Source organism: Psychrobacter sp. TB20-MNA-CIBAN-0197 (genome assembly GCF_040309765.1).
Classification (GTDB): Bacteria; Pseudomonadota; Gammaproteobacteria; order Pseudomonadales; family Moraxellaceae; genus Psychrobacter; species Psychrobacter submarinus.
This window is the reverse complement of the sequence record NZ_JBEOPC010000011.1, coordinates 1-86139: the sequence shown is the minus strand read 5'-3', so window position 1 is coordinate 86139 and position 86139 is coordinate 1. Positions and strand designations below refer to the sequence as shown.

Here is an 86139-nt window from a genome sequence, read left to right as displayed (position 1 = left end):
TGAAACATCGTTGCGCCAATGGTAGTGTGGCTCCGGCCATGTGAGAGTAGGTCATCGTCAGCTCTCTATTCCTAAAAGCCCCCAACATATAAGTGTTGGGGGCTTTTTTTATATCCTATCTGAGTTTCGCTTTATTATTTACCAATGTTAACTAAAAAAATATTAGATAATCGGGCATCGTTTACAATCTAATATCATATAGATATAATTATTTTTAGTTGTTAGCAGTTTTCATTGGTAGATATCTATTGCACATTACTGAAATATTATTAATTACAATATCAAGATTACCTCTATTACTACAGGAAATAATATAATGACAGAACAAGTAAGTTGTACTGAGTGCGATAAAGAATATGATGGTTTAGAGTTCTCTTCCTGTCCTGATTGCGCAGAAGAAGAAGTTATATTTTGTGATGAATGTGGGCATGAGATTTTCTCAGAAGAAGAAGATTGTTCGTATTGTGATGAATGGGTAGTTCCTGAGGGAACCGAATGCGAGTTTTGCGAAGCAATAGCTACACGTTATGTCCAAGATCATCCAGTATGTGACGAACACTATGATGATGCTTATCCTATCGATTAAGTGAAATTTATGTTAGTTATCACTATTTATAAAGAATAATAGCCTATCCTGAGGTATTGATTCATTACCTAATACTATATTAATTAATCAAACTGAAGTATGAAAATTAGACAAGTTATAAATAAATATTAAATAGAGCGTAATGAAGTTAGTAGATGAAATTATTGAAATATTAAGCTCTGATAATGGTATTTTAAGCAATGCTCTAATCAAAACTAAGGTTCTTCTTCATAAGATGGGACATAAAGAATTAGTTATGTGGGTGAATAAAGAATTGAATGGATACAGCCAAGATGATGAATTACCTGATTACCGCATTATTCCAGCCCAAGTCGTGTTTCTGCAACAAATGGAGCTTACACAGTAAATTCGCACCCAATTCCTATGAATCATCTAGATAGAGAGTTTAAACATTCGTTAGAGGAAGCTAAAATAGATTATTCACTAGCTACCATTGAGAGAATGGTGATTGATAGCGATGATGTCATGCTTCATAGGCCATTGCCAATGGAGCTTAATGGATTGCTTGGAGAAGGTTTGGTCAATTCATATATAGTTCAAAGAGCATGGTCTGAAATACCAATAGCTAGTGTTTCAAATATTTTAATGCAGGTAAGATCACGTCTGCTAGATTTTGTTCTTGAGTTAAATTCTGAGTTTTCTGATATAGAATCTGACAAGGAACTAAAGGAAGCAGTTGGGAAATTCGACGCTTCAAACCTTTTTAACAATGCTATATTTGGAGATAATGTAACAATATTATTAGGCTCAGAAAATACTCAAAAAGTAACGAACAGCATCATAAAAAATGATTTTGAGGCTTTGTCTAAAGTTTTACAGGAAAATGGAGTTGATAAAAGTGACGTCGACTTGCTTAAAGATGCTATTGATAGTGATCAAAGTTTTTCTGTAACTGAAAAAGATAAATTTGGTCCTTCAGTCAAATCTTGGATGGAGTCAATGTTATCTAAAGCAATTAATACAAGTTGGCAGATTGAGTTAGGCGTAGCTGGAAGTTTGCTTGCTACAGCTTTGAATAATTATTATGGTTTGATTACATAAAAAAAGCCCATATTAGCAAATAATACGGGCTTTCACATTTAATAGAGTAGTTAACAAACTAGCCTAACCACTAAGCCCCTTCACCAAACTTACCACTTTGGAAATCAGTGACCGCTTGCATGATTTCTTGCTGACTGTTCATGACAAAGGGGCCATATTGCACAATCGGCTCGCGTAGTGGGCGACCCGTGATTAAGATCACTTTGGTATCCTCACTACTATCAGCAGTAATGGTAACGCCATCGGCATCTTCGTCATTTTTTAAGATAGCCATGGTTTTATTCGGCACGGTTTCGCCTTCGATATCTACCGTACCACGATAGACAAAGGTAAACGCATTGTGATCGGCTGGAATGGCTTGGCTAAAGCTCGTTCCTGCTGGTAGATGAATATCTAAATACGTCGGCTCAGTAATGTCGCGGGTGACTGCACCTTCTACGCCATGCGATCTACCCGCGATTACCGTAACGTCTACGCCATCTTCAGTTGTGTATTTAGGCAAGTCCTCACTTTGGAAATCTTTATACCAAGGGTCATGCATTTTATCTTTGGCAGGTAGATTAAGCCACAGCTGAAAGCCTTCCATCGCGCCGTCTTCTTGTTCCGGTAGCTCTGAATGGATCACACCGCTCGCCGCTGTCATCCACTGCACGCCGCCGTTCTGTAATAGCCCTTCGTTACCCGCGCTATCACGATGACGCATACGGCCTGTAATCATATAAGTAATGGTTTCAAAGCCGCGATGCGGGTGATTGGGGAACCCTGCGACATAATCATCTGGATTGTCACTTTTGAAGTTATCTAGCATCAAGTACGGATCGAGGCGCTGTTGCAGCTGCTGCGTCAGTACGCGAGTTAATTTAACACCAGCGCCGTCTTGGGTATCGACTCCAGCAAAAAGCTGCTCGATTTGACGCGATTGGGTCACAATATCTTTTTTACTATTCGCTACAGTATTATTCATTATTCTTTCCTGATTTTTTAATATCTGTTGGTGAGCATTGATTTATTACTCTTAGCTATTTATTTGAGGCCAAGGGGATATATTTCAATATTATTATATAGTTTATTTTAATAAATAATAATGATAATTAAGTGTTATTTAATAAATTATCAGTACAAAAGGGATTACTATTAAAGAGTTGCCAATAATAAAAATCTTACTTACCTACTGAGGTTTAATTGCTAAACTGATGAGCATTAACCAATACCATGCTTAGAATAGAGAACGGATAATATGGCAGTCGATTTAACCAATACTTTAATAGTGGCTATATCAGCGACAGCATTGTTTGATTTAACGGAGTCTGAGAACCACCTTTTACAGCTACTACAGCAGCGCCCTGACGAGGCAGTAAAGGATTTTCGCGATTATATGGCGAAGCGTGAAGATCAGCCATTAGATAGTGGTGCAGGATATCCATTAATCAAAGCGCTGCTGAATCTAAATAATTACTGTAACGACTGTCTATCAGCGGATTTAACGACCGAGTCGCCACTTGTGGAAGTCGTCATCGTCTCAAAGAGCAGTCCTGATACTGGCATTCAAGTGCTCAATGCCATTCGTGACAACGGTTTGAATATTTCACGTTCCGCCTTTGTATCCGGAAGTCCTGTCGCTCCATATATCAAAGATTTTAATGTCGATCTGTTTTTGACGACCAACCGTGAGGACGCTCAGCAAGTCGCCGATGCCAACATTTGCGCTTGTGCGATATTGGATGCCACTCCAGTCAATACTTACGAGCTGGATACCGATCAGCTACGCATTGCCTTCGATGGTGATGCGGTCTTATTTGACGACTCAGGGGAGCTATTGTATAAACAACAAGGCCTACAAGCTTTTCATGATAGGGAAGCTGAGATGATCGACTTACCGATCGAAAAGGGCCCTTATGCCGAGCTATTAATTAAGCTATCAAAGCTGCAGCAGCGCCTACCTGCCAAAGTGCATCACTGTCCGATTAAGATTGCTTTAGTGACGGCCCGCAATGCTCCTGCAGACCTGCGAGCGATAAAAACCTTGCGAGCTTGGGGCGTAGATGTGGATATGGCGTTCTTTTTGGGAGGGCTTGAGAAAACATCGGTGCTCAAAACCTTTGCCCCGCATATCTTCTTTGACGACTCTATAAAGCACATAGATGCGGCGCGGCGCTTTATGCCGACCGCTTTAGTCCCTTATCGTTCTACCTCGCTACTGCATGATAATAGCTATTTAGACTCCAGTGAGGTGGCGTCGACTTTGACCTTCAAGCCAACTGTGCAACCACTTTTTGCACTTAAGGTATGAGTCATTTCAGCTGGATACAATATAAAGTATTCTCACTGATGCTAACACTGTTTTGAAGGGTTATCAGTTAATGTTAAGAGGCAATCGATGAATTGGCAAGCTATACTATCTTTGGTTATAACACGCCTAAAGCAGGTCATAGGGCTATACGCTTTTGTATTGGTACCGATGTGGGGCATGTTTTTTCTGAATGAAAGCGTGCTATTTGGCTTATGGAATATCTTCGGTATTGTGCCGCGCACCCTAGATTTGGGTAGTATGATAGGCGTGATAGCGTCATGGACGATGCACGGTAATTTTGCTCATTTGATGGGCAATACTTTTATATTATTGCAGATATTGTTTTTGTTTGGGCTGTTTGAAAACAATGCTTATCGTACAATATTGAAGCTTATTGTCGCCTCAGGAGTGGCCACTTGGGTGATAGCATCACCCTTGACCATTCATATTGGCGCGTCGGGGTTATGTTTTGCGATGCTTGGCTATATGATAGGCGGCGCTGTTTTTGCACGGCGTTGGGGCTATTTGCTTGCTTGTATTGTGATGGGAGCAGGGTATTGGCTGACCATTAAACAAGGTCTAATGCCGCAGCCAGGGGTGTCTTTTGCAGCGCATTTCGGTGGTCTGTGCGCCGGATTACTAATAGGGGCCAACTCAAAGCACGCTTATAAAACGACTAAGCCGCTCTAAGCCAATTGGCTTGCAACAGCACGTGCCGCCTTTGTTGATAAAGCTCTTACGTCTGATCTGTGCAGACATTGATATATAATGGATCTTCTGTGCTTAATGGACGCCAGGCAGTCGTCTGCTTGACATGCTCATCGAGAGTCAGCTCGCTTGTCTTGTCTTGAAACACATAATCTGCGCGTGCAGGGGCAGCGCAGTTAATCACTTGCGGTATCTGCTGCACACTTCGACGTCTCTCAAACAAATATAAATTTACCAAGCGCATATCTGGATTATCTACGTGCATCGTAGCATTGCCGCTATCCGCCGCGATAAAACGCAGTATCTGCGGTTTTATATAAGACCAAGGACGAAACCATTCTGAGCTCTCGGCAGTTTTTACTACGGTTACGCCCTCAGGTAGCTTAGCGACTTGCTGATGGTACCAGTTGTACTCTTGATGAATCTGAAAACCAAAAATACCAATAGCGGCAAATAAAGGCACCAGCCATTTCGGCGCGCGCTTGCCTGCTATTTTGGTGAGATGAGTTATAACAAGGGCCAAACCTGCCATGCCAAAAGCGGCGGCTATGGTAGCGATAAACTCAAAAAGCATAGAACTTTCCTTAATGCGATCAGCACTGAATATAACCAAAACAGCTTAGAGAAAGTCTGTTTGTGCCAGTGCTAGTATAGTGATAAGCGAATAAAAAATCACTCACAAGCAGTTGCTGCCTGTGAGTGATAGATAAATAACCGATAGATTTCACTGTTTATACAATAGCTTAGTGGTCGATTGCGCCGCCAGCTCCACGCGGAGAACGTACGCTCTCTACTAGCTCTTGAATGTGCAGTGGTGGTGCTTTGGTTGCGTAAGACACCGCGAAGGCTACGGCAAAGTTCAGTATCGCACCGATAGCACCAAAGGATAATGGTGAGATGCCAAACAACCAGTACTCTGCAGTATCAGGGAAGTTCGCCGTACCACTAATGAAGAACCAACCTTTGAAGACAAAGATGTAAACTAAGGTTGTGAGTAGACCGGTGAGCATCCCGCAGATAGCGCCTAAGTTATTAATACGCTTAGAGAAAATACCCATCATCAGTACTGGGAACAAGGATGCTCCAGCAATACCAAAGGCAAGAGCAACCACCTGTGCTGCAAACCCTGGCGGATTGAGTCCGAGCCAAGTTGCGACGACAATGGCAACTGCCATAGAGATACGAGCGACTTGCAACTCGCCTTTATCGGTGATGTTTGGATTAAGATTACGCTTAATTAAATCATGACTGATAGCGGATGAAATCGCAAGGAGTAGGCCGGCTGCTGTCGATAGTGCAGCGGCAAGGCCACCTGCAGCGATCAGACCGATAACCCAAGGTGGTAGCTGCGCAATCTCTGGGTTAGCGAGTACTAAGATGTCATTGTTCACATCCAGCTCGTTACCTGCCCAGCCAGCATCAGCAAAACGTCCATCAAGTGCAGTATCGTTGGCAACACGAGCCTCTTCGACGGCTGTAGTAGCCGCGCCAACATCACCACCTTCGGTTTCGGCATTGGTTAAAGCCAGCTCCGCTGCGCCAAGGCCACTATCGTTATACATCTGAATGCGGCCGTCATTGTTGAGATCGTTGTACTTAATCAGTCCCGTATCTTCCCATGTACGCATCCAATCTGGACGTTGGTCATACTCTAAAGGTGCTTCTGCAACCCCTTGTGGATAGACCGTATCAATGAGGTTTAGACGAGCCATCGCACCTACCGCTGGAGCGGTAAAGTACAATAGCGAGATGAATACTAGTGTCCAACCCGCTGTCCAACGTGCATCGGCCACTTTAGGAACGGTGAAAAAGCGAATGATAACGTGCGGTAGGCCAGCTGTACCAATCATCAATGATAAGGTAAACAGCACCATATTGAGCTTGTTCGGGACGTCAGCGGTATAAGCGGTAAAGCCTAAGTCAGTGACGACTTGATCAAGCTTAGTTAAGATAGGAATGCCTGACTCAACATGGTTTGAGAACAAGCCTAGACCTGGGATTGGGTTACCGGTTAATTCTAGCGAGATAAAGACTGCTGGAATGGTATAAGCAATCATTAGCACCACGTACTGTGCTACCTGCGTGTAAGTAATCCCTTTCATACCGCCTAATACGGCATAGAAGAAGACAACGACAGCGGCGATGATCAGTCCGGTATCGTTTTCAACTTCTAAGAAACGAGAGAAAGCAACACCAGCACCTGTCATCTGACCGATAACGTAAGTGGTGGAGGCGACAATCAAACAAACCACCGCAATCATAGCGGCGGTCTTAGAATAAAAGCGATCGGCAATGAAGTCTGGAACCGTAAACTTACCGAATTTACGTAAGTATGGGGCAAGCAACATAGCGAGTAGTACATAACCGCCTGTCCAGCCCATCAAATAAGTTGAAGCACCATAACCACCAGCAGCAATCAAACCTGCCATGGAGATAAAGGACGCCGCACTCATCCAGTCAGCAGCGGTAGCCATACCGTTTACAACTGGATGCACGCCGCCGCCTGCAACATAAAACTCACTGGTTGAACCAGCACGTGCCCAAATCGCGATACCGAAGTACAGCGCGAAAGACGCCCCTACAAAAATAATATTAATCAGATATTGGCTCATGCTCTACTCCTCGTCTACGCCGTATTGTTTATCCAACTTATTCATACGCCACGCGTAGAAGAAAATTAGAATGATAAATACGGCAATGGAACCTTGCTGAGCGAACCAAAAGCCTAAGTCAGTACCACCGATTCTGATACCTGCTAAGAGGGGACGCAATAAAATTGCGAATCCATAAGAACATAGTGCCCAAATGACTAGGCTACCTAAAATGAGACGGACATTGGCGCGCCAATAACCGGATGGATCGTTGTGGTTCTCCATAGGACAACTCCTTTTGCCTAACAATAAAACAAGATGGTCGAGCCGCTGCTAATGAGTCATATTGACTTAACGATTGAGAGTTAACACTCGCGGCTTAACGTCTATCGCATTCATAACTCAGTGCTATCTATATAAAGCTGAACCATTTTGGCTCTAAAGACTTATTCGACTCTCAATACTTATATAGAGGTTACAAGTATAGAGGGTACAAGCATAACGACTAACGGCTTACTTAACCAGTTTTATCAAACATTAATTGATATATGACAGTGTCATCACATATAAGCGTCGTCAAATCACAATAACATTTGCACATTTAAACATTCGTTATTGTCTTGCTTGCCGATGACTATACTGAACAGTCATAAACTTATTAGGAATATATACAAAAATGAGTCAATTAACAATACGTAATTTAAAATTACTTTGTGGTAACGGTATTCTTAAACTGTAAATAAAAATAAGTTATGAGATGAGTTAAAGGCGCAAAGACAGGTATACTGTACTCTTGACAAGATAGATTAAAGTGATAAAGCAAATAAGACAACGAAGTTTAGAATAAATAGTTGTCATTTATTTAGTAAATACTTATACAAATACTATCTTTTGATGTGATTAGGATAGCTCACTTTTATTTGCTAAGGTTGTTTTAGATATCTAGACAATAAATTATTTTTGTGATAGGGAAAATTGATACACAGTGGTTTTATGGATAAATACTGGTATCGATAATAAAGAGAATAGGTGACACCATGGGTGGAAGTATTGCGGAGTGGTTCAACAGTATAGTGAACTACGGTGTGAGTATTATTTGGGGTAATAATGATTGGTTGATCGCTAGCAATCCATGGTATGGCTTGTTGATGTTTGTACTGATTGGCGCGGGTCTGTACTTTACGGTAGTGACACGTTTTATGCAGTTTCGGCATTTTGGACATATGTGGAAGCTGTTATGGGTGTCTAATCAAGGACGCAAAGATGGCGGCATCAGCTCTTTTGAAGCCTTGATGACATCGCTAGCTGCGCGCGTCGGTACTGGTAACTTAGCTGGGGTGGCGATTGCTATCTATTTAGGCGGTCCGGGCGCTATCTTTTGGATGTGGATGACGGCAATAGTCGGTATGTCGACCAGCTTTATCGAATCGACTTTAGCGCAGGCTTACAAAGTACCCCATACGGATAATGTCTATCGCGGCGGTCCTGCGTATTATATCGAAAAAGGTCTAGGCAAGCGCTGGATGGCGGTATTTTTCTCCGTTTGTCTGCTAATTGCTTTTGGCTTAGCATTCAATGGCGTGCAGTCTAATACGATCGCGCAAGCGACGAATGAAGCTTTTGGTATTCCGACTTGGATGACCGGTTTGTTGTTAGTAGTGTTAGTGGCACCAGTAGTATTCGGTGGTCTACGCTCAGTGGCGCGTATTGCAGGTAAAATCGTTCCGATAATGGCGATTTTGTATATCTTATTAGCGCTGTTTATTATCATTACTAACTTTAGCCAGTTTCCTGCAGCGATTGCTTTAATAGTCAAATCCGCATTTGGTTTTGAGCAGGCCGCGGGCGGAGTGTTAGGTTATGGTATCGCTCAAGCTATCATTAATGGGATTAAGCGTGGTCTATTCTCTAACGAAGCGGGTATGGGTTCAGCGCCCAATGCGGCGGCTACTGCCCAAACCAATCCCAATCATCCAGCGGTGCAAGGCTTTATGCAGATGCTTGGGGTGTTTATGGATACGCTAGTTATCTGTACGGCCACCGCTTCGATTATCATATTGTCAGGCGTGGTGGACCCCAATGTCGAGCAAGAAGGTATTCAGCTCACGCAGTTGGCTCTATCTCAGTACGTCGGTGATTGGGGTGTTATCTTCGTGGCCATTGCGATTTTCTTCTTCTCGTTTACTTCCATCATTGCTAATTATAGCTATGGTGAGTCTAATCTTGAGTTCATCTCTGGTAGTAAAAATGCCAAGGTGATGATTATGATCTTCCGCTTTATGGTTTTAGCAATGGTATTTGTCGGCGCTATTGCCAGCTTGCCTGCCATATGGAACTTTGCTGATCTATCAATGGGACTTATGGCATTGACCAACTTAATCGCTATTATGTTGTTATCGCCAGTGGCACTTAGAATACTGCGTGATTATGAGAATCAGGTCAAAGCGGGCAAGACTGGCGATCAAATCAAATTTGATCCAGATGATTTTGTTAAATTAAAAGACGAGGCCAACCGTGATGCTTGGATTGACTAAGCGTTAACTGGGCGTTGCCGAGACGTTATCTTTACTTTGCATAAGCATAAAAAAACCGCTCTTAGATAAGAGCGGTTTTTTAGTGTTGTTTCCCTAAAAGCCAGTGCTTGCCTGTTTGGCTAGTTCTTACATGTTCGGATAGTGCTTACATGTTCGGATAGTTAGGACCACCGCCGCCTTCTGGGGTTACCCAAGTGATGTTCTGCGAGGGGTCTTTGATATCGCAAGTTTTACAATGCACACAGTTTTGCGCATTGATAACGAACTTAGCGCCTTCGGCATCTTTCACCACTTCATAAACTCCAGCTGGGCAGTATAAACGCGCAGGCTCAGCATATAAGGGTAAGTTAATAGCGATAGGTACCGTTGGATCTGTCAGCTTTAAGTGTACCGGCTGATCTTCTGCATGGTTGGTATTTGAGATAAATACGGAGGAAAGTTTATCAAAGATAAGCTTACCATCAGGCTTAGGATAAGTAGGCTGATATGCATGAGCTGCACGCTCTAAGTGATGATAGTCATGCGAGTTATCATGAATCGTCAAAGGCATCTTACCACCAAGCAGGTTTTGATCGATAAAGTTGAACGCGCCGCCCATCCATTGACCCATACGGTGCATAGCCGGCGAGAAGTTACGTGCCTCATAGTTATCTTGATACAACCAAGACTCTTTGTACATCGTACTATAAGCGACTACTTCATCATGCTGACGGCCGGCTTCTATCGCTTCGAAGATAGCTTCAGCAGCGAGCATACCCGACTTCATAGAAGTATGCGTACCTTTGATTTTGGCTGGGTTTAAGAAACCAGCGTCATCCCCTGCTAACACGCCACCTGGGAAGGTAAACTTGGGTAAAGAATTGAGGCCACCTTTGGTCAGCGCTCGTGCTCCATATGAGATACGCTCGCCGCCTTCTAAGATATTGCGAATAAGTGGATGCAGTTTTAGGCGCTGCATCTCATCGAACGGTGACATATACGGGTTAGAATAAGATAAGTCAATGACCATACCGAAGCTGACTTGATTGTTTTCGGCATGATAGAGCCACCAACCACCAGAAGATCCGGTATCACTCAACGGCCAACCAGAGCCATGCAGTACCACGCCTTCTTCATGCTTAGCAGGATCGATGTCCCAAAGCTCTTTTAGGCCAATACCATAATGCTGTGGGTCAGAGTCATTATCAAGTCCGAAACGGCTGATCAAACGTTTGCCTAGATGGCCGCGGCTACCTTCGCTGAAGATAGTGTATTTTGCTAGGAGCTCATAACCAGGCTCAAAGCTTGGCTTCTCTTCACCGTCAGCGGCAACACCCATATCGCCAGTCAAGATACCTTTGACCGAACCATCATCATTATAGAGAATATCAGCAGCAGGGAAGCCTGGGAACATCATCACTTCAAGCTCTTCAGCTTGCTCAGCGAGCCAACGTACGACATTACCTAGTGAGACGATGTAATTACCGTCATTATGCATGAGGGCTGGAACCACTGAATCCATAAGCTTTGTGGCTTTGGTCGCCGAACCAAGCATATAAACGCGATCTTCAATCGCAGGGACATTAAGCGGTGCGCCTTTCTCTTTCCAGTCCGGAATCAGCTCATCTAGGGCGCGCGGCTCGATAACCGCGCCTGATAAGATATGCGCGCCAAACTCAGAGCCTTTTTCGACCACGCAAACCATAAACTCATCGTTACCCGCTGCGATAGCCTGTTGACGCAGACGAATAGCAGCAGATAGGCCAGCGGGTCCGCCGCCGACAACGATAACATCAAACTCCATTGATTCGCGTTCAATCTCGGGTTCTGGCTCAGGCTCAGGTGCTTGTACAACTGCTTCTTCAGTAACGGGCTCTTCGACAACCGGTTCTTCTACAGCTGTTTCCTCGACAACTGGCTCTTCGGCAACTGGCTCTTCGGCAACTGGCTCTTCGGCAACTACGAGTTCCTCGACAACGGGCTCTTCGGCAACTACAGGTTCTTCGACAACCACTTCTTCGGCGACTGGCTCTGCCACTACTTCTGCTTTATCCACCGAATTCGCTTCTACTTCAGTAGCTTCTGTCGTTACCACCTCATTAGTGATATCAGATTCTGCATCTACAACTGGCACTTGCTTGTCTTGTTCTTGCATACCTACTCCTAAATTCTTAGTGGCTTATCTCAGAACATTATTCGCAATGTCATTGAATAAGACTTGCTCTATTTACTGTCTAAGATATTGGGCTACTCGATAAAGCTGTCTTTGTGATCGTAATTGAAGGGACGCTCACACAACTGGTTCAAAAAATCGTTACTCATTATAAAAGAAAAACACCACAAACACGATACGCATTTATGGACATCAATGCTAAGGTGAAGCGTAAACGCTATCATGAATATAAAGATATTGAGCCGTTTGACCTAAAACTAAAACGTATCACTCAATAATCTATAGCAAACTTTAATGAATAGTAAATCGCTAACAAGGAAACTGCCTTATGGATAAGAGTAATAAATCCGACAGAAAAAATACTGACGATACCGCCAAAGCCATGCAGGATATACCATCGGACCTAACTAACATGGAGGCGCTTAGCCACTATTTAAAGTCATCAGCAGGCTCTCGTCAAGGTCGTAGTATACCGCCGTTAGAAAAATGGCATCCTGAACAGGTTATGGATATGGACCTTGTGATAAAAGCCAATGGCGAATGGTGGCACGAAGGTACACATATGACGCGTGAGTCACTAGTCAGTCTATTTGCAACTATTTTATGGAAAGAAGATCAAGGCGGCAAAGCAGAGTATTTTCTGAAAACGCCAGTACAAAAACTGCGGATTAAAGTCGAAGACGCGCCGCTGCTCATCAATGATGTCGGTATCGTCAACGAAGAAGGCGTCAGCTGGCTTGAATTTACCACCTCAACCGGTGATGTCGTCCGCCTAGATCCCGAGCATCCTATAGAGCTACGGGCTTTTTATACTGATAGCAAAGACGATTCTCACACTCACAATGATGCTGATGAGCAAATTCGCCCTTATATGATGGTGCGTAATGGTCTAGAGGCGCTGATCGGTCGCAATGCTTTTTATCATTTAACAGATATCGGTACGCTGAGCGAGCAGGCAGGAACGACGATTTTGACCTTACAAAGTGGTGGTCAAGAGTATCAGCTCTCCATGCCTGAAGATGAGTAGCTAAATAGGTATCTTCTCTAAGCTCTTCTCTAAGTTAAGGATGCTAATTTTTGGCTTAGTCGTCGGCTTTTAAGGTTTTTTGGTAATATTTGCCAAACCCAAAACTCATTTCATCCTCTGTTAACTATGTTTTGTCGAGATTGATAATAAATCATCGTTATCTAGTATATACTCTTCATCTAATAAAAGTGCCAGTACGCTAGGATATGGATAACCGGCGATAGTTAAGCTATGAGGCGACTTGAGCATATCAAAGGCGAGTGGTAAATGACGACGCTATGGCTAACGGTTTAGAGCTCATTATTGATGACACTACTATTTATAAAAAATATGGCCAAAATGAATAACCAAGCAGCATCTAATGGCGAGCTAAGCAATGCTCGTACTATAAATAAGATAGATAATGCGCTAAACGCGGCCTCAACTTGCGTACCAGAGCACATGTCAAATCAAGCGCTTAATGAAGCACCAATAGGCGTCTTTGATTCAGGTATAGGCGGCTTGTCTGTGTATCTGCATTTGTCTCAACAGCTCCCTGCCGAGCGTTATTTGTATTATGCCGATACCAAGCACGTCCCGTATGGTAATCGCGACAGCCAAGATATCCAAGTATTGACGCTAACCGCAGTGCAGTGGTTATATGAGCAAGGTTGCAAGCTTATCGTCATCGCTTGCAATAGCGCGTCTGCGCATGCGCTGACGACAGCCCGCGAGCGCTACCCGCAGATACCTATTGTAGGGTTAGTGCCAGCGCTCAAGCCTGCGGTGTTAGGTAGCCTTAGCGGCCGTGTCGCTGTTATGGCAACCAAAGCGACTCTTGAGGGGACTTTACTCAATCAAGTCATCAAAGAGGTGGCTAAGCCAAACAACATAACAGTGAGCAAATACTTCGATCCAGAATTAGTGCCGTGGGTTGAGGCGGGGATGCCTATCATCTCGCCAACGGCTCTTCGCTTGCGGCAACAGCTACAGCAATTGGCCGATGACGGTATTGACTATTTAGTGCTAGGCTGTACGCACTATCCCTTTTTTAGGGAGTTTTTGTTGCAAGCGATAGCTGAGCAACAGCTGCCGATTACGGTAGTAGATTCAGGACAGGCAATCGCTGCTCGAGTGCGATCCTTGCTAATAGAAAAACAGCTGTTAGCGGCGTCAGATAACACTGAGATGAACAACGCATTAATGCTTTATGCCAGTAAGTATGATGAGACTTTGGGTCAAGTTATCAAGCGCCTGCTTGGTGAGCGCATCAATATTCAATACGTCGCCTAATAAGAAAAATATCTAAAAACTCGGTTGAGTATTGAAAAAACGCCTAACTGTATTGTGTTAGGATAAATATATAATAATAAAGCCGTGTTTAGACACTATGCAAGTAGCAAGTATGATTGCAAGCATAAGTGAGAGCATGAGCATCGCTAAATACTGTAGAGGTCACTTTGTCAAACCGTCGATATCACATTCATGTTATCTGCGTTGCCCACAGTCAGCCCCTGATTTTGGACAGTTTGGCAGTGTTTTTTCAGTCGCGGGCATTTCTGACGTATGATCTCTCAACGCATCTATCACAGTCAGCGTTATACGGTCGGCAATGCGTTGATGCTTGTGATTATGTACTGATGGTGATTGGCGATAGCTATGGCGCGGTACAAAATACCGGTTTTAGTCAAATGCATTTGAGTTACTTCAATGCCAAGGCTTGTATCAAGCCTATGATGACGCTCATAAAAAGACATTATGATCCGGACGTGGTCAGTGAGTCCCTCAAAGGTTTTATTCGTATGGTAGAGCAAAAAAACAATCAGGTGCACTATTATGACGACAATACAGACATTAAGCAGCTATTACATAATATACACGCTGATATGATAGAAAAGTCGAATTTAGCGCCAAAGTGGATAAAGGTTAGGGACCTTGACAGTAACACGGCGGCGAATACTCAAGGAAATTTAAACCCTCAAGCAAGTCATCTAGCACATGCTCGTCATCAGACTAATAGCCATCAGACTAATAATAGTTTTGAAGCTAGCGATAGAGTCACTACAACGATCGAGCTGAGCGCAGCTTTCGATATCGAATATAGTGCTCAAGCCTACGAGGATGGTAATTTAACTGACGTTATGATGACCATGTCGCTCACTTGGCAAGATGTTTTGCTAGCTTTAGGCGGCATGCCTGCTGTTTTTTCAAGTTATGGTCTGCAAAGTCAGTTCAACCGGTTAATTGCCGCTAAGGCTGAGCGTGATATCAAACGGCTGATGCCTAAAGTTCATGCTGTCGCTCGCTGTCAGATTATAAAGAGCGATTTAGATAAGCTGCAACGACTACTAGTAGCCGCCAACTGGATTCAGATAAAAAGCGCCGGCTCTGGGGTACGATCTACGAAGGAGCTTTGGAGTCTGACTTTTTATGCCAAAAAGTTATTAGCAGAAAATAAAGCCAGCGATAATGATAAATAACACTCCTCTACTCAAAATTAGCACGCGCCGCTTATCGGCATTCCGCACAAGATCCTATCGTCTATAACACCTTCTACCACCGAAAAATACCGCTAAGCATTTGTTAACATTGTAATAGAGTCGAGCAGAGCTACGTTTCGTAATACAAAGCATACGTGCCAACGCTTGTTAAACTTGACTATATTCATAATAATAGGAATGACTATCAGACGAAATAGCTGTTATTAAACAATCGTATTAAATGATCGTATGGAATGATTGTATTAAGTGGCTGTTATAAATATAAGAATAATAAAATAAGGTCTGATGACTATTTAGTATAAATAGACGCTAGTCTTATACGATATATTCTGTAAATTATTTACTTGATTTTTACTTGGTTAAGGAGAGCATAATGAGTAACTCAAAAAGTGATGAACTAAAGCATGAGATTGATGGGTTAGAAAAAGCCATGCATGATGCCGATCAGTTTCGCACGCTAGAAGAGCAAGTCGCTGATATGAAGCGCCGCGGTATCGACCCGAGTCAAGCCTATAAGGACTTGGATAGAAAGGAAGAAGATGAAGATTGGGGCGATGACACTTGGAAAGAAAACGGCAAGTGGGAGCCAAAAACACCTGCTGATCTCGATGACAAAGCTCGCGAAAACTGGGGTGGTGATAATGGCAAGCCTAATCCACCGCCTATTGTATAAACGACAATATCTAATAGCTAAAAAAACCACATCAACTTGATGTGGTTTTTTTATGTCAGTATAAAGTCTAATAGGGTTTAGTTAATACGCTCAAGACGTACGCTGCCATCACTATTAGTCACTCGGCGATAGCGGATATTACCATTGTTACTAGCAGGCTGTATCGTTCTTTGCACAGAAGGCTGCGGGGAGTAAACATTAGGCGTGGTCGTCTGCCGCTGAATCAGCTGACCCATACGATCGGCAGGTGCTGGATTTAGAGACTGACTATTGATAGACGGATTGCCGACTGGTTGGCTATATTGATTACCATACTGGCTTTGGCGAGGGGCGGCACTGCCAATGATGGTACGATAAAACTTCTGACCGGCGCGGCCATCAGCAGGGAAGATACCGCGGCTGGTTTGATATTGCTGAATCGCGGTGCGGGTATTATCCCCGATAATCCCATCAACGCCGCCAATATCATAACCTGCGTCTAGTAGCGCTTGCTGGATGTCTTTGGCTTGTTGACGGCTGATACCTGGATCGTCGGTCGGCCAAGCGGTGATAAAGTCAGTTTTGCTACTGTCCTCACGCGTGATCAAGTCAGATAAGTGGGCAATCGCTAAGGCATAGTTTTCTGAGGCGTTGTACGAATAAAAAGTATCAAAGTTTTTGCCGACTAAAAAAGCGGGACCATCGATACCGGCTGGCAAGAGTAATCCGGCGCTATTTAAATCGTAAGGCAGTGGACGACCATCAGCTAGGGTCAACCCTTGATTACGCCAATGGCTCATCGATTTTTTGTTCTTACGGTCTGATGCTGCCCAGTAACCATCAGGTAGCTTGACTTCATAACCCCAAGGCTCGCCTGTGCGATAGCCACGGTTATCCAAGAAGTTCGCTGTAGAAGCGAGTGCATCCGGCACGCTATTGACGAGGTCGCGGCGACCATCACCATCAAAATCGACTGCCAGCTCTAAAAAGGTACTCGGCATAAACTGCGTCTGCCCAAACGCGCCCGCCCAAGAACCGGTCATATCATTTGGCGCAATATCACCGCGCTGCACGATTTTGAGTGCATTGGCAAACTCACCTTGGAAGTAGCTTTGGCGACGATCAAAACAAGACAGCGTCGCGAGTGACTCGAACAAAGGCTTTTTGCCAAGCGTTTGACCAAAGTTGGACTCAACACCCCATACCCCTAATACGTGCTCAGGCTTGACACCATATCGCGACTCGATTTGGCGCAGCGTATCACGCCATTGGTGTTTGGCGCGGATACCGTCTTCAACGCGCTCTTTATCCACTAGCGCGGATAAATAGTCCCAAACGTCTTTTTGAAACTCAGGCTGATAGTTCAGCGATTGAATGACACTTGGATCAGGCTGGCTTGGGCGGTAGTTATTAAAGGTGAAGCTATCGACACTACGAAATTTACTAGAGTTTTTGAGTCCATCTAGGCACTGCTGAAATTCGCTATTAGACAAGTCAGGTGCAGGCGGACGAGCGGCCTGCGCGGTGCTAGCAAGACTGAGGCCAATAGCAGCGGTCAATAGAGAGAGGGTGGAGAGCTGATTCAAACGCATGGAAATATCCTGTAAAGGTAGAAAACAGAGCATAAAATCAAAGATTTAATTAGAGTAACCAATATCGATAATAAAGAAAAGTACTAGCATGGCTTGGTTACGATAAGCTGACGTAGGGGTGAGGTTATTACATGAGAACTGAGTTTTTTGTCACGTCATTTGCTGTCGTCTGAATAGCCGAAAAAGTCGCACTATCCATAGTGCTATTGTTATACTGTCCCGATGCTAACTTCTATACTTTAATCATCTTGTCCTTTCACGAACAGTGTAGCCGCAACTATGAGTAATCCGATACATCCTACCAGTCAAACTCCTCAAGATATAACTCTTGCACAGCTCAAGCAGATAATGCCAGAAGCATTTAGTGAAGGTCAGCTTGATATCCATAAACTCACCGCGCTGTTATCTGAGCAAGATATTGCACCCGCGCAAGAGGCGTATGGACTAAGCTGGGCGGGCAAGCATCAAGTCTATCGTGAGCTAAAAACTCCAACCAGTCAGACGCTAGTGCCAGAGCCTGATGAGTCAGTCGATTTTGATACCTCGCAAAATCTATTTATCGAAGGCGATAACCTGGCGGTGCTAAAGATACTACAAAAGAGCTATCACAGCCGTATCAAGATGATATATATCGACCCGCCATACAATACGGGTAATGACCGCTTTGTCTATGCCGATGATTTTAGCGAGAGCATTGCGGACTATAAGGCGCGAGCAGGGCAAACCGATGCGGACGGTAATCTGACCCATAGCGATGGCATGCGTGGCAACCGTAAAGAAAACGGTCAGTATCACAGCAATTGGCTAAATATGATGTATCCACGGCTGGCACTGGCAAAAAGCTTGCTGCGTGATGATGGGGTAATATTCGTTTCAATAGATGATAATGAAGTGGCAAACTTACGTTTGCTGATGGATGAGATATTTGGCGAGGAGAATTTTGTAGCTGAAATCGTTTGGCAAAAAAAGTATTCACCTCAAAATGATGCTACCTACTTTTCATTAAATCATGAACAAATACTCTGTTATGCCAGAAGTTTGAATAATTTTGAGAGAAATTTACTGCCTTTAAATGAGGAACAGATAAAAAGATATAAAAATCCAGATGACGATAAAAGAGGAGTCTGGAAAAGTTCTGACTTGTCTGTTGCTACCTACAATCAAGATTACGACTATGAGATAACAACACCATCAGGTCGTGTTGTCAGTCCGCCCCAAGGAAGATGTTGGAATACGAGTGAAGAAAACTTAGAAAAGTTGATTAAAGATAATAGAATTTGGTTTGGTAAAGATGGTAGTAATGTACCTTCTGTTAAGAAGTTTCTAACAGAAACAAACGACGGTGTTGTACCAATTTCTTTATGGGGTTATAAGGATGTCGGTCATACACAGTCAGCTACTCAAGAGTTAAGAAAACTAATGGGTGAGAAAATATTTGACCATCCTAAGCCAATACGATTAATACAAAGAGCAATGAAAATTTCATCTAGTTCTGATGATATCATCCTTGATTTCTTCGCAGGTTCTTCAACCACCGCTCATGCGGTTATGGCGTTAAATGCTGAAGATGCAGAAAATGGCAAAGCAGGTAAGCGCAAGTTTATTATGGTACAAATCCCCGAAGTCATTGATGCCAAAGATAATCAAAGCGCTTATGAATTTTGCATTAACAATAATATGCCGCCTAATATCGCCGAGATATCCAAAGAGCGCATTCGCCGTGCCGCTGCCCATATCACTTCCGAATTACCTGAAACCGTGGATAGCACGGCGCTTGATTTTGGTTTTAAGGCGTATAAACTCACCGACAGCAACTTCGTCCCGTGGCAGCAGCCCGCCAGTTATGACGCCGACAGCCTAATGGCGCAGCTTGAGAAACACCTTGACCCTATCGTTGACACTGCCACCACTGACGGTATCATCACCGAGCTGATGCTCAAAGAAGGCTATACCTTGACCGCAGATGTTATAGAGGTCGACGGCTATTATCTGGTCACTCAAAACGATGCGCTAATTGATAATTTTGATGCTGACAGCTCTGATAACGCGGGCACGTCGATGCGCCTAGCGATAGTCCTAGACGATATGACCACTAGCAAAGCCACACAAATCATTGCGCGCGCTCCCAATAAAACGTTGATTATGGATAGAGCCTTTAGCGATGACGCCAATAAGGCAAATATCGTGTTGCAGTTTGAGGATGCAGGGCTTGTGGTTGGGTGTGTTTAAAATTCAAAAAATTAAAATTTAATATATAGTTTTGAGGGGTCGGTTATTATGGATAGAGTATGTGTAGAGTTTTATGAGCTAAAAATTTCGACTATTCCTATAAGAAATAAAAATAATTTAGCGCCACCTTATGAGTATGCACCTATAAAGCCCGTATTTGAAAGTTTAGAAAGTAACCTGAACGAAGTATATAAGACTAATGAAGATGATGTAGAATTAAAAATTAGTGATAAATATTGGATAGGAAAAGGTAGGTATAGCACTAGCATACAGTTCTTAGAGATAAGTCAACACTATATAAAACTTGCGATTAGTTGTTTTGATAAAGAAGCCCCCGACCGTACACTTCATCATATAGAAAATGAGCAGGAGGAGGTGCAGACTAGAGGTGACTTGCAGGCTGAAAAGGTGATATGTCATTGCGTGATAAAATTTACTGATAATTCAAGAATAGCAACATTGGCAATTGAGCGTGTGAATAAATTTCCAGTCAGTATCATAGCTAAATATATAAATGCACTATTAATTAGACTTAAAGCATTTGATAGGAAAATTAATGATACGAATGGTGTGTTTTGCGCAGACAATGCGGATGGTTTTAGAGATAATGAAGGACAGCCACTAAAATTGTGGTTCAAGCTTAAACCAACGTTGGAACCTTTAATTGGTGATGAGCTTATAAATGCTGTTATAGATGGTAGATTAAGTGCCGTTAAGGTTTCAAGCTGGAGCAATAGTGGCTTTGATGACCCCAATAATGATTTTAGTAAAGAAAAAGAAGATTTAATTTTCAGTGTCCAAAGTGTACCAGACGGTAGTCAAGAAAATATCGTTAGAGGTTATTTAAGAAGAGTCATAGAAGTTGTCAAAGGGAACCGTAGAGTTGAATACAATTCTAAAACTTCTCTTATATTAGAACATGAACAAACAGGAAAACCTCAAGTTTGTCAAGTTGAAGAAAGTGCAGATGGAGGTATCACTAGTTTTAGTGAGAAATTTATTAGACGGAAGTACTTTGATCCTTCTAATAAAAGACAACGCGGGGTCGGCAACACTACTCATAATAATTTATTTTTTGAAACTATTAAAAATTTAATGGATGACTAAGCTTATGCTAAATTACGCATTTAAAGCTTTTGGGTTTCTTAAAGTCGAATATGATGGTAGGAGTTATAATAAATTTTTATATTGTATACCACTAGGTACTTCTATTCTTATAACGATATTATTTTATCTAATAAATATAAATGCAGAAGGTGTTATTAATATATTTCTAGAAGATGCCTTTAGTAGTCTAAGTACTTTTATACAGGTATTACCTGGATTTTATATTGGATCTTTAGCAGCAATAGCTTCTTATAGTTATGCTGGACTAGATAGTGAAATGAGTAGTCCTAAAGTAAAAATACAGGAAAGAACCACTAATGGAAGTAGACCGTCTCTTTTAACAAGAAGACGTTATCTCACTATTATGTTTGGCTACTTGGCTTCGATAAGTATGGTTTTGACTATAATGGTTTTTTTTACCACGTTACTATATTCAATAGGCGTGTTTCCTGTAGCACAGAGTATTTTCTTAACAATATATTATTTAGTTGTCCTAGTCTTTTTCTCCATATTTATACAAATGCTACTCATAACATTTTTTGGAATATATTATCTTTCAGACCGTATGCATAGATAAAGTATCGACAAATATTAAAAAAGAATTTATTAAACCATGATAACCCTCACCTTTGAGCCAAACCTTGAACACCAAAGCCATGCTATCAATGCCGTGGTTGATATCTTTCGTGGACAGCCGTCACAGCTGGATGCTAGCTCGTTTATTGAAAGTTTTGAATTAAAGCCACCTTTCAATGTCGTTAATAGTGCCTCAGTGATTAGCCAGCAAATCACCAGCCAAGCCATAGCCAATCAGCGCATTATCAGCGATGAGCAAGTGTTGGATAATATCCAAGCCGTGCAGCGTGAACATAATATCGAGCCGTCAACCACGCTCTATGACGATGACAAAAACCTTGCTCAATATGGACTTAACGCCTCGATCGAGATGGAGACCGGCACAGGCAAAACTTACGTCTATCTGCGTAGCATCTACGAGCTGTATCAGACTTATGGCATGCGTAAATTTGTGATTGTCGTACCGTCAGTGGCGATCCGGGAAGGCGTGATGAAGTCTATCGAGATGACCAAAGCGCATTTTGCCGCCTTGTATGACAATACTCGCGTGGATGCGCGTATATACGATAGCAAAAATCTAAATAAGCTACGCGATTTTGCCACCAGTCAAACCGTGCAAATCTTGGTCATGAACATTGACGCCTTTGCCAAAGACCAAAACATCATCAACCAAGTTCGTGAGCAAGGCATAGCCCCGATTGAATATATCCAAGCGACCCATCCTATCGTTATTGTCGATGAACCGCAAAATATGGAAACCGCTAAGCGCTTGGACGCTATTGCCAGTTTGCAGCCGCTGATTACCCTGCGTTATTCAGCGACGCACAAGTACAGCCGTCATCTGCTTTATAGCCTAAACCCAGTCAAAGCCTATGATGCAGGTTTGGTTAAGCAAATCGAAGTTGACTCCGTTATGAGCGATGACAGCTTTAATGAGGCCTATATTGAGCTGCTAGATATCACGCCCAAAAAGACCAAGATCACCGCCAAAGTAAGCGTCTATGCCAACGTCAAAGGCGTGGTCAAAAAGAAAACTATCAGCATCAGCGACAACGATGATCTCTACAAAAAGACCGAGCGTGAAATATACGCCAATGGCTATATCGTCAGCGGCATTAACGCTGTGGAGGGCTACATTGAGTTTGATAATGGCGTGGTGATTTATCAAGGTCAGCAAACCGGCGGTATGACCGATAGCGTCATGCGTTATCAAATTGAGCGTACTATTGAGGCGCATCTGGATAAGCAGCGCAAGCTATTGCCGCAAGGAATTAAAGTATTGTCCTTGCTGTTTATTGACCGCGTTGATAACTATCTAATTAATAATGAGGTGATCAACCAAACAGACGGCTATACGCGCTCAGGTAAATTTGCCCAGTGGTTTGAAGAGATATATCAGACGTTATTAGATAAGCCTAAATATCGTGATTTAAAACAACAATTAGCAATGCATTATCAGGCTGAGGTCAGCGAGATTCATAACGGCTATTTCTCTGTCGATAAAAAGGGACGCGCTAAAGACACCTCTGGCACCACCAAAGGCGACGATGATACTTATAGCTTGATTATGAAAGATAAAGAAAAGCTGCTGAATCTAAATAATCCGCTGCAGTTTATTTTTAGCCATTCAGCACTACGTGAAGGCTGGGACAATCCCAATGTGTTTCAGATATGCACCCTCAACGAGACCAAATCCACCCTAAAAAAACGTCAAGAAATTGGTCGTGGTCTGCGTCTATGTGTTGGTGCAGATGGTCACAGGATTTATGACAAGCAGATTAATATTCTCACCGTCATCGCCAATGAAAGCTATGATGACTTTGCTAAGAGTTTGCAAAATGAGATTGCGGATGATTGCGGTGTGAGCTTTGCAGGACGGGTAAAAAATCAAGCAGACAAGCAAGCGGTTAAGTATCGTAAAGGTTTTATGCTAGATGACAACTTCAAAGCCATTTGGGATAAAATTAAACAAAAGACTCAGTATCAAGTCTGCTTTGATACTGATGAATTAATAACTGCCGTTACCAGCCTAATAGCCGATATGGAAGAAATAATCGCGCCGCAAATTCAAGCGAACAAAGTACGCCTGACTGTGAGTGATGACGGCGTGGAGAGTCGCTTATTAGCCGTCAATAGCCAACGTCAGTATTATGCTAAGGATAATAGCTATGATGGTAGCGACACTGATGCAGACTCAAACGCGCCTCAACCCACGTGGCAATTGCCTGATATCTTGGCTTATCTGGCTCGCCATACCAAGCTGACCCGTTTGACTTTGATGGAGATATTGCGTCAAAGTGGACGTATTGATGAGATGCTTATTAATCCGCAAGTCTTTCTAGAGCGCTTAATTGCGATTATTAAGCAAGCGCAAACTGACCTCATGGTAAAAGGCATTGAGTACCAAAAAAACGGTCAAATATATGCCCAGCGATTATTAGAGAGCTTAGAGGCTCAGCCGGCGGATGTCTATGCCAGTGATGATCATTTCGAGGTTACCGATACCCATAAGACGATTTTTGACAACTTAATACCACTGGACTCCAATACTGAGCACCAGTTTGCACAAGATTGCGAGAGTATGGAAAGCGTACGCTTTTATTTTAAGCTGCCTAATTGGTTTAAGATTGATACGCCACTTGGCAGCTATAATCCGGATTGGGCAGTGATTAAAGAAGAAGATGAGGATGTAAGGCAGTTATACTTTGTCGCCGAAACTAAGAACACAGGCGGCAAAAGTGCAGCAGGTCATGCGGTAGATATCGCCAAGCTACCACTACCGCAACAACAAAAAATCCGCTGTGGTCGAGCGCATTTCAAAGCGCTAGACAATGAACTGAGCTTTAAAGTAGTAGAAACGGTGGCGCAGTTGTAATTTATAGTAAATAGAAGCCCTAAACGAGATTTGGGACTTCTATTTACACCTGTTGTAAAAAACTACTCTCCCAAAACCTTATCTAACTCCTCAATAAAACCACTAATGCGCTCGGCATTCTTACCTAAGTCGCTCTTACCAATACGCGACTTACTCCGTACATCGAGCAAGCGCTCATCGCCCTTATCGGTAATACGTATTACGATATCATCCTTAAACCCAAACCACATAGTGCTATCTGTCGCTTCAATGACACCTGCACGATAAGTAATATCAGCGCTGCAATACCAGTGATAACCGCATATTTGAAGCCCGCAAAAGCAGTTCCCAATTCCACTAAGCCAGATCTGTAAAGGGGACCGGGTAGCGTCACTAGCAAAAATGCCGCCAAACTCATTAGTAACACTAAGATTTTCATATTGCGCTTCTATCTCAAGGGTTATTATTATCAGCGTTAGGTGTCAATAACCAAACATGCTCAGTGACGCTTAGTGCCGCATTAGCGTTTAAGATTGAGGGGTTGTCCTCAAGCTCAGTGAGCTGATAAGTATCGCTATAGTACTGACGCACTTGCTCAGGGCTGACTGAGAATGGCGGGCCATCCTTTTGACTTTGATCATAATGGATAGTGACCAGAAGCTGCGGCGCGTTATCGCTTATATTAAGTATATGTTCGCAATACTTCGGGCGCGTATCTGGCGGTAAGGCTATCAGTGCTGCTCTATCATAAACGGCATCAATTTGACCGACGTCTTCGCTTGTCAGCGCAAAAATATCGGCGACCCACAGCTCAATAGTCTGCCCTGATAATTGTCCTTGATAGCGTTTAATATCCGCGTTATTGCTAGGCTGAGTCACTGTAGGAGTAATCCCTTGTTCAGCAAAAAACTCCTCTACCGCCGACTCGACCAGCTCGATACCAATCACCTCATAACCTTGCTGCGTCAGCCAAGCCATATCGAGGGATTTACCGCTTAACGGCACTAATATTCGGCCGCCTTTGGCTACATTTAAAGTAGAAAAATACGCCTTCAATAGCGGATTGACCTCCGACTTATGAAAGCCAATACGGCCTTCCTGCCAACGCGATTGCCAAAATTCTGGATTCATACGGTTTTCCTTAACGTAATTTATGGAGACATAACGATATCATACCGCTAATTGGCATAAAAAAAACCAAGTGTCTTTACACTTGGCTTTGCTTATAACGGTATCTATAACTAGGGCTTCAACAACGTTTAAGCGACCATGTACTCTTTGAACTCTTGACGTAATTTGGTGAGCTTTGGCGGAATGGCGAAGTTGCAATAAGCTTGATTCGGGTTGCGATTGAAGAAGTCTTGGTGCTCTTCTTCAGCATCATAAAATTCGATAGCAGGGTGCACTTCTGTGACGATATCGATACCCATATCGCGTAATTTATTGATAGTGCGATCGATGGTCGGCTTTTGCTGCTCTTCGTCAGTATAGAAGACGACACTGCGATACTGGCTGCCGACATCATTACCCTGACGGTCTTTGGTGGTGGGATCATGAGTGGCAAAGAAGATATCTAAAATCACTTCTAATGGCACGATAGCGTCATCGAACTCAACCTTGACCACTTCGATATGACCGCTATTACCGCCGCAGACCGCGCGATAATTGGCAGTGGTGGCTTCACCGCCCATATATCCTGATACCACGGACTGTACACCTTTGACAGATTGAAAAACGGATTCAGTACACCAAAAACAGCCGCCGCCTAATATAATCGTTTGCATAATATTTCCTATTATTAATCATTTAAACTAAGCCTACCTTGCGATTTTGACTGTACGCTTATAATGCTTAGTTTTACCTGTTTAGCATAACAAGCAGGCTTTGAGCTATGAGTAACAAACAGTAATGTTATAATGGGCTTTTGCTAAATGTTCTACCATAACACTATCTGTCAAACGAGCCGTTCCATGAGTCACTCTAATTCCTCTCCAGAAGCTGATATCGAGCCTAGCGTCAAACCCGATACGCTATTCGATAAACCCTTTACCACGCCGTTAGATAAAGTAGCGCGCTTCTCCTTTGATGAGCAAGTGGTTGCCTGCTTTCCCGATATGATTCGCCGTAGCGTGCCAGGCTACGGGCAAGTATTAGCGATGCTGCCCATTTTTGCGCGTCGTCATTGCAAGTATCGTCAGCAAAACAATAACGGTCAAAAGGTGAGCCGTATTTATGATTTAGGCTGCTCGCTTGGCGGCGCGACAATGGCTTTGGCAGGCGAGTTTGAGTCAACAGACTTACAGGTTAAGGCAATAGATATCTCGCCTGCGATGACCAGCGAAGCCGAAAAGTTATTAAGCGATAATTACCCTGAGCACGATATCGAAGTCATCACTGCTGATATTCGCGATATCGAGCTTGAGGCTTGCGATATGGTTATTCTCAATCTCACCTTACAGTTTTTGCCTGTCGCCGATAGAGTCGCAGTGCTAAAGAAGATATATAACGCGTTGGAGGAAGGCGGCATCTTGGTCTTGACGGAGAAAACGCACACACTCGATGAGCAATATGATGCTTGGCTCATTGAGCGTTATTATGACTTTAAACGCGCCAATGGCTATAGCGAGATGGAGATCAGTGGTAAGCGCAATGCACTAGAGAATGTATTAATTACCGATACTTTAGAGCAGCATCACGAGCGTCTACATTACGTTGGTTTTAAGCGACATTTAACCTGGTTTCAGTTTTTAAACTTTGTGTCGATTGTAGCGTTTAAATAGGGGTGGATTCAGCTTTTTTAGATATGCCGCTATTCTACGGCAAGCTTCATGTATAAGCGGTTTTTATCCAATCCTTAAAAATAAATAACCTATGCCCCGCAGATTTCACGACCATTAAAATGCGCTAAACTTGAGGCTCATCTTTTCCTCTTTGTTCTTCCTCTTATCTGGCCAACGATAACTAAGCGAAACTTGAAACTTTATGACCAACAACACCATTGCCAACGCTGAACGTGAGCTATATTTAACCTTATTAACCATCGCTGAGACGCATCCCAGTGCTTATGAGTGGCTGACGAAATTACCCGAATGGCTCACCGCTATCAAAGATAAGCGCAACTATGCGCATGCGCCCGCTTATCAGTCCTCGGTGGCGCGTTTGCCTGATTTAAACGTCGATAGTGTGAATTTAAATAGTTCGGCTATCACGGTAAATGCTGAGCTTAGCGACTCTGAGCGTAAGCAAGCTTTAGCGCTACTTAAGCAATTAATGCCGTGGCGAAAGGGACCATTTCAAATAGGTCATGAGAGTTCAGGCATTCAGATAGATACTGAGTGGCATAGCGACTGGAAGTGGGAGCGGGTAGCGCCGCATTTGAGTCCGCTAAAAGGTCGGCGGGTACTCGATGTCGGTGGCGGTTCAGGCTATCACGGTTGGCGCATGGCGGGGGCAGGTGCTCAGACGGTGATTATCGTTGATCCGTCCTGCCTGTTTTATCATCAGTTTATGGCGATTCGGCATTTTGTTGGTGCAGCGGATATGAATGATACAGGTAATTATCGCACGCACTATATTCCCGTACCCTTAGAGGCACTGCCGGAGCACAGTCAGCTGTTTGATACGGTGTTTAGTATGGGGGTGCTTTATCATCGCCAGTCGCCTTTTGAGCATCTACAGCAGCTGCGCGGTCAGCTGGTCAAAGGCGGTGAGCTAGTGCTTGAGACTTTAGTAATCGATGGTGATGCTAATACGGTACTAGTGCCACATGATCGTTACGCGCAGATGAATAATGTCTACTTTTTGCCATCGGTTGCGGCGCTAATCGGTTGGCTTGAAAAGGTAGGGTTTCGTGAGGTGCGCTGCGTCGATATCGATGTGACGACGATAGAGGAACAGCGCGCGACCGAATGGATGACCTATCAATCGCTGGCAGATTTTCTTGATTCCAATGATCAGAGTAAAACGATTGAGGGCTATCCTGCGCCGAAGCGCGCGACGCTTATCGCCAAGCGGTGAGGTTTTTAGAGCGTGTTTATTTGGCATAAGGAGTGTGACAGACGACAATCTTATCTTTTTTGAGGGTAGCGAGCGTTAGTGCCTTATTATCCGCAGCATCACTATCTGCTGCCGCATCAGACGCCTACGGGGATGCGTTCAAGGGCAGCGGCTTTGTGAGCGGTGATTGGCAACTGGTCTGTGATAATACTTTGACTTGCCGCGCAGCCGGTTATAGCGATGAAGTAGACGATTGGCGCGGTAGTGTTTTGATGACCGTAACGGCAGGTGAGAAAACACCACGTACGCAAGTTTTACTGAACTACTGGGAAGCATCAGACGAGATAATCGCGCAAATTAACGCGGCAAACGAGCCTGTTGAATTATGGCTAAATGATAAGCCTTATGGTGAGGTTAAAAACGGAGAGCTGACTAGCAAGCAAACGGCTCAACTTATCAAGCACGCTCGCCAAAATACTAAAATAGTGTTGGCAAGAGGTGATTACCACTGGCAAATATCTGACAAAGGTATGGCCGCTGTATTATTGAAATTAGACGACGTCCAAGGCCGAGTAGGCACATCGCTTGCACTAGTCAGTAAGAATAATCCCAATCGGCAAACTCCAAAAGCGGCTAATGCCAAACCTATCATCAAAAAAGCCTTTGTATATGCTGACCCAGACAAGCAGCCGCTTGCACCATCGACCTTGAGTTATTTTCAAGACAATATCGATACGTGGGTAGATATTGACTCTGAGGAGTTAATGGGTACAAAAGAGAGGATGGGAGAGTGTGAGCTGGTCAATCCAAAAACCAAAGCCTACCAAAGGATCCAAGAGTATAGCCCAAGTGAGCTTAACTGGACGTTTATACCCGTAGATAGTCAGTATACGTTAGCGGTTCATAGCTGTTGGACGGGCGCTTATAATTTTGGCAGCGGTTACTGGCTTATAGATAATACGCATCCCCAAAACCCGCAGCTGATTACTACATCAGGTAGTCGTTATGACAATGGCGAGATATTCGCAGCGCATAAAGGTCGCGGATTAGGCGACTGTTGGTCAATGACTCACTGGGTTTGGGATGGCAAAACCTTTGCAAAAGCACTTGAGCAGACCACAGGGTTATGTCGCCTGATAGAAGCAGGCGGCGCTTGGGGTATGCCCACTTATGTCAGTGAAGTGGTTGTCAGTGAAGGGCTATCCCCTTAAATCAACCACTTCTTAAAGGCTACTTCAAGTAATAGTTTGAGTAAAAAGCCCATAAACCCAGCGCCGAGTGCCAAAAATATCCAAAAGGTGCCCGCGCGGCCGGCATTGGATTTTTTAGAGATATCGAACATAATAAAGAATAAAAAAGCGATAAATATCGGTAGTAATATATACAGGCCCCAATTGGTGACTGTGTTAGCAGCAATGGCGAACATATCTACATCCTATGGTATAAGTTGGGTAGCATTATAACTTCTATTACTGTGATATGCGTGTATCAACTCTGTAGGACAACCGCTAGGCCCTGATTATTACGACTAAGTAGTCATCGAAGTAGCGTTAAGCCATTTATGTGCGTAAATCAGCACGCAGCGCTACTATTTTTGTCAATTGTGATGCAATAAACCCCAAAGATTGTTATATTTACGGGTTATCACTTTTTTGTCCTATTTATCTGAGTTCATACCCCTATGTCACAAGCCCAAATCGATACTTTAGCCGCCCTGTTTGATGATGCTGTCCAAACTCTAAAAGAAGGCGGCGTATTGCCTGCTGATTGGCAAAATAAGAGCCAAATTACTCGTACCAAGGATTTAAGTCACGGCGATTTTGCCAGTAACATCGCGATGACCGCTGCCAAAGCCGCCAAAACAAATCCGCGCACGCTAGCGGAGCAAATCGTAAACGCGCTTCCTGATAACCAAGATATCCGCCAAGTGGATATCGCCGGGCCTGGCTTTATTAACGTGTTTTTGCACAGTGATGCTAAGTTTGCCGTTTTAGAGGATATCTTCGCTCTACAAGACCGCTTTGGTCTTAGTGAGCAGTACGCAGGGCAAAAGGTGCAAGTCGAGTTTGTCTCCGCCAATCCGACCTCAAGCCTGCATGTCGGTCATGGGCGCGGCGCCGCCTTTGGTATGAGTGTGTCCAATTTGCTTGAAGCCGTCGGCTATGACGTTACCCGTGAATATTATGTCAATGACGCCGGCCGGCAGATGGATATCTTGGCGACCAGTACTTATTTGCGCTATCTAGAGGCGAACGGCGAGAGCGTCACTTTTCCTTCTAACGCTTATAAAGGCGACTATGTCCGCGATATCGCCGAGACGGTAAAGACGCAGCACGGCAACAGTTACGTGCATTGTTTTGAGCAAGTCGCCAAAGACGTTGCGGCAGATGCTCAGTACGATATCACCGCGAACGGTGACAAGGAGCTGATCTCAGGTGACAAAGAGGCGCATATCGATGGCTTAATTGCCAATAGTAAATCATTGTTAGGCGCGAACTATGAGTTGTTTCTTAATGCGGCGTTGACGGGTATTTTGGCTGACATTAAAGACGATTTGAACGATTTTGGCGTGCGTTATGAGCGCTGGTTTAGCGAAAGATCAATCACTGATGAGATTGAGCCGGCGCTACAAATATTAGAAGACAAAGGCCATCTATACGAGAAAGACGGTAATGTCTGGTTTAAGTCGACGGATTTTGGCGATGAAAAAGATCGGGTGGTGCGCCGCGCGAATGGTCAGACCACGTATTTTGCCTCCGATATCGCTTATCACAAAAACAAGTTTGACCGTGGTTTTGATAAAGTCATCGATGTCTTAGGCGCGGATCATCACGGTTATGTGCCGCGAGTCCGAGCAGCGCTATTGGCTCTTGGTATCGACGCCGAGCGTTTGGATGTGGTGTTAGTGCAGTTTGTTGCTTTATGGCGCGGCAGCGAAAAAGTACCCATGTCTTCGCGCTCTGGGGAGTTTGTGACACTGCGTGAGCTACGTGAAGAGGTCGGTAATGATGCTGCGCGTTTTTATTATGTGGCGCGTAAGCCTGAGGTGCATGTAGACTTTGACTTAGAGCTGGCCAAATCCCAGAGCAAAGACAATCAAGTGTACTACATTCAGTACGCGCACGCCCGCGTCTGCCGCGTATTAGAAAAACTAGAAACTAGCGGGCTGAGCGTTGATGACAGCGTAGGTGCAGCGCAGCAAAACTTGCTGAGCGCGCCAAGCGAAGAGGCGCTTATTAAGCTGCTAGCCGCTTATCCTGCGACTTTATTGCGCGCCGCAACAGGTTATGAGCCGCATATTTTGACCAACTACCTCAAAGAGTTAGCCGCGCTGTTCCACGGCTGGTATGACACCAACCGTATCTTGCCTATGAGCTTGACCTCAGGGGCGACACCGAGCGCTGAGGAGCTAGATATGATGCAGGCGCGCCTGCGTTTGTCAAAGGCGGTTCGGCAAGTACTAGCTAATGGCCTAAATCTATTAGGGCTGACTGCGCCTTCTAGCATGTAGGCGAATACGTTATACTGCTATCAGTGTGGTTTTAGATTAATATAGTCTTATATCAACATAGTCTTATATAAACTCAGTAGGGAGAAACCGATCCATGTTAGCCAAAAAACCTAGAGGCGCCACTGAAAAACGTAAGTCGAGTAGCGTATCAGGCTTATTGTGGATGTTCGTTGGTGCAATACTGACGCTAATGATAGGGGTGTTTATATACCTCTCGCCCTTGTTCAATTTCAGCCCCACAGGCAGTGAAACCGCAGCTGATACTGATCGGCAGATACAGCCGCGCGTGGAGACGGACACTGACAATGCCGATTATGAGTTTTATGATATCTTGCCTAACCAAGAGATGGCGACTATTCCTGATGAAGATATCGGCGGAGCTGAGAATGATCGCTTAGGGGCTACCGACGACTTTGAGGCTGATGTTGTCGTGACTCAGCCTGAGACTAACGCTGACAATAGTAATGATACCGGCAATTTTGGTATTTCTGAAACTACAACGATTGAACCGAGTAGCAATTCAGCAGCTAATAACAGCGGCGCTAATAGCAGTGCTAGTAATGAGATTACCATAGTAGAAGAAAATGCCACTTATGACGGCACTACGCCTGCATCTCCTAATAGTAATGCAAGCAATAACGCCAATACGGCTGCTAATAGCGGCGCAGCGACAGTACAAAGAGTGCAAGCACCAACTTATATCCTGCAAATCAATAGCTTCGGTGATGCTGATGAAGCGGATCGTCGCCGCGCGCAAGTGCTGATGGCAGGGGTCGATGCCAAAGTCGTCAAAAATACGACTGGTAATGGCTTGCCTATTTATCAAGTGATTTCGCGGTCGATGACTACTCGTCAAGAAGTCACTAGCGCTCAGCAGCGTCTACAAAACAACGGTATCGACTCTATTATCGTCGAGCAGCGCCGCTAGCGGCAAGAAGTTACTAACAAGAAAAGCGTCACATCGACGCTTTTTTTGTGCTATTTTTTTGCTGAGGGCACTGAGCAAGCGCTTGTTTTAACGATAAGATATTTTAATTATGGATTATCTGAGCCGATAGCCATCAGCAAGACTATCGCCCTTTATAAACGAACAGTGAGAGCCTACTCATGAACTCAGCTGAGACGACAACAGCATCAACTGGGATGATCAAATCATTCTTTCAAAAGTATTTTATCGATGCTTTTACAGGTATGGCCTTGGGGCTATTTGTCACTTTAATCGCTGGACTTATCATCTCGCAAATCGGTGGTTGGTTGCAGATCCCGGCGCTGATGGCTATCGGTAAACTTGCCTCTGTGCTAATGGGCGCAGGGATAGGCGTAGGTATCGCTTACTATCTCAAAGCGCCGACGCTTGTCATGCTTAGCTGCTTAGTCGCTGGTATGCTTGGCGCGCATACTGAAGCCTTTATGGCAGGGACATTGTTTACCGCGCAAGACGCTGGGCCGGCTACTTTTTTGGCGCTGCCTGGTAATCCTATTGGCGCTTATTTGGCTTCCGTGTTTGCCTATCGGGCGGGTACTTGGGTCTCAGGTAAGACTAAGCTCGATATCTTGCTGGTGCCTTTAGTAGTCTGTACGGTGGCTTGGGCGGTGTGTGCTTTTCTTAATCCACCGGTAGTCGTCGCAGTCAATGCAGTTGGTCAAGGCATTCAAGCAGCTACGGAATTACAGCCGCTACTCATGGGCATCGTCATCGCGGTCATCGTCGGTATCTTACTGACACTACCAACCTCTAGTGCGGCTATCTGTATCGCCATTGGCCTTGGCGGCCTCGCTGGCGGCGCGGCGGTGGTCGGCTGCGCCGCGCACATGATTGGCTTCGCGGTTGCTAGCTTTAAGGATAATGGCTTTAGTGGCGTCATCTCGCAGGGCCTCGGTACGAGCATGCTGCAAATTCCTAATGTCCTCAAAAAGCCGATTATCTTATTACCTGCTATCGTAGCGAGCGCCATCGTTGGACCTATCGCAACAGTAGTGTTTAAGCTGGCTTGTACTGCGACCGGCGCAGGTATGGGTACGGCTGGACTGGTAGGAGTATTCGGGGTGATTGAAGCCTCACAGGACCTGATGAGCACTACGCAGTTGTGGACGGCGATTATCTTACTGATGTTTGTACTACCGGCTATCATTGCAGGATCTGTGGCTTGGCTAATGCGAAAATCAGGCTGGCTAGTCGCGGGCGATATGAAATTACCCTAACGCGCATGCAATAAATAAACGCATATATACAAAACTCGCAACTATAAAAAACGCCTAAGCTTTAGAGCTTAGGCGTTTTTTATTGCCATCATAAATGAGGGATTAAACAAACAAGTGAACTAAGAACGACTGGTTTTTGCTGAGTTGCGTTTTTTCATCTTGCGAGATAGCTTATTAACGTCATTCAATATCTTGCTATAACGGTTTGGGAATACCCGCTGCACCGCATCTATCATCTTAGCATCATTACCAATCAAGCGCCGCGGCTGATTGGTAGCGGCGGCTTCTAGAATAATCCAAGCGGCCTCATTGGCATCAAATTTCAAAAACTTATTAAAGCTGCGAATGGCGCTCGGGCCTGAGCGCATGCCAAGCTCGCTGATGCTATCGTTACCGCGGGCGCTGTTGGCGATATTAGTACGGATACCGCCCGGATGAATACAAGTCGCTGAGACGCCGCTACGCTGAATATCGAGCTCTTGACGCAAGCTCTCAGTGAAGCCGCGTACCGCAAACTTACTGGCGTTATAAGCAGACTGAGACGGCTGAGCGGTGAGACCAAATAGGCTTGAGATATTAACGATGTGCCCATGCTCATAGAATTGACGTGATTTATTATCGGCTTTGGCTTTACTGGCATTAGTTTCACTAAGCTTGACGCTGTTTTTGATCAGTGGCAAAAAGGCCTTGGTGCCATATACCACGCCCCAGAAGTTGATATCCATCACCCATTCTAGCTCCTCTAAACTACTACCTTCGACCGTCGAGTAGAGCGCCACGCCGGCATTATTGAACACAAAGTTCACTTTGCCGTGGTCGGCGACTACGCTATCCGCCCAGTTATAAACGGCATCTTTGTCCGCAACATCAAGGACACTAATAGTGCTTTTAACATCATAACCTTCGAGCAGTTTTTGCGTTTCAGCGAGCGGCTCTGCACCGATATCTGAGAGCGCCACCTCACAGCCCATTTTGGCCAAATGGATAGCAAGCGCGCGGCCCATACCCGAGCCTGCACCAGTAATCGCGGCGACGTGACCTTTATAAAAGTCGCTGATATCTTCGCTTTGCGTGCTATTGGAGGCATGAGGTTGTAAGGAGGCAGGCAAATGCTGGCGTAGGGCCGCGGTCATAGAGTTCAACATGAGTAACAATCCTTTGTAATGATGAGAGTAATAATAAAAGTAATGAGGTATTAAGTACGAGCGTTAATAAGTACGAGCGTTAAATAGATAAAATAACACGTTAAATACAAACGAACATGATATGAGCTTATCACGACTTAGGCTTGCAATTGAAACCCATCAGTGTACGCAGCTGTCATCTTTTAGCATAAAAAAAGGTGTCTAGCATACATAATGCTAGACACCTTTGTATTATTTAATAAGCCTATAATTGCCAACAATAAAGAGCTAGGCAATTTTAGGGATTTTGCCTTCGTTGATGACGGTATCATCGACAGTGACTGACTTAGCATTTTCCATCGATGGTAGCTCATACATAGTTTCTAGCAAGGCGTTTTCGACGATAGAACGTAGACCACGCGCCCCTGTTTTGCGCTCCATGGCTTTTTTGGCGATGGCATCAAGCGCCTTTTCGGTAAAGGTAATCTTAGCGCCTTCCATATCGAAGAGATACTCGTATTGCTTCACCAAAGCGTTCTTAGGCTCGGTCAATATCTGGATGAGCGCATTTTCGTCGAGCTCTTCTAATGCGGCTAATACCGGCAAACGGCCAATCAGCTCTGGGATCAGGCCAAACTTAATCAAATCCTCTGGCTCGACAAGCTGTAGTAAGTCTGAGCTGCGGCGGCTATCGTCTTTTGAGCTGACATCAGCATTGAAACCGATACCGCCTTTTTCAGTGCGCTGCTGGATGACTTTATCGAGACCAGCAAAAGCACCACCTACGATAATCAGGATATTACTGGTATCGACTTGGATCAGCTCTTGCTGTGGATGCTTGCGACCACCATGCGGCGGAATAGCAGCAACTGTGCCTTCGATGAGTTTGAGCAGTGCTTGCTGAACGCCTTCGCCTGAGACATCACGAGTGATCGATAGGTTCTCACCTTTTTTACTGATTTTGTCGATCTCATCGATATAGATGATACCTTGCTCGGCTTTGCTGACATCATAATCAGAAGCTTGCAGTAGTTTTTGTACGATGTTTTCGACATCTTCACCGACATAACCCGCTTCGGTGAGCGTTGTTGCATCCGCCATAGCGAAAGGCACGTCAAGAAGGCGCGCTAACGTCTGCGCGAGTAAGGTTTTACCTGAGCCGGTCGGACCAATTAGCAAAATATTACTCTTGGCCAACTCAACCATCGCATCATCCGCGCCGATCTTAGCTTTTTTCTTATCACTGGCCAAAGTTTGGCTGACTTTCAGGCGCTTATAGTGGTTATAAACCGCAACGGCCAAGGCTTTTTTGGCCGCGTCCTGACCGATTACATAGTCATCAAGCTTGGCGCGCAGCTCCTTAGGAGTCGGTAGCTTTTTGTTGACCCATGAGGTATCAAGCTCGCCATCTGTTTCTTCCTCGTCAACGCTGTCTACGATGAGGTCAGTACAAAGCTCAACACATTCATTACAGATATTGGCATCATCAGCGGCAATTAACTGTTTTACTTCACTTTTGGCTTTACCGCAAAATGAGCACTGCGGGGTCTTATCTTTCGCCATATAGAGGCACTCCTAAAATCTTGCTTTTTAGTTTAAAACTTATCGATAACGGTGAGTCAGTCGTCTACTTAAACCCTAATACTCTAGGGCGTGTTGAACATTCACAAATGCGCACTGCTGATCGCTAAAATAGTTCTAGTCTAAGTGAAAATTGCAGGTAATGCTCATTGCATTGGCTAGATTTTCACAACGACTAGGGCGATTTTAGCATCAGCCCTCACGACAACAACAGGGACAGGACTATTTTTTGCCGCTTTATTGATAAAAATAGACGCTTAGAATGACTAAACTTACTATTTTTATCTGCAAATCGCCTAAAAAATAGTCTCTGTCAGTGCCATGGTCGAATGTTCAACACGCCCTAGTGACTTACTACTTAAATTATCAGCATTAGAGTATTCAGTATTCAATCATAACTATCAGAGATTACTTAAGGTCAGCAGGGCGACGCTCTAATACTTCATCGACTAAACCATACTCTTTGGCTTCCTTGGCATCTAACCAGTAGTCACGCTCAACGTCTTTTTCGATCTTCTCTACTGGCTGGCCGGTACGCTCAGCCAAAATCTCGTTGAGACGGGCACGAGTCTTGATGATTTCACGCGCGTTAATCTCGATATCAGTCGCCTGACCTTGCGCGCCGCCCGATGGCTGATGAATCATTACGCGCGAATTAGCTAGCGCATAGCGTTTACCGCGCTCGCCCGCTGCCAACAAGAACGAACCCATGCTATAAGCACCGCCCATACAGATGGTTGACACTTCAGGCTTGATAAAGTTCATCGTATCAAAAATAGCGAGACCGGCACTTACAGAACCACCTGGAGAGTTGATATATAAATGGATATCTTTGTCCGGGTTTTCCGCTTCTAAGAATAGCAACTGAGCGACGATAAGGTTGGCCATGTGATCTTCGACTTGACCGGTCAAAAATATCACCCGCTCACGTAATAGACGCGAGAAAATATCGAACGAACGCTCGCCGCGTGCGGACTGCTCAACCACCATAGGGACGAGAGCGCCTTGTGCCGCTTGGCCTGCACTTTGCACTTGATCGTGGGCGCTCATCAGCATATCGAAATGAGGATTGGCAGTGATGCGATCATAATCTGTCATAGGAATGTCCTAATATTTAAAGGTAAATAGAAAAGGGTAGTAATAAAATAACTGTTTTTATAAAAAGCGCTGTTTTTAGAATAGAGGGATTAGTCTGTGAACGGACTAAGCTATAAATTAAAAAGTCCAGCAATAGTAACTTTTTTAGGGCGTACTAGTAAATGCTTAGCGTCACAAATGATAAATTGTCCCCTATTAATAAGGCGTCAGTCATCAATTATCAAGGGCAGCGTAGCAAAGATAGTAAAAAACTCACTATTCGTCATAGCCAAAAGCAAATCGTACTGACAAAAATGCCCCAACAAAGGTGTTGAGGCAATTTATATATCTCGCTGCGCTCAATGCGGTAATGATCGCTCATTCATGCGCAAAGGCGGTAAGACTCACTGACTACATCGCTTGCTGCTGCTGTTGCTGAGCCGCGAGCAGGTCTTGATAGCTGACTTCTTTATCCGTGACTTTACCTTGCTCAATCAAATAGTCAACCACTTGGTCTTCTAACACGACTGATTCGATATTTGCGCGTTGCTGCTTGTCATTAGTGTAGTACTCGATGACCTCAGCTGGATCTTCGTAGTTTTCAGCAGCTTCTTTGATGAAAGTCTCGACGCGATCTTGATCGACTTCAATACCCTGAGTATCGATGAGGCGAGCGACGATGATACCTAGACGCGCGGCACGTAAGGCTTGCTCTTCGAACAGCTCATTAGGCAGCATATCTTTATCAAAGCTATCAGCGCTTGAGCCGAACTGCTGAGCGAAACGCTGCATCATCATGCTGCGCTGACGATCGATCTCTTGCTCTAGCATCGCGCTTGGCACATCAAATTCGTTTTTCTCTAGTAGCGCATCAAAAGTCGCTTGCTTCACTTGGCTACGCGCGGCGTTCTTGATTTCGCGTTCCATATTTTTGCGCACATCTTCTTTTAGTTTGTCTACGCCGCCTTCAGTCACGCCGAACAGCTCAAGGAACTCTTCATCGATCTCAGGTAACTTAGGTTTTTCGACCAATTTGACATTGATCTTGAACTGAGCTTCTTTACCTGCTAAGTTTTCGGCTTGATAATCTTCTGGGAAAGTCACATCGATGGTCTTTTCTTCGCCAGCTTTCATGCCTTTGATACCGTCTTCAAAGCCTGGAATCATCTGACCGCTACCGATGACTAGTTTGAAGTCTTCAGCGCTACCGCCTTCAAACTTTTCGCCGTCGATTGAACCTTCAAAGTCGAAAGTGACCTGAGTATCTTTGGTCGCTTTACCTTTTTTCTCAACGTACTCTTGACGCTGCTTTTGTAGGTTTTCGATCATAGTATCGACATCAGCATCATCCACAGTAGCAGTATGACGCTCTACTTCGATCTCATCGATACCTTGTACTTCCACTTCTGGGAAGATCTCAACAGTCGCTTGATACACTAAGAAGTCATCTTCAAGTTTAACGTCGTCGATATTTGGCATACCAACGGCGCGGATGTCCTCTTCTTTGATCGCTTCAAAGACCGTATCACGGATCACATCGTTGATCACTTCTTGCTGAATGCCCGCGCCATACTGTGAGCGGATGTGCGACATTGGCACTTTGCCTTTACGGAAACCGTCGATTTTGGCGGTTTTCGCCACTTGGCTGATGCGGCCTTCGACTTTACTTTGGATTTTTTCTACGGGGACTTTAACCGTCAGCTGAGTCTCTTTGTTAGACAGCTTGTTGGTTGTGACTTGTAAATCTGTAGCCATGTTAATTACACCTTAGATGATTAAAATAATAGCCAATCGCGCTTATATATGGATAAAGATAAACGAGTTATCGATTGCCGTTAGAATGAATAGGGTCTTGCAGATATCAGATTTAAACACTCAGGTTGAAATACTTAGCCTTAAATACTGAGCTTTGAACACTGAGCGCTGATAACCATTACCGCTGCCTGTAACCCTGATTACTGTTTTAGTCAGTCTTTTATCAAATAAAAGGGCCAAAGCCCAGCAGCAATAAAATTTAAAAGTAGAACAGTATAATCTATCTACTAATTAAAGTAAAAGCTATCTGTTTACCTAAGCGTATATTTGCTTTAAATTGCTTGCGAAAAGCGATAAATAGATGCCCAAAACCTCATAATTGCTGCAATAATTGCCTAATCGCTTGTCCGCGATGACTGATTTGGTTTTTATGAGCGCTATCCAAACTTGCCGCCGTTGCCTCTAATTGGGGTAACCAAAATAGTGGATCATAACCAAAACCACCATCGCCATGTGGCGCGTCTAATATCTCCCCTTGCCATAACCCTTGAGCGATAATCGGAAGCGGGTCATCAGCGTGAAGGACCAGCGCTAGCACACAGACGAACATACCCTTAATGGGTGCGTTTGGGTTTTGCTTACGAATAGGCTGCAAGTCAGAGATGAGCTTGGCGTTATTGTTAGCGTCATTGCCATGCTCGCCTGCATAGCGAGCAGAGTAGATGCCGGGCGCATTACCTAACACTGGCACACATAAGCCTGAATCATCGGCAATCGCCGGCAACCCGCTGCTACGGCTAGCATGACGCGCCTTGATAATGGCGTTCTCAACGAAGCTCAAACCGTCCTCGATCGCATCTGCTATATTGAGCTGACCTTGAGGTGTGATGGTAATGTCCAAGTTCGCTGCTGCAAATAATCGCTCAAACTCGGCAAGCTTGCCTTTATTATTGCTGGCTAGCACCCATTGACTTTGTGCCGAGAATTGCTTCTGTTCTGAAAATTCGCTGAACTCATCCTTTGACGGGCTCTGTGCAAGCGTTTGCGAAGTGGGAATATTCATAAAAACTATCCAAGATTTGAGAAGTTGTGCTGCGTTATCCGCTAGCCTATACTAGTTAGCGAATGCTCTATAACATTTAGTAACGGATATCACCCGCGACTATTGTTATACTAGCTCACAAGCTACAGTGAATTATAGCTTACAGCTTATGTCCTTTGAGTTTACTTCTTATTCATTAGAATCTATAACATTGATTTAAATCGATAAGTAGCCACTCGGAGTCATTAAGCTCGTTTTAGGGTTATAACTTTTTAGATTTCTGATAAAGGAATTTATAATAAGGTGCCTAAATACTTCAAGGTACTTCAAGCACCAGTGCATATTCACTAATAATAAACTCAGCCAACTTAGTCTTCTATTTAATAGCGAGCTCTATCATCAAAACGGTGTAGAGATTACGGCTATAAAGTGTTGGCTAAAACAGCAAGGATAAAATAACTATGTCAAATATCAAACTACCAGATCTACCTTATGCCAAAGACGCACTAGAGCCACATATCAGTGCTGAGACACTAGAGTATCATCATGACAAGCACCATGCAGCTTACGTAAATAAATTAAAAGATATGCTACCAGGTTCTGGTCTTGAAGATAAGACACTGCCTGAGATCATCGAAGCTACGGCAAAAGACGATAGCAAACAAACTATGTTTAACCAAGCAGCGCAAGTCTGGAACCACACGTTCTACTGGAACTGCATGACGCCTGACAATGGCGGCGGCGAGCCAACAGGTGATCTAAAAGGTAAAATCGAAGAAGATTTCGGTAGTTATGACAAATTCCGTGAAGAGTTCAAAAATGCAGCGACGTCACAGTTCGGTTCAGGTTGGGCATGGCTAGTTACTGATAAAGTTGGCGGCAAACTTTCTATCATGAAAACTAGCGATGCAGATAACCCACTTGCACACGATAAAATAGCCGTATTGACTTGTGATGTGTGGGAGCACGCTTACTACATCGATTATCGTAACCGTCGTCCTGACTATGTCGATACGTTCCTAGACAAGCTAGTGAACTGGGACTACGCAAATGCGAAATACAAAGGTCAAGATGCTGGTGTTGAAGGTAAATAAGCTACCTAGCTTTTGATTTGTAAATAAAAAGAGGACGCTGAGAGGCGTCCTTTTTTGGTTAATTTAATATGTTTCTGATTAGTTTTCTAATGCTTTTGTCCAGAAACCTCTCAAAGCTTTGATGTAACGTTGAATATCAGACTTGTTCAAAACAACACTTTCATTAACTATAAGGTTTGAAAAATATTGATTTAAATTACGTCCAGATTTTCCATCAAAGCCATGCTTTATCACATTAGCAACAGTCCTTAATTCTTTATTCAGTAGCTTCCAGTCAGAACAGGAATCAAGTTTATAGTTGTCTTTAGCTAATAGAGGTTTTAATATATCAGTATCGGCTGAACCAAATGCTCTTATCTTTTGTCGCTCAAAAAGATGAAATAACCAGACTGCTGTAGAATTCAAAAACTCTTGTTTTAACTCTTGTTCAATCAAAAAATAATTAACTTCCTCAAAATAAGCATCTTCTTCTATCATTCCTACATCATCTATGTCAGGATCAAAACTCTTTGATTTCTTTTCAAGAAATAGCTTTCTTTTTTCTATAGCTTCTAATTCAATACTTTCAAAACTACTTAATAGTCGAGTAAGAGTTGTTCGTTCGAATCCATCTATCTCTTGCTCGATATTTATTTTTATTATTTCGGGATCTATCATATTATATTCCTCCTGAGGAAACGTAAATTCAGGCTGTGGATAGCGTAGTAGACGTAGGCTGGATTAAAAACCCAGCCTACAAATATAGTTAAGATTATTATTTAAACTTAATCCTACAACACCTCGAACCCAAACCTACCCAACGCCTCACGCAGCATCGCAATATTATAAGAAGTATCTACACTGACTTTACTCTAAAACCCCAGCCCCTGTCATTACTAATGACCAACTTTAATCAACCATTATCCAGTCACTATCCCCTACTATCGACGCATCAAACACCCGTTTTAAGCCTTGCTGAATCAGCTCAAAACGTAACGGTATAGGCTCGTGGTCTACTGTGATGATAGGTGCATCTATCGGAGTGATGGCTTGCCACTGCGCATTGTCATTGGTTTTATTCGCCAATACAAAACTAAAGAACGCCGTGTCACCTGCCATCATACGCAAATCATCAACGACCAGCTGTTCGGCTGCATCGCCAGTGGTAGAAGTGGCGGGTAGCATTTGGACGCGATACCCTGTCCAATCACCAGAGAACCAGTCAAGACGCTGGGCATAGGGTCGGCTTTGCGTTGGCATATTTGCCCTTATCGTTTGCGCATTATCGTACTGTGTCAGATAGCGATATTCAGGCAAGCGGCTATCTAAGACACTGCCTCTGAGTTCAATCAGTCTATGCTCATTATTTTCGGCAACGGTACGCCACATAAGTATCGTCGGTAGGACGGGCATGGTTTTGATGCGCGTGGTATTGATATTAGCCACTGCCAAAGTTTGCTCCGCTTTGGATTGGGCGTGGTATTTTAATCCTAAGCCCAATAATAAATAACTGCTACTGAGCAGCAGCATCCAAACCGCAAGGCGCTGACAACTCATCAGCAGTCCTGTTTTAAATACCGCAAGTTTGCACCCTTTAATAAGTCCCACGATCACCGCTATCAGGAGCGGGAGGGTATAGAGTGGATCAATAATAAAGACGGAGGCAATACTGATTGGGGTCATCTGCAACGGGTCTTGCAGCGGCCAAAATAGCTGCGTGCCGTAGACCGTAAAGCTGTCCAAGATAGGATGGGTGGTCAACACCAACGTCATGGCAAGTGCTAAGCGCCGCGTTGAATAAGGCAACGGCATATTGCGCCAGTGATGATAGCGACTGATTAGCCAAGCGCCGACGATACCTACTGCGCTCAGGACAAATAATGAATGACTAAAGCTGCGATGGTAGGTCATGTCGCTGATGGGGTCGGGGTAGCTAATCAGTACATCCAAGTCAGGCAGCGTGCCCAGTATCGCCCCGTATAGGTAGGCTTTGCGACCCTGATATTTGCCAAGTGCTGCCCCTTGCACGCTCGCGCCCAAGACGATTTGACTGAGTGAATCCATAGCGCTCTTATTAAATTAGGGTTTAGGTTAACTACAGTACGTCAAAGTTATGCGCTATTATCGCCTCACGCAGCATCGCAATATTATAGTACGCGTGCGCTTTCACGGTATTTTGAAAAAAGATATATAGCACATCAAAATGCTGACGCTGATTGGCAATCGCTTGCGCCCAATTCTGCATCTCCGCCTCGCTATAGCGATAATCATGACGATCGGCGGCGCTCATCGCATCCCACCAGTTTAGGTTGTTGCCATGCATGCGCAGGTAGCCTGTGCGCTCGGTAAATATCAGCCGCGCAGGCGGTAGACCGCTGACTTTAGGATAGTCAACGCTGCACCAAATGAGACCTTGCTGTTTAAAGCTATCGACTACTTGCGGAGTGTGCCATGCGTTATGACGAAACTCGACTGCTAGCGGATAATCGCCAAACCAGCTGACCAGATTGGCTAGATATAGCCGATGCTCACGAGTACGATCAAAGCCATGGGGGAATTGCAATAGTAGAGGCGCGAGCGCATCGGCTTCGATGAGTGGGGATAGGGCGTTTAAAAATGCTTGTGCGTGCTCCGCTGTGCCCTTACGCGCATGGGTAAAGTCTTGGTGCAGCTTGACGGCGAATTTGAGCTCACTGTCCGCTTGCTCATAAGCTTTATTAATCATACCGGTAAAGGCTTTTTGGCCGATAGGCGCATAAAAGGTACTATTAATCTCGACCGCGCCATATTGCTTAGCGTACTCACGTAAGAAGTCAGTCTTTTTGGTGCCTTCAGGATACAGCGTACCCAGCAGGTCAGTATCGCTATAGCCGCCTGTGCCTAAATAGATGGTCGAAGTAGAATGATTATTCATATAGTCAGTTCAAAATAAAATTGTTATGAAATTATGAAATTAAGCGCGCTACGCCATTTTTATAGTGAATCGACTACAGTATCCTATTGCTAGCGGCCTTTATTACAGGTTCGACTTTACTTTTGTCGCTGCCACAGCCATTCGATAACCGCTAGTACGGCATTGTCGTCACCTAACTCACGAGTGATTGCACCGCGACCTTCTGCAAATAGCGACTGCGCGTAGTCTTTGGCTGCGTCCACGCCCATGAGCTTCACGTAAGTTGATTTATCAAGCTTCTCATCGCTTCCAGCCGGTTTACCCAGATCATCGGTATTTCCTGTCACATCCAAGATATCGTCTTGTACTTGAAAGGCCAGACCAATATGCTGGGCACAGTCCTGCAGTGCCATCCGCTGCGGCGCTGTAGCACCGGCGCATATTCCGCCCATCAGCAGCGCCGCTTCTATTAACGCGCCGGTCTTATCTCGGTGGATGGATTCCAAATCCGTTTGCGATATGTCTGTACTCGCCTCGGCATTGAGATCGAGCATTTGCCCTGCCACCATGCGCCGCGCTCGCGGTGCAAATACGGCCAAAAGCTTACTGGCTATCACCTCATTAAAAGGCGCAAAGGTGGGTATCTCGGCGCTGAATATTTCAAAGGCTAAAGTTTGTAGCACGTCCCCTGCTAGCAAAGCGGTCGCCTCATCAAAGACGATATGAGCGGTGGGCTGGCCACGGCGCAGCTCATCATCATCCATACACGGCAAATCATCGTGTACAAGAGAGTAAGTGTGCAACAGCTCCACCGCTAATGCCGCTCTTCGGCACATATCATAATGGGCTTCATGGCGCAAAAGAGTCGCCAAGCCAGCTGGTTTATCTGCTATGGCGCTTGTCGTTTCGGCTTGTCCAGTAACTGAGGTCACATCATCAGTACTCGCGATAATACTAGCAAAAGCACTGGCGACTAATAAAGGCCGCACCAGCTTGCCTTCGCCGGTCATCACATAGCGACAAGCATCACCGAGCGGACTTGGCAAATTGGCGTAAGTAAATAGCGCTTCAATATCTGCGGCTAATTGTGTGCGTAACGAGTAAGAGAGCTGCTCAAAGGAGTCAAAAGGAACGAATTGCGAAGTGGAGGGGAGAGACATAAAGCTACCAATGACTAAGTGAAAAGACAAAAGCGAAAATCGCCTTAGTTTAGCATGAGTTTAGCATGATAGTGACAGCGGCTTATATAGCGACTGCGCAAGTATAGTCGCTTAGCCCGTATTGCGCGCGAGTAAGATTGGCTAAGCTTTGGTTACGTATTGATGATTTCATTCAGAGTGCTAATATGTTTTTATAATATAAGCCTTAAAGGCTTAATAACGATGAGTTGTAGAGCCGGCTCTTCGAGGGTGCTGCTATACAAATAAAGCATCTTGCAGAGTAGGTAAATGTCTCTTAAAGACTTAAGAGTGACTTACGAGTCCGGCTTTAGCTTGTGACAGTCGCGGTTATAATCCCTAAACTGATTGTCGATACAGGCTAAAGGGCACTGATAGCAACATACATTGCAGTACGCTCTAACCGGTCAAATTAAATAGCTGGTCTTTCATCTTATTGATCTTTTATTAATTATTATTTTTTACTACCTATTAGTTCTTACTAATAGCTATCAACGATAACTTTAATTCAAAAATGTAATCATTCAAATAATGAACCTTTTAATAAGCTTTGATTGTATCAATCAGCTTGTATAGCCCTATAAATCTTATAACCCAGCAAGGAGTTTCAAATGGTATATCAAGGAAATCGCATTACCGTGAGCATGCTAGAGGATGGCATTGCTAATATGCATTTTAATGCTGAAGGTGAGAGCGTCAATAAATTTGACATGGAAACCAATAAACAGCTTGGCGAAGCGGTGAGCGCTTTAGAACAAGCCGACGATGTTAAAGGTCTTATCGTCACTTCAGGCAAAGGCGTGTTTATCGCGGGCGCCGACATTACAGAATTTGTCGCTTCATTCCAAAAACCAGAAGATGAAATCAAAGACTGGGGCGTCAAAGTCAATGGTACTTTCAATCGCTTTGAAGACTTACCATTTCCGAAAGTTGCGGCTATCAATGGCGCGGCACTTGGCGGCGGCTGTGAGATGACTCTAGTGTGTGAATACCGTGTGATGAGCGAAAAAGCCAGCATCGGTCTTCCAGAGACGCAGCTCGGTATTTTCCCAGGTTTCGGTGGTACGGTGCGTAGTACTCGCGTCATCGGTATTGATAACGCTTTAGAGCTTATCGCGACGGGTAAGCCAAAAAAACCACTTGAAGCGCTAAAGTTAGGCTTAGTGGACGCTACTGTTGCTGCTGATGACTTGCAAAACGCTGCTGTTGATTTAGTCAAAAAATGTATCTCAGGCGAGCTTGATTGGCAAGCCAAACGTGAAGAGAAGCTCAATCCTGTTAAATTAAACCAGCTTGAGCAGGCCATGGCGTTCAATAGCGCTAAAGGCATGATCTTCTCAAAAGCCAATCCTAAGCAGTATCCAGCCCCAGCGCTCGCTATCGAAGCGATCGAAAAGCACGTCAATTTGCCACGTGACAAAGCTATCGAAGTTGAGGCCACTTATTTTGCCAAAGCCGCTAAAACGCCACAAGCTGAGAGCTTAGTTGGTCTGTTCTTAAATGATCAGCTGGTTAAGAAGCTGGCTAAGAAACACAGCAAACAAGCGCATGAAATCAATGAAGCCGCGGTATTAGGTGCAGGCATCATGGGCGGTGGTATCGCGTATCAAGCCGCTAGTAAAGGCTTGCCGATCATCATGAAAGATATCAAATCTGAGCAGTTAGATTTGGGTATGGGTGAAGCGAGTAAACTACTTGGCAAAATGGTCGAACGCAAAAAGATGACCCCAGCGAAAATGGGCGAAACTCTAAGCCGTATCCGTCCTACCTTGAACTATGGCGACTTTAGCGAGACTGATATCGTTATCGAAGCCGTAGTAGAAAATCCAAAAGTGAAGCACGCGGTACTCAAAGAAGTCGAAGGCTTAGTCAAAGAAGACGCGATTTTGGCCTCGAATACTTCAACGATCTCTATTACGCATTTAGCAGAAGTGCTTGAGCGTCCAGAGAATTTCGTTGGTATGCATTTCTTTAACCCAGTACACCGTATGCCGCTAGTTGAAGTGATCCGCGGTGAGAAGTCCTCTGAAGAAGCGATTGCCACCACGGTTGCGCTCGCAACTAAAATGGGTAAAGTGCCCGTCGTCGTCAATGACTGCCCAGGCTTCTTAGTGAACCGTGTCCTATTCCCATACTTTGGTGCTTTTGACTTATTACTTAAGCAAGGCGCGGACTTTACTCATGTCGATAAAGTCATGGAAAAATTCGGTTGGCCTATGGGTCCGGCTTATCTCATCGACGTCGTCGGTTTGGATACGGGCGTACACGGTGCAGAAGTTATGGCACAAGGTTTCCCTGATCGCATGAACCCTGATTATAAAGGCGCTATCCAGCATTTATACGAAAATGAGCGTCTCGGTCAAAAGAACGGCGTAGGCTTCTATAAGTACGAAACTGATAAGCGCGGTAAGCCGAAAAAAGTCGCTGATGAAGCCACTTATAAGCTGTTAGAAGCGACCACCGACAGCGACAAACAAGAGTTTGATGATCAAACGATCATTGACCGTACTATGCTAGCTTTCTGTAATGAGACGGTACGCTGCTTAGAAGATAATATCGTCAGCACCCCTGCTGAGGCCGACATGGCTATGATTATGGGTGTTGGTTTCCCGCCATTCCGCGGTGGTCCGTGCCGTTACATTGATCAATTGGGTCTAGATAACTATTTAGCGCTGTGTGAAAAATATGCACACCTTGGCAAAGCTTATGAAGCGCCGCAAAAGATTCGCGATATGGCAGCGGCTGGTGAGAGATTCTACCCTGTTGCATAACTGAGTCTTAACAGCAGATAGACCACAGTGTATAGATAACCTATTAGGATAAGTGCCGTAAGCTTGCTAACTATTCGAGATTCATAATCTATAAGCTAAGCATGACGGCGCTGACAACAAATTGAAAAGGAATACAGTATGACAACTTTAAGTCCAACAGACGTAGTCATCGTCGACGGTGTGCGTTCAGCAATGGGAAGAACCAAAAACGGTATGTTCCGTCATGTGCGTGCCGATAGCCTATCAGCTGAGCTGGTGCGCGCTTTAGTTGAGCGTAACGACTTCGATACCAATGATGTCGAAGATATCATTTGGGGCTGTGTCAACCAAACCCTAGAGCAAGGTATGAACATCGGTCGCAATATCGGCCTGCTTGCTGATATCCCTAAGACTACCGGCGGCCAAACCGTCAACCGTCTATGCGGCTCATCGATGCAAGCTCTGCACACCGCAGCGGCGCAAATTATGACCGGCCAAGGTGATACCTTTATCATTGGCGGCGTTGAGCATATGGGTCACGTCGGTATGATGCACGGCATCGATATAAACCCTGCCGCCTCTAAGCATTATGCCAAAGCCTCTAACATGATGGGGCTGACCGCCGAGATGCTGGGCCGCATGAACAATGTGAGCCGCGAAGAGCAAGATGCATTCGGTCTAGAGTCGCATCGCCGCGCTTGGGCAGCGACTACTGAGGGTCGTTTCGATAATGAGATCATCGGTATCGAAGGCCATGATGCAGATGGCCGTCTGCAGTTATGCACCGTCGATGAAGTGATTCGTCCAGATGCGACGATGGAGCAAATGCAAAAGCTACGTCCTGCATTTGATCCAAAAGGTAGCGTAACAGCGGCCACTTCATCAGCGTTATCTGATGGTGCATCCGCTATGCTAGTGATGAGCGCGCAAAAAGCCAAAGACTTAGGTCTTAAGCCGCGTGCTCGTATTCGTAGCATGGGTATCGCTGGCTGTGACGCTGCTATCATGGGCTATGGTCCTGTACCAGCCTCACAAAAAGCACTAAAGCGCGCAGGCCTAAGCCTAGAAGACATACAAACTATCGAGCTGAACGAAGCTTTTGCTGCGCAAAGCTTGGCCGTTATTAAGTCTATGGGTCTAGAAGATAAGCAAGACATCATCAACATCAATGGTGGCGCGATCGCTTTAGGTCATCCACTTGGTTGCTCAGGCGCGCGTATCACCGTGACTTTGCTCAACGCTATGGAGCAGATGGATACTGAGATTGGCCTTGCGACCATGTGTATTGGTCTAGGTCAAGGTATCGCTACCGTTATTGAGCGCGTATAAGAGTACGAACTGACTTTTATTAAGCAATAATCTTAGTGATATAGCAAAGCCCTTAGCGAAATAGCTAAGGGCTTTTTTTATGGTTGACTCTTATCTTTCACAAGGAAGAGGGCATATTTGAGCTTATCTCATTGACGCCCTAGCTAAACTATGACTAAATAAGAGATAGTATAAATTAATATTATAGGATTCTGTAGTACACGACTACAGTCGTACAAGGAGTGTAATATGTCTACCATGATTACCGATCGCACTTATCGTATCGCCCGCGAAAATACCCAAGCGATGATTATCGATGTCCAAGAACGCCTGACCCCGCATATCTTAGATCACGATAAGATCACTAAAAAGATAGTGACTTTGATTAAAGGTCTCCAAGCGCTTGATATCCCTATCATGCTCAATGAGCAATATAAAAAAGGACTAGGCGAGACCTTGCCTGAAATCACTGAAGTGCTAGAAGGCAGTAATGCCAAAGGCTTTGAAAAGGTGACTTTTAGCGCTTGTGATACGGATGATTCTTGGCACCATTTGGCGCAGCAAAATCGCAGCATCGTTATCTTATGCGGAGTTGAGACCCATGTTTGCGTCCTACAAACCGCGCTTGATCTACTAGATAACGGTATGCAGCCGGTCATCATTGGCGATGCAGTAGGTTCGCGTTTTCCTTATGATAAAAAACAAGCCATTCGCCGTATCCGCCGCGCAGGGGGCGTGATTACTACGGTTGAGACGATTTTATTTGAGCTATGCCGCAGTAGTAAAGATCCTGCATTTAAGACCATTAGCAATTTGATTAAATAATAAGGTCAGGTGTGATGAGGCAGTCGGCTCTATAGTATATCTTTGAAGGATATTGATAAATGCGATGCTGCCGCGTAGCATACAGCAGCATCCCTAAACAGTATCGTGACTATTTCTCAAAACCAACGCTTCAAATCAACGAGTTTTTTATGTCTTTTCATCAATCCGCGACTGCCAGCCATCATAGCTCTATGCCTACTAACCAGATCTCTAATCCACAAAACAACCCTCAGTCCAATGACAGTTATCCTCCAAAAGATATGGAAGATATCACTCATTTCTTATTAGAGTTAGATGCACTAAAGCGCGTCAATCGCCGCAGTTATGTAACCAATACCGATCGCCGCGAGAATTCAGCCGAACATTCTTGGCATCTTGCCATGGCATGCTGGTCGATAGCGGAGCTGTTTGAGCTTGATGTCAATCATGAGCAGTTACTGAAGATGGCGCTCATTCATGATTTGGGCGAGATTGATGCAGGCGATACTTTTTTATATGCTGATACGCGTCAAGATGCACATATTGAAGAGCGCGATGGTATAGCCCGTCTACAAAGTGAGCGCGGCAATGCTATAGCAGATCTAAGCAAGATTTGGGAGGAGCAAGAAACTGGAAATAGCGCGGAGACTCAGCTGCTCAAAGTCGTCGATCGCTTATTGCCATTTTTGCTCAACTTAAATACTGAAGGCAAAACGTGGCGTGAGCTTGGAGTGACACGTAGCCAAGTCGCAGGTGCGCATGCGTTTATTCAAGACAGCTTTGCTCCTATTCATAAATGGCTATCACACAATATTGACTATGCGACCCAGCAAGGATGGCTGATTGATAAGTAAATTTACAAAAACGCTAGGCATAGAAAAGCCCAGTTGAGCATTGCGATCTATGCTTAACTGAGCTTTTATTTTTTATTATATTAGAGATAAATTACGGTTTCGTGACACCCAGTAATTGACCCATTTTTACAAAACTATTGGCTTTCATGGTCTCTTGCCAGTCGGCTTTTGCAGCCTTTGGTAGTACGACAATAGCGGTAGACCCTAAATAAAAACGTCCAAGCTCATCACCTGCCGCAAACTGCATATCATGGTCTGCCTCTTGTATGTCGTCAGTGCGAGTAATCTTACCTGTCGCGACGGTCTCGATACCCGCGACGATCATCGCGCCGACCAGTACTACTGCGGCCTTACCGTACTGAGTATCAAACATACAAACCAGACGCTCGTTGCGCGCAAACAAATCAGGAATATTGGCCGCTGTGACCGTGTTGACCGAAAACAGCGTACCTGGTACGTAGCGCGTAGCCGTTAAAGTACCCGAAAATGGCATATGTACGCGGTGATAGTTGCTGGGCGCAAGATAAACCGTTGCAAAGCTACCATCTGCAAAATAATCACCATCAGCGCTATTGGCCAGCAGTTGACCGATATCATAGTCACGACCTTTGGCTTGCAGGACTTTGTGATCTTTGATTTGCCCAAGCTGTGATATTATCCCATCAGCAGGACTAACGATACCACCTGCAGTACTATCGATAGCGCGTGCATCGTCTTTTAGCTCGCGGGTAAAAAAGTCATTAAAGCTCTCATAAGCGTTGAGACTATCACGCTCATACTCTTCTAATGTGATATTGTAAGCCTTGGCAAAGCTACGAATAAAGGCGCGTTTGACTAGCGGATGACGGCTAGCAGCCAAGCGTCCAGCAAGCTCACTTAATTGCTGCTGCGGCACAAACTGTTGCAGGGTGGTAAATAGAGTCATAAAAGCTACCTAACAATAAATTAAAAATAACGGCTAAAAATAATCATGATAATACCCTCATTTTATCATGATCCGCTTTTATCTGTGTGTGCATAAGTTATCTTTGCATAGTCAGCCTAACGTCTATTAATAGCTATAAAGGAGTGGTCAATGAAAGCGCTTATTCAGCGAGTAGGGCAGGCGAGTGTCGAGGTCGATGGTCAAAGCGTTGGCGCAATTGAGCATGGAGTATTGGCTTATATTGGTCTTGGTCCTGATGATGACTTACAGACTGCCAAGCGCATGATCGATAAAATACTGACCTATCGTATCTTTGAAAACGAAAATGATCCTAAAAAGGCGGACAAGCTTGATCTGAATGTCCAGCAAGTCGGCGGTGGGTTATTATTGGTGTCGCAGTTTACTTTGATGGCGAAAACTGACAAAGGTCGTCGTCCTGATTTTGGCGGCGCGATGAGTCCTGAGGCGGCAGAGTCCTTATTTGCAGAGCTGATCGCTTATGCCAAGACTCAATATCCCAAAGTGGCGACGGGACAGTTTGGCGCAAATATGCAAGTGATGAGTATCAATGACGGACCGCTGAATTTTATAGTAGAGGTGTCCTAATTTAACAGCGCCCTAATCTTTTACTAATAAGGGATAAGGATTGACCGCGCGACCTTGGATATAGATACCATAGTGTACGTGCGGCGGTGTGCCTTTAGCATTGCCGCTATCACCCACGTAGCCAATAATATCGCCGACTTCCACCCAGTCATTGACCGCAATGTCGCCGAACTCTTGCAAGTGAGCGTAATAATGTCCTGCGCCGCCTGGACCGACAATCACCACCACATTGCCGCCTAAGTTGTTTTCGCCTACTTTGCTGACGATACCATGGGTCGTGGCTTGCACAGGGGTGTGGCGCTCGGCGAAGATGTCGATGCCTTCGTGCGAGCGTCCAGCACTACGAGCAGCGCCCCAAGTATCAGTCAAGTGCTGGCCGGGTAGCGGGCTTGGTAGGCTGTTATCCGTAGGTAGCGGCTCTTGTAGCAAAGTCGCCTGCTGCCACTTGCTAACGACAAAGCTTTGCGTCTGTAGACGTAGTGTTGGTAGCACTTTATCTATGACAAACAGCAGCGCAAACCATAAAGCCGCTCTGAATAATATACCGACTACACGTCCGATAAATCCAGGCTTCGGCGCTTTTTTATTAGTAGAATTAGGGAGGGGTGGCGGTTTAGTCGATGGCATGACGCGCTCTTGTAATTTGGTTGATAGGTATAATATACCTTTATATCATATTGTTTTTTAAGAGTATGTTTACCTTAGGATTGTTTATCACCCTATTTTATCATCTTAATAGTGACTATATTTTCAGCTGCATTTACAGCGACTACGAACTGACTTAGCTTATGACTGACCCTATGGATGAATTAGCAACCGCCCTTATTATCGATACCGAAACCGATCAAGGCCGTGATCCGCGTCCTATTCAAGTGGCGACTATCAATGTCGCTACCGGTTTTGAGTGGATGAAGTACTTCAATAGCGGCCGCACGATATCGCCGGTAGTCATTAAGGTTCATGGCATTACCGACGCTGATGTCGCAGGGTGTGAGCGGTTTGAGTCTGATAAGTTTGAGCTACCAGAGTATCTGATAGGACATAACGTACGCTTTGATTGGCGCGTCATAGGTAGGCCCTCTGCCAAGCTTATTTGTACAGTCAGACTGGCGCGCGTCGCCTTTCCAGAATGGCGCTACTATGGTCAGTCAAAGTGTATCGAACAGCTACTAGGCAAAGCCGAGGCGAGCAAAATGACCATCAAAGCCCACGACGCTTTGGGCGATGCACGGATGTGTTATTTGCTTTATAAAGCCTGCTGCGCGCGCCTGGAGATTGAACCAACCGACTTTGCCGCCGCGCATAAGATATCTAATACCGCAAGCCGTGTAAGTAGGATGCCTTTTGGTAAGCACAAAGGTAAGCTGATTAAAGATGTGCCTATCCATTATATAAAATGGATGCTAGGGAACATCCACAATATGCAGCCGACGCTGTATTCGGCGCTAACAAAGCGGGTAGAGGCAGAAAAAGTAAAAGAATCACCAGACTGCTAAGTGCTCACTTTTACCTGCCATCGTTTTAATATGATCTCAGTCGTTTAACTATGAGTTTTTAACCAATCTACTGCCATCTGCCACAGCTGCGGCACTTTGCTATAAGTTTTACGACTAAAATAGCGCATGTGCCCGATGTGACTGACGCCCAAATCTTTAGGATTTAGATAGTGTTTTTCTACTGACATGTTAGGGAATACTCTAATCATATCGTCCATATTCTCGCTATTGGCAATGTCATCATCACTAAAGCCGAGCCATAATGAGGGCATAGTCAGCTCATCATAGTAGTGATTGTGAATGGTTTTACCTAGCGCGGTTTTGATATAGCCTGCGCCATTACACCACTCGCGCCACTGACGGGCGACTCCGCGTGGTAGTGGCTCGCCCATTCCGATTTTGTCAGCAGGCGTATAGCCTAAGACTAAATTAGTGAGTGGAATAAAGGCGTCCATAAAACCCATGGCTTTGAGCTTATAAGGCATCTCTAAGTTTTTGATACGTCCTGAGGAGCACGCGACATTAAAGATTGAGCTCAGAGCAGCATAGTTCGGCATCAGCCCAATAAGTTGACCACCAGCACTGTGGCCGATGAGATGGTAGCTGGCCTCAGGGAACTCGTACTGCAAAGCATCAAGCACCGCTGGCATATCATGGCGACCCCAGCTAATAAGAGAAGCATCAGACTTGGCTAGAGTCGTTGATAAAGACTGGCCGATACCTTCATTGTCATAGGTGATAACCCCAAAACCTTGCTCCGCCAAAAAAGTAGCAAAGATATGATAAAACTGACGTTTGATACCTGTCGCCGGCGCTATCATTACCGCTGTTTTTATCTTTGACGCTGTACTGGTTTGCGGATGGTAAACAGTCGCTGCTAACGGCTGGTTGCGCTCAGTCATAATAGTTAAGGGATAGCTATCGATAGCGCTATTGTCAGTATTCTTTTTATAATGACCGACAGTATCGGCAGCTAAAAGAGTGGTAGTAGGCGTTACAAGAGCATCGTTATCAAGCATAATTATATCCTAAAAGCTTAAAGTGTCGTTATTGGGTAGTCAGAAGTCGCGAATGTCATTAGATGATAAAGCTTATGATAAGATACATAGTAAACCAAGCGAATTAGACAGTAAAATATAATATAGCTGAAATAAAAGCAGCATGACCGATACGCCAGTAGTGCTCATGCAGTATGAATAAACATTAGCCTAAAATAACAGTTAAATAAATATAGGACATATTATGATGCAAATGAAGATCAACAATGAAAATTATGAAGTCATTACCAGCAATGATATCTCAAACATAGAGCAGGCCGTCGATAAATCTAGCTTAAGTATGCCTCTAGTGGCGGTCTACTGCGGTTCGCGCTCGGGTAATAGCGAGATATATGAGCAGGCGGCGCGTGAGCTTGGTCGCGCTTTAGCCCATAACGGCCTAGGTTTAGTCTATGGCGGCGCTAGCATCGGGCTAATGGGCGCAGTCGCGGATGAAGTTATCAAAGGCGACGCGCAAGCGGTTGGAGTGATTCCAACCTTTATGCTCAAGCACGAGATTGCTCATCAAGGTCTCACTCGCCTGCATCTGACCGATACTATGCACACGCGCAAGACGGTGATGGCCGAATATGCTGATGCCTTTATTACTTTGCCTGGCGGCCTTGGTACGCTTGAGGAGATTATGGAGATTGCCACATGGCGTCAGCTCTATCAGCACGAAAAACCAATGATTATTCTTAATATAAATGGTTTTTATGATCGTATGCTTGAGCATCTTAAGTTCACCACTGAGCAGGGCTTTATGAAGCAGCAAGATCTAGAGCGCTTAGTCGTCTGTAACACTATTGGGGAGGCAATTGAGCTGCTACAAACCATCGTCACTATCGACGATGAGGTCGATACCAAAAAGATGGTTGGCAATTAAACTGAGTGGCTACTCAGCTCTTAAATCCAGTTTTTAAATCTAACCCTTTAACCTAGTTATCTTAATAAAAAAGCGACCATTACAACGAGTAACGGTCGCTTTTTTATAGTCAGTCTTATCGATATGGTTATTAGATAAGAGTATGAAAACAATAAACCTAAACCTCAGCGGTCGTCAGACTATCTAAGGCCAACTCGCTAATTCCGTGGTTGACGCCTGCCATCGCTACAGGAAAACCGCGCTGTTGAGCGAGCTTTTGGGCCATTTCGTGGACATCTGCGCTATCGTTGCGCGCTAAATAAGCCCAGTCATGAGTATAGCGAGCAGTGTTAGCGGCTAAGTCTTTATCTAACACTCCGATCTCTAATAACTGAGCGACGATTTCGTCAGCGGCGAGTAAAGTCGAGGAGGCTTTGACATTTTCAGCGCGCGCATAGTGTAAGTGCTTATAGAGGCTGACATCCGCTACGCGCAAGGTATCATCTTTACCGGGTATTTGCTGTCCACCGTACAGAGCATTGCCTACCGTACGCGCACTATTAAAGGTCGGTACAAACTCAGCCACATACTCAATTGCTTGCTGACTACGAGCTTGCAGGGGCGCTTTGTCCCAGCCATCTTCGATATAATGCAGATATTGGGAAGGCAGTTTTGGCTGCGCGCTGTTTTCACTAGAAGCCACTAAGCCATCATCGAACAATGTAATCGCTTTACTCATACCATGAATCTGAAAATAGCCGCCGGGGTAAGGCGTCAGCTGTGCCATTCCTTCTGGCGTGCCGCGTGCACCATATACGATGATCTCAGGGATCTGTCCGCCCGCATCTTCCCAATGAGTAATATAAGAGGATTTGAACTCGACCATACGCTCCACATCTACCCCGACCATATCGTCGATAATACCGGTGCGAAAGCCGCAGGCATTGATTAGATAGTCGACTTCGATGGACTCAATAGCATTTGCATTCTTGCTATCTACTAAACTCATCTCAGACTTATCATCATTATCAAACGGTTTGGCGCGATGTTTTACGGGCTCATCATTGTGCTGATAGTCAATTCGCCATTTGCTGACATGATGATTGGCATTATTACAGTCACTGCATTCAACGGCGTGCACTTGTGCAACTTGGGTATTGGTAAAGACATGGGCATTGTCATAACCTTCGAGAGCCAGCTGCGCTGAAGCGGCAAGGCGAAAGATATTCCAGCCATATTCTTGTACGACAATAAGTGGGTATTTGACTTTATTGAGGTCTAAATGTTTAGCCACTGGAATGACCCATTCATCGAGAGTCTTCGGTACTGCGACTTGCTCACGTTCAGACAGCTCGATTAAGCGCTCATGGCTATAGAGCTGATAGTAATCTTCAGGCTCGCCAAGCACCTTATTGTTAGGGTCTTGAGCAATCAAGTCGCGATAAGCTTGGGTCAAAATATCAAGACGCGGCAATAAATCCTCAGGCAAACCCTCATCTCGTGTCGGTATCGCAAACACTGTAGGACGGACATCGATAGTGTAGGGATACAAGCGCAGGATATCGATACACTGCTTGAGTAGCGCCACGCAGTCCTCATCAGGAATCTCGCGGTATAAGTTGCCACCTGCATGTAGATGACACATAGGCGGACCATCGATTAAAGAGGTCTTTTTTTCAAACAAATAGGTCTCAAGACCTAAAGCGGCAAGGCGAATCGCAATAGTAGCGCCGGCCGTACCGCCGCCTAAGATACCAACGCGTTTAGATGCCGTTTTTTCACCCATCAGCGGCTGGCTCGCAAAAGGGCTAGTAAGGGGGTCAGGCGGTGTGCTTACTTTTTTGTCATGGGATTGAGTCATTATTCTGCTCTTATTATTTTAGCGTCGTCAACGGCTACGGAGTATTGATATTTGCTGACTAGAGTTGGAGAAATAACGGTAGCTCATTACTTGTGAGTACTCAGTGTTTTAAGCTCATAGACGCTATGGGTTTAAAGCTATGGGTTTAAAGCTATGGGTTTAAAGCTATGGGTTCAAAATAGTCATATATAAAAGATATGCGTGCGCAACAGGCTAAGTTCAATGGAAAACAACAACTCTATGCGTCATTAATTACTTAAAGGTAATAACAAAAATTATGAAGCTGCACTTATCATGTAGGATTATATTTTATAAAAAACTAAAGAAAGTATCAGAGTAAATACGTAAGTATATGCATTAGTTTTGTCAGTAAAAATAGAAGAAGCAGGAAGATAACAGTACTGAATATGAGGGTCATTATAATCCTCAAGCTTTTACTATGCCGCTAATATTTATGTCGCTTTTATTTATATCGCAAATACTTATACCTTTGATAATGAGCTGGCATGGACGTTAAGCACAGCTCACGAGACACCACTTGCATCAAAATCCAAAAACCGTTAAAATCGCGGTTCAATTTTCCCGCTGGGGAAAGGCTAAGAGAGCAAAAGTGTGGTGTTGGATGCTGGAATAAGCCAGTGATGCAATGGCTAGACTTACAGATGTGCTTAGTGCCTCAGTTACGTATGCTTAAAGCTTCAATAAGCAGGCATACATCGGACTTAAGAGAGTTTATTATGCGTAAAGATATTCACCCAAATTACCAAGAAGTTCTATTCCACGACACTAACGCTGACGTGTATTTTTTAACTCGTTCAACAGCAAAAACTAAAGCGACACGCGAGTATGAAGGCAAAGAGTATCCTTACTATCCGTTAGATATCTCAAGTGCCTCACATCCATTCTACACCGGCGAGCAGCGTAAGAGCTCTACCGAAGGCCGTGTGGCAAGCTTCAACAAACGCTTTGGCGCGTTTGGTGGTCGTAGCAAAAAAGCAAAAGCTGAATAATTGGCTTTTACTGAACGAAAAGCTAAAGCTTGAGTTCAAGCACCATTCAAAAAAACCGCTGAACAATCAGCGGTTTTTTTATGCAAAAATAGTTTTTTTATGCAAAAATAATAGTTTTTATCTGTTATGCGGTGCTAGAACGGGTAGCCGAGGGGTCAAACAGTTCCGCTATAAGCTCGGCTAACTGCTGCGCCCAATAGCCATACATCAGGCTGCTCGGATGAAAACCATCATCAGCAAACATGACTGAGATATCAATAGGCGCACCATTTGCATGCTCATCTATCATCCGCGCAAAATCAGTCGCCATGTACGTCACGCCATCGTGAGCATGACAGACTTGCTGCAATATGTCATCGAGCTTTGCTGCTTTACTCCCTACAAAATGACTCAAAGGCGCAGGCAATGCTGGCATTTTCTCCATTTGCGGCAATCTGGCAAAGATCAGCTGCCGCACGGCAAATTTACGCTGAGCAATAGCAATAATAGCTTCGAGCCGCTGCTGCCACTCAGCCGCTGCGACCTTGGATGTCGTATCATTAACCCCAACACTGATGACCATGACATCAAGTGGCAGACTGGGTTTAGGGATGACATATAAGCGGCGCAAAATATCAAAGCTCGTGTGTCCCGTTGTCGCCTGTACTGACCAACTCAGTGTAGCAAACTGCTGGCCAAAGCCTTGATTACCCAACGCTTGTTGCTGTAGAGCAGGTATCAGTTGACCTGCTAGCGCATCTTGTTGGGTTTGGCTGCCCACTCCAGCTGCCGCCGAATCACCGACCACCATAACGCTTAAGGTATGGTCATTGTCGTTTGTTATTTGCTGGACGGCGTCAGTAAGCTTAACTCGTCCATGACGCTCGCCCTCAGGCTCAGGCAAGCGCACCGTGTCGCGTTTGACCTTGTAGCCTTGATATAGATAGATTGGCGCTAGCAGCATCTCTTTTGCCGCGCCAGCTATTGTAGTCGTCGCTACCATCCTGTACGCTCCCGAATCGTAGTTAAAGTATCATCAATAAGTAGTTTGCCATCGACATAGACATCGCGTAGTAAGCTTTGAGCGGTGTTATCAAGGTTATCAAGCTCATCTACTGTAATGGTTTTTAGCTGACCGCTGCTATCTTTTATCAAGGCCAGTCGGCCTTTTTTTGAGCGCTTTGAGTGACTGGTGACAGGGTCTTTGTAGATATCTATCCATTTGCCATCGATACAGATAGCGCTGGCTTTCATCGCCCAGCTCATCGTGTCGCGGTTGACTTGTTGTAGCAGACCGCCACCCATACCAAAGGTAATATTCTCCGCGCTAAAACCGGCATCCATTACCGCATTGATGATTTTGCCTAAGCTTTGCGCATTGATACCATCGCCTTGAATAATGCGGACGTAATTTGGCAACACTTTATAGCCTTTGCTATTGATAGTGGTGCCAAATTTTACCGCTAAGCGCTCTAACGCTTCACGGACAACCTTAGTCGGCTCACCGCTATCAGGACGAATGACTAAAGTACCGCCCATGTTTTCAACCGCTTCTTTTAGCTCATCGCCCCAGATGTTGTCGATAGCGTTCCATAAGTCGTAACTGTCAGAGACCACCGAAAAAGCTTTGTCTGGACCGCCGAATTGTTCAATCATATTGGCAAAAGCAGCGGTCTCGCCATCGCGGCCCCAAGCAGTCATGGTACTGTGCTCAGCAGCAGGAATGGAGAAAGCGGCCATCTGTTTATCCATACCATACCAGCGACTAGCTGCGACCAAAGCGGTCATCGAGTCGGTACCTGAAAAGTTCACTAAGTTCGCCAAACTACCCAGCGCTACCGACTCAAAACTCGACGCCCCACGAGCGCCAAAATCATGTAAGCGAAAGGGTAGAGAGTCCGTAGTATCGGCAGATTTCTCAAGCGCCTTACGGATAATAGTCTTACAGTAGTAAGAAACGCTCGCCACCGTCGAGGGATACCAAATCGCGCGTAGCAGCGCAGTTTCGATATAGCTTGGCAGCCAATAAAACTCAGGATCGGTATTGACGATCTGACAGACGACATTAGAGACAGGGACGATACTGCCTTCAGGTACCGCTTCGATACGTAGTGGCAGATAGCCGCCGTGTTTTTCTAGCAAACGCTCCCAGCCTGTACGATTAAAGGTCAAGCCGTGCGCTGTTATCACCAGCTCAGCTTCATCGATATCTTGCTGAGTGATTGGGCGACTTAGATACTCCTTAATAAAGGCTTGTAGACCGAAAAAGACCACATCGTAGTCGCCTTTTCGTGCTTCGACATAGCTTGACATATACTCGCTTCCGGGCGGATATTGCACCCAGTGTGAGGTTTTGTAACTATCAGAATTTAAAATTAAATTGTTGAAATTACTCGTGTACATCACAGAACTCCTCTGCTTTTTGATGTCGCTGTTTGCTTTGTAAACAAGTTACGACGGAATAAGCCTTTGCCGTCTATCGGCTTAGGCATTGAAAATTTTTTATGGAGACGCCTCAATGATTCACTAAAGCCCGACCATCTTAGTAATAATCGCATAATGATCTTCAAACATCATTTTGGCATCAAGCTCAGCTAGTGGTAGCCAAAAAGCATGAGCCGCATCATCTCCGCCTTTCACTTTTGGCAGACCTTTGGCGTCGTTTTTTAATTGTAAATAAAAGGCTTGGGTCAAGGTACGACCACGGGCAGAGCGGTACGGATCATCGAAGGTATGCTGACTATGAAATGAGCCGCGCAGTACTGGCTCTGGGACTTTAAGGCGCGTCTCCTCGCGCAGCTCGCGAATACAAGCATCAAATAAGGTTTCTTTCGGATTGAGAAACCCGCCCGGCAGTGCCCAAAGTCCGCGCCCTGGCATACTACGGCGCTCAACGAGTAAGATATGCCCTGATTGCACCACCAGTGCATCAGCGGTCATAAAGGTCGGCGGGTAGGGGGCAGATTCCCATTGTTTTTTATATTTATCAATGAACCCAGCCTCTTCATGCAAGCGCTGATACTCAGCCGTTTTATTGAATTCTTTTAGCACATCACGTGTGGACTCAGGAGTACGCTCAGGAGTTGGCATCGCACCCATCAGATAGCTATCACGAATAGGCGTCGCTGATAGGTTTTGATAATTAGGCACTGAGACTGACGCCCAGTTAGGGAATAAGGATAAGTAATAAGAAGAGCTGTCTTTTGAGTGACCAATAAGGCCGATATCTGCTTGTAAGTCGCCCGTTACCGATTTGACGCTTGCCTGTACATATTTGAGCCAGCGCGTGTCATTGTAAAGCGCATCATCGAGCGCCACGCAGTGAATACGCGCCGCATCTTCATCGCTATACGCGCCCTTAATCATCGCGGTACGCTCATCTACCGAAAACGGATTACGTAGGCTGCGTGGCAAGTTAGCAGAACCTATTAGCATAATGACATTATCTGCCCGCTGTAGCGCTTCATCAATGACCGCTTTATGTCCGCAATGAAAAGGCTGGAAGCGTCCGATAAAAACTAGATATTTATAGTGCTTATTATGGTTAGTATTGGCTGCTGCGGATACGTTCATAAACCTTTTTCCCTACGACAAGCTTATTAGTTATTACTCAAAAAATGCTCAATGACGCTAATACTGACACAAGCGCTTAGCAGCTGACAAGTGTAAAGATGTTTTGTGCCACTGACCGTCATAAACAATGGAAATTAGTGGCTATATTTTTCGATCCAAGACGCTACTGTTGGCCAGATCTCCGCTGCAGCGTTACGGCTCATCAGTACCCGCGTATGATCGTAGTCCTCTAAATGCCCGCTGGATTTGGCGTACTCTATAAAGACATTATCAGTATTGGCAAATTTATCAAAAAACAGCTGACAGCCCTGAGTTGGGGAGATAAACCGATCGCCTTTACCGCTGATCGCATAGATAGGCGTCGTAATGTTTGCCATGCCTTGGCGATAATCAAAACGCTCATTTGCAGGCTTAAGCTGTTTATCGATGTCTTTATTTTTTATAAAGCTACTTTTAAAATTTTTTTGTAGGTTCCAGTCATACCACTGGGTCATCGTATAGTAGCTTTCGTTAAAAGGACCGAGACCGAGCTTTTTGGCAGGGATATAGCCAAGCACTTTAGTGAAGGCTTTTGCTGCAAGGATTTTGGTATAACTGATAGGGTTTAGGACAGCGCCAAAGGCTTGACAAGCAAAGGTGCTGATACTATTAATCCGTGTGATGTAGCTGGAATTTTGTACTAAAAACATGGCCAGTCCCACACCGCCGCCACTATGGGTGACACAGTGCAGGTTGGTGAGTTTGCGCTCATCGAATAAATAGCGAAAAGCCGCCTCATAATCATAAGTGGCTACAGTTTCGAAGTTAAATTTATCTTTGGGTTTGCTGCTATGACCATGACCGCGCCACTCCATAATGTAGCAAGTATGTCCAAGACCTGCGAGATAGCTTGCGATACCTAGACAGACTTTTTTGTCAGAGAAGGTGCCATGAGTCAAAAAAATATTTTGTCTCGTTATTGCTGCGCCTGCCTGTTTATGGGTAGTTTCATCAACAACCTCCCAAACGGCGATCTGTTCGCCATCTTTGCTGGTGACTAAGGTTAAGTCTTCATAGATCATAAATTACTGGCTTGTAAAGAGAGGGAGAAGGCATACACTCAGTGGTTATTAGCTTAATACAAATAATAAGCCGCTTAAATAACGAGTCATCATATCTTATAACGTTAGTCTCTTGATAATCCACATTAGCGCCTTAATATAGAGAAAGTAACGATGACGATCAAATCAAGTCCAAATCACAGTAGCAAGGTCGGAATTGACGTCTATTTAAGTTATAATAGCGTTTAAAGTCTTTATTCAGCAAAAAAATAGTTCGCAAAAATGCTACGGATTAAAATCATAATATACCCTGATATTTTTGCGATAAGTTAATTTTGACCCTAATCGTTTAATGTTTTTACAATTAAAACCGTTTTAATGATAAGTATGCAAACTGACGACATTAAGGTGCCCAATCAGGCATCGGTGTCTTAACGTACAGGAAATACTATGAGTAATCAAAACCCAACCGCAAGTGCCCCTACCAGTAATGAGGTAAACAGCAATGAAGCAGAGTTTGAGTCTGCACTTGATACCGAGCAAGCTGAAGCTAAAAGTAATATTACTATTACCGAGTCGGCGCAAGGGTATCTAGCTGAGTTATTATCTAAGCAAGATACCGACGGTATCGGTGTGCGTATCTTCGTGGAGCATCCAGGCACGCCGCGTGCTGAGTGCTGTATGGCTTACAACCAGCCCGGCGAAGAAGATAGCGCTGATCTAAAGCTCAGCTATGATAATTTTGCAGCCTTTATCGATGCCGCCTCAGTGCCTTACTTAGAAGATGCGGTGATTGACTACAATAAGGATCGCTTTGGTGGGCAGCTGACTTTCCGTGCGCCGAACTCGAAAGTGCCAAAAGTAGGCGCGGATGCTAGTATTGAAGAGCGTATCAACTATGTGCTGCAATCAGAGATTAACCCAAGTCTTGCCGCGCATGGTGGTATGGTTGATCTTATAGAGCTGATTGAGGAAGAGGGCGTTGGCTTGACTGCAGTACTCAAGTTTGGCGGTGGTTGTCAGGGCTGCTCAGCAGTCGATATGACGCTTCGTCAGGGCGTTGAAGTACAGCTCAAGCAGCAGATTCCAGAGCTGACACAGGTAGTGGATGAGACCGATCATACTCGTACCGAAAACGCATATTACAAATAAGGTCTTAGAAAGCATAAGATAAGATTAAATGATTACTTATGAAATATATTCATTAAGTAATAAAAAAATCGCTATTCTTTTCATAAGGAAGCTGGGTTATGATTAACTCAGCTTTTTTTATGCCTAACCTTTGGATATCACTAAATAGGCTCTTAATCCGGAGGTTTTTTAGAGGTTTTAACGAACGGACGAAGCACAATTAACTAACAGAGCACAATAAATAAGGAGCACGTTATGAGCGAGGAAAATGCAGAAAACGGTAGTCATAATCAGCGTCTAGAGACACTAGCGATTCATGCCGGCTACAGCGTTGAGCAGACCACTAAGGCAGTTGCCGTACCGATTTATCACACAAGCTCCTATGCTTTTGATGATACTCAGCACGGCGCTGATCTGTTTGATCTAAAAGTGGCGGGCAACATTTATACTCGTATCATGAACCCGACCAATGCGGTATTAGAGGAACGAGTTGCCGCGCTCGAGGGCGGTATCGGCGCTCTAGCAGTCGCCTCTGGGATGGCAGCGATTACTTATGCGGTGCAGACCATCTGTGAGATGGGCGACAATATCGTTGCGGTATCAACCTTGTATGGCGGTACTTATAACTTCTTTGCCCATACGCTGCCGCGTCAAGGCATCGAAGTACGCTTCTTTGATCATAAAAATCCTGAGGCCATTCGCGATCTGATCGATGACAAAACCAAGATGGTATTTGCTGAGAGTATCGGTAATCCACTGGGCAATATTATCGATATCCAAGCGGTAAGTGACATCGCACACGAATATGGCGTGCCAGTAGTCATTGACAACACAGTGGCTACCCCTGCTATTTGCCGTCCATTCGAATACGGCGCTGATATCGTCATTCATTCACTCACCAAATACATGAGCGGTACAGGCACCTCTATTGGTGGTGCTATTGTCGATAGTGGACAGTTTAACTGGGGCGATCATCCTAAGCGTTTTCCACTATTAAATGAGCCAGATGCCAGCTACCATGGCGTGAATTTTGTCAAAGACGTGGGCGCGGCGGCCTTTATTGCTCGCGCTCGGGTGGCACCGCTGCGTAATACCGGTGCCGCGCTTAGTCCGCTCAACGCCTTTGGAATCTTGCAAGGCATTGAGACTCTAAGCCTACGTATGGAGCGCCATGTCGAGAACGCGCAAGCGGTCGCTGAGTACCTAAAGGGTCATGACAAAGTCGCTTGGATTAAATATGCAGGCCTTGCCGATCATCCTGATCATAAGCTCGCGCAAAAATACATGAAAGGCACGCCGTCAGCTATTTTGACTTTTGGTGTAAAAGGTGGCCGTGAAGCTGGCGCGCGCTTTATCGATGCGCTGCAGCTGATTACGCGTTTGGTCAATATCGGCGATGCCAAGTCGCTGGCAAGCCATCCTGCGACGACCACGCATCGTCAGCTCAACGGTCAAGAGCTAGAGCAAGCGGGCGTCACTGAAGATATGGTGCGCTTGTCGATTGGTATTGAGCATATCGAAGATATCAAAGCGGATCTTGAGCAAGCTTTGGCTAAAGCTTAGCGCTTTATATAGCTCTCTTTATATCTTTGGTTAGATAAAATGATTCGCTAAAATAAAAATCCCATCTCGCAATAGAGATGGGATTTTTTTAATACTTAAGGTTAATAGCACTTAAAGCAAAAAGTAATCAAAGCTATTTAAGCAGTGAGCACCCGCCGCGCTATATCTTTATAGACTTGTGACTCTAGGCGGGGACCGAACTGCTGAATCACTTGCGCTGATACCTCACCGGCTAGACGCCCACACTCAGGCAAGGAGTAGTGCTGCGATAAGGCATACAAAAAAGTCCCTGAGTAATTGTCTCCGGCACCATTGGTGTCGATGACGTCGATAACCTTTGGCGTAGGGACTTTGTGAATATCGATACTATTCTGCTTATCAGATTTGTGCGCGATGATCGTATCATTAGCGCCATCAGTGACTACCGCAATTTGGCAGTAGCTCAGGAGTGCGCGAGCGGCGGCTTTGATCTGCTTTTTTTCAGTGAAGAGCTTGGCCTCTTCGCTATTACAAAATATCACCGCAACTTTATTACCCAGCATGTTGAGTAGGCCTTCTTTGGCAAACTTCACTACCGCAGGGTCAGCGAAACTGACGGCTATTTTAGCGTTATGAATACCGGCCTGTTGGCGCAGCTTAGTCATAGCCGGCTGAATACCTTCTGACATGGCAAGATAGCCTTCTAGATAGAGCCAATCCGCCTTGGTTAGTGCCTCAAAGTTGACGTTTTCCTCGCTGATATCAGCAGAGGTACCAAGATAAGTCTGCATGGTACGCTCGCCATCATCGGTCACCGCTACCACGCAGGAGCCGGTGACGCCGCCTTTATGTATCGAGCGCTCTGAGGTGGCAACGCCGGCGTTATGTAAGTCCTCTAAGTAGAATTGTCCGGCTTCATCATCGCCGACGCGGCAGGCATAAAAAGGCTTGCCGCCAAGGCTTGCAAAGGCATACATAGCATTAGCCGCTGAGCCGCCGCCCGCTTGTTTTGACGGTTCGATATCAGCCAACTGAAAGTAAGCCAGCAATTGCTGCTGCTCTTCAAACGCCGCGAGCGTCATGTTTCCTTTGGTTAATTCCGTCTCTTCTAAGGCGGCATCGCTCAACACATATTCGTGATCGACCAATGCATTGCCTATTGCTATCACATCGTACATGACTGACTTCTCCTAATTGAATGCTAGAGCGCTATTTTAAAACAAACGCATATAAATACAGACTGTTGTTATCGTAACGGATGCTAAGCTTGTAGCTCAAGTAAACGCTGATATAAGGCATTTTTTTTGACCCCAGTGATATCGGAGGCTAAGCTTGCCGCTTTTTTTACGGACAAGTCTTTGAGTAGGCGCACTAATAGCGCATCATGGATACTCATGTCGTCGCTATCTTGAGCGCTAGCCTCACCTGCGACAACGACGACTATTTCACCGCGCTGCTGATTGTCATCGGCTTTGACAAACTCAACCAAATCGCCAAGCGTCGTTTTATGCACTGTCTCAAAAGTTTTGGTCAGCTCACGGCAAAAAGTGACGGCGCGATCATGACCAAATACTGCGGCCATATCGCTCAAGCTTGCGACAATACGATGCGGCGCTTCATAAAATATTAAGGTTTCTGTCCGCGCTTTTAGTGCCTCTAACTGCTTTTGACGACCATGAGTTTTGGCATTTAAAAAGCCAATGAAGCTAAATCTATCGGAGGGCAGACCTGCGACCGAGAGCGCAGCGATAGCCGCAGAGGCGCCAACGATAGGGGAGACAGTAACATCAGCATCATGAGCGGCCTGTACCAATTGATAGCCGGGGTCACTGACCAAAGGCGTACCGGCATCGCTGATTAGCGCGACACTGTGACCTTGCTCGATCATCTCAATGATTTTGGGCGTTTGAATCGCGCTATTATGCTCGTGATAGGCCCAAAGTTTATTATGGCCTTTTTTATGTGTGTCGCTTTGTACGAGTGCTTCTGTCTTATCATTCTTACGATTATCATCACTCTCATTGGCCTTGTCAGCTTTAGTGTCGATACCGAAATGTGACAACAGCTTACCTGAGGTGCGAGTGTCTTCGCAGGCGATGATATCGACTTGTTTTAAGATATCAATGGCATGCGCAGTCATGTCAGCAAGATTGCCTATAGGGGTGGCAACGATGTACAAACACGCTGGCATCTTTGTAAGGGTGGACATGAAAACCTCAAATCGTTATAGATCATTAGAATAAAAAGTTAAACTTATGGGCAAGTAGTGCCGCTTAGCAAAAGTAAAAACGGTAAAACCTAGCTAGTTTAGCATGTTGTGCTATGATAATTCTGAAATGTTGCGCAGACTAATCAAGGCTATGAGCGATAAAAAGCCCAATAAAAAACCAGAACATAAACCGCTACTATTGACCTCGCCCAAGCAGCGCCAAGGCAGTCATTATGAGCGGCAAGCGTGTGAGTTTCTGCAAGCAAAAGGGCTTATCTTGATTGCTCAAAACTGGCAACAGCCCAAAGTAGGTGAGCTTGATTTAGTGATGCTAGAGACGGGTAAAGCTTGGTCGACTTTAGTATTTATCGAAGTGCGTCAGCGCCGAGTATCTGACTTTGGCGATGCCGCGCTTAGCATAACAGCGGCTAAGCGTAATAGGATTGTTAAGACCGCCAAGTATTTTTTACAGCAACATCCTAACTATGCCAATTATGAGTGCCGTTTTGATGTCATTGCTTATAATACGTATACGACTGATAATTATAATAAGCCAAGAGGCGCGGCGTGCAGTGCGAGGCCAGAATGGCTACAAGGGGCCTTTACAGCACAGGCTTGGTAGCCAAATACCTGTTTAGTAACGCCTAGCCATCAACGCCTAACCATCAACATTTAGTCATCAGTGCTTGCGATGAAAAATCGTTCATCAGGTACTATAATATAAGGGCTATAAGTTAAATCGCTAACAGATATCGTTACCAAAAACCTAACTACTCACGGCGAAAATTAAGTAAAGTAGCTAGACTCTTAAAGGCTTATGCAAATCATAAAATCGTATCTATCACGCCTAACAATTACGCTTAACAATCATGCACCAAGAGGTCAATAATGATAAGGATGTCCCCGCTCACTGCTCTCTCAAACGCTCTAAGTCATCAAGTAAGTCGTCAAACGTGTGCCAAGATGATGATGACAAGCTTAGTGATGGCTAGCTTGGCGATAACCGGCTGTACGACTAACTATCTAACCAATAGTACTAATGGTACTTATGGCGTACCGGTCACTGAGCGTACTATTCCGCAGCGCCTGCTCGATCGTAGTATAGAGCACACGGCCAAAATTAATGTCTACGGTTTACAACAAGATTTGCAGCAAAACAGCCGGATGAGTATAGATAGCTTCAACAGTGAAGTGCTGCTGAGCGGGGAAGTTCCTACTGAGGCGCTCAAAACGCAAATAGAGCAAGTCGTCAAGTCGATGCCTGACGTGCGTAAAGTCTATAATGAGCTAAACGTCAGTGTCGCTCGCGGTTATAGCTCAACCGTGCAAGATGGCTATATCACCTCCAAGCTACTGGCAAAAGTCGCGGCGAGCGATGGGGTAAAATCCTCGCAGCTCAAAGCGGTCACCAATAACGGCGTGGTGTATATCATGGGCCGTATGACGCCAACGCAGCAAAGTAACTTAATCGATATTGCTAATGATACAGCCGGTATCACAGAGCTTGTGCTATTTACAACCTTAGTCAATGATATAGGCGCGACTATCAGTGGTGAGGACATTATGACTGACCCGACTTTGACGAATAACGTAAATGTCACGATACCGCAAGCCACCGCAGTTATTAGGACTCCAGCACCAGTCTCTACTAATAGCGCGATTATTGAGCCTACCCCTGATAATGCGCAGCCTATTAACGCTCCTGTAGAGACGCCGGCAGCGCCTAGATCCTCTAGTCCTTATATTGATCTGTATCAAGACCAGTAGCCGCTAGCATAACCTGAACATTGACGATATGTTCCTACCATTTGACTGGCAGCTTTAAAGTGTTGTTTTCACAAGAATGCTAACCATTATCACAGGATTTATCTGACGCCATCACCTTTAACTCTTAAGCTATTTACTGTCATTGAGGTAATAGTCTTTTAAAGCTCGCAGTTCAGTATTTTCAAAAGTGCAAGAATAAGAAAATCTATCTTCTCAACCTTAACGGATAAACCCAGGATAACAGGACAGTAGACCATGAAGCAGCCAGCCGATACGCCCCAATCAGCGAGTGACCCGTCTAAACCGTCACGTCAATTTAAGCTCGTCAAGATGGGAGTGACGGCCGTGACCTTGTTTGGCGGTGTGATGCTAGCTACTCAACAAGCACAAGCGCTATCCGCATTGGCGATAGTCAACGGTCTGACTGCGAGCGGCGGTGTTACGGTCAGTAAAGACATCTTATATGGTGATGAGTCAGCGCAGGACTTAGATGTTTACTACCCTAAGCCCTTAGCGCAAGCGATGAGGTCTCAGCAAGAGATTGCCCAGACTTATCCTATGGTCGTTTTTGTCCATGGCGGCTCGTGGGAAAGTGGTAGTAAAGAAGAATATGCCTTTGTCGGTCAAAGCTTAGCTCAGGCCGGTTATGTCACAGCAGTGATTAATTATCGCAAAGCGCCCAAGCACGTCTATCCTGATTTTGTAGAAGACACCGCGCAAGCTGTCGCGTGGAGTTATAACAATGCTACAAGCTTGCATGCAGATCCACAGCGCTTAGCGGTGATCGGACACTCAGCTGGCGCGTTCAATGTAGTCGCGGCTATGTCCAACGAGGATTTTTTAGCGCCTTACGGTGTGAGCCCAGACGACATCGCCGCTGTTATCGGTATCGCCGGACCTTATAGCTACGACTTTCGCAAGTATGGCGGCTCTAGCGCCTTTGCCAATGATGCCACCCCCGATGAGGTGATGCCTGATCGACAGCTTAAAGGTCCTCAGCCGCCTTATTTATTATTGACCGCCGAGAATGATGAAACCGTTCATGACACCAATACAGTGAAGATGACTCAGGCGCTAAAAGACTACGGCGCTGCGGTTGAAAACGGCGTGATCAAGGGTGCGAGTCACGCCACTAGTATTGGGGCGATGGCGCCACCACTGCGCTGGGTCAATGATGTGCGGGCGCAGGTGTTGGGCTACTTAGACAAACAGCTAAACTAAAAACCTGAATTAAAAACCTGAGCCTTCTGAGCCTATTGATAAAATCGCACATGGTTTGAGTGCTTCAGCGCTAGCTAACGGTGTTGTTTTATACGCCGCTGATAGCTAGCGGGCCGAATAATTACTGCTTGATAATAGTGTGCTAGACAATACTGTAAGAGAGTCAAACTCTTGTTATAATGTCGCACGCCCAATAAAAATACTGAAATAACACTTCTTAAATAATACAGGATACGTTATGAGCATGAACGCTGATGATTTGATCGCATTTTTACAACAGCACTATCCAGACGCTTTTATTCAAGCTGCCAATCAAGGTAATAAGTTTGATGTACGCGTGGTGGATGCAAGCTTTGAGGGCAAGCGTACTGTACAGCGCCAACAAGCTATCTATGCTCTAGTTAATGACAAGATTGCAAGCGGTGATATACATGCGCTCAATATTCAAGCCTTGACGCCAAGCGAGTGGGAAGTGCAGTCCAAAGGCTAAAGCGCCGCACCTAAATTAGCTTATTCATTCAGCGTACTAGCTGACATTCATAAGCTCTTTTTAGTGTCTTTTACTTATTATTATAATTACCCTTAGGTTATCATTTTATGGATCAATTCTTAATTACCGGCAGCAGTCGTATCGCAGGTGAAGTTACTATCTCCGGTGCTAAAAATGCCGCTTTGCCGTTATTGGCGGCGATGATATTAGCCGAAACACCAACGACTCTGCACAATGTGCCTTCCTTACAAGATGTACGCACCTTGGTTCGACTAATCGGTGGTATGGGAATCGATATCCATAAAGATGGCGATACGGTGACTTGTGATACTGCGAGCATAGATAATTTCTATGCGCCATATGACTTAGTGAAAACGATGCGCGCTTCTATCTTGGTGTTGGGGCCACTGCTTGCTCGTTTTGGTGAAGCTGAAGTATCTTTGCCAGGGGGCTGTGCGATTGGTTCGCGCCCGGTCGATCAGCATCTAAAAGCCTTTGAAGCGATGGGAGCTGAGATTAGTGTCGAAAATGGCTATGTCAAAGCGCAAGCGCCAAAAGGCGGCAAGCTGATCGGCTGTAATTTTTCGTTCGATATGGTGACCGTTGGCGGTACTGAGAACGTCATTATGGCAGCCGCTTTGGCCAAAGGAACGACAGTGCTTGGTAACTGTGCACTCGAACCAGAAGTGGTCGATTTGGCCAATATGCTTGTAGCAATGGGCGCAAAAATAAGCGGCATTGGCACCGCGACGATGACCATTGAAGGCGTTGAGCGCCTGCATGGCTGCGAGTATTCGGTGGTGCCTGATCGTATCGAGACTGGTTCTTATCTAGCCGGTGCATTGATGACGCGCGGTGATGTATTAGCCAAAAAAACATCAGCTGCATTGTTGATTCCTGTACTCGAGAAGTTTGAGTCGATGGGCGCTATCATTACCACAGGCGACGACTGGATTCGCGCGCAGATGAGTATGCGCCCGCAGCCGGTTAATATTCGTACCCAGCCGCATCCAGGCTTTCCTACCGATATGCAAGCTCAGCTCATGGCGATATCCTGTCTTGCTGATGGTACAAGTACCTTTATTGAAAATATCTTTGAGAATCGCTATATGCACGTGCCAGAGCTCAACCGTTTGGGCGCCTCCATCCAAGTTGATGGCCATACGGCAGTAGTCAAAGGCGTTGAGAATTTCACCGCAGCGCCGGTGATGGCAACTGATCTGCGTGCCTCTATGTCGCTTGTGATGGCGGCGGCGTCAGCGGAAGGTGAAAGCCTGATTGACCGTATTTATCATATCGATCGCGGTTATGAAGATGTCGAAAATAAACTACGCGCTTTAGGCGTTAACATCGAGCGTATCAACAGCAACGACTGATATTGATAATAAAAAGCTGACTGAAGGACAGTCCATAAGACTGCTATAGAAGACCCTTTAGTCGACGCTGAATGTATAACATTGACATTAATTGCTTAAATGTTATCGAAACTCTATAAATACTATGACTGAAAATTATGACTGGAAATAATCAAAAACAGCAAGATAACGCTTTATTGAACGAAGTGGATAATGAGTTTAATGGTCTGACTTTAGCGCTTTCTAAAGGCCGGATTCTTGATGAAACCATGCCGCTGTTACAAGCCGCAGGGGTGGACTTGTTAGAAGACCCTAGTGCCTCGCGCAAGCTTATTTTTCCAACCACTCATCCAAATGTACGCGTTCTAATATTGCGAGCAAGTGATGTACCGACTTATGTAGAGCATGGTGCCGCTGACTTTGGGGTAGCGGGTAAAGACGTCTTGCTTGAGCATGGTGCCAATCATGTCTATGAGCTTTTAGACTTACGCATTGCGCAGTGCAAGCTGATGACCGCTGGCGTTAAAGGCGCTACTTTACCCAATCGCCGTTTACGCATCGCTACTAAGTATGTCAATGTTGCGCGCGCTTACTTTGCCAGTCAAGGCCAGCAAGTCGATGTCATCAAGCTCTATGGCTCGATGGAGCTTGCGCCTTTAGTTGGTTTAGGCGATTTGATCGTCGATGTGGTCGACACTGGTAATACTTTGATTGCAAACGGTCTTGAGCCACGCGATCATATCTGTGACGTGTCCTCGCGGCTGATCGTCAATCAAGTCAGTTATAAGCGCAAATTTGCCTTACTTGAGCCTATTTTAGATAGTTTTAAAGAGAGTATAAAAGCCACCTCTTAACAAGGTTTTAGCCATTAAAGGTTTTAGCCATTAATAATATCAAACCTTATTATTGAAGCGTCGCAACCCGTTTAGTGGCTCATCGTATATAGGGCGTGCTACACTAGTTTTACTCTACTCGCTTTTTTATAGGCTCTGCAAAAACTCATTACAGTAGCCCTAAACCGGTTTTGAAGTGTACCAACTATAGGAATCAGTTATGCGCCAAATGACGACTCAAGATAGCGACTTTGAGCAGCAGCTATCTACCTTGCTTGCTTTTGAGACCGTCAATGACGGCGATTTATTACAGACGGTTGATGATATTATCGCGCAGGTGCGTGCTCATGGCGATAGTGAAGTATTAGCGTTAACGCAAAAATTTGATCAACATCCTGCAACCACAATGCCAGAGCTTGAAGTCTCACAAGAAGCTTTAGTAAAAGCTTTTACCACGCTTGATACTGAAGTAAAAGAAGCGCTGAACACGGCCGCCACGCGAGTGAAGACGTTTCATGAGCGCCAAGTACAAGACAGTTGGCACTATGAAGACGAGCTAGGTAATCGTTTGGGCCAAAAAGTCACGCCGCTTGATCGCGTTGGTATCTATGTTCCTGGCGGCTTAGCCTCTTATCCTTCCTCAGTACTTATGAATGCTATTCCTGCAAAAGTCGCAGGCGTTAAAGAAGTCATCATGGTGGTACCTGCGCCTAATGGTGTGCTCAATCCTTTGGTACTAGCCGCTGCGCATTTAGCAGAAGTGGATCGGGTCTTTACGGTAGGAGGAGCGCAGGCGGTAGCTGCTTTGGCTTATGGTACTGAAACCATTCCGCAAGTAGATAAAATCACCGGACCGGGTAACAAATATGTTGCCGCGGCGAAGCGTGCCGTCTTCGGTCAAGTGGGTATCGATATGATTGCCGGTCCCTCTGAGGTGCTGGTTTATGCCGAAGGCGAGGCGGCTGATCGCGCAGACTGGCTTGCGATGGACTTATTATCGCAGGCTGAGCATGACCGTATTGCCCAAGCTATCTTTGTCACTACGAGTAGTGAGCAGTTAGCTGAAGTTGCGGCGGAGATTGACAAGGCGCTAGCAGAGTTACCTAAAGCCGATATCGCGCGCGACTCTCTCAAAAGCCGCGGCGCTTTGATACTGGTCAAAGATAGACAAGATGGTATGGCGCTGATTAACCGTATTGCACCTGAGCACTTAGAGCTGTCTGTTGATGATCCAGATAGCCTGCTTAATGAGGTGCGTCATGCAGGGGCAATATTTATGGGTCGTTATACGCCAGAGGCCATTGGTGACTACTGCGCAGGACCTAATCATGTCTTGCCGACTTCAGGCACGGCGAGATTTTCATCACCGCTAGGGGTGTATGATTTTCAAAAAAAATCCTCTATCATTTATTGCAGTGAAGGCGGCAGTAAGCCATTAGCCCAGACTGCTGATATCTTAGCGCAGCGTGAAGATTTAGAAGCGCATGCGCGCTCGGCTCGTTATCGTTACCAGTAAGGCTTTATCAATAGTTGAATAATAGCGCAAAAATACAAACGTAATAATAGATATAATAAACGATCTAAAACTAAAAAAAGTCGTCAAACCAGCGCTAATTTTAACTTGTTTATTAATTGAGGATTTCTAACAGTGTTACGATATGGGTAACAGGGTTGTTAGAGTAGAATAAGAGTAGGGTCATTTATGAGTGAATTAAAGGTAGATACTAGGCTATGGTCCGGTAAAGCGCGTAATTTATCACCTTACATTCCCGGTGAGCAGCCGCAGCACAATAACTTATGTAAGCTTAATACCAACGAAAACCCATTTCCGCCTTCACCAAAAGTTGCTGCAGCAATCAGCGCCGTACTTACCCAGCAAGCTGAAGAGCTGCGCTTATATCCTGCGCCTGAATCTGACGACTTACGTGGCGCTTTAGCGAGAGCTTATGACCTAGATATCAATCAAGTCTTCGTCGGTAATGGCTCTGATGAAGTGCTGGCGTTAATATTTGCCAGTTTTTTTATGAAAGAGCGGCCACTGCTAGCGCCGGATATCAGCTATAGTTTTTATCCAGTATATGCCCAGACTTTTGGAGTTGAGTTGGTAAAGATCGCGCTAGAAGCGGATTTTAGTATTGATCCTGATGCGTATCGTCAGCCTTGCAGTGGTATCATCATTGCTAACCCTAATGCGCCAACCGGCTTGTTACTTTCGCTTGCAGATATTCGTAAGCTTGCGAGCGAGCATCCCAATGCCACTATTGTCATAGATGAAGCTTATATTGATTTTGCACAAGCTGGCGCGACCGTTTCGGCGGTGAGCCTGATTAACGAGCTAGATAATGTATTAGTGACTCAAACCTTCTCAAAGTCACGCTCGCTCGCTGGCCTCAGAGTAGGGATGGCCTTTGGTAACCCTTCGTTAGTTGAAGCGTTAACACGCATGAAGAATAGCTTCAATAGCTATCCGTTAGATAAGCTGGCACAAGCTGGCGCGAGAGCTAGTGTTTTAGATACCGAGTACTTTGAGCAGACTTGTCAGCAAGTGATTGATTTGCGTCATTCTTTGACTGCCGAATTGAAGGCTTTAGGTTTTGAGGTGTTGCCATCACAGGCCAACTTTGTCTTTGCGCGTCCTCATGATGGTGACGCTATCGGTATAGCAAGCGCGTTACGCGAGCAAGGCATTATTGTCAGACACTTTGATACGCCGCGTATACAAGAGTATCTGCGTATTACGGTAGGAACCGCTGAGCAGCAACAGCGTCTTATTACCGCACTAAAGGAGCTAGCGGCTCAATAAAAGCACTGAGTTTGTCTATTAAGATAAGTCTTTATGAGCAATCCGCTTGCGCCAATACTGCAAGCAGGTTGCCCACTTTATCTAAGCACTCTTGATACTCAGCGTCTATATCTGAGGCAACCGTAATACCGCCACCTGCCCACAAACGCACGGATTTACTACCGTCTTCTAGCCTTGCGGCCTGCAAGGTGCGAATCAGCACATTCCATTGCCCACTACCATCGAAATTCATATAACCCATAGTGCCACAATATGCGCCACGCGGCGCTATTTCTAGCTCCGATATAATCTCAACCGCGCGTCTTTTAGGGGTACCGGTGATGGAGCCTGCCGGCAGACTGCCAAATAATACCGCTAGCGGATGGGTGTCTGCCTTTAGCTCAGCGGTGATAGTGCTGACCATGTGATGAACATTACTAAAGCTCTCAATAGCAAATAACTGCGGTACTTTTACTGAGCCTGTTTTAGCGTATTTTCCCAAGTCGTTGCGTAGTAAGTCGACGATCATCACATTTTCAGCGCGATCTTTATCGCTGCTTAAAAGCTGCTGTTTAAAGGTTGCATCTTCCTCCGTAGTGATACCGCGCGGCATGGTACCTTTTATCGGCTTAGTGGTGATGGCGTGCTTGTCGCTAATAGCGTCTTTACTAAAGGTAAAAAACAACTCTGGTGAGCAGCTTAGTAATTCAAAATCTGCTTGATTTAGCGAATCGTTGTTTAAAGAGTTGACGCTCATATAACCGGCAAAAGGCGCTTGTGTATTACGCTGTAAGCTTGGCAGATAGTCCATTAAGCTTAGTGTTGTTGTCAGATCTTGCTCATTATTTGCCGAAGATGCTAACTGCCCTTGCCAAGCTTGGGTCAGATTGATTTGATAGCAGTCGCCTTGCTGCAGGTAGTGCTGGGTTTGCGCAAACGCTTGTTTATAGTCACTTTTTTGCCACTGAGGTGTCAGCTTTAAAGGGGTTAATAGCGGATACAGCTGACTCAACTCTTTGTGCTCAGATAAGGTTTCCGCTTGACCATGTTTAGTAAGCTTATGTTCTAAAGCATTAAGATAAGAGACGAGCTGCTCTAAGTGGTTGTCTTTTATTGCCTTGTCTGAGTTGTCAGTCGATTTGCAGCTTAGCGACCAGATTGTCCCATTAGCTTTGTTGTTTATATTGTTGTCTACATTTCTAGTTAAATAGATATCATAATGACCGAGTGCAGCAAGCGGCGACTCAGCATTTGTCATAGTGACCGCTGGGCTTAAGTCCTGCGCGGCGATGTCATAACCGATAAATCCAATGAGGCCATGATGATAGCGCGGCGAGCTTGACGTAGTTTGCGCTACTTTTTTTCGCCTTTTTTCCACTTTCTCATAATCTCTACAATAATCGATGAGCTGCTGTTGCCAAGCCTCATAAGTGATGTTTGCTACAGTTGACGTCATAGAATCGTCGCGAAACGTTTGCATCAGCTGATAAGTTGCTTGCGAATCTGGCGCAAAATAAAGCTGCCAGCTGACTTTAGGTAGTAGACCGATGACTGGCTCGTCGTCATTAGCGAGCCAAACCAGTTGCCAGTTTGCCGCGCTGTCTTTGGCTATTAGATGCTGCTGTAGTACAGGCAGTAACTCTGCGGCACACAAGTCGCCAAAACGCCAGCTATGATTAAACATAGCTGGCGTCTCATTGGGCGCTGCATTGATTGTAGGGTGTTCAGTACTCATAAATTAAGCAGTAAATTCTTTAATAATCAAAGTTGCATTGGTACCGCCAAAACCGAAGCTATTACTCATCAATGTCTTGAGCTTGGTTTCACGCTTTTGGGTGACGATATCGAAACCAGTAGCGTCTTCATCTAGAGTGTCGACATTGATGCTTGGGGCGATAAAGCCTTCTTTCAGCATCAACAAGCAGTAAATCAGCTCTTGCGCGCCGACTGCGCCTAAGCTATGACCGGTCATGGATTTAGTAGAGCTTATCGGCGGGACTTGACTGATATCGCCACCGAATACTTTGGCGATAGCTTGCAGTTCAGTGATATCCCCTAGCGGCGTGCTCGTACCATGAGTATTGATATAATCGACGCTCTTTAAACCTGCGTCATTCAGCGCTTGTTGCATGCAGCGTACCGCACCCTCACCGCTAGGCGCGACCATCTGCGCTCCATCGGAGCTTGCGCCATAACCGACGATCTCGGCTAAGATATGAGCGCCGCGTGCCTCAGCGTGCTCAAGGCTCTCAACCACTAGCATCGCGCCGCCAGCAGCAATCACAAAGCCATCACGGTCTTTGTCATAAGCACGAGAAGCCAGCTTTGGTGTATCGTTATACTGGGTGCTAACTGCGCCCATCGCATCGAACATACAAGACTGCGTCCAGTGCTCCGCCTCACTACCGCCTGCAAGCACCACATCTGCTTTGCCGAGCTGAATGAGCTCAGCGGCATGACCGATACAGTGCGTTGAGGTGGCGCAAGCAGAGGTAAGAGAGTAGGAGACACCTTGAATCTTCAGGCCAGTTGCTAATGCCGCGGAGACTGAGCTGCCCATCGTTTTGGGTACTGCCATAGCGCCAACACCGCGCAGACCTTTTTCGCGCATGGCCTCTACTGCGTTGACGATACTCTCGGTCGAGGCGCCACCTGAGCTGGCGACTAAGGCCACACGCGGATTGTTATTAATCGTCTCAAGAGATAAGCCTGATTGCTCGATAGCGTCTAAGGCGCTGACATAAGCATAGAGGCTAGCATCGCTAAAAAAGCGCTTGAGCTTACGATCGATCTTGGCGGTATCTAATGCCGTTTTGTCGATACTACCGCTCACTTGCGACTTAAATCCATGCTCGGCATAGGACTCATTGAAGGTGATACCAGATTGTCCTTCTTTTAGAGACTGAGTAACGCGGGCCAAATCGTGACCGATGCAAGAGACGATCCCAGCTCCTGTAATAACCACTCGGCGCATATTCTATTCCTTGTAATAATGGTGTTTTTACGATTTTCAGATCGGTTGTACAAGACTATTTGTCAGCTAGATTATTCACAATCCAACCCAATCTGAACCTCAGATAAAGTCATACAATGATACCTTAGTTCCGACTATAATGATGCACAAGATATGCAATATATTTTACTGACTGATAAGTATGTTTGATTAATAGTGAATTGTCAGACGTTAAAACTCAAACTGGTAAGCTTTGTTAAGATCATTGTTAGTTATTGATTATGACCTACTATAAAGTCGTTAACAGAAAGTAGAAGATACAAACTTTATGTTCTCAATAACATTGTTCACACTGACAGCCATTATGAGAATTAGCTACTCTAATAAATGTAACTGTAGTAAAGCCTCTAATCTTTTAATTTACAAGCTTATTAAAGGTTAAGCTATAAAAGCTCAAAATATAGAGCACTTACCCTATAAAATAATAGGTGCTAACAATAACATTCTGCTTACTAACCCTGTCAATTTAAGGACATAACTATGGCAAAGCGTAACACCCTCTCTAAAGGTATTAGTACTATCGGTCATTTCACTCGTGATAATCTTGAGCGTATGGGCGCTTTTATCGATAGCGCGAACGCCAAGGCAGGCAAGCCGCGTCAATATAAAGCCGTTAATTTAGGTGATGAAGATTATCAGCAAGACCTATTTCGTGAGCAGACACTAAAGGCCACCCAGCAGCTGATCGGTACGCGTTTTGCCACTTATGGTAAGTATGCCAAAAAGATAGTGCCTAATAGTCTTTTTCAATCAACTATCGATAGCGCCTTTGCACAAATTGCCAACCTTGCTGCTAGTTGGAGTCATTTAGATCTACCCAACGAGCATCGTTTTGCGGATATATCGAGCTTAGATGAGGAGCAGCGCTACGCACTTGCCACTGATATCGCTAACCAAAACCGTGCTTTAGCGACATTAGGCGGTATTACTGGTCTTGCAGGTCTGCCAGGTTTGCTCGCCGATACTTTATGGCTATTATTAGTATCACTACGCACCGTGTATCAGCTCGCTGCCGTTTATGATAAGCCGTTGACTGGCAAGCAAGGGGTAAAGATGGCTTATGAGCTACTCTCTGCAGCCGATCTGAGTAAAATGCAAGAAAAGCAGGCTCTGCTTGCAGGTATTGGCGTAGGTAAACAGTTACTTGATAATGCACAAAGCCGCGGTTTGCATAACGAGCTGCAAAACTTAGGTCTAAAAAATAAAAACGTCAATTACTACGCCGAACAAGTCGATAATATCGCCGGACAAGTGGGTATCGATTTAGATCAAATTAATCTATCTTGGTTGCGCCGCTTTTTGCCAGCGACTGCTGTCATTGTTGGTATGCGTTATAACAGTAGCTTAATTGACGAAGTCATTGGCGTAGCACAAGCGACCTTCGGGCCTGAGCCTAAGCTTGCTAATAAAGCCATTACCGATGACAGTGGCAGCGAAGCTAAAGTTGAAACCTCTGATAGCAATAAAAAAGACAAGACTGAGCAAGATAAGCAAAGCGACAAAGAATCTGCTAAGACGTCAGACGATAACAAGCAAACTAACGATAAGAGCGGTGCAGATGATAAAAAAACTGATAATAATGCCAAGAGCGATGAGGCTAAGCAAGATAAGCAACAAGCTCAAGCCAATAAGTAGCTTTAGCAGATTCATGTAGGTGCTAAAACAGACACTAAGCCAAAAGGCGATACTGATGAATAAAAGGGCTAAAGGTAGGATATGGTTGGTAATATCGTTACCGCTCTTGAAAAATAGCTCAGTATCGCCATTTAGTATGGACAAGTTAATTTAGCTTATTACAGGTTAAAGACTTATTGCACATTCAAGAATAGTTGTAAAGTGAAATCGCTGATAAGTAGTTGAAATAGCAGCAACAACTCTTTATAATATACTGTCCTAAAAATGGGTACTGCCAATATTTACGATTATCGTGGATTGCTCGGCAGATTGGCCCATTTTTTTGTTTTATACCAAACGGGAGAAGGATGCCTTATGGCAACAACTAACCAATTGATTCGTAAGGGTCGCAAAACCATCAAGGAAAAGTCAAAAGTTCCTGCGTTGCAAGCGTGCCCACAGCGCCGCGGTGTATGTACTCGTGTTTATACGACTACACCAAAAAAACCTAACTCAGCTATGCGTAAAGTATGCCGTGTTCGCTTAACTTCAGGTTATGAAGTATCAAGCTATATCGGCGGCGAAGGTCATAACCTACAAGAGCACAGCGTTGTGCTTATCCGTGGTGGTCGTGTAAAAGATCTACCAGGTGTACGTTATCACACCGTTCGCGGTGCACTTGACTGCGCAGGCGTAAAAGACCGTAAGCAAGGTCGTTCTAAGTACGGTGCCAAAAAGCCAAAAGCTTAATGTAAGCTGAGCTTTTTGCATTACCCATTTAACTGTGCATAGGTTTGGTGTTACTAGACAAAACTCACTCAGTGATTTTGCTATTAAACATACCACTATGCAGTAAGGCTGACTGATAATGGATAGCTCTGCTCTTATAGATGCAGCTTGAGATTATGAATGTCAGACTCTCCTGAAGACAAGGAAATTTATTATGCCAAGACGTCGCGTCGTAGCTACCCGTGAGATCCTACCGGATCCTAAGTTTGGTAGCCAAACTATCGCCAAATTCATCAACCACGTGATGAACGATGGTAAAAAATCTACTGCTGAGCGTATCGTATATGGTGCTCTTGAGACGGTAAGCGAAAAGCGTAACATCGAAGATCCAGTATCTTTCTTCGAAGAAGTGCTAGAAAACGTTCGCCCAATGGTCGAAGTAAAAGCTCGCCGTGTTGGTGGTGCAACCTACCAAGTACCAATGGAAGTACGCCCCTCCCGTCGTACTGCCTTGGCTATGCGTTGGTTAGCGGAAGCCGCTGCTAAGCGTTCTGAAAAATCTATGGCTTTGCGCCTTGCCGGTGAGCTAAGCGATGCCTCAGAAGGTAAAGGTAATGCTATGAAGAAGCGTGATGAAGTTCACCGTATGGCTGATGCCAACAAAGCGTTCTCGCATTACCGCTTCTAAGCGATATTCTTATAATTGTTTTATTCTATTGATTGTCGCCATCGTTAACGGTTATTTAGTGGCATACCGCTAAGCTTATTATACTTAGCTTTATACTGCTAAAGCCTCCAGGTGGCGGACATCTATCAAGATATTTCTTTATATAGGCATCTTTATAGGTCTACTCCTAGCTGGTTCTTACTAAAGAGTATCCCAAAATTTATACCACTATATTCTTAGTATTTGCTCTTGTTTGTCCGTATCAGGTCCAATAATCAGTAAGTCATACTATAAAGTTGACGGCTTTGTTACAGAGTATGGGGTAGAGACACAACACCTTAATTCATACACGAATTTCCCTAGGAAAATACTATGGCTCGTAAAACTCCCTTAAAGCGCTATCGTAATATTGGTATCTCAGCGCATATTGACGCTGGTAAGACTACCACGACTGAGCGTATTTTATTCTATACTGGTAAAAACCACCAACTCGGTGAAGTTCATGATGGTGGCGCAACTATGGACTGGATGGAACAAGAGCAGGAGCGTGGTATCACGATCACCTCAGCTGCGACGACTTGTTTCTGGAAAGGTATGGATCAACAGTTTGATGAACATCGCATCAACATTATCGATACCCCAGGTCACGTTGACTTCACCATTGAAGTTGAGCGTTCTATGCGTGTCCTTGATGGGGCTTGTATGGTTTACTGTGCAGTAGGCGGCGTTCAGCCACAGTCTGAAACTGTATGGCGTCAGGCAAACAAGTACAAAGTACCACGTCTAGCGTTCGTCAATAAGATGGACCGTGTTGGTGCTGATTTTTATCGTGCTGTAGAACAAGTGAAAACTCGTCTTGGTGGTAACCCAGTACCGGTCGTTATTCCAATCGGTAAAGAAGAAGATTTTGAAGGTGTTATCGATCTTATCACTATGAAAGCTATCTATTGGGATACTGAAACTCAGGGTATGACGTTTGAAGAGCGTGAGATCCCAAGCGAGCTGCAAGCTAAAGCAGAAGAATATCGCGAGATGTTGGTTGAGACTGCCGCTGAAGCTTCTGAAGAACTTATGAATAAATACCTAGAAGACGGCGAGCTGTCTGAAGATGAGATTCATAACGCTATTCGCGAGCGTACTATCGCTAACGAAATCATCCCAATGCTTTGTGGTACTGCCTTTAAAAACAAAGGCGTCCAAAAAATGCTAGACGCAGTTATTCGTTATATGCCTGCGCCGCATGATGTACCAGCAATCCGCGGTATTCTTGATGACAAAGAAGAGTCTGAAGGCTTCCGTGAAGCGTCTGATGATCAGCCGTTTGCCGCACTAGCGTTTAAGATCATGAATGACAAGTTCGTTGGTAACTTAACCTTCGTTCGTGTTTACTCAGGCGTTATGCAGCAGGGTAGCAGTGTTTATAACCCAGTTAAGATGAAGCGTGAGCGTATCGGCCGTATCGTTGAGATGCATGCTAACTCGCAAGAAGAGCTACAAGAGATCCGCTCTGGTGACATCGCTGCTTTAGTCGGTATGAAAGACGTTGGTACTGGTGACACGTTATGTGATGAGCAAAACGTTATTACGCTTGAGCGTATGGAATTCCCAGATCCAGTTATCAGCCTTGCTGTTGAGCCAAAGACTAAAGCTGACCAAGAAAAAATGTCAATCGCTCTAGGCCGCTTGGCAAAAGAAGATCCGTCGTTCCGTGTACATACTGACGAAGAGTCTGGTCAGACTATCATCAGTGGTATGGGTGAGCTTCACTTAGAGATCTTGGTTGACCGTATGAAGCGTGAATTCAATGTTGAAGCCAACATCGGTGCACCGCAAGTTGCTTATCGCGAAACGATTCGTGAAACTGTCGAACAAGAAGGCAAGTTCGTTCGTCAGACTGGTGGTCGTGGTAAATTCGGTCACGTTTGGTTACGTCTTGAGCCACTTGATCCAGCAGGTGATGTTGAGTACGAATTCGCTGAAGAAGTTGTTGGTGGTGTGGTACCAAAAGAGTATCACGGTGCGGTCGACAAAGGTATCCAAGAACGTATGCAAAACGGCGTCCTTGCTGGCTACCCAGTGGTTGGCGTAAAAGCAACGTTATACGATGGTTCATACCATGACGTTGACTCTGATGAATTGTCATTCAAAATGGCAGGTTCTATGGCTTTCAAAAAAGGCTTTATGGCAGCAAACCCTGCGCTACTAGAGCCAGTCATGAAAGTTGAAGTTGAGACGCCAGAAGACTACATGGGCGACATCATGGGTGATTTAAACCGTCGCCGTGGTATGGTTCAAGGCATGGAAGATCTGCCTGGTGGTACTAAGCAGATCCGTGCTGAAGTACCATTAGCTGAGATGTTTGGTTATGCTACGCAAATGCGCTCAATGTCACAAGGCCGCGCGACTTACTCAATGGAATTCCAAAAGTACGCGGAAATTCCAAAGTCTGTTGCTGCTGAAATCATCTCTAAGTTCAACTCTAATGATGATGAGTAATTAGCTTGCTTACGACAGTATAGAGCGCCCTTATATATAAGACCTCTATACTGTTATAGATATACAGTTATTAGAAATACACCAATAATTAGTTAAAAGACTTGTTATTGGTGGTTATTTTCTTATAATATCTGCACACTAAGTGCACCTCTAAACATTTATTTCAATGTGGTCAGCATTATCTTAGTCGTTTTATATGAGTTATCTCATAATTATAGACCTAGAAGCTTACCCCAATAAAAAAGGATACACTCATGGCAAAGGCCAAGTTTGAACGCAACAAGCCCCACGTCAACGTCGGCACCATCGG

At 44.9% G+C, this 86139-nt stretch carries 74 protein-coding genes; 43 read left to right on the top strand and 31 right to left on the bottom strand.

Features of this window, described 5'->3' with window-relative positions; genetic code table 11:
- Positions 1-316: 316 nt before the first annotated feature.
- From AAEY83_RS05220 to AAEY83_RS05215, 3 genes are all read left to right on the top strand, one after another.
- A complete protein-coding gene (locus AAEY83_RS05220; protein WP_025646225.1) occupies positions 317-586 on the top strand; it encodes a hypothetical protein in 270 nt (89 codons plus the stop codon).
- 142 nt (positions 587-728) lie between these two features.
- Entirely contained in the window at positions 729-953 is a 225-nt protein-coding gene (locus AAEY83_RS19135; protein WP_198013356.1) for an AbiTii domain-containing protein, read from the top strand.
- Positions 954-970: 17 nt separating this feature from the next.
- Positions 971-1648: an AbiTii domain-containing protein gene (locus tag AAEY83_RS05215; protein WP_198013357.1), complete on the top strand. Its 678-nt coding sequence runs from the start codon at positions 971-973 to the stop codon at positions 1646-1648.
- Positions 1649-1718: 70 nt separating this feature from the next.
- On the opposite strand, the gene AAEY83_RS05210 is transcribed toward AAEY83_RS05215, so the two are convergent.
- A complete protein-coding gene (locus tag AAEY83_RS05210) occupies positions 1719-2612 on the bottom strand; it encodes a pirin family protein (RefSeq protein WP_025646227.1) in 894 nt (297 codons plus the stop codon).
- A 273-nt stretch (positions 2613-2885) separates the two neighbouring features.
- Here AAEY83_RS05210 and AAEY83_RS05205 point away from each other — a divergent pair, with 273 nt between their 5' ends.
- Both AAEY83_RS05205 and AAEY83_RS05200 read left to right on the top strand, forming a co-directional pair.
- Complete coding sequence (locus AAEY83_RS05205; RefSeq protein ID WP_025646230.1) at positions 2886-3938, top strand: 5'-nucleotidase; 1053 nt, start codon at positions 2886-2888, stop codon at positions 3936-3938.
- A gap of 87 nt (positions 3939-4025) precedes the next feature.
- Complete coding sequence (locus tag AAEY83_RS05200; RefSeq protein ID WP_025646232.1) at positions 4026-4628, top strand: rhomboid family intramembrane serine protease; 603 nt, start codon at positions 4026-4028, stop codon at positions 4626-4628.
- 46 nt (positions 4629-4674) lie between these two features.
- Here the strand turns inward: AAEY83_RS05200 and AAEY83_RS05195 are convergent, their stop codons facing one another.
- The 3 genes from AAEY83_RS05195 to AAEY83_RS05185 form a co-directional block, all read right to left on the bottom strand.
- Positions 4675-5220 carry a hypothetical protein gene (locus AAEY83_RS05195; RefSeq protein ID WP_025646233.1) on the bottom strand — a complete coding sequence of 182 codons (546 nt, stop codon included), beginning with the start codon at positions 5218-5220 and terminating at the stop codon, positions 4675-4677.
- A 169-nt stretch (positions 5221-5389) separates the two neighbouring features.
- Positions 5390-7258, bottom strand: coding sequence for a sodium:solute symporter family protein (locus tag AAEY83_RS05190; RefSeq protein WP_025646235.1), 1869 nt, complete (start codon positions 7256-7258; stop codon positions 5390-5392).
- Between the two features lie 3 nt (positions 7259-7261).
- On the bottom strand, positions 7262-7522 hold the full coding sequence (locus AAEY83_RS05185; RefSeq protein ID WP_025646237.1) for a DUF4212 domain-containing protein: 261 nt from the start codon (positions 7520-7522) through the stop codon (positions 7262-7264).
- Positions 7523-8274: 752 nt separating this feature from the next.
- Between AAEY83_RS05185 and AAEY83_RS05180 the strand changes: the two genes are divergently transcribed.
- The gene (locus AAEY83_RS05180; RefSeq protein ID WP_025646239.1) at positions 8275-9771 is read left to right on the top strand and encodes an alanine/glycine:cation symporter family protein; all 1497 of its coding nucleotides are present in this window, start codon (positions 8275-8277) and stop codon (positions 9769-9771) included.
- A gap of 145 nt (positions 9772-9916) precedes the next feature.
- On the opposite strand, the gene AAEY83_RS05175 is transcribed toward AAEY83_RS05180, so the two are convergent.
- Positions 9917-11554: an electron transfer flavoprotein-ubiquinone oxidoreductase gene (locus AAEY83_RS05175; protein ID WP_037059361.1), complete on the bottom strand. Its 1638-nt coding sequence runs from the start codon at positions 11552-11554 to the stop codon at positions 9917-9919.
- A gap of 464 nt (positions 11555-12018) precedes the next feature.
- Between AAEY83_RS05175 and AAEY83_RS05170 the strand changes: the two genes are divergently transcribed.
- The 5 genes from AAEY83_RS05170 to AAEY83_RS05150 all read left to right on the top strand — a co-directional run bounded on the left by AAEY83_RS05170 (position 12019) and on the right by AAEY83_RS05150 (position 16103).
- On the top strand, positions 12019-12201 hold the full coding sequence (locus AAEY83_RS05170) for a hypothetical protein (protein ID WP_351058619.1): 183 nt from the start codon (positions 12019-12021) through the stop codon (positions 12199-12201).
- Between the two features lie 104 nt (positions 12202-12305).
- A complete protein-coding gene (locus AAEY83_RS05165; RefSeq protein ID WP_413771574.1) occupies positions 12306-12950 on the top strand; it encodes a DUF1285 domain-containing protein in 645 nt (214 codons plus the stop codon).
- 441 nt (positions 12951-13391) lie between these two features.
- A complete protein-coding gene (gene murI / locus AAEY83_RS05160; RefSeq protein ID WP_037059363.1) occupies positions 13392-14222 on the top strand; it encodes a glutamate racemase in 831 nt (276 codons plus the stop codon).
- 167 nt (positions 14223-14389) lie between these two features.
- Positions 14390-15409 carry a DUF4062 domain-containing protein gene (locus AAEY83_RS05155; RefSeq protein WP_025646247.1) on the top strand — a complete coding sequence of 340 codons (1020 nt, stop codon included), beginning with the start codon at positions 14390-14392 and terminating at the stop codon, positions 15407-15409.
- A gap of 394 nt (positions 15410-15803) precedes the next feature.
- Positions 15804-16103, top strand: coding sequence for a hypothetical protein (locus tag AAEY83_RS05150; protein WP_025646249.1), 300 nt, complete (start codon positions 15804-15806; stop codon positions 16101-16103).
- 77 nt (positions 16104-16180) lie between these two features.
- Here AAEY83_RS05150 and AAEY83_RS05145 read toward each other — a convergent pair whose 3' ends face one another.
- A complete protein-coding gene (locus AAEY83_RS05145) occupies positions 16181-17674 on the bottom strand; it encodes a lytic murein transglycosylase (protein WP_025646250.1) in 1494 nt (497 codons plus the stop codon).
- A gap of 279 nt (positions 17675-17953) precedes the next feature.
- Between AAEY83_RS05145 and AAEY83_RS05140 the strand changes: the two genes are divergently transcribed.
- The 3 genes from AAEY83_RS05140 (at position 17954) to AAEY83_RS05130 (ending at position 24461) form a co-directional block, all read left to right on the top strand.
- Positions 17954-19903 carry a site-specific DNA-methyltransferase gene (locus AAEY83_RS05140; RefSeq protein ID WP_025646252.1) on the top strand — a complete coding sequence of 650 codons (1950 nt, stop codon included), beginning with the start codon at positions 17954-17956 and terminating at the stop codon, positions 19901-19903.
- 48 nt (positions 19904-19951) lie between these two features.
- Positions 19952-21010 carry a hypothetical protein gene (locus AAEY83_RS05135; protein ID WP_025646254.1) on the top strand — a complete coding sequence of 353 codons (1059 nt, stop codon included), beginning with the start codon at positions 19952-19954 and terminating at the stop codon, positions 21008-21010.
- A 613-nt stretch (positions 21011-21623) separates the two neighbouring features.
- Positions 21624-24461 carry a restriction endonuclease gene (locus tag AAEY83_RS05130; RefSeq protein ID WP_084212640.1) on the top strand — a complete coding sequence of 946 codons (2838 nt, stop codon included), beginning with the start codon at positions 21624-21626 and terminating at the stop codon, positions 24459-24461.
- Between the two features lie 62 nt (positions 24462-24523).
- Here the strand turns inward: AAEY83_RS05130 and AAEY83_RS05125 are convergent, their stop codons facing one another.
- The 3 genes from AAEY83_RS05125 to msrA all read right to left on the bottom strand — a co-directional run bounded on the left by AAEY83_RS05125 (position 24524) and on the right by msrA (position 26224).
- On the bottom strand, positions 24524-24691 hold the full coding sequence (locus AAEY83_RS05125) for a DUF1499 domain-containing protein (RefSeq protein WP_264673188.1): 168 nt from the start codon (positions 24689-24691) through the stop codon (positions 24524-24526).
- A gap of 202 nt (positions 24692-24893) precedes the next feature.
- Positions 24894-25571: a thiopurine S-methyltransferase gene (gene tmpT / locus AAEY83_RS05120; protein ID WP_025646260.1), complete on the bottom strand. Its 678-nt coding sequence runs from the start codon at positions 25569-25571 to the stop codon at positions 24894-24896.
- A 128-nt stretch (positions 25572-25699) separates the two neighbouring features.
- Complete coding sequence (gene msrA, locus AAEY83_RS05115; RefSeq protein WP_025646261.1) at positions 25700-26224, bottom strand: peptide-methionine (S)-S-oxide reductase MsrA; 525 nt, start codon at positions 26222-26224, stop codon at positions 25700-25702.
- 186 nt (positions 26225-26410) lie between these two features.
- On the opposite strand from msrA, the gene cmoA reads away from it, so the two are divergent.
- From cmoA to AAEY83_RS05100, 3 genes are all read left to right on the top strand, one after another.
- On the top strand, positions 26411-27220 hold the full coding sequence (gene cmoA / locus AAEY83_RS05110; protein ID WP_025646262.1) for a carboxy-S-adenosyl-L-methionine synthase CmoA: 810 nt from the start codon (positions 26411-26413) through the stop codon (positions 27218-27220).
- 202 nt (positions 27221-27422) lie between these two features.
- Complete coding sequence (gene cmoB, locus AAEY83_RS05105) at positions 27423-28457, top strand: tRNA 5-methoxyuridine(34)/uridine 5-oxyacetic acid(34) synthase CmoB (protein WP_025646263.1); 1035 nt, start codon at positions 27423-27425, stop codon at positions 28455-28457.
- 59 nt (positions 28458-28516) lie between these two features.
- A complete protein-coding gene (locus AAEY83_RS05100) occupies positions 28517-29647 on the top strand; it encodes a DUF1176 domain-containing protein (RefSeq protein WP_025646264.1) in 1131 nt (376 codons plus the stop codon).
- Here AAEY83_RS05100 and AAEY83_RS05095 read toward each other — a convergent pair.
- Positions 29644-29862 carry a DUF2788 domain-containing protein gene (locus AAEY83_RS05095; protein ID WP_025646265.1) on the bottom strand — a complete coding sequence of 73 codons (219 nt, stop codon included), beginning with the start codon at positions 29860-29862 and terminating at the stop codon, positions 29644-29646. The two genes, AAEY83_RS05100 and AAEY83_RS05095, sit on opposite strands and share 4 nt — an antisense overlap.
- A gap of 255 nt (positions 29863-30117) precedes the next feature.
- On the opposite strand from AAEY83_RS05095, the gene argS reads away from it, so the two are divergent.
- The 3 genes from argS to AAEY83_RS05080 all read left to right on the top strand — a co-directional run bounded on the left by argS (position 30118) and on the right by AAEY83_RS05080 (position 34149).
- Positions 30118-31947 (top strand): arginine--tRNA ligase, encoded by a 1830-nt coding sequence (gene argS / locus AAEY83_RS05090; protein ID WP_025646267.1) that lies wholly within the window; start codon positions 30118-30120, stop codon positions 31945-31947.
- Between the two features lie 94 nt (positions 31948-32041).
- Positions 32042-32875, top strand: coding sequence for an SPOR domain-containing protein (locus tag AAEY83_RS05085; protein ID WP_025646268.1), 834 nt, complete (start codon positions 32042-32044; stop codon positions 32873-32875).
- A 179-nt stretch (positions 32876-33054) separates the two neighbouring features.
- Positions 33055-34149, top strand: coding sequence for a PTS sugar transporter subunit IIC (locus AAEY83_RS05080; protein ID WP_025646270.1), 1095 nt, complete (start codon positions 33055-33057; stop codon positions 34147-34149).
- Positions 34150-34268: 119 nt separating this feature from the next.
- Here the strand turns inward: AAEY83_RS05080 and AAEY83_RS05075 are convergent, their stop codons facing one another.
- The 5 genes from AAEY83_RS05075 to rdgB all read right to left on the bottom strand — a co-directional run bounded on the left by AAEY83_RS05075 (position 34269) and on the right by rdgB (position 40743).
- A complete protein-coding gene (locus AAEY83_RS05075) occupies positions 34269-35294 on the bottom strand; it encodes an SDR family NAD(P)-dependent oxidoreductase (protein WP_025646272.1) in 1026 nt (341 codons plus the stop codon).
- 267 nt (positions 35295-35561) lie between these two features.
- Entirely contained in the window at positions 35562-36836 is a 1275-nt protein-coding gene (gene clpX / locus AAEY83_RS05070; RefSeq protein ID WP_025646274.1) for an ATP-dependent protease ATP-binding subunit ClpX, read from the bottom strand.
- Positions 36837-37262: 426 nt separating this feature from the next.
- Entirely contained in the window at positions 37263-37904 is a 642-nt protein-coding gene (clpP, locus tag AAEY83_RS05065; protein ID WP_198013360.1) for an ATP-dependent Clp endopeptidase proteolytic subunit ClpP, read from the bottom strand.
- A 438-nt stretch (positions 37905-38342) separates the two neighbouring features.
- Positions 38343-39686 (bottom strand): trigger factor, encoded by a 1344-nt coding sequence (tig, locus tag AAEY83_RS05060; protein WP_025646278.1) that lies wholly within the window; start codon positions 39684-39686, stop codon positions 38343-38345.
- 373 nt (positions 39687-40059) lie between these two features.
- Positions 40060-40743, bottom strand: coding sequence for an RdgB/HAM1 family non-canonical purine NTP pyrophosphatase (gene rdgB, locus AAEY83_RS05055; RefSeq protein WP_413771575.1), 684 nt, complete (start codon positions 40741-40743; stop codon positions 40060-40062).
- A gap of 446 nt (positions 40744-41189) precedes the next feature.
- Here rdgB and AAEY83_RS05050 point away from each other — a divergent pair, with 446 nt between their 5' ends.
- On the top strand, positions 41190-41822 hold the full coding sequence (locus AAEY83_RS05050; protein ID WP_025646282.1) for a superoxide dismutase: 633 nt from the start codon (positions 41190-41192) through the stop codon (positions 41820-41822).
- Between the two features lie 78 nt (positions 41823-41900).
- Here the strand turns inward: AAEY83_RS05050 and AAEY83_RS05045 are convergent, their stop codons facing one another.
- From AAEY83_RS05045 to AAEY83_RS05030, 4 genes are all read right to left on the bottom strand, one after another.
- Complete coding sequence (locus tag AAEY83_RS05045; RefSeq protein ID WP_025646284.1) at positions 41901-42479, bottom strand: hypothetical protein; 579 nt, start codon at positions 42477-42479, stop codon at positions 41901-41903.
- A 231-nt stretch (positions 42480-42710) separates the two neighbouring features.
- Positions 42711-43865, bottom strand: a complete 1155-nt coding sequence (locus tag AAEY83_RS05040) for a metal-dependent hydrolase (RefSeq protein ID WP_025646286.1) — start codon at positions 43863-43865, stop codon at positions 42711-42713.
- 31 nt (positions 43866-43896) lie between these two features.
- Complete coding sequence (locus AAEY83_RS05035; protein ID WP_025646288.1) at positions 43897-44715, bottom strand: DUF72 domain-containing protein; 819 nt, start codon at positions 44713-44715, stop codon at positions 43897-43899.
- A gap of 116 nt (positions 44716-44831) precedes the next feature.
- Positions 44832-45854, bottom strand: coding sequence for a polyprenyl synthetase family protein (locus AAEY83_RS05030; RefSeq protein WP_025646290.1), 1023 nt, complete (start codon positions 45852-45854; stop codon positions 44832-44834).
- Positions 45855-46483: 629 nt separating this feature from the next.
- Here AAEY83_RS05030 and fadB point away from each other — a divergent pair.
- The 4 genes from fadB to AAEY83_RS05010 all read left to right on the top strand — a co-directional run bounded on the left by fadB (position 46484) and on the right by AAEY83_RS05010 (position 51588).
- Positions 46484-48643, top strand: coding sequence for a fatty acid oxidation complex subunit alpha FadB (fadB, locus tag AAEY83_RS05025; RefSeq protein ID WP_025646292.1), 2160 nt, complete (start codon positions 46484-46486; stop codon positions 48641-48643).
- Between the two features lie 138 nt (positions 48644-48781).
- Positions 48782-49951, top strand: coding sequence for an acetyl-CoA C-acyltransferase FadA (gene fadA, locus AAEY83_RS05020; protein WP_025646294.1), 1170 nt, complete (start codon positions 48782-48784; stop codon positions 49949-49951).
- 228 nt (positions 49952-50179) lie between these two features.
- Positions 50180-50755, top strand: coding sequence for an isochorismatase family protein (locus AAEY83_RS05015; RefSeq protein ID WP_025646296.1), 576 nt, complete (start codon positions 50180-50182; stop codon positions 50753-50755).
- Positions 50756-50904: 149 nt separating this feature from the next.
- Entirely contained in the window at positions 50905-51588 is a 684-nt protein-coding gene (locus AAEY83_RS05010; RefSeq protein WP_025646298.1) for an HD domain-containing protein, read from the top strand.
- A 91-nt stretch (positions 51589-51679) separates the two neighbouring features.
- On the opposite strand, the gene asd is transcribed toward AAEY83_RS05010, so the two are convergent.
- A complete protein-coding gene (gene asd / locus AAEY83_RS05005) occupies positions 51680-52513 on the bottom strand; it encodes an archaetidylserine decarboxylase (protein ID WP_025646299.1) in 834 nt (277 codons plus the stop codon).
- Between the two features lie 150 nt (positions 52514-52663).
- Here asd and dtd point away from each other — a divergent pair, with 150 nt between their 5' ends.
- Complete coding sequence (gene dtd / locus AAEY83_RS05000) at positions 52664-53119, top strand: D-aminoacyl-tRNA deacylase (RefSeq protein WP_025646301.1); 456 nt, start codon at positions 52664-52666, stop codon at positions 53117-53119.
- 12 nt (positions 53120-53131) lie between these two features.
- On the opposite strand, the gene AAEY83_RS04995 is transcribed toward dtd, so the two are convergent.
- On the bottom strand, positions 53132-53746 hold the full coding sequence (locus AAEY83_RS04995) for a M23 family metallopeptidase (RefSeq protein WP_025646303.1): 615 nt from the start codon (positions 53744-53746) through the stop codon (positions 53132-53134).
- A gap of 161 nt (positions 53747-53907) precedes the next feature.
- Here AAEY83_RS04995 and AAEY83_RS04990 point away from each other — a divergent pair, with 161 nt between their 5' ends.
- Positions 53908-54615 (top strand): putative quorum-sensing-regulated virulence factor, encoded by a 708-nt coding sequence (locus AAEY83_RS04990; RefSeq protein ID WP_025646306.1) that lies wholly within the window; start codon positions 53908-53910, stop codon positions 54613-54615.
- A gap of 44 nt (positions 54616-54659) precedes the next feature.
- On the opposite strand, the gene AAEY83_RS04985 is transcribed toward AAEY83_RS04990, so the two are convergent.
- On the bottom strand, positions 54660-55634 hold the full coding sequence (locus AAEY83_RS04985) for an alpha/beta hydrolase family protein (protein WP_025646308.1): 975 nt from the start codon (positions 55632-55634) through the stop codon (positions 54660-54662).
- A 226-nt stretch (positions 55635-55860) separates the two neighbouring features.
- Here AAEY83_RS04985 and AAEY83_RS04980 point away from each other — a divergent pair, with 226 nt between their 5' ends.
- Positions 55861-56538 carry an LOG family protein gene (locus AAEY83_RS04980; protein ID WP_025646310.1) on the top strand — a complete coding sequence of 226 codons (678 nt, stop codon included), beginning with the start codon at positions 55861-55863 and terminating at the stop codon, positions 56536-56538.
- A 157-nt stretch (positions 56539-56695) separates the two neighbouring features.
- On the opposite strand, the gene AAEY83_RS04975 is transcribed toward AAEY83_RS04980, so the two are convergent.
- Entirely contained in the window at positions 56696-58303 is a 1608-nt protein-coding gene (locus AAEY83_RS04975; RefSeq protein ID WP_037059379.1) for an FAD-dependent oxidoreductase, read from the bottom strand.
- 812 nt (positions 58304-59115) lie between these two features.
- On the opposite strand from AAEY83_RS04975, the gene AAEY83_RS04970 reads away from it, so the two are divergent.
- Positions 59116-59388 carry a type B 50S ribosomal protein L31 gene (locus tag AAEY83_RS04970; protein ID WP_025646314.1) on the top strand — a complete coding sequence of 91 codons (273 nt, stop codon included), beginning with the start codon at positions 59116-59118 and terminating at the stop codon, positions 59386-59388.
- Between the two features lie 124 nt (positions 59389-59512).
- Here the strand turns inward: AAEY83_RS04970 and AAEY83_RS04965 are convergent, their stop codons facing one another.
- The 4 genes from AAEY83_RS04965 to AAEY83_RS04950 all read right to left on the bottom strand — a co-directional run bounded on the left by AAEY83_RS04965 (position 59513) and on the right by AAEY83_RS04950 (position 64001).
- Positions 59513-60370, bottom strand: a complete 858-nt coding sequence (locus AAEY83_RS04965; RefSeq protein WP_025646316.1) for an SGNH/GDSL hydrolase family protein — start codon at positions 60368-60370, stop codon at positions 59513-59515.
- Positions 60364-61770, bottom strand: a complete 1407-nt coding sequence (locus AAEY83_RS04960) for a nicotinate phosphoribosyltransferase (RefSeq protein WP_025646318.1) — start codon at positions 61768-61770, stop codon at positions 60364-60366. Before AAEY83_RS04960 ends, AAEY83_RS04965 begins: the two co-directional genes overlap by 7 nt.
- Positions 61771-61893: 123 nt before the next feature.
- Complete coding sequence (locus AAEY83_RS04955; protein ID WP_025646320.1) at positions 61894-62940, bottom strand: bifunctional nicotinamide-nucleotide adenylyltransferase/Nudix hydroxylase; 1047 nt, start codon at positions 62938-62940, stop codon at positions 61894-61896.
- A gap of 134 nt (positions 62941-63074) precedes the next feature.
- Complete coding sequence (locus tag AAEY83_RS04950) at positions 63075-64001, bottom strand: alpha/beta fold hydrolase (RefSeq protein WP_025646322.1); 927 nt, start codon at positions 63999-64001, stop codon at positions 63075-63077.
- 429 nt (positions 64002-64430) lie between these two features.
- Between AAEY83_RS04950 and nfuA the strand changes: the two genes are divergently transcribed.
- Together nfuA and AAEY83_RS04940 are read left to right on the top strand one after the other, a co-directional pair.
- Entirely contained in the window at positions 64431-65132 is a 702-nt protein-coding gene (gene nfuA, locus AAEY83_RS04945; protein ID WP_025646324.1) for a Fe-S biogenesis protein NfuA, read from the top strand.
- A gap of 234 nt (positions 65133-65366) precedes the next feature.
- Complete coding sequence (locus AAEY83_RS04940; RefSeq protein ID WP_025646326.1) at positions 65367-66674, top strand: O-acetylhomoserine aminocarboxypropyltransferase/cysteine synthase family protein; 1308 nt, start codon at positions 65367-65369, stop codon at positions 66672-66674.
- A gap of 137 nt (positions 66675-66811) precedes the next feature.
- Here the strand turns inward: AAEY83_RS04940 and AAEY83_RS04935 are convergent, their stop codons facing one another.
- Positions 66812-67831 (bottom strand): adenosine kinase, encoded by a 1020-nt coding sequence (locus tag AAEY83_RS04935; RefSeq protein ID WP_025646328.1) that lies wholly within the window; start codon positions 67829-67831, stop codon positions 66812-66814.
- 83 nt (positions 67832-67914) lie between these two features.
- On the bottom strand, positions 67915-68862 hold the full coding sequence (gene rsmI / locus AAEY83_RS04930; protein WP_025646330.1) for a 16S rRNA (cytidine(1402)-2'-O)-methyltransferase: 948 nt from the start codon (positions 68860-68862) through the stop codon (positions 67915-67917).
- A 103-nt stretch (positions 68863-68965) separates the two neighbouring features.
- Between rsmI and AAEY83_RS04925 the strand changes: the two genes are divergently transcribed.
- The 8 genes from AAEY83_RS04925 to hisC all read left to right on the top strand — a co-directional run bounded on the left by AAEY83_RS04925 (position 68966) and on the right by hisC (position 77331).
- Positions 68966-69484, top strand: a complete 519-nt coding sequence (locus AAEY83_RS04925; protein ID WP_025646331.1) for a YraN family protein — start codon at positions 68966-68968, stop codon at positions 69482-69484.
- Positions 69485-69759: 275 nt separating this feature from the next.
- Entirely contained in the window at positions 69760-70629 is an 870-nt protein-coding gene (locus AAEY83_RS04920) for a BON domain-containing protein (protein ID WP_227501945.1), read from the top strand.
- A gap of 255 nt (positions 70630-70884) precedes the next feature.
- Complete coding sequence (locus tag AAEY83_RS04915) at positions 70885-71850, top strand: alpha/beta hydrolase (protein WP_025646335.1); 966 nt, start codon at positions 70885-70887, stop codon at positions 71848-71850.
- Between the two features lie 238 nt (positions 71851-72088).
- Positions 72089-72340, top strand: coding sequence for a BolA family protein (locus AAEY83_RS04910; protein ID WP_037059357.1), 252 nt, complete (start codon positions 72089-72091; stop codon positions 72338-72340).
- A 107-nt stretch (positions 72341-72447) separates the two neighbouring features.
- Positions 72448-73716: a UDP-N-acetylglucosamine 1-carboxyvinyltransferase gene (gene murA / locus AAEY83_RS04905; protein ID WP_025646338.1), complete on the top strand. Its 1269-nt coding sequence runs from the start codon at positions 72448-72450 to the stop codon at positions 73714-73716.
- Positions 73717-73853: 137 nt separating this feature from the next.
- Entirely contained in the window at positions 73854-74549 is a 696-nt protein-coding gene (gene hisG, locus AAEY83_RS04900; protein WP_025646340.1) for an ATP phosphoribosyltransferase, read from the top strand.
- Positions 74550-74748: 199 nt separating this feature from the next.
- Positions 74749-76044, top strand: a complete 1296-nt coding sequence (gene hisD, locus AAEY83_RS04895) for a histidinol dehydrogenase (protein WP_025646342.1) — start codon at positions 74749-74751, stop codon at positions 76042-76044.
- Positions 76045-76230: 186 nt separating this feature from the next.
- Positions 76231-77331 (top strand): histidinol-phosphate transaminase, encoded by a 1101-nt coding sequence (hisC, locus tag AAEY83_RS04890; RefSeq protein WP_025646344.1) that lies wholly within the window; start codon positions 76231-76233, stop codon positions 77329-77331.
- 31 nt (positions 77332-77362) lie between these two features.
- On the opposite strand, the gene AAEY83_RS04885 is transcribed toward hisC, so the two are convergent.
- Positions 77363-79045, bottom strand: coding sequence for an anthranilate synthase component I family protein (locus AAEY83_RS04885; RefSeq protein WP_051397478.1), 1683 nt, complete (start codon positions 79043-79045; stop codon positions 77363-77365).
- A 3-nt stretch (positions 79046-79048) separates the two neighbouring features.
- Complete coding sequence (locus AAEY83_RS04880) at positions 79049-80284, bottom strand: beta-ketoacyl-ACP synthase II (protein ID WP_025646348.1); 1236 nt, start codon at positions 80282-80284, stop codon at positions 79049-79051.
- Positions 80285-80803: 519 nt separating this feature from the next.
- On the opposite strand from AAEY83_RS04880, the gene AAEY83_RS04875 reads away from it, so the two are divergent.
- The 4 genes from AAEY83_RS04875 to fusA all read left to right on the top strand — a co-directional run bounded on the left by AAEY83_RS04875 (position 80804) and on the right by fusA (position 85829).
- Positions 80804-81958 carry an EcsC family protein gene (locus tag AAEY83_RS04875; RefSeq protein ID WP_025646350.1) on the top strand — a complete coding sequence of 385 codons (1155 nt, stop codon included), beginning with the start codon at positions 80804-80806 and terminating at the stop codon, positions 81956-81958.
- Between the two features lie 354 nt (positions 81959-82312).
- Positions 82313-82687: a 30S ribosomal protein S12 gene (rpsL, locus tag AAEY83_RS04870; protein ID WP_025646352.1), complete on the top strand. Its 375-nt coding sequence runs from the start codon at positions 82313-82315 to the stop codon at positions 82685-82687.
- Between the two features lie 193 nt (positions 82688-82880).
- Entirely contained in the window at positions 82881-83354 is a 474-nt protein-coding gene (gene rpsG, locus AAEY83_RS04865; RefSeq protein WP_025646354.1) for a 30S ribosomal protein S7, read from the top strand.
- Between the two features lie 351 nt (positions 83355-83705).
- Positions 83706-85829, top strand: a complete 2124-nt coding sequence (gene fusA, locus AAEY83_RS04860; RefSeq protein ID WP_025646356.1) for an elongation factor G — start codon at positions 83706-83708, stop codon at positions 85827-85829.
- Positions 85830-86139: the final 310 nt, after the last annotated feature.

Excerpts from the sequence above, each read along its gene's own strand:
- AAEY83_RS04970 (WP_025646314.1), top strand. The coding sequence starts at position 59,116 with ATGCGTAAAGATATTCACCCAAATTACCAAGAAGTTCTATTCCACGAC.
- nfuA (WP_025646324.1), top strand. The coding sequence starts at position 64,431 with ATGAGTAATCAAAACCCAACCGCAAGTGCCCCTACCAGTAATGAGGTA.
- hisG (WP_025646340.1), top strand. The coding sequence starts at position 73,854 with ATGACTGGAAATAATCAAAAACAGCAAGATAACGCTTTATTGAACGAA.
- tig (WP_025646278.1), bottom strand. The coding sequence starts at position 39,686 with ATGGCTACAGATTTACAAGTCACAACCAACAAGCTGTCTAACAAAGAG.
- AAEY83_RS05030 (WP_025646290.1), bottom strand. The coding sequence starts at position 45,854 with ATGTCTCTCCCCTCCACTTCGCAATTCGTTCCTTTTGACTCCTTTGAG.
- AAEY83_RS05175 (WP_037059361.1), bottom strand. The coding sequence starts at position 11,554 with ATGGAGTTTGATGTTATCGTTGTCGGCGGCGGACCCGCTGGCCTATCT.
- AAEY83_RS05150 (WP_025646249.1), top strand. The coding sequence starts at position 15,804 with ATGAGTAACTCAAAAAGTGATGAACTAAAGCATGAGATTGATGGGTTA.
- AAEY83_RS05125 (WP_264673188.1), bottom strand. The coding sequence starts at position 24,691 with ATGTGGTTTGGGTTTAAGGATGATATCGTAATACGTATTACCGATAAG.
- AAEY83_RS05140 (WP_025646252.1), top strand. The coding sequence starts at position 17,954 with ATGAGTAATCCGATACATCCTACCAGTCAAACTCCTCAAGATATAACT.
- AAEY83_RS05135 (WP_025646254.1), top strand. The coding sequence starts at position 19,952 with ATGGATAGAGTATGTGTAGAGTTTTATGAGCTAAAAATTTCGACTATT.
- AAEY83_RS04920 (WP_227501945.1), top strand. The coding sequence starts at position 69,760 with ATGTCCCCGCTCACTGCTCTCTCAAACGCTCTAAGTCATCAAGTAAGT.
- AAEY83_RS05130 (WP_084212640.1), top strand. The coding sequence starts at position 21,624 with ATGATAACCCTCACCTTTGAGCCAAACCTTGAACACCAAAGCCATGCT.
- murI (WP_037059363.1), top strand. The coding sequence starts at position 13,392 with ATGTCAAATCAAGCGCTTAATGAAGCACCAATAGGCGTCTTTGATTCA.
- AAEY83_RS04980 (WP_025646310.1), top strand. The coding sequence starts at position 55,861 with ATGCAAATGAAGATCAACAATGAAAATTATGAAGTCATTACCAGCAAT.
- AAEY83_RS05050 (WP_025646282.1), top strand. The coding sequence starts at position 41,190 with ATGTCAAATATCAAACTACCAGATCTACCTTATGCCAAAGACGCACTA.
- clpP (WP_198013360.1), bottom strand. The coding sequence starts at position 37,904 with ATGAGCGCCCACGATCAAGTGCAAAGTGCAGGCCAAGCGGCACAAGGC.
- AAEY83_RS04965 (WP_025646316.1), bottom strand. The coding sequence starts at position 60,370 with ATGGTAGCGACGACTACAATAGCTGGCGCGGCAAAAGAGATGCTGCTA.
- murA (WP_025646338.1), top strand. The coding sequence starts at position 72,448 with ATGGATCAATTCTTAATTACCGGCAGCAGTCGTATCGCAGGTGAAGTT.
- hisD (WP_025646342.1), top strand. The coding sequence starts at position 74,749 with ATGCGCCAAATGACGACTCAAGATAGCGACTTTGAGCAGCAGCTATCT.
- AAEY83_RS05215 (WP_198013357.1), top strand. The coding sequence starts at position 971 with ATGAATCATCTAGATAGAGAGTTTAAACATTCGTTAGAGGAAGCTAAA.
- AAEY83_RS04990 (WP_025646306.1), top strand. The coding sequence starts at position 53,908 with ATGACTGACCCTATGGATGAATTAGCAACCGCCCTTATTATCGATACC.
- rpsL (WP_025646352.1), top strand. The coding sequence starts at position 82,313 with ATGGCAACAACTAACCAATTGATTCGTAAGGGTCGCAAAACCATCAAG.
- AAEY83_RS05080 (WP_025646270.1), top strand. The coding sequence starts at position 33,055 with ATGAACTCAGCTGAGACGACAACAGCATCAACTGGGATGATCAAATCA.
- cmoB (WP_025646263.1), top strand. The coding sequence starts at position 27,423 with ATGACCAACAACACCATTGCCAACGCTGAACGTGAGCTATATTTAACC.
- AAEY83_RS04960 (WP_025646318.1), bottom strand. The coding sequence starts at position 61,770 with ATGTACACGAGTAATTTCAACAATTTAATTTTAAATTCTGATAGTTAC.
- AAEY83_RS05190 (WP_025646235.1), bottom strand. The coding sequence starts at position 7,258 with ATGAGCCAATATCTGATTAATATTATTTTTGTAGGGGCGTCTTTCGCG.
- AAEY83_RS05075 (WP_025646272.1), bottom strand. The coding sequence starts at position 35,294 with ATGTTGAACTCTATGACCGCGGCCCTACGCCAGCATTTGCCTGCCTCC.
- tmpT (WP_025646260.1), bottom strand. The coding sequence starts at position 25,571 with ATGAATCCAGAATTTTGGCAATCGCGTTGGCAGGAAGGCCGTATTGGC.
- AAEY83_RS04910 (WP_037059357.1), top strand. The coding sequence starts at position 72,089 with ATGAGCATGAACGCTGATGATTTGATCGCATTTTTACAACAGCACTAT.
- hisC (WP_025646344.1), top strand. The coding sequence starts at position 76,231 with ATGAGTGAATTAAAGGTAGATACTAGGCTATGGTCCGGTAAAGCGCGT.
- rpsG (WP_025646354.1), top strand. The coding sequence starts at position 82,881 with ATGCCAAGACGTCGCGTCGTAGCTACCCGTGAGATCCTACCGGATCCT.
- fadA (WP_025646294.1), top strand. The coding sequence starts at position 48,782 with ATGACAACTTTAAGTCCAACAGACGTAGTCATCGTCGACGGTGTGCGT.
- AAEY83_RS19135 (WP_198013356.1), top strand. The coding sequence starts at position 729 with ATGAAGTTAGTAGATGAAATTATTGAAATATTAAGCTCTGATAATGGT.
- fadB (WP_025646292.1), top strand. The coding sequence starts at position 46,484 with ATGGTATATCAAGGAAATCGCATTACCGTGAGCATGCTAGAGGATGGC.
- argS (WP_025646267.1), top strand. The coding sequence starts at position 30,118 with ATGTCACAAGCCCAAATCGATACTTTAGCCGCCCTGTTTGATGATGCT.
- AAEY83_RS04925 (WP_025646331.1), top strand. The coding sequence starts at position 68,966 with ATGTTGTGCTATGATAATTCTGAAATGTTGCGCAGACTAATCAAGGCT.
- AAEY83_RS05035 (WP_025646288.1), bottom strand. The coding sequence starts at position 44,715 with ATGAATAATCATTCTACTTCGACCATCTATTTAGGCACAGGCGGCTAT.
- AAEY83_RS05040 (WP_025646286.1), bottom strand. The coding sequence starts at position 43,865 with ATGGATTCACTCAGTCAAATCGTCTTGGGCGCGAGCGTGCAAGGGGCA.
- rsmI (WP_025646330.1), bottom strand. The coding sequence starts at position 68,862 with ATGTCCACCCTTACAAAGATGCCAGCGTGTTTGTACATCGTTGCCACC.
- clpX (WP_025646274.1), bottom strand. The coding sequence starts at position 36,836 with ATGGCGAAAGATAAGACCCCGCAGTGCTCATTTTGCGGTAAAGCCAAA.
- AAEY83_RS04950 (WP_025646322.1), bottom strand. The coding sequence starts at position 64,001 with ATGATCTATGAAGACTTAACCTTAGTCACCAGCAAAGATGGCGAACAG.
- AAEY83_RS05045 (WP_025646284.1), bottom strand. The coding sequence starts at position 42,479 with ATGATAGATCCCGAAATAATAAAAATAAATATCGAGCAAGAGATAGAT.
- AAEY83_RS05180 (WP_025646239.1), top strand. The coding sequence starts at position 8,275 with ATGGGTGGAAGTATTGCGGAGTGGTTCAACAGTATAGTGAACTACGGT.
- AAEY83_RS05195 (WP_025646233.1), bottom strand. The coding sequence starts at position 5,220 with ATGCTTTTTGAGTTTATCGCTACCATAGCCGCCGCTTTTGGCATGGCA.
- AAEY83_RS05010 (WP_025646298.1), top strand. The coding sequence starts at position 50,905 with ATGTCTTTTCATCAATCCGCGACTGCCAGCCATCATAGCTCTATGCCT.
- AAEY83_RS05210 (WP_025646227.1), bottom strand. The coding sequence starts at position 2,612 with ATGAATAATACTGTAGCGAATAGTAAAAAAGATATTGTGACCCAATCG.
- AAEY83_RS05185 (WP_025646237.1), bottom strand. The coding sequence starts at position 7,522 with ATGGAGAACCACAACGATCCATCCGGTTATTGGCGCGCCAATGTCCGT.
- AAEY83_RS05200 (WP_025646232.1), top strand. The coding sequence starts at position 4,026 with ATGAATTGGCAAGCTATACTATCTTTGGTTATAACACGCCTAAAGCAG.
- dtd (WP_025646301.1), top strand. The coding sequence starts at position 52,664 with ATGAAAGCGCTTATTCAGCGAGTAGGGCAGGCGAGTGTCGAGGTCGAT.
- asd (WP_025646299.1), bottom strand. The coding sequence starts at position 52,513 with ATGACTCTATTTACCACCCTGCAACAGTTTGTGCCGCAGCAGCAATTA.
- AAEY83_RS05095 (WP_025646265.1), bottom strand. The coding sequence starts at position 29,862 with ATGTTCGCCATTGCTGCTAACACAGTCACCAATTGGGGCCTGTATATA.
- AAEY83_RS04885 (WP_051397478.1), bottom strand. The coding sequence starts at position 79,045 with ATGAGTACTGAACACCCTACAATCAATGCAGCGCCCAATGAGACGCCA.
- AAEY83_RS05015 (WP_025646296.1), top strand. The coding sequence starts at position 50,180 with ATGTCTACCATGATTACCGATCGCACTTATCGTATCGCCCGCGAAAAT.
- msrA (WP_025646261.1), bottom strand. The coding sequence starts at position 26,224 with ATGCAAACGATTATATTAGGCGGCGGCTGTTTTTGGTGTACTGAATCC.
- AAEY83_RS05165 (WP_413771574.1), top strand. The coding sequence starts at position 12,306 with ATGCAGGATATACCATCGGACCTAACTAACATGGAGGCGCTTAGCCAC.
- AAEY83_RS04935 (WP_025646328.1), bottom strand. The coding sequence starts at position 67,831 with ATGTACGATGTGATAGCAATAGGCAATGCATTGGTCGATCACGAATAT.
- AAEY83_RS04875 (WP_025646350.1), top strand. The coding sequence starts at position 80,804 with ATGGCAAAGCGTAACACCCTCTCTAAAGGTATTAGTACTATCGGTCAT.
- AAEY83_RS04880 (WP_025646348.1), bottom strand. The coding sequence starts at position 80,284 with ATGCGCCGAGTGGTTATTACAGGAGCTGGGATCGTCTCTTGCATCGGT.
- AAEY83_RS05145 (WP_025646250.1), bottom strand. The coding sequence starts at position 17,674 with ATGCGTTTGAATCAGCTCTCCACCCTCTCTCTATTGACCGCTGCTATT.
- AAEY83_RS05205 (WP_025646230.1), top strand. The coding sequence starts at position 2,886 with ATGGCAGTCGATTTAACCAATACTTTAATAGTGGCTATATCAGCGACA.
- cmoA (WP_025646262.1), top strand. The coding sequence starts at position 26,411 with ATGAGTCACTCTAATTCCTCTCCAGAAGCTGATATCGAGCCTAGCGTC.
- AAEY83_RS05220 (WP_025646225.1), top strand. The coding sequence starts at position 317 with ATGACAGAACAAGTAAGTTGTACTGAGTGCGATAAAGAATATGATGGT.
- AAEY83_RS04955 (WP_025646320.1), bottom strand. The coding sequence starts at position 62,940 with ATGAACGTATCCGCAGCAGCCAATACTAACCATAATAAGCACTATAAA.
- AAEY83_RS04915 (WP_025646335.1), top strand. The coding sequence starts at position 70,885 with ATGAAGCAGCCAGCCGATACGCCCCAATCAGCGAGTGACCCGTCTAAA.
- AAEY83_RS04995 (WP_025646303.1), bottom strand. The coding sequence starts at position 53,746 with ATGCCATCGACTAAACCGCCACCCCTCCCTAATTCTACTAATAAAAAA.
- AAEY83_RS04985 (WP_025646308.1), bottom strand. The coding sequence starts at position 55,634 with ATGCTTGATAACGATGCTCTTGTAACGCCTACTACCACTCTTTTAGCT.
- fusA (WP_025646356.1), top strand. The coding sequence starts at position 83,706 with ATGGCTCGTAAAACTCCCTTAAAGCGCTATCGTAATATTGGTATCTCA.
- AAEY83_RS05085 (WP_025646268.1), top strand. The coding sequence starts at position 32,042 with ATGTTAGCCAAAAAACCTAGAGGCGCCACTGAAAAACGTAAGTCGAGT.
- AAEY83_RS04940 (WP_025646326.1), top strand. The coding sequence starts at position 65,367 with ATGAGCGAGGAAAATGCAGAAAACGGTAGTCATAATCAGCGTCTAGAG.
- AAEY83_RS04975 (WP_037059379.1), bottom strand. The coding sequence starts at position 58,303 with ATGGGTGAAAAAACGGCATCTAAACGCGTTGGTATCTTAGGCGGCGGT.